Origin of the sequence: Aquipuribacter nitratireducens, assembly GCF_037860835.1 — a bacterium.
Taxonomy (GTDB): domain Bacteria; phylum Actinomycetota; class Actinomycetes; order Actinomycetales; family JBBAYJ01; genus Aquipuribacter; species Aquipuribacter nitratireducens.
Genome location: NZ_JBBEOG010000002.1, coordinates 113656 through 228998, shown reverse-complemented (window position 1 = coordinate 228998; position 115343 = coordinate 113656). Strand labels below are relative to the sequence as shown.

Sequence of the window (115343 nt, the reverse complement as noted above, 5' to 3'; positions counted from 1 at the left end):
GCTGAAGAGCATGGCGAACCAGCTGCGGAGGCCGAACTCCGGCGCCTCGTCGTCCCGGCCGAGGCGCAGGTCGCCGTAGCGGCTGAACGCGACGAAGCCGGAGAAGACGACGAACGCCGCGATGAGGAGCACGTAGTACCAGCCGAAGCCGGCGAGCACGACGCCCTGGACGCCGCTCATCGCCTCGGCCGTCGCGCCGGGGAAGACGAGCGCGAGCAGGGCGAAGACGGCGATCACGGCGGCCGCGGGCCAGAAGACCCTCGGCTCGATCGAACGGCCGCGCTCCACCGGCGGTGTGACGGGTGACGGTGTGGCGGGGCCGGTCGCCTCCGTGGCGGGGCGGTCGGCGGCTGGGGCAGACATGACAACTCCTCGGTCGCCCTGGGAGAGGGCGGAGTGGGCAGGGACCGCCACCCTGACTATCCCCCGATGGCTGAGTCGTCAATCTGATCGTGACCTCACCGTGACGTCGACGGCCGGTCCTGGGCTGTCCCCGGAGCCGGGTCTAGCGTGGTCGGACATGAGCCACGACGCGTCCGGCCCGAGGGTGCTCGGGCACGCCGAGACCCTCGTCCAGCTGCAGGACCTGCCCGGCTGGGAGGTGGTCGCCGGGGCGTTGCACGCCCGCTTCGACGCCCCCGACGTGCCGAGTGCGGTGGGCCTCGTGGTCGACGCCTTCGACGAGGCCGAGCTCATGGACCACCACCCCGACACGGACCTGCGGTGGCGACGGGTGCGCTTCGCCCTGTCGACGCACAGCGCGGGCGGCGTCACGCAGCTCGACGTCGAGCTCGCCCACCGCATCGAGTCCGTCGCCGCGGCCCGCGGTGCCACGCACCTACCCGCCGCGGCGCAGCAGGTCGAGCTGGGCGTGGACACGCGCGACCACACCGCCCTCGCCCCGTTCTGGCGGGCCGCACTCGGGTACCGCGACGCCGACGACGACGGGACGGTCCTCGAGGACCCGCACGGCCGCGGGCCGCAGGTCTGGTTCCAGAGCACGACGACCCCGGCGAGTCCCCCGGGCACGCGGGGCCGGCTCCACGTCGACGTGAGCGTCGCCACCCTGGAGGAGGCCGCGGCACGCCGGCAGGCCGTCGAGGCGGCCGGTGGTCGCCTGCTCGACGACACCCACGCCCCCGCGTGGTGGGTGTACGCGGACCCGGACGGCAACGAGCTGTGCGTGTGCACGGGATTCGGCCGGGAGCAGCCGTGAGCGCGGCCCCCCACGCCGAGGAGACCTCGCTCGCGGCGTTCAACGCACGGCTCAACTGGCTGCGCGCCGGGGTGCTCGGCGCCAACGACGGCATCGTCTCGACCGCCGGCCTCGTCGTCGGGGTCGCGGGCGCCACCGGCGACCGCACGGCCCTCGTCGTCGCGGGGCTCGCGGGGATCGTCGCCGGGGCGCTGTCGATGGCGGGCGGGGAGTACGTGTCGGTGAGCACCCAGCGCGACACCGAGCGCGCGATGCTCGCGAAGGAGGCGCGCGAGCTGGAGGAGACCCCGGAGGAGGAGCTCGAGGAGCTGACCGGCTTCTACCGGGCGAAGGGCCTGTCGGCGGCGACCGCCCGGACGGTGGCGGAGGAGCTGACGGCGCACGACGCGCTGGCGGCCCACGCGGAGGCCGAGCTCGGCATCGAGGGGGACAGCCTCGTCAACCCGTGGCACGCGGCGTGGGCGTCGATGATCGCCTTCACGCTCGGGGCGCTCCTGCCGTTCCTCGCCATCGTGCTGCCGTCGGCGGGCGCCCGCCTGCCGGTGACGGTCGCCGCCGTCGTCGTCGCGCTGTGCGTCACCGGGACGGTGTCGGCCCGCCTCGGCGGCGCCCCCGTCGCCCCGGCGGTCCTGCGGGTGGTCGGGGTGGGGGTGCTCGCGATGGCGCTCACCTTCGCCGTGGGCTCCCTCGTCGGCGGCGCCCTGTAGGGACCCTCAGAACCCGGTCGGGCCGTCCTCCGGGAAGTGGCAGGCGACCCGGTGGCCCGGGGCGACCTCCGCGAGCGGCGGCTCCTCGCTCGCGCACACGTCCTGCGCCTTCCAGCAGCGGGTGCGGAACCGGCAGCCGCTCGGCGGGTTGAGGGGGCTCGGTACGTCGCCGGTGAGCGTGATGCGTTCGCGGCGCCGCTCCTTCACAGGGTCCGCGACGGGCGCGGCGGACAGCAGCGCGCGGGTGTACGGGTGCTTGCCGCGGCCGTAGAGGGTGTCCCGCTCCGCGATCTCCACGACCTTGCCGAGGTACATCACGGCGACGCGGTCGGAGATGTGGCGGACGACCGACAGGTCGTGGGCGATGAAGAGGTACCCGAGGCCCATCCGCTGCTGGAGCTCCTCGAGCAGGTTGATGACGCCGGCCTGCACCGACACGTCGAGCGCCGACACCGGCTCGTCGAGGACGAGCATCTTCGGCTCGAGGGCGAGCGCGCGGGCGATGCCGATGCGCTGCCGCTGCCCGCCGGAGAACTCGTGGGGGAACCGGTTGCCGTGCTCGGGGCTGAGGCCCACGAGGCGCAGCAGCTCCGCGACGCGCTCCATGCCGCTCTTCCGGTCCCACACCCCGTGGATCTTCAGGGGCTCCCCGACGATGTCGTTGACGGGCAGCTTGGGGTTGAGCGAGGCGTAGGGGTCCTGGAAGACGATCTGGAGGTCGCGGCGCACGGGCCGCAGCTGGCGCGCCGACATCTCCGTCAGCTCCTGGCCCTCGAACCGGACGGAGCCGGACGTCGGCTTGTGGAGCTGGAGGATGGCGCGCCCGGTCGTCGACTTGCCGCAGCCGGACTCCCCGACGATGCCGAGCGTCTCCCCGCCGTCGACGGCGAACGACACGCCGCTCACCGCCTGGACGTGACCGACGGTGCGGCGCAGCAGGCCGCCGCCGCGCACGGGGAAGTTCATGACGAGGTCGGAGACCTCGAGGAGCTTCCGGTGGGTGCCGGGGGCACCTGCGGGGTCAGTCGCGGGGTCGACGGCACCCGCCGGGTACTGCGGGCTCGGCGTGGGCGTGGTGCTCATGCGGTCGGGCTCCCTGCGGTGGTGCTGCCGGCGCGGAAGATCTCGGTGGCGTCCTCGTAGGCGGCCACCTCCTCCCACCGGTGGCACGCCGCGTGGTGGTCGCGGCGGTCGGTCTCGTACAGCGGCGGCTCGCTCGTGCGGCACTGCTCGATCGCGAGCGGGCAGCGCGGCCGGAACGGGCACCCCTCGGGCAGCTGGATGAGCGAGGGCGGCGTGCCGTCGATGGGGCGCAGCCGCTCGCCGATCATGTCGGCCTGGGGGACGGAGCCGAGCAGCCCCGCCGTGTACGGCATGCGGGGCGCCGCGAAGACCTCCTCGACGCCGGCGGTCTCCACCGGCTTGCCGGCGTACATGACGAGGACCCGGTCGGCGATGCCGGCGATGACGCCGAGGTCGTGGGTGATGAAGACGATGGCGGCGTCGACGGCGTCCTTCACCTCGAGCAGCGTGTCGAGGATCTGGGCCTGGACGGTGACGTCGAGCGCGGTGGTCGGCTCGTCGGCGAAGATGACGTCCGGCCGGTTGATGACCGCCATCGCGATCATGGCGCGCTGCCGCATGCCGCCGGAGAACTCGTGCGGGTAGGCCCGCAGGCGGTCCTTCGCCTGCGGGATGCCGACGAGGTCGAGCATCTCCTGCGCCCGCTTGAGCGCCGCGGACTGCGACACGTGCTCGTGGGAGCGGACGGCCTCGGCGAGCTGGAAGCCGACGGTGAGGACGGGGTTCATCGCCGTCATGGGGTCCTGGAAGATCATCCCGATCTTCCGCCCGCGCAGGGAGCGCTGCTCCTGCGGGCTCATCCGCAGGACGTCCTTGCCGCGGTAGAGGATCTGGCCGGTCACGCGGGCGGTCTTCGGCAGCAGGCCCATGACGGCCATGCTCGAGACCGACTTGCCGGAGCCCGACTCCCCGACGATCCCGAGGACCTCCCGGGGGCGCAGGCTGTAGCTGACGCCGCGGACGGCCTTGACGAGGCCGTCGTCGGTGGGGAACGCGACCGTGAGGTCGTCGACCCGCAGGATCTCCTCCGTCGGGTCGACGGCGGGGGCGACGAGCCCGGACTCGACGATGCCGGACGCGCCGGTGGGCTGGTCGGCAGGCTGGTCGGCGGGATGGCTCATGCGCGCACCTTGTTCTGGCGCGGGTCGAACGCGTCGCGCAGGCCGTCGCCGATGAAGTTGATGGTGAGGGCGATCCCGATGATGAAGACGCCCGGGAACCAGAACAGCCACGGCCGGGTGGCGAAGGCCGTCTGGTACGTGCTGATGAGCTGGCCGAGGCTCGTGTCGGGCGGCTGCACGCCGAAGCCGAGGAAGCTGAGCGCGGTCTCGAGGAGGATCGCCGCGGCGATGGTGAGCGTCGCGCTCACGATGATCGTCGAGATCGTGTTGGGGAGGATGTGGCGGGTGATGATGCGGAACGGGCCGGCGCCCATCGCCCGGGCCGCCTCGACGAACTCGCGCTCCTTGAGCGACAGCACCTCCCCCCGGACGAGTCGGGACAGGCTCGTCCAGACGACGATGCCGAGGAACAGGCCGAGCACCGCGGCGGTGCCGTCCGTGCTGCTGCCGACGACGGCGGCGAGGACGAGGAGCGGGATCGCGATGATGACGTCGACGAGGCGCATGAGGACGGTCTCGACCGTCCCGCCGAAGTAGCCGGCGATCGAGCCGATGACCGTGCCGACGAGCGTCGCGACGAGACCGACGATGAGGGCGATCTGCAGCGACTGCTGCGCGCCGCGCATCGTGGTGGCGAAGTAGTCCCGTCCGATGCTGTCCTGGCCGAACGGGTGCTCACCGAGACCGACGCCGTCGCCGTCGACGAAGGCGGGGAGGACGTCGAGGGTCGGCCGGCCGCCGTCGACGACGGCACCGGTCTGCGTGTACGACTTGTCCCACCAGCCGGGGATCGGGCCTGCCCCGATGCTCGAGACCGCGAGCACGACGATCGCGACGAAGAAGAACAGCGCGACCATGGCCGCGCGGTGGCGCAGGAAGCGCCGCAGGACCAGCTCGCGCTGCGTGCGTGCCTTGACGGTGAAGCCCTCCTCGCCCGCCCGCAGCTCCCGCGCCTCGTCGTCGCCGCGTCGCTCGACGTTCTCGTCGAGGACGGCGTCGTCCTTCAGCTCGGTCGCGTTGGGGTTGCGGTCACGGGGGGTGCGGGGCGGGACGGTCACGGGGTCTCCTCGGGGCGGCGGCGGGTCGGCTGGCGGCGGGGTGCCGTCACGACAGCCGGATCCGTGGGTCGAGGTAGGCGTAGAGGATGTCGGCGACGAGGTTGAACACGACGACGAGCACGGCCGTGACGACGAAGAAGCCCATGACGGGGTTGGGGTCGACGTTGCGCAGCCCGTCGACGAACAGCCGGCCCATGCCGGACCAGCCGAAGACGGTCTCGGTGATCACCGCCCCGCCGATGACCGAGCCGAAGTCGACCGCCGCGAGGGTCGTGACGGGAATGAGGGCGTTGCGGAACGCGTGCCGGACGGTGACCGTCCGCTCCGTCAGCCCCTTCGCGCGGGCCGTGCGGACGTAGTCCATGTTGAGGACCTCGAGCATCGACGCGCGCGTGTAACGGGTGTACGTCGCGAAGGAGATGAGGATGAGCGCGGCGGTGGGGAGGATGAGCGACGTCGACCGGTCGAGCCACACCTCCCAGAAGGTGCCGTCGAAGTTCGGCGTGCCGGAGCCGATCGTCTTGATGACACGGCCGTTGACCCGGTCGTAGTACGCGGAGAACGCGGCGAGCACGTAGTCGGTGAAGACGGTGCCGCCGGTGAGCAGCGCCGTGAGCACGCCGGCCCGGATGGCCTGGGGCCGGTCGAGACCGCCGAGGAGCACCCCCGCGACGACGCCGACGGCGACGAGACCGAGGGTGCAGGCGAAGATCAGCAGCCACGAGGGGTCGCGGAGCGGCCCGGCGAGCAGCATGGCGCCGACGAGGCCGCCGCCGGCGGCCGCGAGCGAGGCGAAGAGGACGCGACGGTTGCGGATGCCGGACACGAGGAAGGTGATGCCGACCGCCCAGCCGAGGCTGATGAGGACGACGAGCACGGGCCCCAGGGCCGGCCGCGCGAACCACTCGACCGCGTCGAGGTAGACGAGCACGGCGGCGGTGGCGGCTGCCGCGACAGCCGCGACCGTGAGGCGGCGCCGGGGCCTGCCGCCGAACACCGCCTGCCAGAACAGGGCCGCGAAGGCGGCGAGGGCGATCGTGACGGTGAGCGGGATGCCGGGGTCGGCGAGCCAGTCGTTGAGTCGGATGGCCCCGAACTCCTTGAGGAGGACGGCGACCCAGAAGATCGGCAGGGAGAAGAAGAGGAAGGCGACGAACGTGACGGTGTAGTCGAAGCCCGTGTACTGCCGCAGCGCGGAGATGATGCCGATCGTGACGCCGAAGATGACCGCGAGGACCGTCGCGGCCGTCACGAGGCGGAGCGTCGACAGGACCGCGAGGGACAGCAGGTCGGTGACCGGCTGCTGGGTGATCGACTGGCCGAGGTCGCACGCGCCGACGAGGCAGCCGGCGGCCCCGGCGAGCCAGCCGAGGTAGCGCTGGAGCACGGGCTGGTCGAGCCCGAGGAGCTCGATGCGGCCGGCGATGGCCGCCTCGCGCTGCGACTCGTTGGGGATGGGGTAGAGCTCCTCGAGCGGGTCACCGGAGTTCGCCACGAGGACGTACACGACGAAGGTCGCCGCGAGCAGCGTGAAGAACGAGATGATGACGCGCCGCGCGATGAAGACACCCACCGCTGACCTCCTGAGTCCTGTGGCCGGGTGCCGTCCCCGTCCCGCCCCGCTCGTGGCGGGCGGTGCGGGTCGCGGACCCGACGTCTCGCGGCACGGGGCCACGTCGTCGTGCCCGGTCGAGGACCGGGGGTGCCCGCGCCGTCCGCCGCACGAAGCGTACGACCTGCGCGTGGCTGCTCGGTACGCCCGAGATGTCGGGCCGGGCAACGGGACGGGGCCCCGCCGTGCGGGCGGGGCCCCGTCTCGTGTCGGTGCTGGTGGTGCTGGTGCTCAGGTCAGGCGTCAGCCGTCACTGGGCGGTGTTGCGCCACTCCCACGCGTTCCACGTGAGGTCGGCCTGGGTCGGGTTGTAGACGACACCCTCGACACCGGAGGCGGTGGCGAGCAGACCCGGGAAGGTGAAGCCCGGGATCGTCGCGAGGTCCTCCCAGAGGATCGTCTCGATCTGGGTGACGAGCTCCAGCTGCGCGTCCGGGTCGGGCTCCTGCGTCAGCTGCTCGAGCAGGGCGTCGACCTCCTCGTTGCAGTAGTAGCCGTTGTTGTTGCCCTTGGGCTCACCCTCGGGGACGCACTCGAACGTCGAGACGGAGCCCGACTTCAGCGGGGAGCCCGCCCACGCGAACTGCGCGACGTCGAAGGCGCCCGTGGCGAGCTCGCCGTCGGCCTCGAAGAAGTTCTCGTTGCCGATGTCCTGGACGTCGAAGCCGGCGCCGCTGGGGCCGCAGGCGTCGACGATGAGGGCGGCCTCCTGCTGGCGGCGCGGGTTCGCGTTGTGCCCGAGGCGCAGCGTGGTGCCGGTGAGGCCGTTCTCCTCGAGGAGCGCGGCGGCCGCCTCGATGTCCTGCTCGGACTGGTCGGCGTAGGCCGCGTCGACGACCTCCTGGTACCCGTTCTCGAACGGGAAGACGAAGCGCGCGTTGAGCACCTCGGCCTCGGGGTTGAGCGGGGCGATGAGGTTGTCGATCATCGTCTGGCGCGGCAGGCACAGCGCGAACGCCTCGCGGAGGATCGGGTCCGCGAACTCGCCCTGGAAGTTGAAGTCCCAGTGCTCGTACGTGTACTGGTCCTGGCCCTCGACCTCGACCGCGTCACCGATCGCCTCGAGCTGCGCGAGCAGGTCGGGGCTGGGCTGGGGGGCCATGGCCTGGATCTCGCCGTTCTGCAGCGCCTGGGCCTGGGCGTCCTGGCCGATGAAGCGCGTGACGATGGTGTCCGAGGCCGGCGGGGTGCCCCACCACTCGGGGTTCGCCGTGTAGGTGATCGACTGCCCGGCGTCCCAGCTGTCGACGAGGTAGGGACCGGAGGACAGCGCGATGTCGCTGTTCCACTCGCCGGGCGCGAAGTTCCACCCGGTGTTCCAGAATTCGGCGGCCGGGGTGAGGGCCGCCGCGTCGCCCGCGTCGACGGCGGCGATGATGTCCTCGACGCCGCTCTCCTGCTCGAGGATGTGAGCCGGCTTGATGGCGCCGTAGGTGGCCGCGTAGTCGGCGTACGGCGTCTCGTACGTGACGGTGAAGGTCTTGTCGCCGTCGGCGCAGTCGGGCCGGGCGTGGTCCTCGTAGCCGGTGTTCCCGGCGGCGGAGAACTCGGGGAAGCCGCCGTTCTGGGCCGCCCAGTACAGGACGGCGTCGTCGCAGTCGATCGGCTCGCCGTCGGACCAGACGGCCTCCTCGGCGAACGTGTACTCGATGGTCAGCGGGTCCTCGCTCGTGACCTCGAACGAGCCGTACTCCTCGTCGGGCACGACGCTGCCGTCGGGCCCGAAGTACCAGAAGCCGCGCAGGACGGGGTTGAGGGCGACCGCGTTGGCGCTGGCGTTGGTGTCCGCGGTGTCGGAGTTGTACGAGAAGATCTCCTGCTCGTACGCCCAGGTGAAGGTGCCCTCACCGCCGGCTGCAGGGGCGCTGGCGTCGTCGCCTGGCTCGGTCTCGGCGGCGCCGCCGCCGACCGTGGCCTCGTCGTCCGACTCGCCCGAGGTCGCGCACGCACTGAGCACGAGGGCGGAGCCGGCGAGCAGCGCGACGTACTTCGCGCTCTTCCGGGTGCTGATCACAGGGGATCCTCCATAAGGGTTCTGCGTCGCCGCAGGGCTCATGGCCCCTCACGGCGGGTGACCGCCGAAACATGCCCCAGACCGGACGGACGGTGCAAGAACGTCCGTAGGGGCGTTACCGAGTCGCAACCGTTGTGGGTGTGTGCTCGTTACCCGCTGGTAGCGCGGAGTCGTCGTTCGCACACCATCCGTGACGTACCGGGAGATTCCGGGCAGTCAGCCGAGAGCGGCCTGGGCGAGCAGCGCCGTCCCCGCCACGGCGGACAGCCCGAGGACGCCACGGCGCAGCCGACCGGCGGCGAGCCGGCGGCGCAGCGGCGCGGCCGCGACGTACCCGACGAGCACGGCCGGGACGAGGACGGCGCCGGCGACGAGGTCGGCGCGGCTCACCTCGCCGACGGCGACGAGCGAGCCGATGCTCAGCAGCGCCCCGACCAGGAAGAACGTCGCGAGCGTCGCCCGGAGGGTGCCGCCCGCGGCGTTGCGGTAGGCGATCGCCATCGGCGGCCCGCCGATCCCGGCGGTCGTACCGCCGACGCCGCTGAGTGCGCCCGCGAGCGTGAGGGAGGTGCGGCGCGGGGAGCGTCCCGGTCGGGCACGCGCGGGCGCGCCCGGGGCCTCGACCCGCCGGTCGGCCCGGACCGAGGCCGCGACGGCGAGGAGGACCACGGCGGCGACGAGCACCTGGAGCCCGCGCACGGGCAGCCACGCCACCGCGAGGGCGCCGACCGCGCCACCGGGGACCCGCCCGACGAGGGCCCAGCCCAGTCCACGGAGGTCGAGGTGCGCGCGTTCCCGGACGGCCTGGAGCACCGTGAGGGGCAGGACGGCGACGAGGACGGCCACCGGGACCAGCTCCGGGGCGAGGAGCGCGAGGACGGGGACGGAGAGCAGCGCGAGGCCGAAGCCAAGGACGCCCTGGACGAGCGCGCCGAGGCCGACGGCGAGGAGGCAGGCGACGGCGACGACCGGGTCGTCGAGACCCGTCACACGTTGAACCGGAACTCGACGACGTCGCCGTCCGCCATCACGTAGTCCTTGCCCTCCATGCGGACCCTGCCCCGCGACTTCGCCTCCGTCATCGAGCCCGCGTCGACGAGGTCGTCGTAGGACACGACCTCCGCCTTGATGAAGCCGCGCTGGAAGTCGGTGTGGATGACGCCGGCCGCCTCCGGCGCCGTCGCGCCCTGCGGGATCGTCCAGGCCCGGGACTCCTTCGGGCCCGCGGTCAGGTAGGTCTGCAGCCCGAGCGTCGCGAAGCCGACGCGCGCGAGCTGGTGCAGCCCCGGTTCGCTCTGGCCGGACTCGGCGAGCAGCTCGGCCGCGTCGTCGGCGTCGAGGCCGGCGAGCTCGGACTCCAGCTGGGCGTCGAGGAAGATCGCCTCGGCCGGTGCGACGAGCTGCTGGAGACGCTCACGGGCGGCGAGCGCCGCCGGGTCGTCGCCGAGGCTCGCGGGGTCGACGTTGAAGACGTAGAGGAACGGCTTCGTGGTGAGCAGGCCCAGCTCACGGAGGTGCGCGGGCTCGAGCCGACCCGCCTTCACCGCGGTGGAGAGCGGCAGCCCGTCGCTCAGCGCCGCCTCGGCAGCTCGGGCGGCCTCGAGGACGGCGGGGTCGGCCTTCTTGCCCCTCACCTCCTTCTCCAGGCGCGGCAGCGCGTTCTCGACGGTCTGGAGGTCGGCGAGGACGAGCTCGGTGTTGATCGTCTCGATGTCGGCCGCGGGGTCGACTCGGCCGTCGACGTGCGTGACGTCGTCGTCGACGAACGCGCGGATCACCTGGCAGATCGCGTCCGCCTCGCGGATGTTCGCGAGGAACTTGTTCCCCAGGCCCTGTCCCTCGCTCGCCCCCTTCACGATGCCGGCGATGTCGACGAACGACACGGTCGCGGGGACGACCCGCTCGCTGTCGAACAGCCGGGCCAGCACCGCCAGGCGCGGGTCGGGCAGCGGCACCACGCCGACGTTGGGCTCGATGGTGGCGAACGGGTAGTTCGCCGCGAGCACGTCGTTGGCGGTGAGCGCGTTGAAGAGGGTGGACTTGCCGACGTTGGGAAGGCCGACGATGCCGATGGTCAGAGCCACGTGGGGGGAGTCTACGGGCCGGGCCGGGGTGTCCTCCGCGGTTGTGTCGGGGGCCTCGCGGACGATCGTGGGCATGGACGTCGTGGTGTCAACGGGGCCGCTCCTCCTCGCGGCTGTCGTCGGGCTGGTCCTCGGCGCCGTCGGTGCGGTCGTGGTGCTCCGGCCCCGCGCGGCCGCCGTCCGGGCCGGGGTCACGGCGGAGCGCGACCTGCTCCGCGGCCGGGTGGCCGACCTGCAGGCGGCGCTCGGGGACCGCGACGAGCACGCCCGCGCCCTCGGTCCCCTGTCCTCCGCGCTGGCGCGCGTCGAGCGGCAGGTCGCCACCCTCGAGCGCGACCGCGTCGACCAGTACGCGGGGCTGCGCGAGCAGGTGCGCGGCCTGCTGGAGGCGAGCGAGGCGCTCCGGGGCGAGACCGCGACCCTGTCCGGGGCCCTGCGCTCCCCCAACGCCCGCGGGTCGTGGGGCGAGGTCCACCTGCGGCGGGTCGTGGAGCACGCGGGCATGCTCGCCCGGGTCGACTTCTCCCAGCAGGTGAGCGGGACCACGGCCTCCGGGGCCCTGGTCCGCCCGGACCTCGTCGTCCACCTGCCCGGCGGCAAGCACGTCGTCGTCGACGCCAAGGCCCCGATGGCGGCGTTCCTCGAGCAGCGTCACACCGACCACGCACGGGCTCTCCGCACGCACGTCGACGCCCTCGCCGCGAAGGAGTACTGGACCGCCGTGGCCGGCTCCCCCGAGCTCGTCGTGTGCTTCGTGCCGGGTGAGGCCTTCCTCGCGGCGGCGTGCGAGGCCGACCCCGCTCTGCTGGAGGCGGCCATGGCGAAGCGGGTCGTGCTCGCGACCCCCACCACGCTGCTCGCGCTGCTGCGCACCGTGGCCCTCACGTGGCAGCAGGAGTCGCTCGCGGGAGCCGCGCGCGAGGTCCACGAGGTCGGTCGCGAGCTCTACACGCGACTCGGGACGCTGGGGAACCGGACCGCGAAGCTCGGGCGGGACCTCCAGCGGTCGGTCGACGACTACAACGCCCTCGTCGCGACGCTGGAGACCCGCGTGCTCGTGACCGCCCGCCGGATGCACGACCTCGACGTCGTCGCCGACGAGCTCGCCGCCCTCGACCCGGTCGACTCCGTCCCACGCGGGCTGACGGCACCGGAGCTGCTGGAGGGCCCGGACGGGGCGGACGCGCTCACCGGGACCGACGGTCGGCGGCGCGCGGGCTGAGCCTGTCGGGTCGGGCCTGTCGGGTCGGGCCCGTCGGGTCGGGCCTGTCGGGTTGTGTGCGGGGTCGGGTGGAGGGTCGGTCCATGAGATCGCCGATGACGTCGGAGACGCTGCGCGGTCCGGTCGTGGCGCTCGCCGCCTCGTGTCCGTCGCACCTCCCCCCCGGGAGCCTGGGACGGCCCCGAGGGCCTGGTGGAACGCCATCTCGCCGGTCTGCTCGCCGCGGCGGCGTGACGGCGTGCGCGGCTCAGGTCCGGAAGGCCTCCGCCGCTTCTCGGACGACGGCGTCGGCGGTCAGCTCGAGCTCGTCGTGGAGCTCCGGCGTGTCGGGAGCCGCGTGCAGCCGCGCGCGGGCCCGCTCCAGGGCGGCGCGTGCGGCTGTCGGCGCGGTGCCGGGCAGGGCGTCGAGGACGGCGGGGACGAGCCAGTCGACGTCGAGGGTGCCGGTGGGCGGGGCGAAGACCCGCTCACCGCTCACCCAGTCGGTCGGCGGCTCGCCCACCGTCAGGCCTTGGCCGCGGCCTGCGCGAGCTTCGCCTGCTTGATGTCGCGCCGCAGCTCCTTGGGCAGGGAGAACAGGAGGTCCTCCTCGGCGGTGACGACCTCCTCGCAGTCGCCGTACCCGCGCTCCGCGAGCCAGTCGAGGACCTCGCGGACGAGGATCTCGGGCACCGACGCACCGGAGGTCACGCCCACCGTCTCGACACCCTCGAGCCACGCCTCGTCGAGCTCGCGGGCGTTGTCGACCCGGTAGGAGGCCTGGGCGCCGTTCTCCAGCGCCACCTCGACGAGCCGGACGCTGTTGGAGGAGTTGGCCGAGCCCACGACGACGACGAGCTCGGCGTCCCGCGCGACCTTCTTGACCGCCACCTGCCGGTTCTGGGTGGCGTAGCAGATGTCGTCGCTCGGCGGGTCCTGCATCTCGGGGAAGCGCTCCCGCAGCCGGCGGACGGTCTCCATCGTCTCGTCGACGCTCAGGGTGGTCTGGGACAGCCACACGACGCGGGACGGGTCGCGGACGACGACGCCGTCGACGTCGTCGGGGCCGTCGACGAGCTGGATCCGCTCCGGCGCCTCGCCCGCGGTGCCCTCGACCTCCTCGTGCCCGGCGTGGCCGATGAGGAGGATGTCGAAGTCGTCGTCGGCGAAGCGGACGGCCTCGCGGTGCACCTTCGTGACGAGGGGGCACGTCGCATCGATCGTCTGCAGCATCCGGCGCGCGGCCTCCGCGTGGACCTGCGGGGACACCCCGTGGGCGCTGAAGACCACGCGCGCGCCCTCGGGCACCTCGTCGGTCTCGTCGACGAACACCGCCCCGCGCGCCGCGAGGGTCTCCACGACGTGCTTGTTGTGGACGATCTGCTTGCGGACGTAGACGGGCGGGCCGTACAGCTCGAGCGCCTTCTCGACGGCCACGACGGCCCGGTCGACGCCGGCGCAGTACCCGCGGGGGGCGGCCAGGAGGACACGCTTGCGGGGTTCGGTCACCCCCCCATCGTAGGTTTGCCGACGATGAGCCGCGTCCCCGACCCGTTGCCCGACCGCGCGGCGGACACCACCGCCGAGCGGCCGTGGCCGCTGCGGCTCCTCGCGCACAACATCGGGGTGTACGTCGACAGGATGCCGGCGCTGTGGGTCGAGGCCCAGGTCGTGTCCCTGGCCCGCCGGTCGGGCCTGGCCTTCCTCGACGTCCGCGACACCGACACCGACACCCGCATGTCGGCGGTCGTCCCCCTCCGCACCCTCGACGCCGCCGGGCCGGGCGTCCGGGAGGGGGCCCGGGTCGTGCTGCGGGTGCAGGTCCGCTTCCACACCGGCCGGGGGACGCTGTCGCTCTTCGTCGTCGTCGTGCGGCCGGTCGGCGAGGGCGAGCTCCTCGCCCGGCTCGAGCAGCTGCGTCGCACACTCGCCGGCGAGGGCCTCTTCGACCCCGCGCGGAAGCGGCCGCTGCCGTTCCTGCCCCGCGCCGTCGGCCTCGTGTGCGGGCGCGGCAGCGCCGCCGAGCGGGACGTAGTGGACAACGCGCGCCGCCGCTGGCCCGCCGTGCGGGTCGTCGTGCGGGAGGTCGCCGTGCAGGGTCCGCTCGCCGTCACCGAGGTCGGCGAGGCGCTCGCCGCGCTCGACGCCGACGCCGGCGTCGACGTCATCGTCGTGGCCCGCGGCGGCGGGTCGACCGAGGACCTGCTCCCCTTCAGCAACGAGGCGCTCGTGCGGGCGGTCGCCGCGTGCCGCACCCCCGTCGTGTCCGCCATCGGCCACGAGACGGACACACCCCTGCTCGACCTCGTCGCCGACGTACGCGCGTCGACACCGACGGACGCCGCCCGCCGGGTCGTGCCCGACGCCACCGAGGAGGCCCGGCTCCTCGCCGAGGCCCGCGGCCGCGGGCACCAGGCGGTGCGACGCCGGGTCGAGCGCGAGCGCGAGGCGCTCACGGACCTGCGCTCCCGCCCGGCCCTGCGGGACCTGCGCACGCTCTTCGCCGACCGGCGGCGCGCGGTCGTCGAGCTCCGCGAGCGGGGCCACGGCGCGGCGCGACGGACCGCCCGGCGGCACGCCGAGACCCTGACGGCGACCCTCGCCCACCTGCGTGCGGTGTCGCCCGGCGCGACGCTGGCCCGCGGTTACGCCGTCGTGCGCGGCGCCGACGGGCACGTCCTCACCGACGCCCGGCGGGCCGCAGCCGGCGACACCGTCCACGTCGCGCTCGCCGGCGGCGCCCTCGAGGCCCGCGTGACGACCGTCGACCCCACCCCGAGGAGCAACCCGTGACCACGTCCGACGACAGCCTCCCAGAGCCCGGCGACATGACGTACGAGGCGGCGCGCGACGAGCTCGTGGACGTCGTGCGACGCCTCGAGTCCGGCGGCGCCGACCTCGAGGAGTCGCTGCGGCTGTGGGAACGCGGCGAGGCGCTCGCCGCCCGGTGCCAGGAGGTGCTGGACGGCGCCCTGCGACGACTCGACGAGGGAGCCCGCGCGGACTGATCAGCGTCCGTTGAGGACCGGGCTGACGGCCTCGACGACGTCGACGAGGGCGGGCACGTCGTCGGCGGCGTGCACGAGCGTCGTCGTGCCCGCCGGTCCGTCGAACCGGTACGTCGTCCGGTCGTCGCCGCGCGTGTAGCGCCACCACGTGGTCCCGCCGACCTCGAGCGGCTCCGCCGCGTCGAGCACCGACGCGTCGTCCGCCCGCGCGAGCCACCGCTCTGTGACGTCGCGGGCCTGCTCGACGTCGACGCGGCGGTCGTCCGGCGACAGCAGCCCCACCCGCCACGTCGGCACGTCCTCGACCACCTGGCTGCGGGCGTAGTCCACCTGCCAGCCCTCGCCGAGGGTGACGACGGTGACGGCCTGCCCCGACGGGGTCGCGGCCGCCGCTCCCTCCGGCGCCGGACCGCCCAGCGGCAGGACGGGCTCGAGGCCCACCTCGGCTCGGGCGGCGTCCGCGGCCGCGAGCGCGACGGTCGTGTCGACCGCGGGCTGGCGCACCTCGCCCGGCATCGGCGCGAGGACGAGGACGCCGGCCACGAGCACGAGGATGACCGCGAGGCTGCGCACCATGTCGAGGGCGGTGCCGCGCGCACCGCGCCGCGGGGGCCGGGCCTGCTCGCTCACGCGCCCATCGTCACCCACGCGGGGCCGGCTCAGCCCGCCGGGGCCTCGGCGTCGCTGAAGATGCGGAGCAGCTCACCGACCGCGTGGGCGGACTCCGCCGGGTGCCGGAACGGCAGGTCGTCGTGGACGCGGTAGGAGTTGCGGCGCCCGACCCGGGTCTTCGACACGTACCCGCCCTGCTCGAGGTCGACGAGGATGGACTGCGCCGCGCGCTCGGTGATCCCCACCCCCGCGGCGATGTCCCGCAGCCTCGCCTCCGGGTCGCGGCTCACCTGCACGAGGACGTGGCCGTGGTTGGACAGGAATGTCCACGGGCGCGCCCGCGCGGGCGGGGTGCCCTCCACCGCAGCGGCCATGACCGCAGACGCTAGCGGCCCTGGTCGTGGGGTGGGGAGCCACGCGCCCGATAGCCTGCCTGCCGTGGCACGGGCGCTGGTGGTCGGAGAGGCACTCGTCGACGTCGTCGTGGGGCCGGAGGGCCAGCCCCTCGGGCGTCACCCGGGCGGCAGTCCCGCGAACGTCGCGCTCGGCCTGGCCCGGCTCGGGCACCGCGCCGAGCTGCTGACGTGGGTGGGCGAGGACGACGACGGCGCGCTCGTCGCCGACCACCTGCGCGCCTCGGGCGTCACCCTCGTGGCCGGCTCGCGCGGCGCCGCGCGCACCCCGACCGCGACCGCGCGCCTGGACGCGGGCGGCGTCGCGACGTACGAGTTCGACCTCGACCCGACGCTGCCGACCGTCGACCTCGACGCGCTCACCGGCCACGAGGGCTTCGACGTCGTCCACACCGGGTCCATCGCCGCCGTGCTCGGCCCGGGCGGGGCCGTCGCGGAGGGCCTGCTGTCGCGGACGCGGCACCGCTCGACGATCTCCTACGACCCGAACACGCGGCCCGCGCTCATGGGCGAGCCCGACCTCGCGCTGGCGAAGGTGCTCGCCTACGTCGGGGTCGCCGACGTGGTGAAGGTGAGCGACGAGGACCTCGCGTGGCTGCGACCGGGCGTCGACCCGCTCGACGTCGCGGGCGCCTGGCTGCTGCGCGGGCCCTCGCTCGTCGTGGTGACCCGCGGCGCGGGCGGCGCGGACGCGGTGAGCGCCGGCGGCAGCGTCCACGTCGACACGCCCCCGACCGCCGTGGTCGACACCGTCGGCGCGGGCGACGCGTTCATGTCCGGTCTGCTCGACGGACTGGCCGCGCAGCGCCTCCTCGGCGCCGACCGCCGGGAGGCCCTCGGGGCGGCCGACGCCGACACGCTGACCGCCGTCCTGTCCCACGCCGCCCGGGTCGCGGCGATCACGTGCTCCCGGCCCGGGGCGGACCCGCCGAGCCGGGACGAGCTGGAGAGGAGCGCACCGTGACACCCGACGAGGCGTGGCGGACCCTGACGGAGGGCAACCGCAGGTTCGCGGAGGACCGTGCCGAGCGCCCCAACGCCGACCTCGGGACGCGCCGCGCGGCGGTTGCCGGCCAGGCACCGTTCGCCGCGGTCCTCGGGTGCAGCGACTCCCGCGTGGCGGCCGAGCTCGTGTTCGACCGCGGTCTCGGCGACCTCTTCGTCGTCCGCACCGCCGGCCACGTCGTCGACACCGCGGTGCTGGGGTCGCTGGAGTTCGCCGTCGACGCGCTCGGGGTGGCCCTCGTCGTCGTCCTCGGCCACCACTCCTGCGGCGCCGTGGCGGCCGCGGTCGCCACCGACGCCGGCGGCCCGGCGCCCGGCGGCTTCGTCCGCGACGTCGTCGACCTCGTCACCCCGAGCGTGCACGAGGCGGCCGGGCGGGGCCGGAGCCAGGTCGACGAGGTCGTCCGCACCCACGCCGAGGTGACGGCCCACGCGCTCCTCGCCCGCTCCGACGTCCTGCGCGAGCGCACCGACGGCGGCGGGCTCGGGGTCGTCGCGGCCGCCTACGACCTCGCCGAGGGCGTCGTCGCACCCGTGTGGTCCCGCGGCGTCACGACCACCTGAGTCCGGGCACGAGCCGGGGCACGCGCGCCGCGTAGTCCCGCCACTCCTGCCCGAACCGCTCCTCGAGGACCCGGTCCTCCACGCCTGCCTTCACGTGGAGCAGACCGGCGAGGCCGCAGGCCGCGAGGAGCGTCGTCACCCGCTGCCGCGCGAGCACCGCCCCGCCGGACGCCACGAGGAGACCGAGGTAGACGGGGTGCCGCACCCGCGCGAAGGCGCCGCGGGTGCGCAGGGCGGCCCCGTCGCGCGGCACGGGTGAGGCGGTGAGGTCCCGCCCCAGACCCGCCGCCGAGACCCCGGCGGTCGCGAGCCCCGTCACCACCGCGACCGCGCCGACGACCCGCACGGGGGCGACGGCGCGGTCGGGGACGGGCAGGCGCGGACCACCCGACACGACGTGGGCGGCGGCGAGCCCGGCCTGCGCCGGCACCAGCCACGCGGGCACGGACGGGGCGGCTCCTCGGCTGGCGGGCACGGGACCATGATGGGGCCCATGACGAACCACGAGGGCAGCCCGCAGGCAACGACGGACGACGGCTACCGCGTCGAGCGGGACACGATGGGTGAGGTCCGCGTGCCGGCCGACGCCCTGTACCGGGCGCAGACCCAGCGCGCGGTCGAGAACTTCCCCATCAGCGGCGTCGGGCTCGAGCGCGCCCACGTCGTCGCCCTCGCGCGCGTGAAGAAGGCGGCGGCGCAGGTCAACGCCGAGCTCGGCGTCCTCGACGCCGACGTCGCGCAGGCGGTCGCCGCGGCAGCGGACGAGGTCGTCGCAGGCGCCCCGGAGGGCCGCTTCGACGCGCAGTTCCCCGTCGACGTCTTCCAGACCGGCTCCGGCACGTCCAGCAACATGAACATGAACGAGGTCCTCGCCACCCTCGCGACGCGGCGGCTCGGTCGCGACGTCCACCCCAACGACCACGTCAACGCCTCGCAGTCGAGCAACGACGTGTTCCCCACCTCCGTGCACGTCGCCGCGACCGCGGCCCTCGCCCAGGAGCTGGTCCCTGCGCTGGAGCACCTCGCCGGCGCCCTCGAGGCGAAGGCCGCGGAGTTCTCCGACGTCGTGACCTCCGGCCGCACGCACCTCATGGACGCGACCCCGGTGACGCTGGGACAGGAGTTCGGCGGCTGGGCGGCGCAGGTGCGCCGCGGCGTCGAGCGGGTCGACGCGGTGCTCCCGCGCGTCGCGGAGGTGCCGCTGGGCGGCACCGCCGTCGGGACGGGCATCAACACCCCCGACGGGTTCGCCGCGGCGGTCGTCGCCCGCCTCGCCGCGGAGACGGGCCTCCCCGTCACCGAGGCGCGGGACCACTTCGAGGCGCAGGGGGCGCGCGACGGTCTCGTCGAGGCCTCCGGGGCGCTGCGGACGGTGGCGGTCAGCCTCACGAAGGTGTGCAACGACCTGCGCTGGAAGGCGTCGGGCCCGACCACGGGCCTCGCGGAGATCCGCCTGCCCGACCTCCAGCCGGGAAGCTCCATCATGCCGGGCAAGGTGAACCCGGTGCTGCCGGAGGCCACGCTCATGGTGTGCTCGCAGGTCGTCGGCAACGACGCGGCCGTCGCCTTCGCCGGGGCGAGCGGCTCGTTCGAGCTCAACGTCCAGATCCCGGTCATGGCGCGCAACGTGCTGGAGTCCGCGCGCCTGCTCGCGAACGCGAGCCGGCTGCTCGCGGACCGGTGCGTCCGCGGCATCGAGGCCGACGCCGAGCGGTGCCGCGCGTTCGCGGAGTCCTCGCCCTCGATCGTCACCCCGCTGAACCGCGTGATCGGCTACGAGGCCGCGGCGAAGGTGGCGAAGCACGCGCTCGCGCGTCGCATCACGATCCGGGAGGCCGTCGTCGAGCTCGGGCACGTCGACGGAGAGCGGCTGACCGAGGAGCAGCTCGACCGCTACCTCGACGTCACCACCATGACGGGCCCGAACGGCTGAGCCGGCCGAGCCGGCCGAGCCGGCCGAGCGGGCCGGCTCAGTACCAGTTGTGCGCCTGGCTGTGCTCCCATGCCGCGCACGGGGTGCCGTACCGGTCGGCGATGTACCCGAGGCCCCAGCGGATCTGCGTCGCCGGGTTCGTCTCCCAGTCGGACCCGGCGGAGGCCATCTTCGAACCGGGGAGCGCCTGGGGGATGCCGTACGCGCTCGACGTCGGGTTGTCGGCGGTGTGGCTCCAGTTCGACTCCTTCTGCCACAGCGCGTCGAGGCACGACCACTGGCCGGCGCCGAAACCCGCCTCGGCGAGCAGCTGCTGGCCGAGGGCGCGGTTGGAGCCGGGGGTCGCCGCTGCGGCGGCCGCCGCGCGGGCGGCCTCCTCCTCGGCTGCCTTGCGCGCGGCCTCCTCCTCGGCGGCCTGACGCGCGGCCTCCTCCTCGGCTGCCTTGCGCGCCGCCTCCTCCTCGGCGGCGACTCGCGCGGCCTCCTCGGCGGCCTGACGCGCGGCCTCCTCCTCGGCGGCCTGACGCGCCGCCTCCGCCGCCTTGCGCTCGCGCTCGGCGTCGGCGACGTCCTGGCGCTCCTGCAGGAGCTGCTGGGCGGCCGCGTCCGCCTCGGCCCACGCCTGGGCCTGCGACGACGTGCTCGGGAGCCCCGCGGGCAGCGGGGCGCGCTGCGAGCGGGACGCCTGCTCCTGCTCGCGCTCGGCGAGGGCGGCCTCGGCGCCGGCGGCCCCGGGCTCCTCACCGAGGAGGGTGCCGAGGGCGACGCGGTCGTCGGCGCCCGCGAGGGTCGGCGAGGTCGCGACGGCGCTCGCACCGACGCCGAGGGCGACGACGGCGAGCGTGGCGCCGGTCGTCGCGAGGACGCGGCGCAGCGGGCGCAGGGACGCGCGGTGGCCAGTGGTGTGTCGGGTCATGAGCTCTCTGTCGTCGGGTCGCGTCCCCCCCGGGCGCGACGGCGGCGCTTCCGCCCCGGGTCGGGCACCGCGGCCGGGGAGCACGGTGAGACCGGCTCCACGTGCGGCCGGGCCCTCGAGGGCCGGGCGGGCGTGCTGTCTGCTGACGACCATGACGTCCCGGATAACGATCTGGCAAATTTCTGGGCGGCTTCCGACCACGTGAGCCTCGGCCGGGTACGCGCGCGACCCGAGCCGACCGGGCGCGACTCACCCGAAGAGGCGCACCTGCCGACGGCCCCGGGGCACCGCTGGGAGCCGAGGCGAGGCACGGCTACCCTGAGGCGTATCCGAAAGGGAGACGATGCCGAATTCGCCTGAGCGCGAGGACTTCCTCGTGGCCTCCGACGTGCGCCGGCGCTTCGGTACGACCGTGGCGCTCGACGGCGCGACGGTCGCCGTGGGACGCGGCGAGAGCCTCGCCCTGCTCGGCCCGAGCGGCTGCGGCAAGACGACCCTGCTGCGCGTCGTCGCGGGCCTCGAGCGTCCGGACTCCGGCACGGTCACCGTCGACGGCGACGTCCTGACCGGCCCCGGCCGGGACGTCCCCGCCGAGCGGCGCCGGGTCGGCATGGTGTTCCAGGACGCCGCGCTCTTCCCCCACCTCACCGTCGAGCGCAACGTCGCCTACGGCCTCGGCCGCGCGGAGCTCGGGGCGGGCCGGGTGCAGGAGACCCTCGAGCTCGTCGACCTCGCGCACCTCGCGCACCGGCGTCCCCACGAGCTGTCCGGCGGCCAGGCCCAGCGGGTCGCGCTCGCGCGCGCGCTGGCCCCCCGCCCCCGGGTGCTGCTGTTCGACGAGCCCTTCACCGGCCTCGACTCGGCGCTGCGGGTCCGGGTCCGCACGGAGATCCACGCCCTGCTCCGGGCGGTCGGCGTGACGTCGGTCTTCGTCACGCACGACCAGGAGGAGGCGTTCGTCCTCGGGGACCGCGTCGCGGTCATGCGCGAGGGCCGGGTCCGCCAGGTCGGCACCCCCGCCGAGGTGTACGCCTCGCCGGTCGACCCGTGGGTGGCCCGCTTCGTCGGCGAGGCGAACCTGCTCCCCGCCACGCTGCACGCGGACCTCGCCGCCACCCCGCTGGGCGACATCCCCGTGCGCGCTGAGGCGGCGGGCGCCACGGCGACCGGGACGGGCCGCCAGGTCCTCGTGCGTCCCGAGCACCTCGACCTGGAGCCGGACGGACCGGCCGTCGTCACCGACGTCGCCTTCTACGGCCACGACTGCAGCTACTCGGTCCGGCTCGGCGACCTCGACCTGCTGGTGCGGGCCGCCGCGGGCCCCCGCTTCGGGGTCGGCGACCGTGTCGGCGTCCGGTTCGCGGGCCCCCGCACCACGAGCTACCCGGACGTGCCCGCCGGGGTGGCCGCCACGCCGGTCCCCGCGTAGTGACCGACGGGCTCGTCCCGGTCGTCCGCCCCGAGGAGCCGGCCCCCCCGGCGGGCGCCCGTCGACGCGGCCGCCCCGGGCGGACACCCGTCGCGTGGCGGCACCGGGCCGGCACGGTCCTCGTCGCCCTCGTCGGGGTGTTCTTCGCCTTCCCCGCCCTCTACCTCGCGTGGGAGTCGACGCGGCTGGGCGGCGACCTCGTCGCCGTCGTGGCGACGCCGGCGGTCCTCGGACCGCTGGCCGCCTCGCTCCTGCTCGCGTCCACGTGCGCCGTCGCTGCCATGGTGCTCGGCACGGGCCTCGCGGTCCTCGTGACGCGGACCGACGTCCACGGGCGCGGTGCCCTACGCGTCGCGCTCGCCCTGCCGCTCGTCATCCCGAGCTTCGTGGGGGCGACGGCGTGGCTGGCCGCGACCGGTCCCGGCGGGCTCGTGCCGTTCCTCCCCCGCCCGGAGGGCTTCTGGGGCGCCGCGGTCGTCCTCACCCTCCTCACCTACCCCTACGTCTACCTCGTCGTGCTCGCGCGCCTGCGGCTGGTGTCCCGCAACCACGAGGAGGCCGCCCGCCTGCTCGGCGCCGGGCCGTTCCGAACGGTGCTCACCGTGCTCGTCCCGCAGCTGCGCGCCGCGACGGCCGCGGGTGGGCTGCTCGTGTTCCTCTACGTGCTGTCGGACTTCGGGGCGGTCGCCCTCCTCCGCTACGACACGATCACGCGTGCGCTCTACGCGAGCCGGCTCCTCGACCGCACGACCTCCGTGACGCTCGGGCTCTTCCTCGCCGTCCTCGCCGTCCTCGTCGCCCTCGCGGCCCGCTCCGCCGCCGCGGCGCCCCCGGGCCCGCGGCCCGCACGGCCCGCCGCGGTCGTGCGCCTCGGCCGGCTGCGTGCGCCCCTCAGCCTCGTCCCCGTCACCGTCGTCGGCCTCGCCCTCGTCGCCCCCGTCGTCGTGCTCGCCTGGTGGGCGCTGCGCGGCTCGGCGACCACCGGCGTCGGGTACTCCGGCCCCGGGGACTCCCTCGCCTTCCTCGTCGCGCCCGCCCTCGGCTCCGTCGGGGTGTCCGTCGCGGCGGCGGTCGCCGCGGTCCTCGTCGTCCTGCCGCTCGCCGTCGCCTCGGTGCGGCGCCCGAGCGCGACGACGCGAGCCGTCGTCGCCGTCGTCACGAGCGTCTTCGCGCTCCCGGGCCTCGTCGTCGCCCTCGCGCTCGTCTTCTTCGCCCTCCAGGCGCCCGGCCCCCTCTCGGGCCTGTACCAGACGTTCCCGCTGCTCGTCCTCGGCTACGTCCTCCACTTCGGCGCGCAGGCGCTGCGCGCGTCGCAGACCGCGGTGGCGGCGGTGCCGGGACGGCTCGGCGAGGCCGCGCGGACGCTGGGCGCCGGCCCGGCGCGGCGCTTCCTCACCGTCGACCTGCCGCTCGTGGTGCCCGGTCTCGTGGCGGGCGCGGGCCTCGTCCTGCTCAGCACCCTCAAGGAGCTGCCGGCCACGGCGCTGCTGGCCCCCACCGGCTTCGAGACCCTCGCGACACGGATCTTCTTCGCCGCCCAGGACGGCTTCTTCGCCGAGGTCGGCGTGACCTCGCTCGTGCTGCTCGCGATGTCGGCGGTCCTCACGTGGCTGCTCGTGCTCCGCCCCGAGCTCGGGCCGTCCCGGCGCGCGACGGACGACGCGTGAGCGCCGGCACGGACCGGGCCGACGAGGCGGACGTCGTCGTCCTCGGGGCGGGCCCGGCGGGGCTCGGCGCGGCCCTGCGCCTCGCGCAGTCCGGGACCGACGTGGTCGTCCTCGAGCGCGAGGACCACGTGGGCGGGCTGACCGCGAGCCACCGGGTCGCGGGCGTGAGCGTCGACGTCGGCAGCCACCGGCTGCACCCGGCCACCGACCCGGTGGTGATGTCGCTGCTGCGCGGGCTGCTCGGGGACGAGCTGCAGACCCGCCGGCGCAACGGCCGGGCGCGGCTCGCCGGTCGCTGGGTCGACTTCCCGCTGCGGCCGCGCGACCTCGCGACGACCCTGCCGCCGGGCTTCCTCGCCCGCGCCGGGCTCAGCAGCCTCGCGGCGACCGTGCGGCGCCGGGACACCTCGACGTTCGAGTCCTACGTGCGCACCGGTCTCGGTGACGTCATGGGCGGTGAGTTCTACTTCCCGTACGCCCGCAAGGTGTGGGGCCTGGACCCGGCGGACCTCAGCGGCGAGCAGGCGCGGCGACGCATCAGCGCGGACTCCCCCTGGCGGCTGCTCGCCCGCGTCGCGGCCGGCCGGCAGGCGAGCAGCCGGTTCTTCCACTACCCCGCCGGGGGCTTCGGCCGCATCAGCGAGGTCCTCGCCGACGCGGCCCGCGCCGCGGGCGCCCGCATCCGGACCGACGACCCCGCCACGGCCCTGGAGCGGGACGGAGCGGGCGGCTGGTTCGTCACGACCGGCACGGGCGTGCTCCGGGCCCGCCAGGTGTGGTCGACGGTGCCGCTGCCGCTGCTCGCCCGGCTCGCGGGCCTGCGCTCCCCCGACGGCAGCCCCCTGCCGTCGCTGCCGTCCCGGGCCATGCTCGTCGTCCACCTCGTCGTGCCGCTCCCGCGCGGCAGGCGGTCGTGGACCCCGTACGACGCCCACTACCTGCCGGGCGCGGCGACGCCCCTCACGCGGGTGTCGGAGCCGCGCAACTACCGCGACGGCGCCGACCCCGACGGCGTCACGGTCCTCACCGCCGAGGTGCCGTGCCAGGCGGGCGACGCGCTGTGGGGCAGCGGCGACGACGCGCTCGGACGCCTCGTCCTCGACGCCCTCGCGTCCCACGACCTGCCTGTGCCCGACGTGGCGGACGTCGTCGTGCGGCGCGTGCCGTCGGCCTACCCCGTGCACCCGGTGGGGGCCGAGGCGGCGCTCGAGCGGCTCCTCGCCGCCGTCGACGCCGTGCCGGGGCTGCTCACGTTCGGCCGGCAGGGGCTCCTCGCCCACGACAACACCCACCACACCCTCGCCATGGCCGAGGCGGCGGTGCGCTGCCGGCGCCCCGACGGGCTCGTCGACGAGGCTGCGTGGGCCCGGGCGCGCGAGGGCTTCGCCGAGCACGTGGTCCAGGACTGATGGAGTCCCGCCTCATCGGATAAGGTCACGCCGTCGTCACGTATTGGCGACGTCGTGCTCCCGACCCGGAAGGTCCTCCATGCGCCGCGCACTCGCCTCCCTCGCCGTCGTCGTCGCCCTCGCCGGCGGTCTCACCGCCTGCGCCGACGACGGCGCCGAGGTCCGCAACCTCGACGGCACCGGCTCCGAGGACGGCTCCGGCTCCGGCTCGGGCTCCGGCTCGGGCTCCGGCTCCGGCTCCGGCACCGAGGAGGGCTCGGGCAGCGAGCCCGAGGCCACCGACGGCTGAGCGGCCCTCAGGCGTTGAGCTCGCGGTGGACCGCGGGCACGACGCTGCGCAGGTAGCGCCCGAGCCGGACGAAGGAGGTCCCGGTCGTGCGGAAGCCGTAGCTGATCGGCACCTCCGCGTACCGGTAGCCCTTGCCGAGCAGGTCGAGGGTGAGCACCTGGGCGTAGTTGTAGTCGTGGACGATCTCGGCGTCCGCGGCCGCCGCCGGTGACAGCGCCCGGTACCCGGACTGGCCGTCGGTCACCGGGTGCCGGGTCAGCCACCGCACCCACCACGTCAGCACCCGGTTGCCGAACCGGCGGTGCGGCAGCATCCGGTCGATGCGACCGGCGAAGCGGGAGCCGACGACGTAGTCCGCGTCCCCGGCCAGCACGGGCCCGACGACGGCGGCGAGCTCCTCGGGCGGGTACTCCCCGTCGGCGTCGGCGAAGGCGACCGCCGCCGCACCGAGCCCGACGCCGTGCGCGAGCCCCGTGCGGACGGCCGCCCCCAGCCCGCGGTTCCGGCCGTGCTCGACGACCTCGGCTCCCGCGGCGCGTGCGCGGACGGCGGTGCCGTCCCGCGAGCCGTCGTCGACGACGACGACCCGGACGGGGCGCCCGAGCACCGTGCGCGGCGCGCGGGCGACGACGTCGGCGACGCTCGCCGCCTCGTCGTGCGCCGGGAGGACCAGCACGACGGGGGCGTCGGCGGCGGGCGCGGGACCGGCCGCTGGGCGCGGCGGGAGCCGCCGCGGCAGGCGGAGGCGACCGAGCAGGGACGGGGACGGGGCGAGCACGGCGACTCCTCCTGCGACGAGGGCGTAGACGGTGGTGAGGGCGCGGGTGACGACGGCCGCGGCGAGGCCGGTGGCGGGGTCGTGGCCGAGGAGCACGTACCCGGCGACCGCCCCGCCCTCGTACGTGCCGAGGCCGCCGGGCGCGACGGCGGCGACCTGGGCGAGCACGGCGGCCGCGGTGACGACGAGCGCACCGGCGACGTCGAGGTCGAGCCCGACGGCCCTGGCCGCGACGAGGACGACGACCGCCTCGAGCGGCCACGCGAGCAGGGTCGCGGCCACGGCAGCGGCCCCGGGCGGGCGCACCGCGTGCCCGCGGGCGCGCAGCCGCACGAGCCACCACGCCCCGCCGCCCGTCACGGCGGCGGCGACGAGGCCCGCCACGGCGACGGCGGCGCCGCCGGCGTCCCGGGCGTCGAGACCGAGCGCGACGGCCGCTCCCGCGCCCACGGCGAGCAGGGCCACCGTGTCGGCACCACGCAGCGACACCGTGGACGCGGTCGCGGCGGCCGGACCGAGTCCGGGCACGCGCCGGACGGCGGAGACGACGCGCAGGGGCTCGCCGAGCCGCAGCGGCAGCAGCCGGTTGCCGAGCAGCGCGACGTGGACGCCCGCCCACGCCTGGCCCGGCGGCAGGGCGGGCAGCACCCGCGTCCACGCCCACCCACGGAGCGCGAACGCCGCGCCGAAGCAGGCGAGCGCGACGAGCGCACCGCCGGGCGAGGCCGCGAGCCGGCGGCCGGCGTCGGCGAGGGCCGCCGCGTCGACCGTGCGGACGACGAGCGCGACCGCGAGCACCGTGAGGAGCGCCGCGGCCGCCCATGCGGTCGAGGAGCCGCGGAGCCGGTGCACGACCGAAAGCATCCCATCATTTACGGGACGAGTGGCTGATGTAATGTCCCGGCTCGTGCGCATCGTCGTGACCGGGTCGTCCGGCTTCATCGGCTCCCGGCTCGTCGCCCGGGTGCTGTCCCGCGGCGACGACGTCGTCGCCGTCGACCGCCGCCCCGCCCCGCCCGCGCCGCTCGCGGCGGCCGCCCGCGACGGGGCGGGGGCGCTCGCCACCGTCCGCGCCGACCTCGCCGACCCCACCGACCCCTGGACCGCGACGGTCCTCCGCCTCGAGGCGGCCGCCGCCGACGCGGTGGTGCACTGCGCGGCCCTGTCCGGGGTCCGCGCGGCGCCCGGCACGAGCCACGCCGACCTCGAGGCCGCCCGGGCCCGTGACATCCTCGCGAGCGCCGAGACCGTCCTCGCCGCGACCCCCCTCGCGACACCGCTCGTCGTCCTGTCCTCCTCCGCGGTGTACGGCGGCTGCCTCGACGCGACCGGCACCGCCCGACCGAGCCGCGAGACCGACCCGGTCCGCCCGGTCGGGCGCTACGCCGCGTGGAAGGTCGCGGTGGAGGAGGCGTGCCGCGCCCGCACGGCGGCCGGCGGCACCGTCACGGTGGCCCGACCCTTCACCGTCCTCGGCGAGGGCCAGCGCCCCGACATGGCGGTGGCCGCGTGGCTCGACGCCGCGCGCACGGGCCGGGCGCTGCGCGTGCTGGGGGACCTCGGCCGGCGACGCGACGTCACCGACGTCGACGTCGTCGTCGACGGTGTCCTCGCCGTCCTCGACCGGGGCGCGACCGGCGTCGTCAACCTCGGCTCCGGGCGTCCGCGCACCCTCGCCGAGATCGTCGACGCCGTCCGACGCGCCGTCGTCGACGCCGGCTGCGCCGGGGGCCCGCTCCGCCTCCACGTCGCGCCCGCCGCCGCGGAGGAGGTGCCCGCCTCGTGGGCGGCCACCGACCGGCTGCGCGCGCTCGGGGTCGACCCCGCCACCGACCTCGACGCGGTCGTGCGCCGCCAGCTCGCCCACACCCTCGCCGTCGAGGCGACCACCCTCGCCGCCTGAGTCCGCTCGACCACGTCCCCGCACAGCCCGAGGAGCCGCTGCATGTCCGCCACCACCCGTCGCGCCGTCGCCGTCGCCTGCCTCGTCGCGGGCCTCACCGCCGGGCTCGCCGCCTGCGGCTCGGACCGGGAGACGCTCACCGTGTACTCGGGACGGACGGAGAACCTCATCGGCCCGCTGCTCGAGCAGTTCGCCGAGGAGAACGACGTGGACGTCGACGTGCGCTACGGCGACTCCGCCGACCTCGCCCTCCTGCTGGAGCAGGAGGGCGACAGCAGCCCGGCCGACGTCGTGATCTCCCAGAGCCCGGGTGCCGTCGGCTACCTCGACGGCCTCGGCGCCCTCGCCCCGATCGACGAGTCCGTCCTCGGGCTCGTCGACCCGGCCTTCCGCGCCGACGACGGCAGCTGGGTCGGCATGTCCGGGCGCGTCCGCACCCTCGTGTACGACACCGACGCCGTCGACCCCGCCGACCTGCCCGACAGCGTCCTCGACCTCACCGACCCCCAGTACGCGGGCCGCGTCGCGGTCGCCCCGAGCAACGGCTCCTTCCAGGACTTCGTCACGGCGCTGCGCGAGACCCAGGGCGACGACGTCGCGGAGGAGTGGCTGCGCGGGATGGCGGAGAACGACTCCCCCACGTACGCGAACAACACCGCGATCGTGCAGGCGGTCGGCCGGGGCGAGGTCCCGATGGGCCTCGTCAACCACTACTACAACTACCGCGCGCTCGCGGAGGACCCCGGCATCGGCACGGAGAACTACTTCTTCGCCGACGGCGACATCGGCAACCTCGTCATCACCACCGGCGTCGGGAAGCTCGCGACCGCCGACTCCCCCGAGCTCGCCGACTCGTTCATCCGGTTCGTGCTGGGCGAGGAGGCGCAGACGTTCTTCTCCGACGAGACCTTCGAGTACCCGCTCGCCGCCGGCGTCGAGCCCAGCGCCGACCTGCCGCCGCTCGAGGGGCTCGGCGTCGCGACGTTCGACGTCGACGGTCTCGGCGGCGGCCTCGCCCGCACCCGCGAGCTCATCGCCTCCAGCGGCCTCGACGGCTGAGCGGCGGCTGAGGGCCTGGTCGGCGGGGGTCGCGCGTGCGTACGGGAGCCGCGCTCGTCGCGCTCGGCGTCCTCGTCGCCGTCGTCGCGGGCCTCGGGGTGACGGCGCGCGCGACGTACGGCGCCCAGCTCACCGCCGACGAGCCCCAGTACCTCCTGACGGCGGTGTCCCTGGCGCGCGACGGCGACCTCGACATCGCCGACGAGCTGCGCGAGGAGGTGTGGCGCGACTTCCACGCCGCCGACCTCCCCGAGCAGACGCGCGAGCGGCCCGACGGGTCGCGGCTGAGCCCGCACGACCCGCTCCTGCCGGTCCTGCTCGTGCCGGCCGTCCGCGTCGCCGACGCCACCGGCCTGCCCGCGTGGGTCCTCGCGAGGACCACCCTCGCGCTCCTCGCGGGGCTGGCGGCGTCGCTCACCGCGTGGGTGGCGGTCCGCCGGCTCGCGGTGCCGGTGGTCCCCGCGCTCGTCGTCACCGCGTCGTTCGCGCTGTCCCCGCCGCTCGTCGTGTACGCCACCCAGCTGTACCCCGAGCTGCCGGCCGCGCTCGCCGTCGTCACCGCGCTGGGGTGCCTGCTCGGCCGGCCCCGGCGCGGTGCGGCCGTCGCGCTCGGCCTCGTCGTGGTCGCGCTGCCGTGGCTGGCGGTGAAGTACGCGCTCGTGGCCGCCGTCCTCGCGGGCGCCGCGCTGTGGTGGCTGCGACGGGACCGGCCCGCGCTGGCCCTGTGGGCCGTGGGGGTCGGCCTCGCCGGGCTCCACTGGCTGTGGTTCCACCTCGCGGTGTACGGCGGGCTCACGGCCTACGCGGCGGGCGACTACTTCGAGGGGGGGTCGGTGTCGGCGACCGGCCCGGACCCCGCCTACCTCGCGCGGACCCAGCGTCTCGTCGGGCTGCTCCTCGACCGGGACTTCGGGCTGCTCCCGTGGGCACCGGTGTTCCTCCTCGTGCCGCTCGTCGTCGCCTGGGCGCTGCGGCGTCGTGGGCCCGGGCACCCGCTCCTGCTCGCGGTCCTCGCGGCGGGCTGGGTGGTCGCGACGTGGGTGGCGCAGACGATGCACGGGTGGTGGTGGCCGGGCCGCCAGCTGGTCGTCGTGCTGCCGGCGCTCGTGCTGCTCGCCGCGGCGTGGGTCGCGGCCGGGCGGGGTCGGGTGCGCCCCGGCGTGACGGCGGCCCTCGGGGTCCTCGGGCTCGGCGCGTTCCTCACGCTCGCCGTGGCGACCTCGACGGGCGTCCACACCCTCGTCGTCGACTTCTCCCGCACGCCGTGGCCGGTGTACCGCGCGCTGCGGCCCCTCCTGCCCGACCTCACGACCCCCGGCCCCGCGACCGTCGCCCTGGTGGCCGCGTGGACGCTCGGGCTGCTCGCGCTCGCCGTCGTCGGGTGGCGCAGCGGACGACGGTCGCCCCGTCAGCCCCGCTGAGGCGACGGGGCGCCGTCGTCGCACCAGGCCCGCAGCACGTCCCCGACCCCGTCAGGGTAGAGCGGCACCGGCCCGTCCAGGACCTCGTCCTCGAGCAGCCAGTGGGCGGTGGCGCTCGTGCCGGGGATGGTGCCGAGGTCGTCGCGACCGGTGACGGCGGGTTCGTCGAGCGTCGTGGCGAGGACGGCGCACACCTCGTGACCCGGCACCCCACCGAGCTCGAACAGGTTCTCCAGCCACGCCAGCGGCACGGGCGCGACGACGGCGTCCGCACCGAGCTCCTCGTCGAGCTCGCGGGTCAGCGCCTGCGCGGCGGTCTCCCCGAAGTCGACACCGCCGCCGACGAGGCGGTGGAACGTCTCCCCCGACACCGGGTGCCGGCTGCGCTGGACGAGGAGCCGGCCGTCGGGGCGCCTCGCCGCCGCGAGGGCGAGGACGCGGACGCGCTGCTTGGGGGACGTCGGCACGACCCCATCCTGCCCGCGCCCGGCCCACCGGAGGTCCCTCAGAGGCGGTCGCCGGCCCGGGGCCGGGGGTGCGCGACGAACCCGGCCCCGGTCCGGAGGGGCACGACGGCCGGCCCGCTGCCGGCCGGCAGGACCTCGACCCGAGCCCCGTAGACCCGGTGGAGGACCACGGGGTCGAGCACCGCGGCCGGGGGGCCGTCCGCCGCGACCCGGCCCGCCTCGAGCAGCACGAGGCGGTCGGCGTACTGCGCGGCAAGGGTGAGGTCGTGCATGGCGGCGAGCACCGTGAGCCCCGCCTCGCGCCGCAGGTCGTCGACGAGGTCGAGGACGGTCTGCTGGTGGCCGATGTCGAGGGCGCTCGTCGGCTCGTCGAGCAGCAGCACCCGAGGCTCCTGCGCGAGCGCGCGGGCGAGGACCACGCGCTGGAGCTCGCCGCCGGACAGCTGCGTCGCGGGGCGGTCGGCGACGTGCTCGAGGCACAGCCGCTCGAGGCAGCGCTCCACGACGGCGTCGTCGTGGGGTCCGGTCACGCCGAAGCGCGGGACGTGCGGGGTGCGGCCGAGACCCACGAGCTCCCGGACGCTCGTGCCCTCCGGCACGACCGGACGCTGCGGCATGAGCGCGACGAGGCGGGCGAGTGCCCGCTCCCCCGTGCGGGCCGGGTCCGCGCCGGCGACCCGCACGTGCCCGGCGAACGCCAGGAGGCCGCCGACGGCGTGGAGGAACGTCGTCTTGCCGGCGCCGTTGGGGCCGACGAGCCCGAGCCACTGCCCCGGCGGGACGTCGAGGTCGAGGCCGTGGACGACCCGGACGCCGCCGCGGTCGACGTCGAGGTCGCGACACCACAGGCCCTCGCCGGCCTCGTCCCCGGCCCCGTCCCCGGCCCCGGGCGCGCTCCGCCCGGTCACCGCAGTCGCGCCCGTCGCAGCACGAGGACGAAGAAGGGAGCGCCGACGAGCGCCGTCACGACCCCGATCGGCAGCTCGGCGGGGCTCATCGCCGTGCGGGCCAGCACGTCGGCGGCGACGAGGAAGGCGGCGCCGACGAGCATCGACACCGGCAGCAGCGTGCGGTGGGAGGCGCCGAGGACGAGCCGCACCGCGTGGGGCACGACGATGCCGACGAAGCCGATGAGGCCGCTGACGGACACGACCGCCGCCGTGCCGAGCGTGGCGGCGACGACGAGGACGAGGCGCGTCCGGCCCGTGTCGACGCCGAGGCTGCGCGCCTCGGTGTCGCCGACCGCCATGACGTCGAGCACGCGCCGGTGCAGGAGCACGACGACGGCCGCGACGACGACGTACGGCAGGACGGTGACGACCTCCGACCACCCCTGCGTCGAGAGCCGGCCGAGCAGCCACGAGTACACCGAGCGGAGCGTGTCGTCGTAGCGCTGCTGGACGAAGGTCTGGACGGCGTTGAGGAACGCGGCGACCGCCACGCCGGCGAGCACCACGACCACGGGCGAGCGGACGCCGCCCCCCACGCTGCTGCCGAGGGCGTACGTGGCCCCGACCCCGAGCAGCCCGCCGATGAAGGCGACGACGGGCAGGCCGAGCCCGCCGATCGCCCCGCCGGCGACGATGGCGAGCGTCGCGCCGAGACCGGCCCCGCTGGAGACCCCGAGCAGGTACGGGTCGGCGAGCGGGTTGCGGAACACGCCCTGGTACGCCGCTCCCGCGAGGGCGAGCATGGCGCCGACCACGGCACCGAGCACGACCCGCGGCAGCCTGATCTGCCAGAGGATCGCCTGCTGCTGGGCGCTGAGGCCGCTGTCACCCCTCGACCCCGTCGCCGCACCCCAGAGCTCGAGGAGCACCGCCCTCGGCGTCAGCCCGGCGGGCCCGACGAGGACGCCGAGGGTGAGGGCAGCGACCAGCAGCACGGCGGCCGCGGCGACCCACAGCGCACGCCGGCCGGGCCGCGCGCCCGCCGGCCCCGCGCCGCGCCCGAGGGCGGCGGCGAGGGGCCTGCGGGCTGCGGCGGGGGTGCTCACCCGGCGGCCGCCCCTGCGGTCACCTCGGTGAGCGACTCCGCCACGGACTCGGCGAAGTCGGCGGTACGCGGGCCCCACCGGCTCGCGACGTCGGAGTCGACGACGACGACGTCGTCGTTCTCGACGGCCGTGATGCCCGCCCAGCCCGGCCGGGACGCGATCTCCTCCGGGGTCGCGGAGAAGTCGCCGGAGGTGACGAAGACGACGTCGGGGTCGGCCTCCACGACGAACTCCTGCGACAGCTGCGGGTACGCCTCGCCCGTGGCGTCGGCGATGTTCTCCAGCCCGAAGAGCCCGTAGACCTCGCCGATGAACGTGTCGCCGCTCGCGGTGAAGAACGACGGGTCGAGCTCGTGGTAGTACGTCAGCCCCTCGCCGGCGCCGCCCGCCTCGGCCACCGCGGCGTCGATGCGCTCGCTCATGTCGGCGACGACGGCCTCCGCGCCCTCGCTGTTGCCGGTGGCGGCGCCGATCCGGCGAAGCTGGTCGTAGGTCTCCTCGAGGTCGACCGCGGCGGGCAGCAGCAACGTCGGTACACCTGCGGCGGCCAGGCCGCTCTCGAGGTCACCGGGGTCACCGGAGGTGAGGACGAGGTCCGGCTCGTAGGCGAGGATCGCCTCGAGGTTGGGCTCGAAGCCCGACAGGTCGGTGACGGGTGCCTCCTCCGGGTAGTAGGAGAAGGCGTCGACGGCGACGACCTGCTCGCCGGCGCCGACGGCGAAGAGCATCTCGGTCGCGGTCGGGCTGATCGACACCACGCTGTCGGGACGCTCGGCGATCTCGATGTCGGTGGTGTCGGGCAGCTGCCCGGAGGCGACGGTGACGGGGAAGGCGTCCGCCGCCGTCGTGCTCGCCGCCGCGGTCGCCGCGGTGGGCGGGGCGGGCGAGGCCGCCTCGCCCGCGGCCGGGTCGGAGGTGCCCCCGCCGCACGCGGCGAGGAGGGCGAGCGAGGTGGTGAGGGCCGCGGCGGCGACGAGCCGGCGCGGGGTGCGGTGCGTCACGGGACTCCCCTGGGTGAGGGGACGAGCTGGGTGCGGGTCGTCTCCCTGCCGGGGCGCGACACGAACCGTCCTTCGTCCGAGGACCAGTACGTGACCGCGTGACCAGGCGACCTGGCTCGGGGCCCGCGAGGACCCTCCACAGTTGCGGGACAGCGCCGGTTTCCCACCGGACTTCGCTGGACGCGCGGTGCCCCGCGTCGCGGGGCGGTCGCAACCTAGCCCACGGCGGACCGGTGGCGCGAACCCCCGCCATCGCCTCGCACCGGGAGTCTCACACCGCGGGCCCCTCGTCACGGACGCGCTCGACCGCCGTCATCGCCTCGCGCAGCTCGGCGAGCCAGTCCGCGGAGTGCCGCCCGACGAGCCGGACGCACCACGCGAGGGCGTGCGCCCGGGACCGCGCGACACCCGCCTCGACGAGCGTCTCGAGGACGAGCCGCTCGGGCTGGCGCAGGCGGGTCATGACGGGGACCGCGAGGGTGGTGAACAGCTCCTCGTGGTCGCCGGCGACGACGCCCCAGGACACGGTGCGGCCGTAGCGGCGCTGGGCCTCGTCGGCGATCGTCATCCGCTCGCCGCGCGTCTCGGAGCGGAACCGCTGGACACGGCCGTCCCGCTCGTCGGGGTCCGGCTCGGCGCCGTCCCCGTCGGACCCCGCGTCCGTGGGCGCCGGACCCCCGGGCAGCGGCAGGAGGACGAGCACCTCCTCGCGGTCGACGGTGACCCGTGCGTCCCCGGGGTGCCACGCCTCCGGGAGCCGGCCCCGCAGCCAGCTGGTGATCTTCGTGGTGGTGTCGGTGTGCTTCATGCAACGATGATTACTCCGTTACATCCGTTGCACCAGGGGTTCCGCCGACGGCGGACGCCGCGAGCTCGACGAAGCGCCGTGCGGCCGCGGACTGCGTCCGCCCCCGCCGCCACACGAGCTCCACGTCGCGCAGGGGCAGTGCCGGCTCCGGCGCGAGCACGCGGACGCCGTCGTCGTCGAGGTCGACGGCGAGCTCCGGCATGACCGAGGCGCCGATCCCGGCGCGGACCATGGCCTGCACGGCGCCGTTGTCGTTCGTGCGGAACACGTACGCGGGGTCCACGCCCGCCGCCTGCAACGCGGCGTCGATGCGCCGCTGGTAGCTGTCCATGACGCTCTGCCCGATCATGGGCCGTCCCCGCAGCTCGTCGAGCGGGAAGCTCCGCGCCCCGGGGTCCGCCCACGCGAGCGGGACGACGACCCGCAGCGGGTCCTGGCGCACGAGCACGTGCTCGACGCGGGAGTCGTCGACCGGGCCGACGACGAAGGCGAGGTCGAGCTCGTCGGCGGCGACCCGGTCGACGAGGTCGACGACCTCCTCCTCGAACAACCGGACGTCGAGGCCCGGCACGTCCGCACGGAGCCGGCCGAGCAGCTCCGGCAGCAGCTGCACGGACACGGACTGGAACGTGCCGATGACCAGGCGCCCGCTCGTGCCCTGCCGCAGCTGCTCGACCTCCTCGGCGGCGGCGGCGAGCCGGTCGAGCACCGCGGTGGCGTGCCGCAGCAGGAGGCGCCCGGCCGGTGTGAGGGTCGGCGGTCGCGGTCCACCCGGTCGGTCGAAGACCGCCATGCCGACGGCCCGCTCCAACCCGGCGACCTGCTGGCTGATCGCGGACTGGCTGTAGCCGAGCAGGTGCCCCGCACCCCGGAACGACCCCTCCTCGGCCACCGCCACGAGCGCCCGCAGGTGCCGGACCTGGACATCGTCGAACGAACGCGAGGAGGTCGTCACGAACGATAAGCATACGCGATCAGGATCATGAAAAAGCATCGTTGGACGTAATGGCGTTGCCCTCCGTACCTTTGTGGCACAGGCCGCCCCGGGCACCCCGGAACACCAGCCTGACCTGCACAGAGACACCCGTCCGCCACCGCTGCCGGACCCGACGCCCGAGAGGAGCCAGACCATGGACCGCAGCTTCACCCCCGCCGCCGTCACCGACCTCGCGGAGGCCGTCGAGCGCGACGGTCTCGACGCCCACGCCGCCACGCTGTTCGCGCTGGCCGACCGCGCCGCGGTCGTCGGCGTCCGGCCCGTGGTCGTCGGCGTCATGCTCGACGCGACGGAGCCCGTCGTGGCGCGCCTGCGCGCGTTCACCCTCGTCGCCGCCGCGGTCGCCCACCGCGCCGTCCGCGGCATGACGGGCCTCGCCGGCGCCGCCCGCAGCACCGAGCCGGCGCTGGTCTGACCCCTCGCGTCCGACCCCCGCGCGGCCGTGCGCCGGTCGGGCGCCTAGCGCGCCGCCGGCGCGAGGCCGTCGACGCGACCCGTGCGGTCCTCGTCGATCTCGACGAGGACCGCACGGTTCTCCGCACGGTTCTCCGTGCGGTTCTCCGCGCGGTCCGCCCCCGCCTGCCTCGTCCCGCTCTTCGCCGAGTACATCGCGGTGTCGGCCGCGACGAGGATCTCGCGGGCCGCCAGTCGCGCCGGGGCCCCGGGCCGCACCAGCGCGACCCCGACGCTCACGCCGACCGACACCTGCGGGGCGAGCCCGGCCCCGCCGCCGACCAGCCCGCCGCTGTCGAGGGGCACCGGCCGTGCGACCGCCGCCACCAGGCGCGCCGCGAGCTCGAGCGGGTCCTCGTGCGGCGGCTCGAGGAGCACGGCGAACTCGTCCCCGCCGAGCCGCGCGACGGTGTCGGAGGCACGGAGGACCGCCCGCAGGCGGGTCGCGGTCTCCCGGAGCACCGCGTCGCCGGCGAGGTGGCCGTGGCCGTCGTTGACCGCCTTGAACCCGTCGAGGTCGCAGAAGACGAGGACGAGCCCGCGCCCGTCGCGGGCGTGCTGGGCGAGCAGCTGGTCGAGACGTCCCAGCAGCATGGCGCGGTTGGCGAGACCGGTGAGGGCGTCGTGCATCACCTCGTGCGCGAGCGCCGCCTCCCGGGCCCGCAGCCGCACGAGCAGGCTGCGGTTCTCGCGCAGCACGAGGTACTGCCGCACCATGACGAGCGCGAACAGCACCCCGGCGAGCAGGGACGCCGACGCGGACGTCGGGCGGCCGGCCGCAGCGGCGACGCCGAGGGGCGCGAGCGCGAGGCCGGCCGCGACGTAGGGCAGGTGGAACAGCCCGTCCGCCAGCCGCCGCCCGCCGCCCGCGCCGTCCTGCCCGCCTGCCGCGGGGACGGCCGCCGCCGCGGCCGCGACGAGCAGGAAGCCCGTCACCCAGCCGGCGCTCACGGCGCTGCCGGTGGCGTAGCCGCCGGCGGCCTCGAGGTAGACGTAGGCGGAGTCCGCGACGGCGAGGCTCAGCAGGCCCAGCGCGAGCGGCAGCAGCCACGGCCGGCGACCGAGGCCCGAGCGGGCGAGGACCAGCAGGACCGCCGTCGCCGACACCACGTCGCCGAGGGGGTAGGCGGTGGCCAGCGCGAGGCCCGGTGACCAGCCGGTGGCGGCGACGACGTCACCGAGCCCGGACTGCCACGACACCATGAGCAGCGCCCCCGCGGTCACCGACCCGTCGAGCAGGTCGCGCGCGGAGGCACTCACCTGCCCGTCGCGCGCGAGCCAGCGCAGCAGGCCGACGGCCGCGAGCACGGGGAAGCCGAGGAACCCGACGTCGGCGACCGAGGGGAACGGCGGCTCGACGCGCAGCACGAGCTCGTAGCCGCACCACACGAGCTGTCCCGCCCCCCACGAGGCGCAGGCCGCCAGCAGCCAGCGCCACAGCCGGGCGTCGGCGTGCGAGCCGACCCGGCGGGCCGTCCGGGCGCACGCGACGACGGCGAGCAGCGGCGCGACCAGCTGGACGAGGTCGTCGACGACGAGCGTGGCGAAGCGCTCCTCCGGCAGGGCGTGCACGAGTGCGCCGAAGGCGAGACCCGCGGCCAGCGCCACGACGGTCGTGGCCGCGGCCACGCCGGCCGCGCTCGACCGGTCCCTCCTCCGGCGTCGCCGGTCCCCGGTCACGCCCACGACAGGTCCATCGGCGCGAGACCCGTCCGGGTGGAGGTCGACCTCCGGGCGTCACCCGACCAGCACTGCGAGGACGACGAGCCCCGCCGACCCCACCACCCCCCAGAACACCTCGCGCCCGCGGCGCGCGGCGGGCCGCAGCGCCGCGACCGCCCCGACCCCCGCGAGGACGACGGCGACGCCGAGAAGCCCGTCGGCGAGCGTCGGACCGGTCGGCCGGGGGGACGCGAGGAGCAGGACGAGCGCCCCGCCGGCCAGCGCGAGGGCCGCCACCACCACCGAGGCGCGGGGGCCGAGCCGCTGCGGCAGCCCGCGGACGCCGACCCTCGCGTCGCCGGCGGCGTCGGGCACGGTGTTGGCGAAGTGCGCCGCGACCCCCAGCAGCGCGGTGGTGACGAGCAGGTGCGGCGGCGGCCACGTGCCGTCGACCGCCTGCGTGGCGACGGCGGGCAGCAGCCCGAACGACACCGCGTACGGCAGGGGGCTCAGGGGGGTCGCCTTCACGCCGACGTCGTACGCCCACGCGGAGGCGACCGCGACGAGGTGGACCGCGGCGGCCGTGGGCCCGAGCAGCAGCGACAGCCCGACGCACGCCGCGAGCGCGGTGAGGGCGGCCAGCCCGACGAGGCGGCGGCCGACGAGCCCGGCGACCACCGGCTTGGTGGCCCGGCCCGCGCGGCGGTCCCGACCGGCGTCGACCCAGTCGTTGCACCAGCCGACCGACAGCTGACCGGCGAGGACCGCGGCGGCGACGAGCAGGGCGGTGCCCGTGGGGGCGCCGGCGCCGAGCAGCGCCCACGCGAACGCGAACCCGGTGACGGCCACGGACGGGCCCGGGTGCGACGCCCGGAGGAGCCCCGCGAGGGGCCGCCGACCGCGGCGCCGCGTCGGTGCCGGCAGGTCCGTCCACGCCACGGAGCCCACCCTGGCCGCCGCGCCTGCCCCGCGCCACCACGGGCGGGGGCCGTCGGGGCGGCCTACCGTGCCGTCATGCCTGGCGCCGGAACCGCGGTCCTGTCCGCGCGGGGCGTGGTGCCTCCGCACGTCTACGACCAGGACGACATCACGGCGGAGCTCGCCGACGTCGTCCTCGGCGGCGCCGGGGCCGACCCGCGCGCCCGCGCGCTGCTCGCCCAGGTGCACGCCTCCGCGGGAGTACGGACCCGGCACCTCGTCCGTCCGCTGGGCGAGTACCGGGACCTCGGCGGGTTCAGCGCCAGCAACGACGTCTTCGTGACGGAGGCGCTCGCGCTCGCCGAGCGCGCCGCCCGGGAGGCGCTCGAGGCGGCGGGGTGCACGCCCGAGGACGTCGACGTCGTGATGTCGACGACCGTCACCGGGCTCGCCGTCCCGTCCCTCGAGGCCCGGCTCGTCCACCGGCTCGGGCTGCGCCCCGACGTCAAGCGGCTACCGGTGTTCGGCCTCGGCTGCGTCGCCGGGGCGGCCGGGGTGGCGCGGCTCCACGACCACCTCTCCGGCGGCGCCGACCGGGTCGCGCTGCTGCTCTCGGTCGAGCTGTGCTCCCTCACCCTCCAGGCCGACGACGCGTCCCGCGCGAACCTCGTGGCGAGCGGCCTCTTCGGTGACGGCGCCGCCGCGGTCGTGCTGCGCGGCGGCGCCGACGCGGACCGTCTGCCGGGCGGCGTGCCGCGCGTGATCGCCACCCGCAGCCGGCTGTACCCCGGCACGGAGCGGACGATGGGCTGGGACATCGGCACGAGCGGGTTCCGGATCGTCCTCGACGCGGGTGTGCCGGACCTCGTGCGCGAGCACCTCGGCGACGACGTCAAGACCTTCCTCGCCGACCACCACCTCGACCTCGCCGACGTCACGACGTGGGTCGCCCACCCCGGCGGCCCGAAGGTGCTCCGCGCCATGGAGGAGACCCTCGCCCTGGACGACGACGCGCTGGCGCTCACGTGGCGCTCGCTCGCCGCCGTCGGCAACCTGTCGAGCGCGTCCGTCCTCCACGTGCTGGAGGCGACCCTGCGGGAGCGCACGCCGCCCCCCGGCAGCCACGGGCTGCTGCTCGCCATGGGCCCCGGCTTCTGCGCCGAGCTCGTGCTGCTGCAGTGGTGAGCGCGTCGTGAGCGAGGTCTGGTACCTCGGGCTGGTCGGGCTCGTCGTCGTCGCCCGGTTCGTCGAGCTGTCCGTCGCCCGACGGCACCTGCAGTGGGCGCGGGAGCGCGGGGGTGTGGAACGCGGCGCGGGCCACTACCCCGTGATGGTCGCGCTCCACACGGCCCTGCTCGTGGCCGCGCCGCTGGAGGTGCTCCTGCTCGACCGGCCCTTCCTGCCCGGGCTCGGCGCCGCGGCGCTCGTCGCCCTCGTCGCCGCCCACGCCCTGCGGTGGTGGTGCATCCGCTCCCTGGGGCCGCAGTGGAACACGCGCGTCGTCGTCGTCCCGGGCCTGCCGCTCGTGACGCGCGGACCGTACCGGCGCCTGCGGCACCCGAACTACGTCGCGGTCGTCCTCGAGGGCCTCGCGCTGCCCCTCGTCCACACCGCGTGGTGCACCGCGATCGGCTTCACGGTGCTCGACCTCGTCCTGCTCCGTCACCGCGTCCGGGTGGAGGAGGCGGCCCTCGCCGAGCTCGCCGGCCCACCGGGCAGCCGGTCGGGCACCGCGTGAGCGCGCCGCCGGACACCGACGTCGTCGTCGTCGGCGGCGGCCCCGTGGGCCTCGCCTGCGCGGTGGGAGCGGCCCGGGCCGGGCTGTCCGTCGTCGTCGTCGAGCCGCGGCGGCTGCCGGCGGACAAGGCGTGCGGCGAGGGACTCATGCCGGCGACGGTCGACGCGCTGGCGCGACTGGACGTCGACCTGCGACCCGGCGTCGACGGCGTCCCCCTGCGGGGCATCCGCTACCTCAGCCCCGGCGCGGTCGCGACGGCGGACTTCTCGCGCGGACCCGGGCTCGGGGTGCGCCGTACCGTGCTGGCCCGGGCGCTCGTGGCGCGCGCGGAGGCCGTGGGCGTCCGGGTGCTGCGCACCCGGGCGGGACCGGTGGAGCAGGACGGGGCGTCGGTGCGCGTCGCCGGCGTCCGGGCCCGCTGGTGCCTGGCTGCGGACGGCCTGCACTCCCCCACCCGCCGGGCGCTCGGGCTCGACGCCGCGACGCCGCTGCGGCCGTCACGCCCGGCCCGCTACGGGCTGCGCCGCCACGTCCGCTGCGCGCCGTGGTCCCCGTGGGTCGACGTGCTGTGGGCGCGGGACGTCGAGGCGTACGTCACCCCGGTCGCCCCCGACCTCGTCGGCGTCGCGGTGCTGTCGACGGCGCGGCGCTCCTTCGACGAGCACGTCGCGTGCCTGCCGGGCCTCGCCGCCCGCCTGGCGGGCCGGGCGACCGCGTCCCGGGTGCAGGGCGCCGGACCGCTGCGGCAGCGGGCGCGGGCGCGACGCGCCGGCCGGGTGCTGCTCGTCGGGGACGCCGCCGGCTACGTGGACGCCCTCACCGGGGAGGGCCTGCGGATCGGGCTCGCCGCGGCCGAGGCGGCGGTGGCGTGCGTGGCCGGCGACGACGCGGCGGGCTACGAGCGGGCGGTCGCGCGGCTGGAGCGGCGACCGCGGCTCCTCACCGAGACCCTGCTCGCGGCCACGTCGGTGCCGGGGCTCCGGCGCGCGCTCGTGCCTGCGGCATCGAGGCTGCCGCGCGTGTTCGGCGGCGCGGTGGACGCGCTCGCCGGCTGAGGGACCGCGGTCCGGCGGGTTGTGTCCGGGGGTGGGCGCAGCCTGCTCGCATGCTGCTCACCGTCCTCGTCCTCCCCGCCGTGCTCGGGGTCATCTGGCTGCTGTTCCTGCTGGGCGACCCGGTTCAGACCGCCGGTGACCCCACCCGCGTGGGGTCGGCGAACACCGTCTGGAGGGCGACGACCGCGCCGCCGCGGCTCGCCGCCGCGAACCCGAGCTCGGAGGCGCGCACCTCGACGCCGCCGCCGTCCGGGGCCACCACCCGCTCCGTGAGCGTCTCGACCACGTAGGGCAGCAGCAGGGGGGCGAGCAGGCCGAAGTAGCCGCCGAGCACGAGCACCCGGGGGTTCACGATGTTGACGAGCACGCTGGCGCCCAGCCCGAGCGCGATGCCGACCCGTTCGAGGGTCTCGCACGTCCGCTCGTCGTCGGCGGCCGCCCGGTCACGGACCAGACCCAGCCGCGAGTCGATGTCACCGGCGGGGTCGAGCAGCGGGTCGTCCGGCCCGTGGGCGCAGCCCTGCAGGAGCACCCCCAGGCCGACCTGGGTCTCCCAGCACCCGACCCGGCCGCAGCCGCAGCGCTCCAGGCGCGGGTTGAGGGGCGCGTGCCCGATCTCGCCGGTGAAGCCGGTCGCACCGCGCACCAGGGTGCCCCCGACGACCATCCCGCAGCCCACGCCGACCTCACCGGCGAGGTACACCAGGTCGTCGGCGTCCCGGCCGACGCCGAGGGCGTGCTCCGCGATGGCGCCGAGGTTCGCGTCGTTGTCGACGGTCACGGCCGGCTCGGCGCCCCCGAGCACGGGGTGGCCGGCCAGGGCCACCGCGAGCCGGTCCGCCAGCGGCGTGTCGGTCCAGCCGAGGTTCGGCGCCACCGCCACCCGACCGGCACGGGAGTCGACGAGCGCGGGCACCGCGACCGTGGTCCCGACCACGGTGCAGCCCCGGCCTGCGAGGGCGTCGAAGGCCTCCCGCAGGCACCGCACGAGCAGCCCGAGAGCCCGCTCCTCGCCGAGGGCCCGCATGTCGGCGGGCGTGCGCGCGGACAGGACGACGCTGTGGGTGAGGTCGAGGGCGGTGACGTCGACGAAGTCGGCGTTCACCTCGACCCCCACGCCCACCACCGTGCCGCCGGCGAGCTCGACGCTGAGCCCGGGGCGCCCGACGCTGCCGATGCGCTGCACCTCGCCCTCGCTCACGAGGCCACGGTCGATGAGCTCCGCCACGAGGCTCGACACCGTCGCCTTGTTGAGGCCGGTGTCGGAGGCGATGCGGGCGCGCGAGCGCGGTCCGGCGTCCCGGAGGTGCTGCAGCACGAGGCTGAGGTTCGACCGTCGCACGGTCAGCTGGTCCGCCGGGGCGGCGGTCCCCCGGGTCGACATCGTCGTCACCCCCTGCTGGGCTGGTTTGGTGGGGCCACCCGCCGCAACTGTAGGGGGCATCGCGCCCCCGAGGCGGCGACCCGCGCCGAACGGCTCACCCCGCGCCACCTCGGGCCGGCGGACGGCCGTACAGCTCGCTCACGAGCCGGACGAGCTCGGGCACGTGCGGTGGCGGGTCGTCGCGCCACCACACCAGGCGCACCGGCACCGGCGGCGCGTCGGTGACGCGGCGGAAGGCGACACCGGGCCGCAGGTGCTGGCGCGCGGTCGCCTCCGCCGTGAGCCCCACCGCCTGACCAGCGGCGATGAGCGTGAGCCACTCGTCGACCGTGGAGACCCGCCGCGTCGACGCGGGCGCCGCGCCCTCCGGCCACAGGTCCGGGGTGGTCGTGCCGGTGCGGTCGTCGACGCCGACCGTCCGGCCGGCGAAGTCCGCGAGGCGGAGGGTCCTGCGCCGCGCCAGCGGGTCGTCGGAGGCGACCGCCGCCATCCGCGCCTCGACCCCGACGAGCGCCGTGTCGAAGCGGCTGTCGTCCAGCGGGCGGCGCGTCACCGCCACGTCCGCGGCTCCCTCGAGCAGCCCGGCCGTCGGGGAGGTGCACTGCACGAGCACGAGCGCCGAGACGGGGTGGAGCTCGCTCCAGCGCCGCTGCAGCGGTGTCGTGTGGCGGCCGAGCGCCGCCCACGCGTAGCCCATGCGGACCTCGCCGCCGACCTCGCGGACCGCGCCGTGGAGCGCGTCGACCTCCGCCAGCACGCGCCGGGCGTGCGCGACGACCCGCGCCCCGGTGACGGTGACCCCGGCGCCGCGGCTCGTGCGCTGGAGCAGCCGCGCGCCCAGCGCGGCCTCGAGCGCGGCGACCGCACGCGAGACGGACGCCTGCGTCACACCGAGCGCGAGCGCGCCGTCGGTGAACGTCCCCTCGTCGACGACGGCGACCAGCGAACGCAGCTGACGCAGGTCGACACCGGCCATACGCAGATCGTATGCCTCCTTCACGCCGTGCATTTCGTGGATGACCTACGGCCTCCGCAGACTCGGCCCCGTGCCCCGCACCCGTCCTCGCCGCAACGGTCTCGCGCTCGTGCTCGCCGGCGCCGCGAGCAGCCAGACGGGTGCCGCTCTCGGCGCGGGCGCCTTCGCGTCCATCGGCCCTGCCGGGGTCGTGGCCGTCCGGCAGGTCGTCGCCGCCGCCGTCCTCCTCCCGGTCGCCCGCCCGCCGTTGCGCCGCATGACGTGGTCTCAGTGGTGGCCGGTGCTCCTGCTCGCGCTCGTGTTCGCCGGCATGAACCTCTCGCTGTACTCGGCGGTCGAGCGCATCGGCCTCGGCCTCGCGGTCACGCTGGAGTTCCTCGGTCCCCTCGGGGTCGCGCTCGCGGGGTCGCGCACCGTCCGCGACCTCCTCGTCGCCCTCGCGGCGGCGGTCGGCGTCTACGTCCTCGTGCTGCCGGGCCCGGCGAGCGACTGGGTCGGTGTCGGGCTCGGGCTCGCTGCCGCGTGCTGCTGGGCCGGGTACATCGTCCTGGGCCGCACCGTCGGCTCGCGGCTGCCCGGGCTGCAGGCGCCGGCCGTCGCCAGCGGCGTCAGCGCGCTCGCCTACCTCCCGCTCGTCGCCGTGCTGCTCGCCGACGGCCGCCTCGCCGGCGAGCCGCTGGTCCTCGCGGTGGCGGCGGGGGTGCTGTCGTCGGTCGTGCCGTACGCCGTCGACCTCACGGCGCTGCGGTGGGTGCCGGCCCGGCAGTTCGGGGTGATCATGAGCTGCCACCCCGTCCTCGCCGCGCTCGCGGGGCTCGTGGTCCTCGGACAGGTGCTCGCGGTCCACGAGTGGGTGGGCATCGCGGTGGTCGTCGTCGCCAACGCCGTCGCCCTGCGGCGGGCCCACGACGGGACGGAGACCCGTGCCGCCCGCGCCGAGAAGGCGACGGCGGGGGCGACGGCGGACCCACCGGTGGCCAGGTAGACACCCTGGTGTGGGCGCGGCCCGCGTCCGCGCCCCGTCCGCGTGTCTCAGGCCAGCGGCACGACGAGCACCGGGTCGGTCGTGGGCGCCTCGGACCCCCCGCTCGGCTCGAGGCTCACCGCGACCGCGTCGACGTCGGCGATACCGGCGCTGAAGGCGACGGCCTCACCGCTGCGCACGTCGAACGTCCCGGCCGAGGCCACCTCCTCACCGGCGATGGTCCACGCCTGCCACGTCGAGCCGTCCGGCGCGGCCGGCAGGTTCGCGGGCAGCAGCAGCGCGGCGTCGGCCTCGCGGCTCGCGAGCACGACGACCTCGTCGCCCTGCACACCACCAGACAGCTGCGGCCGCGCGGCGAGGGACTCGACGTCGTCGGCGGCGAGCACCCGCTGGACGGCGGCCTGCTGCGCGCGCACGTCGTCGAGGCGCTGCGCGGTCGTGACGCCCCAGACCCCGAGAGCGAGGGCGAGGACGGCGACGACGGACGCGGCGAGGGCCAGCACCGGCCGGGTGAGCGCGGTCCCCGTACGGCTGCGCGGTGACGGCACCGCCGGCGTCTCCGGTGGCAGCTGGGGCGTGGTGCGGGCGCGGGCGAGCACGGCCTCCCGCATCCGCGCCGGCGGGGCCTCCGCGGTCGCGGCCGCGAGCGCCGAGAGGGCCTCGCGGAAGCCGTCGAGGTCGTCGCGGCACACCGGGCACTCGGCGAGGTGCGCCTCGACGTCCTCCCGCTCCGTCGGGTCGAGGGCGTCGGCCGCGTAGGCGGCCACGAGGGCGTGTGCGTCGGGCCTCACCGGGCCACCTCCTCCTGCGTCAGGTGCATGCGGAGCCGGGTCATGCCGTCCCGGATTCGGGTCTTCACGGTCCCCAGCGGGACGCCGAGCAGGGCCGCCACCTCCCGGTGGGTGTGGCCGCCGTAGAAGGCGAGCCGCACCGACTCCCGCTGGACGTCGCTGAGGGTCGACATCGCGCGCTGGACACGTCGCACCTCGAAGGCGCTGACGGCGGCCTCGACGACCTCGTCGACCGCCGGGGGCTCGGGCAGCGCCGTCGCCTCCTCCCGCGCCCGGCGCCGCTCGCTGGACCGGACCCGGTCCACGGCGCGCGAGTGGGCGATGGTGACGACCCACGACCGCACGCCCGCCCGGGCGGGGTCGTAGCGCGACGCCGTGCGCCAGATCTCGAGCAGGACCTCCTGCGCGACCTCCTCGGCCTCCGCGGGGTCGCGCAGCACCCGGCGGCACGTGCCGAACACCGTCGCCGACACCGCGTCGTAGAGCGCCTCGAACGCGGCCTCGTCACCGCGGGACGTCAGCGAGACGAGCCGGCGCAGCTCCTCGTCGGGGGCGCCGGGCCGTGAGGTGCCGGCGTGGACCGGCTCGGGTCCGTCCGCCTGCGGTGCTGCTGGCACGTGTCCTCCTGGTCCCGCGCTCCGTCGACCGCCACCCGGTCGTGTCGGCAGGGGTTCGACGCCGTCACCGGTGGCGGATTGGGCCGCCGCGCGGGAAGGGCCGCGCCCGGTGCCACGCCGATGCTAGGTCGTGGGGGCCGTGACGGGTGTGAGGGGCGGCTGCCCCGCGAGCACGGCCCGCACGTTCCGCACGGCGAGCCGCGTCATGCCGACACGGGTCGCCTCGCTCGCGGAGCCCACGTGGGGCAGCACGACGAGGCCGGGCGTCCGCATGACGGGGTCGCGGGGGTCGCGGCGCGGCTCGCCGTCGAACACGTCGAGGCCCGCGGAGTGCAGCCGCCCCTCGCCGAGCGCGGCGAGCAGGTCGGCCTCGACGACGAGCGGACCGCGGCCGACGTTGACGAGCGTCGCGGTGCGGCGCATGAGCCGCAGGGCCGCCGCGTCGACGATGCCGCGTGTGCCGCCGGGTCCGTCCCGCAGCGGAAGCGCGACGACGACGACGTCGCTGCCGCCGAGCAGCTCCTCCCACCCGACGGCGCTCGACACCTCGTCGTCGGGCGCCGAGGGACGGGCGAGGTGCTGCACGCGCATGCCGAAGCCGCGGCCCCGGCGGGCGACGGCACGACCGATCTCCCCGTAGCCGAGGAGACCGAGCGTGGCGCCGTGCACGTCGAGCCCGAGCCACCCGTCGAGGGCGAAGCCCGCCCACCGACCGGCCCGCATGTCGTCGGAGGCCTCGACGAGCCGCCGCCGCGCCATGAGGACGAGGGCGAAGGCGGTGTCGGCGACCGTCTCCGCGAGCACGCCCGGGGTGTTCGTCACGACGACCCCCGCCCGCTCGGCCGCGGCGAGGTCGACGTTGTCGTGCCCGACCGCCACGAGCGACACCACGCGCACCCCGGCCGCGCCGGCGGCCGCGAAGAACCTCGCGTCGAGAGGGTCGTCGCCCAGGGCGATGACCCCGACGGCCCCGACGGCGTCCACCCGTCCCCCGAGGGCGTGGCCGTCGGCGGGGCGGCCCGGCTCCCACACGAGCGACCAGCCGTCGCCGGCGAGCCCGTCGACCGCGTCACGGCCGGGCACGTCGGGGCGGGTGACGAGGACCGCGGCAGGGGCGCGGGAGTCGCGGGCGTCGGTCACGCCGTCACCCTGTCGCGGCGCGGGCGCGCGCGCGATCCCACGGCACGGTGCGTGCCAAACCGTCACGCGCTGTGAAAGACGTCACCGGCCCCGGGCCATCCGGGCGGCGACCCCGTACCGAATGAGGGGCATGACCACGACCACCGGGGCGCCCGTCGCCCGCCGCCGCGCCGTCGGCGGCGGACGCTCCGTGGTGGCGCTCGGTGCGCTGGCAGGGCTCGTGTCGGCGGGCCTGCTGCTCGGGACGGCGACGGCGCTCGCCGGCCTGCTGGCGGCCGCCGACCCGTTCGTCGCGGTGGGCGACGCGGTGGTCCGGCTCTCTCCTCCCACCGTGACGTCGTGGGCGATCGCGACGTTCGGCACGTACGACAAGCTCGTCCTCTTCGTCGGCATCGGCGGCGTCCTCGCCGTCGTGGCCGCGGCGAGCGGCGCCCTCGCCACCCGCCGGCTCGCCGCCGGTCTCGTCGCCCCCCTCGTGCTCGTCGTCGCGGCGCTCACCGCGGTCGTCGCCGCGCCGGGCGCCGCGCCCCTCGACGTGCTGCCGCTGCTCGCGGGCACGGCGCTCGCCGCACCCGGCTTCGTGGTCCTCGTGCGTCGGGCCGGCGCCACGGGGAGCGCGCACGACGAGTCGCGGCGCGGGGACTCGAGCAGGCGGGGTGTGCTGGTGGCTGCGGCCGGGGTCGGCGCGGCGGCCGCCGCCGTCGCCGTCACCGGTCGTCTCGTCGCCGGCCGCCTCCGGGACGCCGCGGCCTCGCGCGCCGCCCTCGTGCTCCCCCCGCCGCTCGACCCGGCGCCGCCCGCGCCCGTCGGCGCCCAGGCCTCGCCCGCGACCCCCTTCCGGACGCCGCCCGCGGACTTCTACCGCATCGACACCGCCCTCACCGTCCCGCAGGTGCGGGCCGAGGACTGGCGCCTTCGGGTCCACGGACGGGTCGAGCGACCCCTCGACCTCGACTGGGACGCCCTCACGTCGTTCGAGGTCGTCGAGCGCGAGATCACCCTCGTGTGCGTGTCCAACCCGGTCGGTGGGGAGCTGCTCGGCAACCAGGTGTGGCGGGGCGTCCGCCTCGCGGACGTCCTCGCGGCCGCCGGGGTGCGCGGCGGCGCGGACATGCTGCTGTCGACGTCCACCGACGGCTGGACCGCCTCCACGCCGCTCGAGGCGCTCGTCGACAGCGACGACGCCCTCCTCGCCTTCGCGATGGGCGGCGAGCCGCTGCCCCCGGAGCACGGCTACCCGGTCCGCATGGTCGTGCCCGGCCTCTACGGCTACGTGAGCGCGACCAAGTGGGTCACCGACCTCGAGGTCACGACCTTCGCCGACGACACCGCCTTCTGGACGCCGCGCGGGTACGCCGAGCGCGCGCCGGTCAAGGTCGGCAGCCGCATCGACGTGCCCGGCCCGTTCGAGCGCCTCGACGCCGGGACGGTCGTCGTCGCGGGCGTCGCGTGGGCGCCCGGCCGCGGCATCGGGCAGGTCGAGGTGTCCGTCGACGACGGCGACTGGCAGGTCGCCGAGCTCGCCCCCGTGCCCAGCAGCCTCACGTGGCAGCAGTGGCGCCTGGAGTGGGCCGCGGAGCCGGGACAGCACCGCCTCCAGGTCCGTGCCACCACCACCGACGGCGAGGTCCAGACCGAGGACCGCGCCCCCGTAGACCCCGACGGAGCCACCGGATGGCACTCCGTCGTCGTGACGGTCGCCTGACCGCCACACGCACCACCCGACACGAAGGAGCACCCACATGAAGCGCCACCTCCGACTCGCCCCCGTCGCCGTGACGGCGGCCCTCGTGCTCGCCGCCTGCGGCGGTGCCGCGGAGGACGCCACGACCGACGCGACGGGCGCCGCCGGCGACGCCGTCGACACCGCCACGCAGGAGGCCGACGACATGGCCTCCGACATGGCGACCGACATGGCCGAGGACATGGGCTCCGAGGAGCCGGTGGACGACGCGTCCGACGCCGCCGCCATGGGCGGTCCCGTGGGACCGGGCTGCGAGCAGTTCGCCACGGAGATCGCCCCCGAGGGCGAGGGCTCCGTCGAGGGGATGAGCGACGACCCCGTCGCGGTCGCCGCGAGCAACAACCCCATCCTCACGACCCTCACCGCGGCGGTCTCCGGCGAGCTCAACCCCGACGTCGACCTCGTCGACACGCTCAACGGCGACGAGTTCACGGTCTTCGCCCCCGTCGACGACGCCTTCGCGGCCGACGTCGACGAGGCGACCCTCGCGACGCTGCAGGAGGACGCCGACCTGCTGTCGACCATCCTCACGTACCACGTCGTCCCCGGGCAGATCGCGCCCGAGGAGCTCGCCGGCACGACCCAGACCACCGTCCAGGGCGGCACGGTCGAGGTCACCGGCGAGCCCGACATGCTCATGGTGAACGGCGCGAACGTCATCTGCGGCGGCGTCACCACCGCCAACGCGACCGTCTACCTCATCGACGGCGTCCTCATGCCGACCAGCTGACCTGGTCGAGGCGCCGCGGCGCCCCAGCGAGACCCCGGGCCGGGGCGGTGGAGGGATGCCACCGCCCCGGCCCGGCCCCGTCCCGGCAGTCGCGTCATGGCGGTCACGCTCCGCCACGAGGAGGAACTTCGTGCGTCCGGACCCCCTGGCACGGTTGACTGGGCCCCCAGACGAAGCGGAGGTGGTGACGTGGTGCGTGCAGCCCGCACCGGGCCCGTCGACCTGCCCGGCCTCGTCAAGGTCGCGGGGGACCTCGCCGCCGGCCGGCGGGAGGACGCCGACGAGACGCTCCAGGTCGTCGTGAGCGGCCTGCGGGAGTACCTCGGGCTCGACGTCGCGTTCCTCGGCGAGTTCCGCGGCGGGCGGCGGCGGTTCCGGGTGGTGAGCGAGGCACCGGGGCACCACACCATCAGCCCCGGCGAGGGCGACCCGATCGAGGAGACGTTCTGCGCGCGCGTCGTCGCGGGCCGCGCCCCGGAGCACATCCCGGACGCCGAGCGCGAGCCCGGCGTCAACGACCTCCCGATCGGCCGGACCCTGGGGATCGGCACGTACCTCAGCGTCCCGGTCCGGCTCAGCGACGGCAGCGTCTACGGCACCCTGTGCGGCTTCACCCACGAGCCGGACCCGCTGCTGCAGGAGCGCGAGCTCGGGGTGCTGCGGCTGCTCGCGCGGCTGCTCGCCACGCACCTGGAGCGCGAGCGCCGCCCGGACGCCGAGCTCGACGAGGACCGCGCCCGCGTCGCGCAGGCCATCGCCGGGCACGCCGCGCACGTCGTCGTGCAACCCGTCCTGTCGCTTCGGGACCGGTCCGTCGTCGGCTACGAAGCCTTGTCCCGGTTCCCCGACGGCGCCCCGCCGGACGGCTGGTTCGCCCTCGCCACGACCGTCGGGCTCGGGGTGGAGCTCGAGGCCGAGTCGGTGCGCACCGCGCTCGGCGTCATGCCGGCCCTGCGCCCCGGGACGTACCTCGCGGTCAACGCGTCCGCCGCGGCGCTGTGCTCCAGCGAGGTGTCCGACGTCCTCGCCGCGCTCGACGACGCGACGCTGCAGCGGGTCGTCGTCGAGCTCACGGAGCAGACGGGCATCGCCGACTACGACGAGCTGCGGGCCCGGCTGGCCGCGCTCCGTGCCAGGGGGGTGCGGGTCGCGGTCGACGACGCGGGCTCGGGCCACGCCGGGCTGCACCGCATCCTCGAGGTCTCCCCCGACCTCATCAAGCTCGACCGGACCCTCGTCCAGGGCGTCGCGGGCGACGAGGTCCGCCAGTCGCTCGTGTCCGCGCTCACGTGGTTCTCCCGCCGCAGCGGGGCGCAGGTCGTCGCCGAGGGCATCGAGACCGAGGCCGACGCGCGCGTCCTCGCCCGTCTCGGCGTGCCGTTCGGGCAGGGGCTCCTCCTCGGCGCGCCGGGCCCCGTGCCGTCCTGAACGGGCGCCTCAGCCGGTCGAGCCGGAGCGAGGGTCGACCGGTCGACCGAAGTACCACCCCTGCGCCCGGTCGCAGCCCATCGCCAGCAGCTGCCGGGCCTGCTCCTGCCGCTCCACGCCCTCGGCGACCACGAGCATGTCGTGGGCGTGGGCGATCGCGATGACGGCCTGGACGACGGCGTCCTCGCGCGTGGTGCGGCCCAGGCCCTGCACGAAGGACCGGTCGATCTTGAGGGTGTCCGCGGGGTAGCCGGCGAGGTGCGCGAGCGAGGAGTAGCCCGTGCCGAAGTCGTCGACCGCGATGCCGCAGCCGAAGGCGCGCAGCTGCTCGAGCGCCTGCACGACGGTCGTCTCCGACGCCGCGAGCGTGCTCTCGGTGATCTCCAGGTGCAGCCGGGACGGGTCGACGCCTCGCTCCTCGACGGCCGCCACGACCCGCCCGGGGACGTCGATCCGATCGAAGGTGCGTGCGGACAGGTTGACCGTCACCGCGGGCACGACGTCGGCCGCCAGCAGCGCGACGCCGCGGGCGAGCGCCCACCGGTCGATCTCCGACACGAGGCCCCGGTCCTCGGCGACGGAGATGAAGTCGGACGGCATCGTGACGGCCCCGTGGCTGTCGACGAGCCGCACGAGACCCTCGCTCGCCACCTGGTCGCCGGTCGCGAGGTCGACGATGGGCTGCAGGTGCAGGCGCAGCTCCCCGTCGCGCAGCGCCGCCCGCAGCCGCCGCTCGGCCTCCGCGGCGGACTCCGCGTGGGCGCGCAGGCGCTCGTCGAACACCACGACCCGGTCGCGGCCGGCGTCCTTCGCGCGGTGCATCGCGAGGTCGGCCTCACGGAGGAGGTCGCGCTCGGCGCCGTCCCATCCGACGGAGGCCACCCCGAGGCTGACCGACGTCGCCACCATGTCACCGCGCCCGGTCGTGAGCGGGTGCCGGACGGCGCGGAGCATGCCGGCCGCCACCGACCGCAGGTCGCCGGGGTGGCGCAGGTCCTCGACGAGCAGGGCGAACTCGTCGCCCGCGAGCCGGTGCAGCGTGCCGCGCCCCGTGACCACGCGACCGAGCCGCTCCGCGACGAGGCGGAGCACCTCGTCACCGCCGTCGCGCCCCAGGCGGTAGTTGACGGTGCTGAGCCGGTCGACGCCGCACACGACGAGCCCGACCCCGCGGCGCTCGCTCCGCCCGCGCTGCAGGGCGTCGGCGGTGCGCCGCTCGAGGACACCACGGCCGGGCAGGCCCGTCAGGGGGTCGGTGCCGCCCTCGCCGGCGGGTCGGCGCGGGCGCACGAGCAGCCCGCCGAGGTCCATGGCGGCCCGCGGCGCGCCGACGGGCACGCCGGGTCCGGGTCGGGAGCCCTGCGTCACCCTGCGGGACTCGGCAGGTCCGCGTCCCACCTTGACGACCCGGGCGGGAGCGACCCCCGGACGGCGCGCACCGGGCAGTCCCCCGGGCGCGGGACACTGACCTCATGACGTTCCGCTCCCTCGGCCTGCGCGCCGAGCTCCTCGACGCGCTCGCGGGCCTCGGCTACGAGGAGCCGACGCCCATCCAGGCCGAGGCGGTGCCCGCCCTCCTCACGGGCGCGGACCTGCTCGGGCAGGCCGCCACCGGCACCGGCAAGACCGCCGCCTTCGCGCTGCCGCTGCTGCAGCAGGTGGCCGACGCGGGCCCGGGCGACCGGCAGGGCGGCGCCCCCGCCGGTCTCGTGCTGGTGCCCACCCGGGAGCTGTGCGTCCAGGTGTCCCAGGCCCTGCAGCGCTACGGCCGCACGCTCGGCGTCCGGACGCTCCCGGTGTACGGCGGGCAGCCGGTGGTGCGGCAGATCAAGGAGCTGCAGCGCGGCGTCGACGTGGTCGTCGCGACGCCCGGGCGCGCGGTCGACCTCCTCGAGCGCCGGTCGCTCGACCTCTCGCACGTGCGGGCGGTCGTGCTCGACGAGGCCGACGAGATGCTCGACATGGGCTTCGCGGAGGAGCTCGAGCAGGTCCTCGACGCCACCCCGGGCGAGCGCCAGACCGTCCTGTTCTCCGCGACCATGCCGAGGCGACTCGAGGCGATCGCCCGCCGGTACCTGCGGGAGCCGACGCGCATCCGGATCGAGCGCGAGGTGCCGGCGGAGGGCGAGGCGCCGCGGGTGCGGGAGGTCGCCTACCTCGTCGACCGCGCTCACAAGCCTGCCGCGCTCGGCCGGCTGCTCGACATCGAGCAGCCCGTCGCCACCATCGTGTTCTGCCGCACCCGCGACGAGGTCGAGCAGGTGACGGAGACCCTCGGCGCGCGCGGCTACCGGGCGGAGGCGCTCCACGGCGGGATGAGCCAGGAGCAGCGCGACCGGGTGATGGGCCGGGTCCGGTCGCAGGCCGCGGAGCTGCTCGTCGCCACCGACGTCGCGGCGCGGGGTCTCGACATCGACCACCTCACGCACGTGGTCAACTACGACGTGCCGTCGGCGCCGGAGTCCTACGTCCACCGGACCGGCCGGGTCGGGCGCGGAGGGCGCGAGGGGGTCGCCCTCACCCTCGCGACGCCGCGGGAGCGCCGGCAGCTGCAGGCGGTCGAGCGGGTCACCGGGCATGAGGTCCCGTTGCAGCCGCTGCCGAGCGTCGCCGACCTGCGCGCCCGGCGCCTCGACGACACCGCCGCCGCGCTGCGGGACGCCGTCGGGCGCGACGACCTCGAGGAGTTCGCGGGCGTGCGCGAGCAGGTGCTCGCCGACCTCCCCGCCGGCAGCGGCGCCGACGACCTGCTCCTCGCGGCGCTCGCGCTCGCCGCGGACGCGCGGCGCGGCGCGCAGGACGAGGAGGAGATCCCCCAGCTGAGCATCCGGCCGTGGCGGGAGGACTCCTCCCGGGGCGGGCGCGACGGCGGGCGCGACGGCGGTCCGCGGGTGCGCGACGAGCGGGAGGGGCCCGCACCGGGGAGGACGCGGCTGTTCGTCAGCGCCGGGCGCTCCGGCGGCATGCGGCCGCAGGACCTCGTCGGGGCCATCGCCGGGGAGTCACGGCTGTCCGGCCGCGACATCGGGCCGATCGTCATCACGGAGCGGTTCTCGCTCGTCGACGTGCCCGACGACGCCGCCACCGAGGTCATCCACGCCCTGCAGGCGAGCAAGGTGAAGGGCCGCAAGGTGCAGGTGCGACGGGACCGGACGCAGGAGGCGGACGGTCGCCGCCCCGTGCGCCGGACGACCCGCCCGGGGGGTCCGGGCGGGTCGCGGGGCGGGCGTCAGCCGGCGGGGCGCGGCCGCGGGCACGGCGTGTAGTTCGGCGCCGTGTAGCGCGGGGCGAGCATGCCCTCGGTCGCCACGCAGGGCCCGTGGTCGATCCTCGCGACGGCCCAGCCGTCCCAGAAGCTCGTCCGCTTGTACGCCCCGTCCCATGTCAGGGACATGTGGACGTGGTCCGTGTGGGGCACGGCGCCCGTGTAGGGCTGCCAGCGCTTGGTCCACGTGTTCCACCACCTCGTGTCCCAGATGACGTACTGCACGCCGAGGCGCTGGGCGTTGCCACCGGCGACGCCGCTGGCGTCCTTCGCCGTGAGCCAGCCGAGGAACGCGTCGGCCTTCGCGCGGTCCGCCGGCCGGGAGGCGTCGAGCATCCAGTCGTAGGCGCGACCCTCCTTGTGCTCGCTGCGCCCGCCGCTCGCGCAGGGGCGGAGGATGCCCCCGGAGTTGGCGCCGTACGTGCGGCGCAGGAGGTCCCGCAGCGCCTTGGCACCGCGCGACTCGAACGGCATGCACGTCACCTGCCCCTGGTAGCCGGGGGCGCGGTCGGGGGTGCGGCTGCCGTAGGGCACGCTCGGCTTCGGGACCGGTGTGGCGGCCGTCGCGGCGGCGGAGCCGCCGAGCACGAGCAGGCCGGCGAGGGTCACGGCGAGGAGGGCGCGGGAGCGCCGCAGGCGGGTCGTGACGGTCGTGCGGGTCGTCGGATGGGTGTCGTTTCGCATGGGTTTCGGCCGTCTTCTGTCGATTTCCGGTACCCCTGCGTGCTCGGCACGGCGTCGTCGGACCTCAAGTGGCCCCGCCGCCGCCCGCCAGCACCACCGAGGGTGACGATCACCGAGGAGGCGGCGTCCTCGCAGGTCACGGCACGGTGACGACGACCGAGGGGCCGGCGTGACGCTGGTCACACCGGCCCCTCAGGGGTGCCGCTCAGTACTCGAAGCAGGTGAGGAACTCGAAGCTGTCGCGGGCGAACTCGATGTCCGCGGGTGCGCCGTCGCGCTCGACGATGTACAGCTTCACGTGGCCCTGGGCGGCCTCGAGGATCGGGCCCCACTCGATGTCGCCCTCGCCGACGTCGCCGGGGATGCCGCGGGCGTCGCCGTTGAGGTCGCCGTCCTTGATGTGGAGCAGCTCGATGCGGTCGCCGTAGTCCTCGAGCAGCTGGACGACGTCCACCCCGGCGTCGGCCGCCCAGAACACGTCGACCTGGAACGTGACGTACCGCGGGTCGGTGTTCTCGACGAGGATCTGCCACGCCGACTTCGTCTCGCCCGTCTCGGGGTCGACGTACGTCGTCGTGAACTCGCTCTGGTGGTTGTGGCCGAAGATCTTGCCGGTGCCGTTCTTCACGGACGCCTCGCCGAGGCGGTTGAGAGTCTCGGCCGTGGCGAGCACGTCCTCGTAGCTGCCGATGCCCGGGGACGCGAAGCCCCCGGAGCCGACGTACTTCTGGCCGAGCGCCTTGTAGTACTCCAGCTGCTGGTCCCAGGTCGCCTCGTTGGTGCTGCCGTGGGAGGACGGCGCCTTCATGCCGTAGCCCTTGAGCAGGTCGCGCAGCTCCTCGCCGGAGTAGCCGCCGTACGGGTTGGGGCCGAAGGCGAAGGGCTCGATGTTCTGGTAGCCGACCTCGGCGAGCTCGGCGAGGACGGGCTCGACGCCCGCGTTCCGGGTCCACCCGAAGTAGCTGAACATCTGGATGGAGATCTTGCTGGCCGGGACGCTCCGCCCGGCGCAGTCGGCTGCGGCGTTCGCCTTGCCGCTGTTCGGGGCGGCACCGGCGGGGGCGGTGGCGGCGAGCACGCCGGTGGCGGCGAGCGCGAGGGCGGCGACGCCGGCGAGGGCGCGGCGGGGGGTGCGGGTCATGGGGTCGTCCTCCTCGACGGGGTGGGCCGGGGCGCGGACGCGCTCCGGGTGGTACGAGGCGCGGTCCGGGTGGGGGTGTCCCGGACCGGCGCCCCGGCGGGGGCGAGGCTCGACGCCCCCGCCGGGAGCCGGGGCGCGGCCGTCGACTCCCGCCGGGAGGGGCCGCGCACGTGGGGGTCAGCCGCCGGAGGAGAACGCGGCGTCGAACGCCGCCTCGGGCGGGTCGAAGGCGAGCCGGCGCACGAACGCGAGCGCCTCCTCGGCGCCGGCGAGCCGGTCCATGCCGGCGTCCTCCCACTCGACGCTGATGGGGCCGGAGTACCCGATCTGGTTGAGCATCCGGAAGCAGTCCTCCCACGGCACGTCGCCGTGGCCGGTGGAGATGAAGTCCCAGCCGCGTCGCCCGTCGGCCCACGCGAGGTGGCTGCCGAGCCGGCCGTTGCGCCCGTTGCCGGTCCGCATCCGGGTGTCCTTGCAGTCGACGTGGTAGATGCGGTCGCGGAAGTCCCAGAGGAAGCCGACGGGGTCGAGCTCCTGCCACACCATGTGGCTGGGGTCCCAGTTGAGCCCGAACGCCTCACGGTGCCCGATCGCCTCGAGCGTCCGCACGGTCGTCCAGTAGTCGTAGGCGATCTCGCTGGGGTGGACCTCGTGGGCGAACCGGACCCCCACCTCGTCGAAGACGTCGAGGATCGGGTTCCACCGGTCGGCGAAGTCCTGGTACCCGGCGTCGATGACGTCCTGACCGACCGGCGGGAACATCGCGACGTACTTCCAGATCGCGGAGCCGGTGAAGCCGATGACGGTGTCGACGCCGAGCTCCGCCGCGAGCCGCGCGGTGTTCTGCATCTCCTCCGCGGCCCGCCGGCGGACGCCCTCGGCGTCGCCGTCGCCCCACACCCGGGACCCGACGATCGCCTGGTGGCGGTGGTCGATGGGGTCGTCGCAGACGGCCTGGCCCTTGAGGTGGTTGGAGATGGCGAACAGCTGGAGGCCGTGGCGCTCGAGCAGGTCGAGGCGGCCCTGGACGTACTCCGCGTCGTCCCAGCGCCACGGGTCGAGGTGGTCGCCCCAGCACGCGAGCTCGAGGCCGTCGTAGCCCCAGCCGGCGGCCAGCTTCGCCACCTCCTCCAGCGGCAGGTCGGCCCACTGGCCGGTGAAGAGCGTGATGGGTCGGGTCATGCGGGGACCTCCGTCCACTGGCTTCCGGCAGTGCTGCTGCGCTCGACGGCGTCGAGGACCCGCTGGACCTGCAGACCGTCGGCGAACGACGGCTCGGGCTGCCGGTCCTCGCCGAGGGCCCGCAGCAGGTCGACGACCTGGTGCACGAAGCCGTGCTCGTAGCCGAGACCGTGCCCCGCGGGCCACCACGACCCGACGTAGGGGTGCTGCGGCTCGGTGACGTAGATGCGACGGAAGCCGGCGATGCGCGGGTCGTCGGTGGCGTCGTAGTAGTGGAGGACGTTCATGTCCTCGAAGTCGAAGGCGAGCGACCCGGCGGAGCCGTTGACCTCGAGTCGGATCGCGTTCTTGCGGCCGTAGGCGAAGCGGGTCGCCTCGAAGCTCGCCACGGCCCCGCCCGACAGGCGCGCGGTGAAGAGGGCGGCGTCGTCGACGGTGACCTTCCCCCGACCCTCGCCTGCGCTGCCGCGCAGCGCCCCGGCCTCGCCCGGGAGCGGGCGCTCGTCGACGAACGTCTCGAGGAGCCCGCTCACACCGGTGATGCGCTCACCGGTGACGAACTGCGCGAGGTCGACCACGTGCGCGCCGATGTCGCCGAGGGCCCCCGAGCCCGCCTTGTCCTTCTCCAGTCGCCACGACATCGGGGCGTCCTCGTCGGCGATCCAGTCCTGCAGGTACTGGGCGCGGACCTGGCGGACGGTGCCGACGCGCCCCTCGGCGACGAGCTCCCGCATGAGCGCGATCGCGGGGACGCGTCGGTACGTGAAGCCGACCATCGCCCGGACGCCGCGCGCCGCGGCCCGCTCGGCCGTCGCCGCCATGAGCTCGGCCTCGGCGACGCTGTTCGCGAGGGGCTTCTCGCACAGGACGTGCTTGCCGGCCTCGAGGGCGGCCACGGCGATGTCGCAGTGCGTGTCGCCGGGGGTGCAGACGTCGACGAGATCGACGTCGTCGCGGAGCAGGACCTTGCGCCAGTCTGTCTCCGACTCCTCCCAGCCCAGCTTCCGTGCCGCCGCCGCGGCGGCCTCGGGCCGACGGCCGGCGACGACGAGCATGCGCGGGTGCAGCGGCAGGTCGAAGAACCGGGGCGCGTTGGCCCATGCCTGGGAGTGGGCGGCCCCCATGAACGAGTGGCCCACCATCGCGACCCCGAGCTGCGGGATCCGTTCGTCAGAGCCCATCTCGGCCCCCTCCTTCTCGGACGGCGGCGGCGCGGCTCCTGCCGCGCCGCCGTCGCCCGTGCGTGTGTCGTCGGTCGGTCAGGACTCGAACGCGGTCGGCAGGTACTGCTCGACGTTGTCCGCGGTGACGACCGGGGCGTAGAGCTGCACCTCGCGCGGCACCGTGCTCGAGACCAGGTCGCCGAGGTCCTTGTTCTGCTCGATGAGGCGGGCGAGCGCGATGCCGTCCGCGGCCTGCGTCGACGGGTAGATGACGGTCGCCTCGACGACCGAGCCACCCTCCTGGATCTCGCGCATGACGTTCGCGGAGCCCGCGCCGCCGACCATGAAGAACTCGTCGCGGCCGGCCTGGTCGATGGCGGCGAGGACACCGACGCCCTGGTCGTCGTCGTGGTTCCAGATGGCGTCGATCTCGGGAGCGGCCTGGAGGAGGCTCGCGGCCGCCTCCTGGCCACCCTGGACCGTGAAGTCCGCGGCGACGCGGTTGTCGACGTCGAGACCGCAGTCGGACAGCGCGTCCTCGAAGCCCTGGCTCCGGTCCTGCGTAAGGGGGAGGGAGTCGATGCCGGCGATCTCGGCGACGACGGCGTCCGGGTTGTCGCCGAGCCGCTCGCAGATGTACGTGCCGGCGCTCACGCCCATGCCGTAGTTGTCACCGAGCACGGTGGTGCGGGCCGCGAAGGGGCTGGAGAACTCGCGGTCGACGTTGACGACCGTGATCCCGGCCTCCATCGCCTGCGTCGCGACCTCGGTGAGGGCGGCGCCGTCGAACGGCAGGAGCACGATCGCGTCGACGCCGTCGTTGATGAACGTCTCGATCTGGCTGATCTGGACGTTGACGTCGTTGGTGCCCTCGGCGACGACGAGCTCGACGTCGTCGTACTCGGCGGCCTTCTCCTGTGCGGCGCGCGTGATCGCGGCCATCCAGCCGTGGTCGGCGGCGGGCGCCGAGAAGCCGATGGTGACGGTCTCGCCCGAGGCGTCGTTCGCGTTGTCGCCACCGGCGGCGGCGTCACCCGAACCGGCGTCCGCGGAGACACCGCCGGCGGCGTCCTCCTCCGGGGCAGCCGGGGTGTTCGACGTGCAGCCGCTGACGAGCAGCGCGCCGACGGACACGGAGCCGACGGCCAGGGCGACGCGACGGCGGGTGAGGGTGCGGGACATCTGTGTCTCCTTATAGATGGGTCGTGCAGGACGTGCGGGGGGACTGTGGAGGGGTCGAGGTGCCAGGGCGCGCGGCTAGGAGCCCCGGGCCGCGACGGGCCGGCGGGTGGCGAAGCGCTGCTGCAGCAGGACGGCGGCGACGATGATCGCGCCCTTGGCGATGGACTGGGACGAGATCGAGAGGTTGTTCTGGATGAAGATGTTCGTCAGCGAGGCGAAGATCAGGACGCCGAGGACGGTGCCGACGATCGTGCCGCGACCACCCGCCAGGAGCGTGCCGCCGACGACGACGGCCGCGATCGCGTCGAGCTCGTAGAGCTGGCCGTTCGTCGACGACCCGGCGGTCGTGCGGGCGAGCATCATGACGCCGGCGATCCCGGCGCACAGCCCGGACAGGGCGTACAGGTACATGGTGTGGCGCTGCACCTTGATGCCCGCGAGGCGCGCCGCCTCCGGGTTGCCGCCCACGGCGATCGTGCGGCGCCCGAAGGTCGTGCGGTTGAGGAGGAACCACGCCGCGACCGCGACGAGGGCGAAGATCCACACCAGGACGGGGATCCCGATGAGGTCGGCGCGGAAGAAGTCGAGGAACGGGTCGACGGTGACGATCTGCGTCCTGCGCTGCGCGATGATCTCGGCCACGCCGCGGGCCGCGACGAGCATCGCGAGGGTCGCGATGAACGCGACGACCTTGCCGTAGGCGACCAGGACGCCGTTGACGAGGCCCGCCACCGTGCCGACCGCGAGCGCGGTGAACACCATGACGATCCAGTGGGTGTCCGCCGCGAGCGTCTGCGTCGCGAGCGTCGTCGCCCACACCGAGGCCAGTCCGAGGACAGAGCCGACGGACAGGTCGATACCGCCGCCGGTGATGACGAACGTCACGCCGATGGACACGACGCCGATGACCGCGGCCAGCCGCAGGATCGTGAGGAGGTTGTCGATGCTGGCGAACTGCACGCCAGCGGTCGCGACACCCACGGCGACGATGAGGCCGAGCACGATGACGAGCCCGAGGTTGCGGCCGGCGCCGCCCCCGAGGAACGTCGCGGCCCGGCGGGACGGTGCCTTCCGGGTGTGCTCGACCGTGTCCTCCTCGGGGGGGACGCCGCCGGCCGTGGCCAGCGACGGTGGCTGCTTCTCGCTCACGCGGCTGTTCCTTCCATGACGAGGGCGAGCACTCCGTGCTCGTCGATCTGGTCCGCGGGACCTTCGTGGAGCACGCGTCCGTCGGAGACGACGAGCACCCGGTGGGAGAGCCCGAGCACCTCCTCGATCTCGCTGGAGACGACCACCACGGCGTTCCCGGCCTCGGCGAGGCGGTGGACGAGGGCGTAGATCTCGGCGCGCGCGCCGACGTCGACGCCGCGGGTGGGCTCGTCGAGCAGCAGCACGCGGCAGCCGTGGACGAGCCAGCGGGCGAGCATCGCCTTCTGCTGGTTGCCGCCCGACAGGGTCCGCATCGTGCGGTCGGGGTCGGCGGGGCGCAGGTCGAGGGCGCTGATCTGCTCCACCGCGACCTTCCGTTCGGCGCGCTCGTCGAGCACGGGACCGCGGGCCTGGCGGGCGAAGGTCGACAGGGTGATGTTGCGGTAGACGGGCTCGTCGAGAAGCAAGCCCTGACTCTTGCGCTCTTCTGGAGCAAGGCCGATGCCAGCCGTAACCGCTGCATCGACGGAGCCGCGACGCAGCGGCTTACCGGTGACCTCGACCCTCCCCTCGGTCGCACGGCGGGCGCCGTAGACGGTCTCGAGGATCTCGGAACGGCCGGACCCGACGAGCCCGGCCAGGCCGACGACCTCACCGGCGCGGACGGTAAACGACACGTCGGCGAACTCGCCCCGCAGGCCGAGGTTCTCCACCGTCAGCATGACGGGCGCGTCGTCGGCGACGGGGTTGCGGGTGGGGAACACCTGCTCGACCGTGCGACCGGTCATGAGGCGGATGAGCTCCGGCGTCGGGGTGTCCGCGACCGGGAGGTTGGAGGCGACCGAGCGGCCGTCCTTCAGCACGGTGATGCGGTCGCCGATCTCGCGGATCTCGTCGAGCCGGTGGGAGATGTAGAGGACGGCCACACCGGACGCCGTGAGCTCGCGGACGACCCGGAAGAGGTTCGCGACCTCCTCGGAGTCGAGCACGGCCGAGGGCTCGTCCATGATGATGAGCCGCGCGTCGCGGGACAGCGCCCGCGCCATGCTGACGACCTGCTTGCCCGCCGCCGGGAGCGTCCCCACCTCGCGGTTGGGGCTGATCTCGCTGTGGCCGAGCCTTCGCAGGATCTCCGCCGTGCGGGTGTGTGCCTCGCGGCGGCGGGTGAGGCCACCCGTCGACAGCTCGTGCCCGAGGTAGACGTTCTCCGCGACCGTGAGGCCGTCGACGACGTCGAGCTCCTGGTACATCGTCGCGATGCCGGCCTCGAGAGCCGCGACCGGGGAGCTGAGGCGCAGCGGCTCGCCCTGCCAGCGGATCTCGCCCGCGGTGGGGGCGTGGGCACCCGCGAGGACCTTGATGAGCGTGGACTTGCCGGCGCCGTTCTGGCCCAGCAGGCAGTGGACCTCGCCCGCGCGGACGTCGAGGTCGACGCCGTCGAGCGCCTTCGCGCCGGGGAAGTGCTTGACGATGCCGTGCATCGTGAGCAGCACCGGCAGCGGCTGTGCCGCGGAGTCACCATCGACCATGCGGAGGAACGTAGGGGCGTCTTTTGCCAGACGTCAAGCAAAAGTCGGCAACGAAACGGCAACTACGCGCTGACGTGCGCTTCTGGCTGTGCTTCACTCGGCTCATGAGCATCAGCAGCCGGCCCACGGACCTGGGGGCGACGCTGCAGCTGCTGCGCGACGGCCGCCCCCGCACCCGCGCCGAGCTGGCCACCGTGACCGGCCAGGCCCGCTCGACCATCGCGCAGCGGATCGACCAGCTGCTCTCGGCTGGGCTGCTCGCCCCCGGGGGCGGCGCCGTGTCGACCGGCGGGCGCCCTCCGGCGACGTTCGCCTTCAACCCGGCGGCCCGGCTCGTGGCCGCGGTCGACCTCGGGGCCACGCACTCGCGCATCGCGCTCACCGACCTCGGCGCGACCGTGCTCGTCGAGCAGTCGGAGGACATCGACATCACCGACGGCCCCGAGGTCGTCCTCGGCCGCGTCGCCGACGTCGTGACCGCCCTCGTGTCCCAGACCGGTCGCGTCCAGAGCGACCTCGTCGGCGTCGGCGTCGGTCTGCCCGGGCCGGTCGACCACGAGTCCGGCCGGCCCATCAGCCCGCCGATCATGCCGGGATGGGACCAGGCCGACGTCCGCGGCTTCCTCCAGCAGCGGCTGGGGAAGGTGCCGGTCCTCGTCGACAACGACGTCAACATCATGGCGCTCGGCGAGCACGCCGCCGGGCTCCGCGACGTCGACCACCTCCTCTTCGTCAAGGTAGCGACGGGCATCGGCGCCGGACTCGTGAGCGACGGGGCGATCCGCCGGGGCGCGCAGGGTGCGGCCGGCGACCTCGGCCACGTCGCCGTGCCGGGCGGGGACGACGTGCTGTGCACGTGCGGCAACACCGGGTGCCTCGAGGCGCTCGCGAGCGGGCAGACCGTCGCGCGGCGGCTCGCCGCGTCCGGCCTCGACGTCCACTCCAGCGTCGACGTCGTCGCCCTCGTCCGGTCGGGCAACGCCGAGGCGTCGGCCGCGGTCCGCGAGGCCGGACGCTCCCTGGGCGCCGTCCTCGCCACCTGCGTCAACCTGCTCAATCCCTCCGTCGTCGTCATCGGCGGCAGCCTCGCGGGCGCCGGTGACCACCTGCTCGCCGGCATCCGGGAGGTCGTCTACCGCCGCTCCCTGCCGCTGGCCACGCAGCACCTGCGGATCGTCACGTCACGGACCGGTGGTCGGGCCGCCGTCATCGGAGCGGCGACGATGGTCATCGACCAGGTGCTGTCCGACGACTCGCTCGAGCAGCTGTTCTGACGGCCGCTCGCAGAGTCAGGCGGCCTCGACGATCGCCTGCTTGAACGCCGTCCACCCCAGCAGCGCGCACTTCACGCGGGCCGGGTAGCGCGCGACGCCCGCGAACGCGGGGGCGTCACCGAGTGCGTCGGCGAGGTCGTCCGGCAGCGTGTCGAGCGGGTCGAGGGTCGTCGTGCCGCGCGTCGTCACGATCTCGTGGAACACGCCGTAGGCGTCCATGAACTCCTGGACGGTCCGCCCGGTCAGCGCGTCCGCCATCACCGACGTCGCGGCCTGGCTGATCGAGCAGCCGTGGGCGTCGTACGAGACGTCCTCGACCACCCGAGCGGCACCGGAGCCGTCGCCGAGCCGCAGCCGCAGCGTCACCTCGTCCCCGCACACCGGGTTGACCTGGTGCACCTGGGCGTCGAACGGCTCGCGGAGGCCGGAGCGCCGCGGCCGCTTGCTGTGCTCGAGGATCGTGTCGCGGTAGAGCTCTTCGAGGCTCGTGCTCATGCGGGGGCTCCCTGGCTGGTGCTGACGGCGAGGGGAGCGACCGCCGGCGCGACCCCGAAGAAGCGCTGCACCTCGCGCAGGCCCGCGAGGAGCGCGTCGACGTCGGCCTCGGTCGAGTACACGTGCGTGCTCGCGCGGACGGTCGCCTGCACACCGAGCCGGCGGTGCAGCGGCCACGCGCAGTGGTGACCGACCCGGACGGCGACGCCGCGGGAGTCGAGCACCTGCCCGACGTCGTGGGCGTGGACCCCGTCGACGACGAACGCGACGGTGCCGCCGCGCTCGGTGCCCTCCACGAGCGGCGGCCCGACGACCCGCACTCCCCCGAGATCCTCGAGCCCGGCGAGCAGCCGGGCCGCGAGCGCGCGCTCGTGGGCCGCGACGGCGTCCATCCCGATCGCCTCGAGGTAGTCGACGGCGGCAGCGAGCCCGACGGCCTGGCTCACCATCGGCACCCCCGCCTCGAACTTCTGCGGCGGCGCGGCGTAGGTCGAGCGCTCCATCCGGACGACCTCGATCATCGACCCGCCGGTGAGGAACGGCGGCATCGCATCGAGCAGGTCGCCGCGGCCCCACAGGCAGCCGATGCCCGTGGGCCCGAGCATCTTGTGCCCGGACCACGCGGCGAGGTCGACGCCGAGGGCGGGCAGGTCGACGGGCAGGTGCGGGACGGACTGGCACGCGTCGAGGACGACGAGCGCACCGACGGCCTTGGCCCGGCGGACGAGCTCGGCGACGGGCGTGATGGTGCCGAGGACGTTGCTCGCGTGGGTTAAGGCGACGACCTTCGTCCGCTGGGAGAGCTCGAGGGAGCCGAGGTCGAGGTGGCCGTCGTCGGTGACGCCGTACCAGCGCAGCGTCGCGCCGGTGCGGCGGCACAGCTCCTGCCACGGCACGAGGTTGGCGTGGTGCTCCATCTCCGTGACGACGACCTCGTCGCCGGGGCCGAGCGCGAGGTGCTCCGCGCCGGGGGTGTGGCCGGCGTTGCCGAGGGAGTACGCGACGAGGTTGAGGCCCTCGGTCGCGTTCTTCGTGAGGACGACGTCCTGCGCGCGGGCGCCGACGAACCCGGCGATGCGGGCCCGGGCGTCCTCGTAGGCGTCCGTCGCCTCCTCCGCCAGCGCGTGGGCGCCGCGGTGGACGGCGGCGTGGCTGGTCTCGGCGAAGCGGCGCTCGGCGTCGAGCACGCTCGTCGGGCGCTGGCTCGTGGCGCCGGAGTCGAGGTAGACGAGCGGCCTGCCGTCGCGGACGGTACGGGACAGGACGGGGAAGTCGCCCCGCACGTCGGCTCCGGGTCGTCGCGCGCTCATGCCGACCAGCGTACGCCGATTAGGTTCAGGTGCCGTTGCGTAAATGGGTGAGCGGCGCTCGCCGCGGCTTGGGAGGATGCCGCCCGTGTCCGCCACCCTCGTCGCCCGCGGTCTCGCGGCGGGCCACGCCGACCGCGTCCTCTTCGCCGACCTCGACCTCGTCGTCGCCCCGGGCGACGTCGTCGGGCTCGTCGGCGCGAACGGGGCGGGCAAGTCGACGCTGCTGCGGGTGCTCGCGGGGCTGCACGCGGCCGAGGCCGGCGGGGTCGCGCTCAACCCGCCGACCGCCGTCGTCGGCTACCTCGCGCAGGAGCCGGAGCGGCTGCCCGGCGAGACGGTCGCCGACTACCTCGCGCGCCGGACCGGCGTGACCGACGCGCAGGCGGCGCTCGACGCCGCGACGGAACGCCTCGCCGCCGGTGCGCCGGGCTCGGACGACGAGTACGCGCTCGCCCTCGAGCGGTGGCTCGGGCTCGGCGGCGCCGACCTCGACGAGCGCACCGGGGAGGTGCTCGGCGACCTCGGACTCGGTGTCGCGACGGACGCGGCGATGACGTCGTTGTCCGGCGGGCAGGCGGCGCGGGCGGGGCTGGCGGCGCTCCTGCTGTCCCGCTTCGACGTCGTGCTCCTCGACGAGCCGACGAACGACCTCGACCTCGACGGCCTGGAGCGGCTCGAGCGGTTCGTGCAGGGGCAGCGAACCGGGGTCGTGGTCGTGTCGCACGACCGGGAGTTCCTCGCCCGGACGGTCACCCGGGTCGTCGAGCTCGACCTGGCCCAGCGGCAGGTCAACGTCTACGGCGGCGGCTACGAGGCGTACCTCCACGAGGGGGAGGTCGCCCGCCGCCGGGCCCGTGAGGCGTACGAGGAGTACGCCGACACAGTGTCGTCGCTCGAGGCGCGCTCGCGCATGCAGCGCGGGTGGGCCGACAAGGGCGTCCGCGCCGCGCGGAGCAAGGCGGTGCGACGCGGCGAGCCCGACAGGAACATCCGCGCCCACATGCAGGCGACGTCGGAGAAGCAGGCGGCGAAGGCACGCCAAACCGAGCGGATGATCGAGCGGCTGGAGGAGGTCGAGGAGCCCCGCAAGGAGTGGGAGCTCCGCTACTCCATCGCCGCCGCACCCCGCGGCTCGTCCGTCGTCGCGACGGCTCGCGGCGCCCTCGTGCGGCGGGGCACGTTCACCCTCGGTCCCGTCGACCTGCAGCTCGACGTCGGGGACCGGGTGGCCGTGACCGGGCCCAACGGCTCGGGCAAGACCACGCTGCTCGCGCTGCTGCTCGGGCGGCTGACCCCGGACGAGGGGACGGTGTCGCTCGGCACGTCGGTCGAGATCGGTGAGGTCGACCAGGTCCGCGGCGTGCTCACCGGGTCGGCGTCGCTGCTCGAGGCGGTGCGCACGCACCTGCCGGACATGGCGCCGGCCGACGTGCGGACGCTGCTCGCGAAGTTCGGGCTCAAGGCCGACCACGTGAACCGAGCCGTCGGGAACCTCTCCCCCGGCGAGCGCACCCGCGCCGCCCTCGCGCTCCTGCAGGCGCGCGGGGTGAACCTGCTCGTGCTCGACGAGCCGACGAACCACCTCGACCTGCCGGCCATCGAGCAGCTCGAGCAGGCCCTGGCGGCGTACGAGGGGACGCTCCTGCTCGTGACGCACGACCGGCGGATGCTCGACGCGGTCGAGGTGTCCCGGCGGTGGGCGGTGTCGGACGGTCGGGTCACCGGCTCCTAGCCCAGGGCGGCCTCGTGGAGCGTGCGCGCGAGGCCGGTGGGGGTGAGTTCCTCGTCGAGGCCGAGCGGCGACGGGGTCGGCACGAGAACCGCCACGGAGATCGCGTCGTCGGGCCACACGGCCAGCAGGCTGTGGTAGACGCCCAGGTCGCCGTCGTGCCCCACGAGCGGGGCCTCGCCGTCCCGGGCGAGCACCGTCCCGAGGCCGTACCAGTCGTCGTCGCCCTCCGGTGTCGTCATGTCCTCGACGAGCGACCGCTCGAGCACCGCACCGCCGTACAGCAGGTGCCCCCACCGGGCGAGGGTGGGGGCGTCGGCGGCCATGCCGCCAGCGGCACCGGCGGCCGACGCGACCGCCCGGGACGGCAGGAAGGGGCCGTCCTCGTCGACCTCGGGGAAGCGGGCCTCGTCGGCGGCGATCGCGAGCGGCGGCGTCGGCTCCTCGGCGGCCTGGACCCACACCCGCTCGAGGCCGAACGGATCGAGCACGTCCTGGCGCAGGGCGACCGCGAGCGGCTCCCCGGTCACCTCCTCGACGAGCGCTCCCAGGACCCAGTAGTTGAGGTTGTTGTAGCTCGGGTCCTCGCCGCGCACGCCCTGGATGCTCCCCGCGAGGACGAGGTCGAAGACGTCGTCCTGGGTCCACTCGCGGTCGAGGTCACCGGTCATGCCGAGCACCTCGTCGACCGGGTCGAGGGGGAAGCCGCTCTCCATCCCCAGGACCTCTCGGACCGTCGCGCCGTCGCTGGTGAACGGCAGGTCGACGTAGTCGGCGATGTCCGCGTCGAGGTCCACCTGCTCCTGGGCGGAGAGCAGCACGACCTCCGCCGCCACGAAGGTCTTCGTGATGCTCGCGATGGCGAACGCGGACTCCGGCTGGAGCGGCGTGCCCGTCCCGTCGACGCCCGACGCCCCCGCCCACATCCCGTCGGGCGTGACGACCGCCGCCGTGAGACCCGGCGCCTCCTGGGCCTGCCGGTAGGCGTCCAGGGCCTCCTGGAGGGCGTCGACCGTCTCCGCCGGGAGAGCGCTGTCCGCCGGCGTGGTCCAGAGCAGCGCCTCACCCGTCGCGGCGGGCTCCGGTCCCGCCGCGCCCCCCACGTCCCCACCACCCGCGCTCACGTCGCCCGTGCAGGCGGACAGAGCCGCCGCGAGCACGAGAGCTGCGGCCGCTGCCGGACGCGACCCGCGAGGCACAGCGCCCGTCGGTGGAGGCCTCATGGCTGGACGTGCGGCGCGATGGCCAGCTCGACCATCCGGACGACACTCTCCGGACCGAACGCCTGCGCGAGGCGCAGGGGGTCTCGATCGTCGAACTCCGTCGCGACGGCGACCACGAGGTCGAGCTCGGGCACGACGACGACCGCCTGACCGCCCCGGCCGTACGCCACGGACGTCTCGTGCCCGTCGACCTCGCCGGTCCACCACATGTAGCCGTAGCCGGCGACGCCCGCGGCCGGGACCTCGACGTGCTGACGGGTGGCCTCCTCCACCCAGCTCTCCGGCAGCACCTGCTCCCCGTCCCGCCGGCCACGATCCAGGTACAGCTGGCCGAGCCGGGCGAGGTCCCGTGGGCGCAGCTTGGAGCAGCAGGACCCCTCGTGAAGCCCCTGCGGGTCCACCCCCCACGCGAAGTCGGCCTCGACGTAGTCGGCGTACACCTCGTCGAGCGAGTCGGGGTCGGCCGGGTCGACCGTCGGCTCGAATACCGGCTCGGTCGGGATGCCGAGGGGGTCGAACAGCTCCTCGCGGGCGTACTCGAGGACGGGGACGCCCGTCGCCTCCACGAGCACCGCCGACAGCAGGTGGGCCCCGGCGTTGGAGTACGCGAAGGTCCCGACGTCCCCACCCGTCTCCGCCCGGGTCGCGAGGATCGAGCCCACCCAGTCCTCCGTCCACCAGTAGTCGTCCGCCGCGGAGCCCTCCTCCCCGAAGCCCGCCGTGTGGGTGAGCACCTGGTGGAGGGTGAGCGCGGCGACCTCCTCCGTCATCTCGTCGCGCCGGTCGGGAAGGAGCTCGCCGAGGGTCGCGTCGACGCCGTCGATCAAGCCGTCGCCGATGGCGATGCCGATGAGCGTCGACATCACCGACTTGGTGACCGACCGGGTGTCCCACCACTCGTCGGCGTCGGTGAGGTGGTACCGCTCTGCGAGCGGCGCACCGTCGTGGTGGACGACGACGGCTCTCACCTTCCCCGGGGCGTCCGCCTCGGCCAGGTACTCCTCGACGTCCGCCTCGACGAGCGCCGCGAGCTGCGCCCGGTCCGACGCCTGCTGCTCGGCGCCCGCGGGCGACACGGAGCACCCGGCGAGCAGCACGGCCGCACCCGCGGCGCACACGAGGCGGCGACGTCCCCGGGCGACGACCGACGTCGTCGTCCCGCGAGACCGGAGCCGGGGTCGTGCCCGCGACATGGTGTCCTCCTTGCCGCCCGGCGCCGTAGGCCGGTGGGAGAAGGGTCCTCCTCCGCGGGCCGGAGCGGAATGGGCCGTCGTACGTACTGCCTCGGCCCTCGTGAGCGCGGTGGGCGATCAGCGTTCTCGCTGCTGCGGCAGCACCGACAGATCCCGTGCGCGCATCACGGCCAGCAGCCGGTCCCCGACACCGAGCTTGGCGTACACGTGCTCGACGTGCTTGTGGACCGTCCGGGGCGAGATGCCGAGGTGGTGCGCCATGGCGTGCTGGGTCCAGCCCTCGCTCAGCAGCTGGAGCACGCAGAGCTCCCGTGGCGTGAGCCCGACCGCCCGGGCCGCGTCGTCTGCGCCGCTGCCGTCCTCGCCGTCGACCCGACCGTGCGAGTCGGCCCACCGCCTCCGGGTCTCGATCTGACGGCGGACCCCGACGAGCAGCGGCTGTATCCGGGCCACCAGCTCGACGTCGGCGTCGGAGAAGTCGACGTCGTCGCGGCCGAGCACGACGGCGTCGTGCTCGTGCACGGACAGGGAGACGGGGACCGACAGCTGACGCAGCACCCCCAGGGGCTCGACGACGGCGGCGAACGCCTCCTGGCACCGCCGGTCCGCGATGGCGTTCGGCACCCTCGCCGCCGTCAGCGGGACGGTCGACCCGCTCGTCGCGTACCACCGCAGCAACGGGTGGGCGCCCGGCCCGTGCGCCTGCAACCACGCCTCGCCGGCGTCACGGAACGACTCCGCGCCCTCGCTGAGGTACCCCAGCCGCCTGCGGTGCCCGGACACGTAGTTCCACGCGACCATCGACGCGCCCACGGACTCCCGCAGGTGCTCGGCCACCTCTTGCACCGGGAACCGGTCGAGTGGCTGGGCGAGCAGCTCCGCGAGCAGGTCGACGCAGCGCAGCACGAGTCGCTCGGTACCCGCGTCGGACACCATGCTCGAGTGAAGGAGCCCAGGTCGGGCGCTGTCAAGGATCAGACCTGGTCGTTCTGTCGGGGCGAGTCTCGGGGCATGACCGGTCGCTCCGACCTTGAAATCCTGACACGCCACGTCGGAATTTCCAGGTGCCGCGCTCCCGACGAGGGTCCAAGAAGTGGCCCCTCCCCGAGCCGAGCGGCTCGACGGGACGCAGCGGCCTGAGCAAGCTCAGGTCGGTCCGACCCCTGGCACGCTCGGGCGACGTTCGACCTAGCGGATGTCGGCGCTCTCGCCGTAGAGGTGGAAGTGCGCGACCGCCTCGCGCCGCGCGATCTTCCACTGCCCGTGTTCCCGCACGTACTGGTCGCGGTAGGTGCCGCCGCCACGCACCCAGCGCCCGTCGACCATCTCGACGGTGACGTCGACGTCGCTCTCCCCCGTCGCGCGGTCCTCGCCGGGCTCGATGTCGATGACGACGTTGGCGGCCCAGTGGTGCATCTGGCCGAAGGCGTCCCACTGCCGCTGGGCGCCGTCGAGGATCGCGGTGTGGCCGCGGAACACCTGCTCGGGACCGACCTGCCACACGGCGTCCTCGGCCCACACGGCCATGAAGCGGTCCGCGTCGCGCTTGTCGACTCCGTGGCAGTACTCGCGCACGAGCCGGTTGATCTGCGACTCGCTCAGCAGCAGGTCGATGGCGGCTCGGGCGTCGGCGTCCACCTCGCTGAACCTACCCCCGGTGACCGGTTCGTAGCAGGTCGAGAAGGCGCTCGAGCAGCTCGGTGACGTCCTCCGGGGACTCCACCCGCAGCCGTGCCCGGGTCTCCCCCGACCCGACCTTCACCGCGACGTCGCCGGACTCCTGGTCGAGCACGGCGAACGCGTCCTCGTCCGTCACGTCGTCGCCGACGTACACGGCGGCCGACGCGCCCACCCGGTCCCGCAGCGCCCGCAGCGCCTGGCCCTTGTCGGCCGTCACGACGGACAGCTCGACGACCTCGTGACCCGGCCGCACGCGGACGCCGTCGCGGGCGCCCGGCCCGTCGAGCACGGCCCGCTGCGCGCTCGCGGTCGCCTCGTCGTCCGCGCGTCGGGTGTGGAGGACGACGGACGTCGGCTTGTGCTCGACCGACGTCCCGTCGGCACCGGCGACGATCGCCTCGACCTCGGCGGTGATGGTCTCCAGCAACGCCGCCGCGTCGTCGGGCAGGACGACCCCGTCACCGGTCTCGGCCCCGTGCCCACCGACGAGCAGCACCCCGGCCGGCGCCTGCGAGACGTGCGTGAGGCTCGCGAGCGAGCGGCCCGACACCATCGCGACCTCGACCCCGTCGAGCGCCGCGAGCTCGGCGACGACGGACGCGGTGCCGGGCAGGGCGCGAGCGGCCTCGGGGTCGTCGACCAGCGGCGCGCACACGCCGTCGAAGTCGAGGGCGAGCAGCAGCGGCGTGCGCCCGACGAGCCCCTGCAGCGCGGCCTCGACGTCCGGGGCGACGCTCACGCCTGCCCCGCCGGCTCCTCGTCGTGCGCGTGCGCGCCGTCCTGCAGCGCACCGAGGAAGTCCCGGGCCCAGCGCTCGACGTCGTGCTCCCGGACCCGGCGGCGCAGGGCCCGCATCCGCCGGCGGCGCTCCGCCTTCGGCATCCCGAGCGCCTCGACGATGGCGCCCTTGGTGCCGTCGATGTCGTGGGGGTTCACGAGGACCGCCTGGTGGAGCTCGTCGGCGGCGCCGGCGAACTCGCTGAGCACGAGGACGCCGTCGTCGTCGTGCCGGGCCGCCACGTACTCCTTCGCCACGAGGTTCATGCCGTCGCGCAGCGCCGTCACGAGCATCGCGTCGGCGGCGAGGTACAGCGCCGCCATCTCGTCGCGGGGGAAGGACTGGTGGAGGTAGTGCACCGGCTGCCAGCCGACCGTCCCGTGGTCGCCGTTGAGGCGCCCGACGATGAGCTCGACCTCGTCGCGCAGGTCCGCGTAGGCCTTCACGCGCTCCCGCGACGGGCTCGCGACCTGCACGAGGACGACCCGCTTGTCGCCGAGGGCGCCATCCTCCAGCAGCTCCTTGAACGTCGAGAGACGGTGGCGGATGCCCTTCGTGTAGTCGAGCCGGTCGACGCCGAGCAGGATGGCGTCGGGGTCGCCGAGCTCCGTGCGCACCTGCGCCGCGCGCTCGATGACGGCCGGGTCGCTCGCGAGCGCCTCGAAGCCGCGCGCGTCGATGGAGATCGGGAACGGGGCGGCGTGGACCGTCCGCCGGCCCTCGCCGTGACCGACGTGGACGTGCGAGCCGCGGGTCGTCGCACCGGCCGCGCGGCGGCAGGCCCGGAGGAAGTTCGTCGCGTCGGAGCGGCGCTGGAAGCCGACGAGGTCGGCGCCGAGCACCCCCTCGACCACGCGCTTGCGCCACGGGAGCTGGCTGAAGATCTCGTAGCCCGGGAACGGGATGTGGTTGAAGAAGCCGATCCGCAGGTCCGGGCGCTGCTCGCGCAGCATCATGGGCACCAGCAGGAGCTGGTAGTCCTGCACCCACACGGTCGCGCCCTCCGCGGCCTGCGCAGCGGCGGCCTCGGCGAAGCGGCGGTTGACCTTGGCGTAGGCGTCCCACCAGTGCCGGTGGTACTCCGGTGCGGCGATGACGTCGTGGAACAGCGGCCACAGCGTGCCGTTCGCCATGCCCTCGTAGTAGTCCTCGATCTCCTGCGCGCTCAGCTCGACGGGCACCAGGTGCATGCCGTCGGAGTCGAAGGCGTCACCGGCCTCGTCCGGTGCCCCGGCCCAGCCGACCCACGCCCCGTGCTGGCTGCGCATGACGGGTGCGAGCGCGGTGACGAGTCCCCCGGGCGACGTCTCGTACAGCGGCTCGCCGTCGTCGGTGGTCCCGACCTTGTCGACGGGCAGACGGTTGGCGACCACGACGAAGTCGTACAGCTGTGACGGCACGTCACTCTCCTACCCCAGGCCGCGCGGCGGCACACCTCGGGGCGGCTGCCTCAGCAGCTCCCCCACACGCCGAGCCGCGCGGTCCGCGCGCGGTCCTCCGCATCGAGCACCGCCTCGATGTGCTCGTCGTTCGGCGGGAACACGACGGCGTACGCGAGCCCGTTCGCGACGAGCAGCTCGTTGACGAAGCGCCCGTCCTCGGTCCACGCGTACGCGAGCGTCCGGTCGAAGTCGTCGAGCAGCTCCTCGTCCGGCGCGAGCAGCAGCCGCGACCCCGGCGGCATCAGCTCCTCGGCGTAGGCGGAGGCCTCGGGACCGAGGCACTCCTCCTCGGCGTTCGGCCCGTCGACCTCCGGGGTGTCGACGAGGAGCAGCCGGACACGCGTCTCGCCGCCGTCCGGCAGCACCGGTCCGGGATCCCCGTCGACGACGACGGTGTCGCCGTCGACGACGCGGACCACCTCGACCGGCTGCGCATCGTCGGGCGGCGCGACCCCGGCGAGATCGGTCGTCGCGACCGCCTCGGCGGAGGCGAACGCGTCCGCCGGGTCGTACGCGCAGCCGGCGACGAGCACCGGCGCGCCCGCCGCGAGCAGCGCCGCGGCGAGCGGGCCGCACCTCACCGCGCGGACCTCACGGGGCGCACCTCACCGGGTCGGGCCGCCGTAGGCGAGCGCCTCCAGGCGCGCGATCCGCTGCTCCATCGGCGGGTGGGTGGCGAACAGCGCCTTGACCCCGCCGCCCCGGAACGGGTTGGCGATGAACAGGTGCGAGGCGTTGACGAGCTGGCGCTCCGGCGGGAGCGGGGCCCGGGAGGCCGCCGCCTCGATCTTCGCCAGCGCCGAGGCGAGAGCCAGCGGGTCCCCGGTCAGGGCGGCGCCGTCCTCGTCGGCGTCGTACTCGCGCGTGCGGGAGATCGCGAGCTGTATGAGGCTCGCCGCGATCGGCGCGAGGATCGCCGAGGCGAGCACCCCGATGATCGCCAGGGGGTTGCCGTTGTTGTCGCGGCTGCCCCCGAACAGGAAGCTGAGCTGGAGGAACTGCGCGATCGACGTGATGATCCCCGCCACCGCCGCGGCGACCGACGAGGTGAGGATGTCGCGGTTGTACACGTGCATGAGCTCGTGCCCGAGCACGCCCCGCAGCTCCCGCTCATCGAGCAGCTGGAGGATGCCGACGGTGCAGCACACCGCCGCGTTCTCCGGGTTACGACCGGTGGCGAACGCGTTCGGCGCCATGGTCGGCGAGACGTACAGGCGCGGCATCGGCTGCTGCGCGACGGCGGACAGCTCGCGGACGATCCGGTACATCTGCGGCTGCTCGGCCTCGGAGACGGGTTGGGCGCGCATCGCGCGGATCGCGAGCTTGTCGCTGTTCCAGTAGCTGTACGCGGTCATCGCGACGCCGATGAGCGCGAACAGGAACATGATCGACGCGTTGCCGACCCACGCCGCCACCGCGGCCCCGACCAGGAGCAGCAGCCCCCAGATGGCGCCGAACAGCAGGGCGGTCTTGAACCCGTTGTGGTGGTTGTGGCGCTGCAGCACCGTTCCTCGCTCTCGTGCTCCACGGACCCGTGGGGTCCACTCTTCCCCAGGAACGACGGAGGCCGCGCGACGCGTTCCCTCGCAACGCAAGGTTTGCGACTTGACTCGGCCCAGAGAAAGCTCCACGGCTTGTCGGACGCCGGGGCGGCGGCAGTGAGGTTCGGCTCCTACCATTGAGTCAGACCGACGAGAGGTATTTCCCCCCACATGTCCTCAGCCGCCACCCCGCTCGACCATGTCGTCATCCGCTTCGCGGGGGACTCCGGCGACGGCATGCAGCTGACCGGCGACCGCTTCACCGCCGAGACGGCCGCGCTCGGCAACGACCTCGCGACCCTGCCGAACTTCCCGGCCGAGATCCGCGCCCCCGCCGGCACGCTGCCCGGTGTCTCGAGCTTCCAGGTGCAGTTCGCCGACCACGACGTCCTCACCCCCGGCGACGCCCCCGACGTGCTCGTCGCGATGAACCCCGCCGCGCTCAAGGCGAACCTGCCGGACGTGCCGCACGGGGCCACGCTCGTCGTCGACTCCGACGCCTTCACCACACGGGCGCTGCAGAAGGTCGGCTTCGCGTCCGACCCGCTCGAGGACGGCTCCCTCGCGGCCTACCAGGTGCACGCGGTCCCGCTCACGTCGATGACCGTCGAGGCGCTCACCGAGCTCGGCCTCGGCCGCAAGGACGCCGAGCGCTCGACGAACATGTTCGCCCTCGGGCTGCTGTCGTGGCTGTACTCGCGCCCGACGGACGGCACGCGCCGCTTCCTCGAGACGAAGTTCGGGCACCGCCCGCAGATCCTCGAGGCGAACCTCCGCGCCCTCGAGGCCGGCTGGTCGTTCGGGGAGACGACGGAGACGTTCGCCGTCCGCTACGAGGTGGCGCCCGCGCCGGCCGCGTCCGGCACGTACCGCAACGTCACCGGCAACGTCGCGCTCGCCTACGGCCTGGTGTCGGCCGCGCACACGAGCGGCCTGCCGCTCGTGCTCGGCTCGTACCCCATCACGCCGGCCTCCGACATCCTCCACACCCTGTCCGGTCTCAAGCGCTTCGGCGTGACGACGCTCCAGGCGGAGGACGAGATCGCCGGCATCGGCGCGGCGCTCGGCGCGGCCTACGGCGGGGCGCTCGGCGTCACGACGACGTCCGGGCCGGGCCTGTCCCTCAAGGCGGAGATGCTCGGCCTCGCGGTCGCGCTCGAGCTGCCGCTCGTGCTCGTCGACGTCCAGCGCGGCGGACCGAGCACCGGCCTGCCGACGAAGACCGAGCAGGCGGACCTCCTGCAGGCGCTGTTCGGCCGCCACGGCGAGGCACCCCTCCCGGTCGTCGCCGCCGCGACGCCGGCCGACTGCTTCGAGGCGGCCCGCGAGGCGGCGCGGATCGCGCTCACGTACATGACGCCCGTCATCCTGCTGTCCGACGGCTACCTCGCGAACGGTTCCGAGCCGTGGCGGCTGCCCTCGGTGGCGGACCTGCCGCGGCTGCGGCCGCGCTTCGCGAGCGCGGACGACGTGCCGGAGGAGGAGCAGTTCCGGCCCTACTCCCGCAACCCCGGCACCCTCGCCCGGCCGTGGGCGGTCCCCGGCACGCCCGGGCTCGCCCACCGCATCGGCGGCCTGGAGAAGGCCGACGGCACCGGCGAGATCAGCTACGACCCCGACAACCACGACCGGATGGTGCGGCTGCGCCAGGCGAAGGTCGACGGGGTCGCCGTCCCCGACCTGGAGGTCGACGACCCGTGGGCCGACGGGTCGCACGGCAGCGAGGGCGCCGACCTCCTCGTCCTCGGCTGGGGCTCGACGTTCGGGCCGATCAGCGCCGCCGTGCGCGCGGCACGGGCGAACGGCCTGCGGGTCGCACAGGCGCACCTGCGCCACCTCAACCCGTTCCCCGCCGACACCGGCGACGTCCTGCGCGCGTACCCGCGCGTCCTCGTGCCGGAGATGAACCTCGGCCAGCTCGCGCTGCTGCTGCGGGCCCGCTACCTCGTCGACGTCCACAGCCACACCAGCGTCCGCGGCCTGCCGTTCACCTCCGGTGAGCTCGAGCAGGCCATCGGCGACGCCGTACGCCACGCGCCGCCGCAACCGACGGCCCGCCGCTTCACCAACGGCAGCGCGGCCGCCCGCGGCACCAACGGCAGCGTCCGCGTCAGCGAAGGGAGCCACGCATGAGCATCGACCTCGGCCTGCCGCAGGTCGGCCCCGGCCAGGGCCTGCGGGGCGTGCCCACCCTGTCGGAGGGCGAGAGCCTCACCCGGAAGGACTTCGTCGCGAACAACGAGGTCCGCTGGTGCCCCGGCTGCGGCGACTACGCCGTGCTCGCGGCCGTCCAGGGTTTCCTGCCCGACCTGCAGGTGAAGCGGGAGAACCTCGTCTTCGTCTCCGGGATCGGGTGCTCCTCGCGCTTCCCGTACTACCTCGACACGTACGGCGTGCACTCCATCCACGGCCGCGCCCCGACGTTCGCGACCGGCCTCGCGGTGTCGCGCCCGGACCTCAACGTGTGGGTCGTGACCGGCGACGGCGACGCCCTGTCGATCGGGGCCGGGCACCTGCTCCACACCCTGCGCCGCAACCTCAACGTCACGATCCTGCTGTTCAACAACCGCATCTACGGGCTGACGAAGGGCCAGTACTCCCCGACCTCGGAGACCGGCAAGGTGACGAAGTCGACCCCGGCGGGCTCCGTCGACGGGCCGTTCAACCCGGTCTCGCTCGCGCTCGGCGCGGAGGCGACGTTCGTCGCGCGCACGCTCGACTCGGACCGCGCGCACCTCACCGAGGTGCTGCGGGCCGCGGCGGAGCACCGCGGCAGCGCGTTCGTCGAGATCTACCAGAACTGCCCGATCTTCAACGACGGCGCTTTCGACGTCCTCAAGGACAAGGACGAGGCCGCCGCGCGGCTCGTGCGCCTCCGCGCCGGCGAGGAGGTCACCTTCGGCGGGTCGGACGGTCGCGCGCAGGTCGTCGTGCCGCGCCGCGACGGCGGCGGGGTCGAGGTGGTCTCGCGGGACGTCGCGCACGCCAGCGGCCGGACGCCCGTCGTCCACGACCCGGCCGCGGACGACCCCTCGGCCGCCTTCGCGCTGTCGCGCCTGGACGACACGGCGATGGGCCACGTCCCGCTCGGCGTGTTCCGCTCCGTGCAGCGCCCCGCGTACGACGACCTCGTCCGCGCCCAGGTCGACGCGGCCGTCTCGGCGGCGGGTGGCCCGGCGACGGACGCCGACCTGGACGCGCTGCTCGCGGGTCAGGACACCTGGACGGTCTGACCGCGCCGCGACGTCTGCGTTTCTGTCGACCTACGCGCCGTACGTCTGCGTTTCTGTGGACCTACGCGCCGTACGTCTGCAGTTCTGCCGACGTGGGCGCGGTCGGTCAGCCGTTGACGAACTCCCCGCCGCACAGCTCGACGGCCTCGGGGTTGAGGACGCCGGAGGCCGGGTAGGCGACGTAGATCTCGCCGACGCTGCCTGGGGTGCCGAGGTGCACCTTGACGTGGAGCGGGTGCTTGCGGTTGTCGGCGAAGCCGTCGGCGTTCGGCAGCTGGACGTGCTTCTCGCCGCCGTCGGGGGCGAGGAGCACGCAGTCGCCGTTCCCGAGGACCCGGAAGTGGACGTGGTCCGCCGAGGCGGGGGCGGCGCCGAGGCCGAGGACGGCTGCTGCGGCGACGCCGCCGGCCAGCGCGGTGGTCGTGAGGACACGCATGGGGGTCTCCCTCTCGTCCGGTCGGCACCGCGGGTCGGCGCCGACCGCGCCCCATGCTGCCCCGGTCCCGACATGTGTCAACAGATCGGTGCACACCGGTCAGATCGGGCAGGCCGCTCCGCTGGGCCCGTGTCCTCGGTGACCGAAACGCAGACATCCGTGCCGGACGTCGACAAGAACGCAGACATCCGTGCCGGACGTCGACAGAAACGCAGACTCAGGGGGCCGCCGCGTGGGCGTCCAGACCGCGGGGCAGGTCGCGCATCCGCAGCAGCGGGCTCAGCAGCACGGGCAGGACCGCGACGAGCTCGAGGGCCACGCCGAGCCACAGGGCGGTGAGGATCCCGGCCTGCGCCCCGACGACGCCGCCGACGAAGGCCCCGATCGGCGTCACGCCCCACACGATGAAGCGGACCGAGGCGTTCATCCTGCCGAGCAGCGGGGCAGGGCACAGCCGCTGCCGGAACGACACCTGCGCGACGTTGTAGACGACCACCCCGAAGCCGTACACCGCCATGGACACCGCGAGCAGCGCGAACGCGACGACCGTGTCCCGGCCCGCCGCCAGCGGCACGAGCGCCGCCGCCCCCGACGCGGGCACGATCACCAGCGCGATCGTGCGCCCCTCGCCGAGCAGCCGCATGACGGCGCCGGAGGCGACGGCACCGACCAGGCCGCCGATCGCCCCCACGCTGAGGACCAGTCCGAGCTGCGCCTCCGAGAGCCCGAGGTCGCGGACGACGTAGAGCACGAGCAGCGCCCCGCCGATGTTGCTCGCGAAGTTCGACAGCGCCGTCGTCGCCACGATGCGGCGCAGGAGCGGCTGGCGCAGGACGAACCCGAGCCCCTCGCCGATCTCGACGTGCAGGGGGCGGCGACCCTCCCGAGGCGGCGGCTCCTCGCGGTGCCGGATCCGCAGGGTGAAGACGACGGACCCGAGGAACGACACCGCGTCGGCGAGGAGGACGAGCGGGGCGCCGACGAGGCCGACGAGGCCGCCGCCGAGCCCCGGGCCGGCGACCTGGGCGGCGGAGTGGGACACCTGGAGCCTGGCGTTGCCCTCGCTGATCCGCGACGACGGCACGAGCGAGGGCAGGTAGCTCTGGTACGCGACGTCGAAGAACACCGTCGCGACGCCCATGACGACCGCGACCGCCAGCACGAGCGGGAAGCTGAGGACACCGAGCAGCCACGCCGCCGGCAACGACAGCAGCGCGACCCCGCGGACGACGTCGCCCCAGACGAGCACGTGACGCTTGCGCATCCGGTCGACCCACGCGCCCGCCGGCAGGCCCACGAGGAGGAACGCGAGGTTCTCCGACGTGGCAAGCAGGCCCATCTCCCACTCGCCCGCCCCGAGCACGGACACCGCGAGCAGCGGCAGCGCGATCGTGCCGACCTGCGTGCCGACCTGGCCGATGGTGTCGCCGATCCACAGCTGCCGGAAGTCCCGACCCACGGGGTGCCCGACGAGGCTCTGCCGGTACCAGCGGCGCAGGCGCCCGCCGGCAGCCTCACCGGGCGGACGGACGTCGTGCGGAGCGGTCACGGCGCTCAGGGTCGCGCGACTGATTGGGAAGAGTCAATCGGTCACTGCCCTGCGGGTACCCTGGCGCCGTGGCGAGCACCCCGGCGCACGACGAGCCGCGGGACGAGCCGCGGGACGAGCCGCACGACGCCGCCACGCGCCGCCCCCCGACGGACGCCGAGGCGCGGGCACTCGCCTCCGGCCTCCGGCTGCGGATCCTCCGCATGTGCCTCGACGTGCCGCAGACCAACGCCCGGCTCGCCGAGCGGCTCGGGATGGCACCGGCGACGGTCCTGCACCACGTCCGCACGCTCGTCGACACCGGCTTCCTCGAGGCCCTCCCGGCCGAGCGCGGCCCGCGCGGCTCCCGCCCCCGGCCCTACCGCGCCACGGGGAAGTCGTGGTGGATCGACGGCAGCGGCGGCGACAACGCGCTCGTCCAGTCCTTCGTCGACGGCGTCACCCGCTCCCCCGCGCGCGACTTCCCGATGGCCCGGCTCGGCCTCCGCCTCACCCCGGACCAGCAGGCCGAGCTCGCCGAGCGTCTCCACGCCCTCGCGGAGGAGTACCGGGTGCACGCCCGCGACCCGCGGGGCGAGCCGTGGTCGTTCTTCTACGCCCTGCACCCGGACCCGGACCGCGACTGAGACCACGGACCGGCACCCGGTCGCGGGATGGGACCATGGCGGTCGTGCCCGACACCACCGCCCGGCCCGTCGCCCTCCTCCTGGAGAACATCCACCCGTACGCGGTCGAGCTGCTGTCGACGGCCGGGTTCGAGGTGCGCACGCACCCGGGCGCGATGGACGAGGCGGAGCTGGCGGCCGCCCTGCCCGGGGTCTCGGTGCTCGGCATCCGCTCGACGACACACGTCACGCGGGAGGTGCTCGCCGGTACCGACGACCTCCTCGCCATCGGCGCGTTCTGCATCGGCACCAACCAGATCGACCTCGCCGCGGCCACCGACCGGGGTGTCGCGGTGTTCAACGCGCCGTTCTCCAACACCCGCAGCGTCGTCGAGATCGCCGTCGCCGAGATCATCTCCCTGGCCCGGCGGCTCACCGAGCGCGACGACCAGATGCACGCCGGCGTGTGGGACAAGAGCGCCGACGGCGCCCACGAGGTCCGCGGCCGCACGCTCGGCATCGTCGGCTACGGCAACATCGGCAGCCAGCTGTCGGTCGTCGCCGAGGCCCTCGGCATGCGCGTGATGTTCTACGACACCACGGAGAAGCTCGCGCTCGGCAACGCGCGGGCGTGCGCGAGCCTCGACGAGCTCCTCGCGGAGGCCGACACCGTGACGCTCCACGTCGACGGCCGCTCGGGGAACGCCGGCATGTTCGGTGCCGCCCAGTTCGCCGCGATGCGCCCGCGCAGCATCTTCCTCAACCTGTCGCGGGGCTTCGTCGTCGACTACGCCGCGCTGCGCCGGCACATCGAGTCCGGCCACATCGCCGGTGCCGCCGTCGACGTGTTCCCCGACGAGCCCAAGCGCAAGGGCGACCCGTTCCACTCCGAGCTCCGCGGCCTCCGCAACGTCATCCTCACCCCCCACATCGCGGGCTCGACCGCCGAGGCGCAGCAGGACATCGGCCGCTTCACCGCCGCGAAGCTCCGCGACTACGCCGGCGCCGGCACGACGACCCTGTCGGTCAACCTCCCGCAGGTGACGATGGACCCGCGCCCCGGCACCTGCCGCATCGCGCACCTGCACCACAACGTCCCCGGAGCCATGGCCCGGGTCAACCAGCTGCTCGCCGAGCGCGGCGTCAACATCGAGGGTCAGCTCCTCAGCACCCGTGGCGCCGTCGGCTACGCCCTCACCGACATCGGGACGGCCGGCGGCGTCGCGCCGGCCGGGGTGCTCGCGGCCCTCGCGGAGGTCCCGGAGACCATCTCCACCCGGCTGCTGGCGTCGTGACGCGGTGACGGGCCGCGCGGGGGTCGCGCTCGCGCTCGGCGCCTACGGGATGTGGGGGCTGTTCCCCCTGTACTTCCGGCTGCTGCAGTCCGCGGGCGCGGTCGAGATCGTCCTCCACCGCATCGTGTGGTCCCTGCTGACGTGTCTGGTCCTCATCGCGGCGGCGCGCGCGTGGGCGGCGCTGCGGGCGGTGACCCGGCGGCAGGTGCTCCTGCTCGCCGCCGCGGCGGCGGTGCTGAGCATCAACTGGGGCGTGTTCATCTGGGCCGTCAACACCGAGCAGGTCGTCGAGACGTCCCTCGGGTACTTCATCAACCCGCTCGTGTCGGTGCTGCTCGGCGTGCTGCTGCTCCACGAGCGGCTGCGGCGCGCGCAGTGGGTCGCGGTCGGGATCGCCGCCTCGGCCGTCGTCGTCCTCACCGTCGACTACGGCCGTCCGCCGTGGATCGCCCTCGCGCTGGCCGCGAGCTTCGGCAGCTACGGGCTGCTGAAGAACCGGGTCGGCCAGGGCAGCGGGCAGGGCGTCGGTGCGCTGCCCGGTCTCACCGTGGAGACGGCCGTGCTGTTCCTGCCGGCCCTCGCCGGGGTGCTGTGGCTCCAGGCGCAGGGCAGCGGGACACTCGTCTCCGAGGGTCCGTGGCACACGACGTTCCTCGTGCTGTCCGGCGCGCTGACGGCCGCCCCGCTGCTGCTGTTCGCCGCGGCGGCCCGGCGCGTGCCGCTGTCGACGATCGGGCTCCTGCAGTACGTCACACCCGTCATGCAGCTGCTCATCGGGACGCTCGTCTTCGGCGAGCCGATGCCGCCGCTGCGCCTCGCCGGCTTCGCCCTCGTGTGGTGCGCCCTCGTCGTCCTCACCGCGGACGGCCTGCGCACCGGGGCCAGGGCGAGGGCGCAGGCGCGCGCCGAGGCGCGGCTCGCGGAGGCGACGACCGCGACCTGAGCGGTCGCGCATCCCACCACAGCCGGGTGAACCGCGGCGTCATGCCGAGTTCGTCCGCCGTTCACCCGTCCGCCACCGTGCGGCAAGACGCCGGGGCCAGGGTCGCGCTCGTCCACTGACCCCGTTCAGCGTCCTCGGAGGACCCTGTGACCATCGCCCCGGAGTCCCGTCGGCTCCTCACCGTGCTCCCCATGACCGGCCGCACCCACGGTTCCCGCAGCGCGAGCGTCTGCCACTGGAAGTGCGCCGACGCGTGCGCCCGACCGGACGAGAACACCTCGGGCACCGAGCGCTTCGTCGACGTCGCACGCCAGGCGCTGCAGCGCCGCGCCTCCCGCCGCTCCGTCCTGGCCGGCACCGTCGCCGGGGCCGCGCTCGCCGGGCTGTCCGGCATCGCCCCCGCTGCGGCGGCTCCCCGGCCGCGAGTCGCCGTCGGCTCGACCGGCGCCTTCGGGTTCACCGCGATCGACCCCGTCGGCAACACCGTCGACGACGTCACCGTCCCCGCCGGCTGGCGCTGGCACCCGATCATCGCGTGGGGCGACCCGGTCGAGGCCGGGGCACCCGCCTGGGACCCGCAGAACCAGAGCGCCGAGGCCCAGAAGAAGCAGTTCGGCTACAACAACGACTACCTCGACGTCGTCCCGTTCCGCGGCAACGGCAACCGCGGCCTGCTCGTGGCCAACCACGAGTACACGAACGACGAGCTGATGTTCCCCGACTACGGGACCACCGACGAGGCCGCGCGGCTGCGCAACCTCGAGACCGCGATGTACGCCCACGGCATGTCCGTCGTCGAGGTGAAGCGCCGCGGCAAGGGCGCCCCGTGGGAGGCGCTGCGCCGCTCCCGGTACAACCGGCGCATCACCCTCGACACCCAGTTCGTCCTCGACGGGCCGGCCGCCGGCTCCCCGCTGCTGCGGACGAGCGAGGACCCGACCGGCACGCGCGTGTTCGGCACCCTCAACAACTGCGCGGGCTCGACGACCCCGTGGGGCACGGTGCTGTCGGGCGAGGAGAACGTCGACCAGTACTTCACCGGTCCGACCGACCCGACGGCCCGCGAGGCCCGCTACGGCCTGAACACCGCCGGCCGCGGCTGGGGCGCCGTCCAGAGTCGCTTCGACCTTCGCAACACGGCCACCCGCAACGAGCCGAACCGCTTCAACTGGGTGGTCGAGCTCGACCCCGAGAACCCGGACGAGGCGCCCGTCAAGCACACCGCGATGGGTCGCTTCAAGCACGAGGGCGCCCACGTGCAGATCGCCCCGAGCGGGCACGCGGTCGCCTACTCCGGCGACGACAACCGCTTCGACTACCTCTACAAGTTCGTCTCCCGCGACACCTTCCGGGAGGGCCCGTCGCAGGCAGCGCGTCGCCACAACAAGACGCTGCTGAGCGACGGCGACCTCTACGTCGCGAGGTTCGTCGGCGACGGCCTCGCGGACGGCGAGTACGACGGCACCGGGACGTGGCTGCCGCTCGTCGTCGACGGCCGCTCGATGGTGCCGGGCATGAGCGTGGAGGAGGTCCTCGTCTACACGCGCGTCGCCGCCGACACCGTCGGCGCGACCGGTCTCGACCGGCCGGAGGACGTCGAGCCGAGCCCGGTGTCGGGGTTCGTCTACATCGCGTGCACGAACAACACGCGCCGCACCGGCGCGCAGACCGACGAGGCGAACCCGCGCGCGAACAACAAGGACGGCCACGTCATCGAGCTCCGTGAGGACGCCGGCGACCCGACGGGCAGGACGTTCACGTGGACCATCCTCCTGCTGTGCGGCGACCCCGAGGACGAGTCGGTCCTCACGTACTTCGGCGGCTGGGACGGTCCGGTGAGCCCCATCAGCTGCCCGGACAACCTCGCGTTCGACGACGCCGGCAACCTGTGGGTCTCGACCGACGGCCAGCCCGGCACCATCGGCTACAACGACGGGCTGTACCTCGTGCCCGTCGAGGGGCCCGAACGCGGCCGGGTCCAGCAGTTCCTCGCGGTGCCGACGGGCGCGGAGACCTGCGGCCCGCAGGTCAAGGCGCAGGACGGCTACGTCCTCGTGGCCGTCCAGCACCCGGGGGACTTCGGGGACGCGTCCTACGCGAACCCGCGCTCGACGTTCCCCTACGACGGCGTCTTCGCCGGGGCCCGCCCGGCGTGCATCCAGGTGCTGCCCGCCTGAGGACGGCGCGCCGCCTCACCCGTCGAGGAGCCCGAGCAGCCGCCCCGGGCCCTCGACGGGTGTCCCCGCAGCCAGCCGTGCCCGCAGCCCCCGGTCGGCCGTCACGACGGTCGCGCCGGGGTGCTCGGCGCTGACGGCCACGACGGCGTCGTCGCCGCTGCCGGACGCGCGGACGACCGTCACGCCGGCCGCAGCGGCCTCGTCGGGGACCTCGACGTCGCGCGCGGCCCCCTCGACGACCGCGACGACCGGTCCGAGTGCCGGCTCGGCGGCGACGAGCCTCTCGAGCAGGCGGCGGGTGGCGCCGGAGCGGTCGCGCCACCACCCGTCGGGGCGGCTGCCCACCATGTTGGCGACGTCGACGACGAGCACCCGGCCAGGGTGCCGCGCCTCAGGTCGCGACGCGCGGCGGGGGGACCGGCACCGCCACGACCGCAGCCGGGCCGGCCGCGAGGTGCGCGACGAGGGCCGCCTCGGGCAGCGGCCGGGCGAACAGCCAGCCCTGTCCCCAGCGGACGCCCATGGCCCGGAGCCGCTGCGCCTGCAGCGGGGTCTCCACGCCCTCCGCGACGACGTCCATGCCGAGGCTCCGGGCGAGGTCGACGACCGCGGCGACCAGTCCCGGTCGGGACCGGTCACCGTCGAGCTCGGCGACGAACGACCGGTCGACCTTGAGGGTGTCGAGGGGGAAGCGCTGCAGGTACGACAGGGACGACCAGCCGGTACCGAAGTCGTCGAGGGCGACCCGGGAGCCGAGGGCCCGCAGCGCGGTGAGGACGGCGTCGGCGCGGGCGGTGTCCTCGACGAGCACCGACTCCGTCACCTCGAGGTGGACGCGGTCCGCGGGAAGGCCGTGACGGGCGAGGAGCCCCGTGACCGTGTCGACGAAGCACGGCTCGAGCTGGCGGGCGGAGACGTTGACGGCGACACCGAAGTCGTCGTCGACGACGCCCGCTGCGCGCCAGCGCGCGAGGTCGGCCATGGCACGGTCGAGGACGAAGCGGCCGATGGCGACGACGAGCCCGTTGTCCTCCGCGATCGGCACGAACTCGGCCGGGGACACGGCCCCGAGGACGGGGCTGGTCCAGCGGACGAGCGCCTCGGCGTGCCGCGTGCGCCCGTCGCCCAGGTCGACGACCGGCTGGTAGACGACGTCGAGCTCGCCGCGCTCCATCGCGCCGGCGAGCTCCCGGTCGACGGACACGCGCCGCTCGACCGCGACCCGGAGGTCGGCGTCGAACATCCGGACGCTGCCACGGGCGTCCTGCTTCGCGCGGTACAGCGCGACGTCGGCGTCGCGCAGCAGGGTGCCCGCGTCGGCGCCGGGCCCGCTCGCGCTCGCGACGCCGACGGTCGCGGACAGGCGCAGCACGTCGCCTCCCGGGAGCACGACCGGCTCGCGCCAGACGTCTGCGAGCCGAGCGAGGACGGCGGTGAGGTGGGGGTCGGCAGTGCGCGGGCGGGCGCCGTAGGGGCTGCGCGCGACGAGCGCGAACTCGTCGCCGCCCATCCGCGCCACCGTCACGGTCCGTCGGAAGCGCTCGGCCAACCGCCCGGAGACGGCCACGACGACGGCGTCGCCGGCGTGGTGGCCGTACGTGTCGTTGACGTGCTTGAACCGGTCGAGGTCGACGAGCAGCACGTGCACGGAGCCACCGTCACGGTCGCGGGCCGTCAGCGCCTCCTCGAGGCGTCGGGCGAACAGCCCGCGGTTCGCCAGCCCGGACAGGCCGTCGTGCCACGCGGTGTGCTGGAGCCGGGCGAGCGCGGCCCGCACCCGTGCCGCCGCCGTGCCGACGAGGAGCCCGACGGCGGCCAGCGCCCCCACCGTCGTGAGCCACACCCGCAGCTTCGTGCCGGGGTCGACCGGCAGGCCCGCGAGCGCCACGGTGAGGCAGAGGACGGTCCACGCGCTGTGCCGCAGCGCGCCCCGGGGCGAGAAGAAGAACGCGGCGAAGGGTGTCGCCCACAGGTAGAAGAGGCGGATGTCGTTGTCCGCTCCCCCCGCCATGCCGACCGCGACGAAGGCGACGGTGATGACGACCTGGATGACGACGAGGACGCAGTGGATGGCGCGCTCCGACGCGCGGTCCGCCGCCCCGGCGGCGAGGGCCGCGCCCAGTGCGGCGGCGCACGCCGCCATGGCGAGCACGACCGGGTCGCCCGCGTCGCCGGGGTGCGGGAGGAGGCTCCACAGCACGGCCAGGGTCGCCCCGGCCACGTACAGCCACCCGAGGGCGCGCCCCATCTCGCGCTGGCTCACCCCGGAGGGCGCGCTCGCGTGGGGCGGCATGGGCAGGTCCTCTCCGACGGCTCCCAGGAAGTCGGCACGGACCGGCTGTCACCTGAGGGCGACGGGCCCGGTCTCCACGTCGAGGCGCCACCCGCGTCCGCTCCGGACGAGCTCGACCGCCTCTCGTCCCCACCGCTCGGCGGCCGCGCGGGCCAGCGCGTCCGGTGTGCCCGGGACCCGGCCGTCGCGGCGCAGGAGGTGACCGACGAGCTCCCCCCGGGCGTGCTTCGCGTGGTGGGAGACGACCGCCCCGCTGGACAGCACGCGGACGGTGACGTGGCGGTCCTCCGCCCCACGGGCGGGCCGCCACGCGACCGCGTACTCCGCGGAACGGCAGTCGACGACGAGACCGTCGGCGGCGGGCGCGAGCTCGCGCTGCAGGTGCGGGCGCCAGAAGGCCGCGAGCGGGCCCGCGCCCGGCAGGTCGGTGCCCATCGACAGCCGGTAGGCGGGCACCCGGTCGCCCGGGGCGAGCGCACCCCACAACCCCGACAGGACGACGACGTGCCGGCGGGCGCGCCGCCGGGCCGTGGGACTCATCGGGTCCCGGAGTCCGGCGAGGTCGGCGGCGGCGAAGAGGACCCCGGTGTAGACCCGGGTGACGTCGGCGGCCGGCTCGGTGCGCACGCGCGTGTTGCGCTCGACCTCCGCGGCGAGGGAGGCGCCGACCCCGAGGACGTCGCGGGCGTCGGCCCGGGCGCTGACCGCGGCGAGCGCGTCGAGGACGTGGTCGCGGGCGCCGGTGAGCCCCGGCCGGCTGAGGGAGGCGAGGTCGACCGGTCGCGAGCGCCGGGGTGCGGGCGACTTGCCCTGCGAGGGCGGGAGGAGCAGGAGCACGGTCCCGGAGACTATGTCGCGCGCGGGCGGGCGGCGCCGCTCCGCCGGTTTCACGACGGCTTCGAGCGATGTCTAGCCTCCGTTCACCCCGTCGGCCTAGGTTCGACAGGTCAACGGACGACCGGGAAGGACCCCTTCGTGACCCACCAGCCCCCACGCGTCGCGTCGCCGCGGCGCAGACTGCGACCAGCGGCTGCCGCCGCGGCGCCGCTCGCCCTCGTCGCCGGCCTGCTCGCGGCAGCCCCTCCCGCTGCCGCCGCCACCGACCTGTACTTCTCGGAGTACATCGAGGGGTCGAGCAACAACAAGGCCCTGGAGATCTACAACAACACCGGCGCCCCCGTGGACCTCAGCGGCTACAGCGTCCAGATGTTCTTCAACGGCAGCACGACCGCCGGGCTGACCATCGCCCTCACCGGCACCGTCGCCGCGGGCGACGTGCACGTGCTCGCGCAGTCCAACGCCTCGGCGACGATCCTCGCGCAGGCCGACCAGACGAACGGCGCCGGCTGGTTCAACGGCGACGACGCCGTCGCCCTCCGCTCCGGCACCACCCTCGTCGACGTCATCGGCCAGATCGGCACGGACCCCGGCAGCGAGTGGGGCAGCGGCCTCACGAGCACCGCCGACAACACGCTGCGGCGGAAGTCGTCGGTCGACGCGGGCGACGCGGACGGCAGCGACGCGTTCGACCCCGCCGAGGAGTGGGACGGGTTCCCGACCGACACCTTCGACGGGCTCGGCTCCCACGGCGACGGGGGCGGCGGCGGGGAGGACCCCGAGCCGCTCGAGAGCCTCGTGTCCGAGGTCCAGGGCTCCGGCGCCACCTCCCCGCTGGCGGGGCAGGAGGTCGAGGTCGAGGCCGTCGTGACGTCCTTCATCACGAGCCGCGACGTGCTCGACGGGTTCTTCGTCCAGGAGGAGGACGCCGACGCCGACGCCGACCCGGCGACGTCGGAGGGCGTCTACGTGTTCTGCCGCGCGGAGTGCCCGGCCGACCTCGCCGCGGGCGACCTCGTCCGTGTCGTCGGGACCGTGGGCGAGTTCTTCGGCAACACGCAGGTCGACGCCACCGCCGGCGAGGTCGAGGTGCTCGACTCGGACCTGCCGCTGCCGAGCGCGACCACGGTCTCGCTCCCCGCGGGCGGCTCGACCGAGGACCCGGCGACCTTCGAGCCCGTCGAGGGCATGATCACGACGGTTGCGACCACGCTGGTGGTGAGCGAGTACTTCGAGCTCGCCCGGTTCGGCGAGATCGTCCTCACCGCCGAGGAGCGGCCCTACCAGTTCACGCAGACGAACACCCCGTCGGTCGAGGGCTACGAGGCGTTCCTCGCCGACCTCGCGACGCGCCGGATCGTCCTCGACGACGACAGCAACGACCAGAACGACGCCACGAGCGGCCCGCTCGACAACGAGCCGTACTACTACCCGACGCCCGGTTTCAGCGCGGAGAACTACGTCCGCGGCGGTGACACCGTCACCGGGCTCACCGGCGTCATGGAGTACGCCTTCGGGGCGTGGAAGCTGCGTCCGATCCCGGGTGTCGAGTACACGTTCGAGCGGGCGAACCCGCGGCCGGCGTCGCCGGACGACGTGGGCGGCCGCCTCACGGTCGCGAGCTTCAACGTCCTCAACTACTTCGCGACCATCGACACGACGTCGTCGAACAACAGCGGGCCCTGCGGACCCGCCGGCACCGCCGACTGCCGCGGGGCGGACTCCGAGGAGGAGCGCGAGCGCCAGCTCGCGAAGATCGTCGCCGCGCTGGTGGAGATCGACGCGGACGTCTTCGGCCTCATCGAGATCGAGAACGACGAGGGTCGCGCCACCGAGCAGATCGTCGAGGCGCTCAACGCCGCGACCGCACCCGGCACCTTCGACTACGTCGACACCGGGTTCATCGGCACGGACGCGATCAAGCAGGCGTTCGTCTACAACACGACGACGGTGGCGCCCGTCGGCGACTTCGACCTCCTCACCCAGGAGGACGACGAGCGCTTCCGTGACGACCGCAACCGCCCCGCCCTCATCCAGACCTTCGAGGAGGTCGCGACGGGTGAGGTCGTGACGGTGGCCGTCAACCACCTCAAGAGCAAGGGCTCCGGCTGCGGCGACGGCGACGACTCCCCGCAGGACGGCTCGGGCAACTGCGACCTCACGCGCACCCTCGCGGCGCAGGCGCTGGTCGACCACCTCGCCGGTGACCCCACCGGCAGCGGCGACCCGGACTTCCTCGTCATCGGCGACCTCAACTCCTACTCGCTCGAGCGGCCCATCGAGACGCTCCGCGACGCCGGCTACGTCGACCTGCTCGAGCAGTACGAGGGCCTGGAGTCCTACGGGTACGTGTTCGACGGCCAGCTCGGCCACCTCGACCACGCGCTGGCCACCGAGTCGCTCGCGGCGCAGGTGGCGGGCGCCGGCGGCTGGAAGATCAACGCCGACGAGGTGCCGCTGCTCGACTACAACGACACCGTCCGCGACACCGGCGAGGCGGCCTTCGAGCGGGAGTCCACCGCGCTGCCCTTGTTCGAGCCGAACGCGTACCGCTCGAGCGACCACGACCCCGTCGTGGTGGGGCTCAGCCTCGACACCGCGCCCGTCGCGGACGCCGGGGGCCCGTACACGGTGAAGCCGGGTGCGCGGGTCACGCTCGACGCCTCGGCCTCGTTCGACCTCGAGGGCGAGGACATCACGTTCGAGTGGGACCTCGACGGTGACGGGCAGTTCGACGACGGCACCGGCCCGACGGCCGAGTTCCGCGGCAACCGGCCGCCCGGCGACTACCCGGTCGCGGTGCGCGTGAGCGACGCCGACGAGTCGAGCGTCGACGAGACGGTCGTCTCGGTCGTCCCGCCGGGGCTGCAGCGCCCCTGATCGCGCCCCGCGCGACGAACCGACGGAGCCCCGTCCTGCCGACCGGCAGGGCGGGGCTCCGTCGTCACACCCGGCCCTGTGAGGACGTCGGTGAGGTCGAAGCGGACCGGGGTCTCCAGCTGGTCGTACGTGCAGCTGCGCGGCTCCCGGTCCGGGCGCCACCGCACGAGCTGCGTCGTGTGCCGGAACCGGGTCCCCTCCATGTAGTCGTAGCGGACCTCGACCACCTGCTCGGGCCGCAACGGGACGAACGACAGGTCCTTGCCGGCGTTCCAGCGGCTCTGCTCGTTCTTGCGGGGCGTGCGCTCCCCCGCCTCGTGCGCCGCCCAGTTCCACGGGTGCTCGTCGAGGTCCGTCACGAGCTCCTGCATCTCCTGCAGGAGCTCGCGCCGCCGCGCCATCGTGAAGCTGCCGCAGACGCCGACGCTCTGCAGCGTCCCGTCGTCGTCGTACAGCCCGAGCAGGAGCGAGCCGAGCGCGTCGGGACCGGACTTGTGGACCCGGTAGCCCGCGACGACGCAGTCGGCGGTCCGCACGTGCTTCACCTTCGTCATGACGCGCTTGTCCGGCTGGTAGCGCAGGTCCGGCTTCTTCGCGACGAGCCCGTCGAGGCCCGCCCCCTCGAAGACCTCGAACCAGCGGGCGGCCTCGGCCTCGTCGCTCGTGGCGGGCGTGACGTGGACGGACGGGTGGTCGGCGGGCAGCACCTGCTCGAGCCGCTCGCGGCGCTCGGCGAAGGGTCGCTGGGTGAGGTCCTCGTCGCCGAGCGCGAGCAGGTCGAACGCGACGAACGCCGCGGGCGTCTGCTCCGCGAGCAGCCGGACGCGGCTGTCGGCGGGGTGGATGCGCTGCTGGAGCGCCTCGAAGTCGAGCCGGTTGCGGGCGGTGTCGGCGACGACGACCTCCCCGTCGACGACCGCACGCTCCGGGAACGCGTCGAGGACCGCGGCCACGACGTCCGGGAAGTAGCGGGTGAGAGGCCGCTCGTTGCGGCTGCCGATGACGACCTCGTCGCCGTCGCGGAACACGATCGCCCGGAAGCCGTCCCACTTCGGCTCGTAGAGGTGACCGGGCGGGATGCCGTCGCCGGGCTTCGCGAGCATCGGCTTGACGGGCGGCATGACAGGCAGGTCCACGGCGGCAGTCTGCCGCCCCACCCCCGACAGAAGCACCCGACTGACGGGCGGCGGGCCTACGGTGGCCGCATGGCGAAGGCCCCGGCCGCGACGGTGCAGGCAGGCGACCGGGAGGTCCGCGTGACGAGCCCGGACCGCGTCGTGTACGAGGCCACCGACCGCACCCCGGCCGTCACGAAGCTCGAGGTGTGCGAGTACTTCGCCACGGTCGGTGAGGCGATGCTGCGGGCCGTCGGGGAGCGGCCGACGGCCATGGAGCGCTGGCCGGACGGCTGGCGCGAGGGCATGCGTCTGGCGACCGGCCCGCAGGACCGGGAGGGCGACGGCTTCTACCAGAAGCGGTTGCCGAGGGGTGCGCCCGACTTCGTCGAGACGGTCCGGATCACCTTCCCCAGCGGACGCCCCGCCGACGAGCTGTGCCCCACCGAGCCCGCCGCCCTCGTGTGGGCGGCGCAGATGGGCGCCCTCACGTTCCACCCGTGGCCGGTGCGACGCCCCGACGTCGACCACCCGGACGAGCTCCGGCTCGACCTCGACCCGCAGCCCGGCACCGGCTTCGCCGACGCGCGCCGCGTGGCGCTGCTGACCCGCGACCTGCTCGCCGAGCTCGGGCTCACCGGCTTCTGCAAGACGAGCGGCAACCGCGGCGTCCACGTCTACGTCCGCATCCAGCCGCGGTACTCCTTCGAGGACGTGCGCCACGCCGCCATCGGCCTGGGCCGCCTGCTCGAGCGCCGCGACGACCAGGTGACGACGGCGTGGTGGAAGGAGGAGCGCGGCGAGCGCGTGTTCCTCGACTACAACCAGAACAACCGCGACCGCACCATCGCCAGCGCGTGGAGCCTGCGGGCCCGGCCCGGTGCACCGGTCAGCACACCGCTCACGTGGGACGAGCTCGCCGACCTCGACGACCCGGCGCGCCTCACCCTCGCCACGGTGCCGGCGCTGCTCGCCGGGCGCGGCGACCCGTGGGCCGGCATGGACGACGAGGCCTTCGCGCTCGAGCCGCTGCTCGAGCTGTGGGAGACGCTGCCCGGCGGCGAGCTCAACTTCCCGCCGGACTACCCGAAGATGCCGGGCGAGCCGCCGCGGGTGCAGCCGAGCAAGAAGGTCGCCGCCCACTGGGACGAGGACGGCAACCGGATCGAGACGTAGTCGCCGCCGGCTGTCGATCCCGGCCGGTCCCGAGCGACAGCATGGTGTCCGACCCACCCATCCCGGAGGAGGCCACCATGGCCAAGTACCTGGTCCTGATCTACGAGGACGAGACGAAGTACGTCGACGCGACGCCCGAGGAGTGGCAGGCGTCCATGGCGGAGCACGAGGCGTTCTCGGCGGCCGTCGGCGAGCACGGCGGCACCATCGTCGGCGGCGAGGCCCTGCACCCCACGTCGACGGCGACGACGATCCGCGGCGGCGAGCTGAGCGACGGCCCGTTCCTCGAGTCGAAGGAGGCGCTCGGCGGCTACTACGTCATCGACGCCCGCGACCTCGACCACGCCATCGAGATCGCCCGTCTCTGCCCTGCCGGTGCCGGCGGGGTCGAGGTGCGTCCGGTCATGGAGTTCGACTGACCGGCCCACCGGCGACCGCGGCGGCGGCCGACGACGCGCTGGACCGGGCCCACCGCGGGTCGTGGTCCGTCGTCGTCGCGGCCGTCGCCCGGACCGTCCGCGACCTCGATCTCGCCGAGGACGCCGCCGCCGAGGCGTTCGCGCAGGCCGCCGAGCGGTGGCGCCACGACGGGGTCCCCACCAACCCGGTCGGGTGGCTCGTCACCGCGGCGCGGCGGCGTGCCCTCGACCAGCTGCGCCGCCGCGCCGGTCTCGCGCGCCGTCTCCCCCTGCTCGTGGTCCCCGAGGCGACCGACGACGTGCTCACGGAGGTCGGCGACGACGTCGACCGGGAGGCCGGCAGGGAGGTGCCCGCGGTGTTCGGCAGCGACCTGCTCCGGCTCCTCTTCACGTGCTGCCACCCGTCCCTCGCCCGGGACGCCCAGGTCGCGCTGACGGCCCGCCTCGTCTGCGGGCTCACGACCGCCGAGACCGCGCGCCTCCTGCTCGTGCAGGAGGCCACGGTGGCCGCACGCGTCACCCGGGCGAAGAAGAAGATCGCCGCGGCCGGCGTCCCCTTCCGCGTCCCGACCGGCGCCGAGCTGCCCGACCGCCTCGACACCGTCCTCTCGGTCGTCCACCTGCTGCTGACCGCCGCGCACACGGCGCCGGTCGGCGAGGACGTGGTCCGGGAGGACCTCCTGCTGCGGGCGCGCGAGCTGACGGGCGCCCTGGCCGGGCTCATGCCCGACGAGCCCGAGGTCCTCGCCGTCCACGCCCTGGTGCTGCTGACCTGGGCCCGGCGGCGCGCTCGCCAGGGCCCGGACGGGCGGCTGCTGCTCCTCGCCGAGCAGGACCGGTCGCTGTGGGACGGCGACGTCGTCGCCGAGGCCGACCGGCTCGTGCGGCGGGCGCTGCGGGCGCGCCCGCCCGGCCGGTTCGCCCTGCAGGCGGCGATCGCCGCCTGCCACGCGACGGCCCCGGACTACGCGGGCACCGACTGGGAGGAGCTCCTCGGCCTCTACGACCGGCTCCTGCACGTCTGGCCGACCCCGGTCGTCGCGCTCAACCGCGCGGTCGCCCTGGCCGAGGTCGACGGGGCGCGGGCGGCGCTCACCGCCGTCGACGAGTCGGGCGTCCCGGACACCTACCCGTACGGGCACGCCGTCCGGGCGCACCTGCTCCGCGAGCTGGGCCGTACCGCGGAGGCGAGGCGGGAGTACGACCGGGCCGCCGCGCTCACCGGCAACGCGCACGAGCGGATGTTCCTCCTCGCGCGTCGCGACGCGCTGCCCGGGTGAGCCGGGCGCCGGCTCAGCCGCCCTCCTGCTCGATGTCCTCGCACAGCGCGGAGCCCTGGACGGCGGGCAGGCTCTCGCACCGGTCGAAGACGAAGATGTCGGGCTGGTTGCCGTCGAGCGCGTCCGGGTAGGACGCGGCCGCGTCGCGGAACTCCTCGTACGTCTCGCACGCGTCGAACGCGTCCGAGATCCGGTCGCCGCCCTCGGCGAGCGCCGCCTCGCACGGCGCCAGCGCGTCCCCCGCCGCGCCGGTCGCCTCGCCCGCCCCGGTCGCGTCGGTCGTCTCGGGCGCCCCGGTCGGGTCGATCGGCTCGGCCGTCTCCCCCGCCGAGGTGTCCTCGGGCGGCGGCCCCGCCGTCACGGCGCCCTGCGGCCCCTCGTCGGGCAGCCGGTCGCTCACGCAGCCGGGGAGCAGCACCAGCGACAGGGCGGCGAGCAGGACGACAGCACGGACGGGGCGGGGCGATCCGGACATACCCCCACGCTCGCACGTCGCCCGCGCGACGTCTCGTCAGGACGGGGACGCCCAGTCCCGGTCCCGCGGCCCGGGAGCGGGACGCGGTCCCACCGGCCGGTACGGGTCCGCGGCCACGGGGAAGGGCCCGGCCGGGGGCGCCGCCACCGTCCTCGCCGGTGCCGTCGCGACCGCCACCACGGTGAGGACCGCGACGAGGACCACGGCCCCGAGGGCGCCGAGCGCGACGAGGCCCGCGGCGCGCGCGACGACAGAATCCGCCGGGGACGACGGCGTCCCGCCCGCGGCCCCGTCGACGTACGGGTCGTCCGCTGCGAACGCCCACTCCGGGTCGAGCGGGTCGTAGGCGACCTCGACCGTGTCGCCGACCTCCGGCACCTCGTCGCTCCACTCCCAGTCCACGTACGTGACGACGACCTCACCGTCGTCGGTCGTGAAGCGGACGTCGACCGTCGGCCACGTCGGGTCGAACTCGTCGTCGACGTCGAGGACCTCCGCCTGCGCGGAACCGGAGAGATCCTCGGCCATCACCTCGCCGAGGAACCGGTCGACCCCACCCCCCGTCGTGCCGGCGAGGACCCCGGCGACCATCGCGACGAGGAGGAGGACGCCGGCCAGGACGGACCCGGTCACGGCACGTGCGGTGCGGCTCACGCCGGAGTGTAGGCACGGCCCGGTCGCCGCCGTCCTGCGTACGGCACAGTGTCACCGTGGCAGCGCTGCGGAACTGGGCCGGGAACGTCACATTCGCGGCACGGGAGGTCCACCGGCCCGCGGACGAGGAGTCGCTGCGCCGTCTCGTCGCCGCGTCGTCCCGGCTGCGGGTGCTCGGCAGCGGCCACTCCTTCTCCCCGGTCGCCGACACCGACGGCGACCTCGTGGTCCTCGACCAGATGCCCGCCGACGTCGACCTCGACACCGCCACCGGGGTCGTGCGGGTGGCGGCGGGGCTGCGCTACGGCGACGTCGTGGAGCGCCTACACGCGGCCGGCCGCGCCCTGCCGTCGATGGGCTCGCTGCCGCACATCTGCGTGGCAGGCGCGGCGGCGACCGGCACCCACGGCTCCGGCGACGGGAACCAGGTGCTGGGCGCGTCGGTCGTCGGACTGCGACTCGTCACGGCGGACGGCGACGTCCTCGACGTCGGTGCGGACGACCCGCGGCTGCCGGGTGCCGTCGTGTCGCTGGGGACGCTCGGCGTCGTCACGCACCTCGACCTCGCGACCGTCCCGACCTACGACCTCACGCAGACCGTGCTCGAGGGACTGCCGCTCGACGCGCTCGACGACCACCTCGACGACGTGATGGCCGCCGGGTACAGCGTGAGCGTCTTCACCACGTGGGGCCCCGAGCGTCGCGCGGCAGTCTGGTGCAAGCGGCTCGTCGACGCGGAGCCGCTGCCCGAGGGGTGGCTCGGCACCACCCCCGCGGACGGCGCCCGCCACCCGGTCCCGGGCGAGGCCGCGGACCACGCCACGCAGCAGCTCGGCGAGCCCGGGCCGTGGTTCGCGCGGCTGCCCCACTTCCGGCTCGAGTTCACCCCCAGCGTCGGTGAGGAGCTGCAGTCGGAGTGGCTCGTCCCGCGCGGGCAGGCCGTGGCCGCGCTGCGCGCGGTGGCCGGGCTCGCCGACCTCGTCCACCCCGTCCTCGCCGTCAGCGAGCTGCGGAGCATCGCCGCCGACGGGCTGTGGCTGAGCCCCGCCGAGGGTCGCGACAGCCTCGGCGTGCACTTCACGTGGGTGCCCGACACCGAGCGGGTGCTGCCGGTCGTCGAGGCGCTGGAGGAGGCGCTCGCGCCGTTCGCGGCCCGGCCGCACTGGGGGAAGGTGTTCCGCGCCGAGCCGGCGGCCGTCCAGGCGCTCTACCCGCGCCTCGACGACTTCCGGGAGCTGCGCCGCTCGCTGGACCCGACCGCCACCTTCGGCAACGCGTTCACCGCCCGCTACGTGGACTGAGTCGCCCGCTCGCCGGCGTGCTGGTGCGCGAGCCACGCGACCGCCCGCACGCCGCGGCCGAGCGCGACGAGAGCGACGCCGAGACAGGCGAGCACGAGGCTGAGGACGAGGAGGGGCGTGACGAGACCGGTCGTCCCACCGGCGTCGCGTGCGGTCGCGTCGAGCAGCCACAGCAGCGTCACGGGCCCCACGGCCAGCAGGAGCCACCCGGCCACGACCGTCGCCGTGCCCCACGCGTGCACGGCGCTCGCTGCCGGCGCCACCGGTGGCCGGGGGCCCTCCCGGCGGTTGCGCTGCGCGTTCGCGTACCAGCCGGACCCTGCGAGATCACCCACGCGACCACCCGCCCCTCCGGGCGGACCGTAGCGCGGGGCCGGGGCCGGTGTCAGCGGTCGCTGTCCGCCCTCACCCGTCCGTCGTCGGCGCGGGTCAGCGCAGGCGCGCGAGCACCCGCTTCTCGACCAGCGCGAGCACGACGTCGCTCAGCTTGCCGATGACGGCGAGCAGCACGATCGCCAGCAGGATCCCGTCGACGCGGCCGGTGTTCTGGCTGTCGACGAGGAGGAAGCCGAGCCCCTGCGAGGACGCGATGAGCTCGGCCGCGACGAGGAAGAGCCACGCCTGCGCGAGACCCAGCCGGGCGCCGGCGAGCAGCGACGGCGCCGCGCTCGGCAGCAGGACGGTCGTCACCCGCTGCCGCCACGACAGCCCGTAGGCGCGCGCGACCTCGAGCAGGCCGAGGTCGACCTGGCGGATCCCGGCGACGAGCGTCGCGAGGACGGGGAAGAACGCCCCGATCGCGACCAGCGTCACCTTCGGCAGCTCACCGAACCCCGCCCACAGGATGAGGAGCGGGACCCAGGCGAGCGACGGCACGGCCCGCACGGCCACGAGGACCGGGGACAGCAGCGCGTCGACGACGCGGCTGAGCCCCACGGCGATGCCGGTGACCACGGCGAGCGCGGCGCCGATGCCGAAGCCGAGCAGGACGCGCTGGACGCTGATGCCGATCGTCGGCCAGAGGTCGCCGTTCTCGATGAGCCGCCGGGCCTCGCCGAGCACGTCGACCGGCGGCGGGAGCACCGACGGCGACACGCGCCCGCTGGTCGTGACGAGCTGCCACGTGAGGAGGAGGAGCACGGGCAGGACGAGCCCCAGCCAGCCCCGCCACGACGGGCGGAACCGGCGCGGACGGCGGGCCACCGACGACCCGGACGCGCCCGGGGCGATGCCCGTGGTGGGCTCGACCGGCGCCGTCGGCTGCTGCGACGTCACGGCGGTCCGCCTCTCGTGGTGGGTGTCGACGCTCATCCCTGTGCCCCCACGACCTCGGTGATGGTCTCGCCGCCGAACAGGCCCTCGAGGGAGGTCTGCGCGGCCTCCTCGCTGTCGACCTGCTCCTCGGCGACGACGATGGGCGTGATCCGCTCGAGCACGGCCCGCAGGTCCTCGCCGGGGACCGGGTCGACGGTGAGGTCGGTGCGCTCGTTGAGCACCGTGTCGGCGACCTCGACGGACACCCCGGACTCGCTCGCGAGGAGCTCGGCGGCCTCCTCCGGGTTGTCGGCGATCCACTGCCGGGCCCGCTCGTACTGCTCGAGGACGAGCGCGACGACGTCACCGTGCTCCTCGAGGTAGTCCTCGCGGACGTTGAGGACGCTGAAGGTGTTGCGCTCCGGCGCCCGGACGACGAGCTGCGCGCCCTCGTTGAGCTCGGCGTCGGCCATCATCGGGTCGAGCCCCGCCCACGCGTCGACGTCGCCGCGGATGAGCGCGGTCCGTCCGTCGGCGTGCTGGAGGTTGACGACCTCGACGTCGTCGGCGGACAGGCCGGCGTCGGCGAGGGTCTGGAGGAGGAAGAAGTACGGGTCGGTGCCGAGCGTCGCCGCGACCGTCTTCCCGGCGAGGTCCTCGGCCGAGGTGATGTCGCTCTCGGGGCCGACGACGATGGCCGACCACTCGGGCAGGCCGAGGACGTCGACGGTCTTGAGCGGGAGGCCGTTCGCGCGGGCGACGAAGGCGGCGGACCCGGCGGTGGAGCCGAAGTCGACGATGCTGCCCCGCAGGGACTCGTTCGCCTTGTTCGAGCCGGCCGAGTGGGTCCACGTCACCTCGACACCGTCACCGGCGGCCTCCTCGACCCAGCCCTGATCCTTGAGGACGAGGCTCGCGGGGTTGTAGTACGCGTAGTCGAGGTTGATGGTGTCGGTGCTGAGCCCGGCGGTCTCGGTGCCCGCGGCGGCGGACGCGTCGTCGGTGCTCGTGCCCGAGCCGCAGGCGGCCACGCCGAGGGCGAGGGCGGCGGTGGCGGCGAGCGCGCCGAGGGTGCGGCGGGACAGGACGGTGCGGGTCACGGGGGTTCTCCAGGTGCGGTCGGGACGGTCGGGGGTGGGGTGGGGGCGGGGGGCGCTCATGCGTCGTCCCCCACGCCGACGAGCGACAGCAGCCGGGTCCGCAGCCGGGCGGCGGCGGCGAGCTGCTCGGGGTCCGTGGTGTCGCGGGGCCGGTCGAGGTCGACGCCCACCCCGGTCGCGCGTCCGGAGCCGGCGGCGCCGAGGACGGTGACGGAGTCGGCGAGCCGGACGGCCTCGTCGACGTCGTGGGTCACGAGGACGACGGTCGTGCCGTCGGCGTGGACGAGCTCGTCGACGAGGGCCTGCATCCGCAGGCGGGTGAGCGCGTCGAGCGCGGCGAAGGGCTCGTCGAGCAGGAGCACGCCGGGCCGGGCGATGAGCGCGCGGGCGAGCGCCGTCCGCTGCGCCATGCCACCGCTGACGGCTGCGGGACGGTAGTCGCCGTAGCCGTCGAGCCCGACGCGGTGGAGCAGCTCGTCGACCTCGACCGCGTTCCCCGCCGAGGGGTCGTGCCGGCGGCGGCGGGTGGCGCCGAGGGCGACGTTGGCGCGCAGGTCGAGCCAGGGCAGGAGCCGCGGCTGCTGGAAGACGACGGCGACCCGGTCGTCGCCCTCGACGACCGGGTCGTCGCCGAGCCGGACGGTGCCGGTCGTGGGGCTGGTGAGGCCGCCGAGGACGCGCAGCAGCGTCGACTTGCCGCAGCCGGACGGGCCGAGCACGGCGTGGACGGCGCCGCGCGGCACGTGGAGGTCGAGGTCGGCGAGGACGGGGCCCTTGCCGAAGTCGACACCGACGCCGTCGACGCGGACGGGGAGGGGGACGCCGTGCGGGTGGGGGGTGGGGGCGGGGCGGGCGCCCCGGGTGAGGGACGCGAGGGGGCTGGACATGACTCTCCGGGACGGGCTCGACCCGCGCCCGCGCGGCAGGGCGGGTGCGGTGGGGTCGGACGGGGACGGGCAGCGAGGTGCTGCCGGGGTGGCGGCGGTGCCGCCCGGGGTGGCGCCGGCGCGGTGCGCTCAGCGCAGCGGCATTCGCCCGTCGGCCCGACGACAGGCGGCGACGGCACGGCGGCACAGGTCGACGTGCGGTCGTCCCACGAGGACCAGGGTGTCCGACATCAGTTCCCTCCATCGGTCCTGGCGGTAGCACCCGCTCCCGTCACCGGGGGGTTGCTGCGACGTCGACGAGCCAGGTCTCTCGGTCGCTCTGGATGGCTGGTGAGAGAGTAGCCCGAGGCGTCCCGAGTCGCGAAACCGGTGGTCCGCCGGTTGAGACGGCGGCGCCCGTCGCTCAGCGCCGGCCGAGGGCGGCGGGACGGATGGTCACGGGGAACGGGCGCTCGAGCCGGACCTCGTCGTCGCCGGTGACGCGGGCGGTCTCGACGTAGCGGCCGTCGACGAGATCGAGGACGAGCAGGGACGGCTCCTCGGGGTCGAGCACCCAGTACGACGCGACGCCGGAGTCCTCGTACAGCCCCCGCTTGAGGAGCAGGTCCTTGCTCCGCGTGCTCGGCAACAGCACCTCGACCGCCAGGAGCAGCGGGCGCTGCACGTTCGCCGGGCCCACGTCCTCGCTGCGCACGACCAGCAGGTCCGGCTGCAGCGACCGCACACGACTGGGTCGGTAGTCCAGGGGAGCGACGAACACCTCGGTGCCCGGCACCTCCGCCTGCCGCAGGAGGACGAAGAGGTCGCCCACGAGGCGTTGGTGCCCCGGGACCGGTGCCGGGGTCACGAGCAGCACCCCGTCGGCGAGCTCGTACTGGAGCCCGTCGTCGGGCAGCCGGTCGAGGTCGTCGACCGTCCAGTGGCCCTCACGCGGCATCACCGTCACAGCGGCCATGGTCCTCCCCCTCACCCGGCATGTCACCAGCCTGGCGGAGCGCGGCCGACGTCATCGGCGCTCGTCCACAGGCCCTGCGGGCCGGTGCGGACGTCAACCGGTGCGGTCGGCGAGCGCCTCGGCGACGGCGGCGAGGGCGTCCCTCGCCGGTGACACGGGCAGCGGGGCGAGGGCGTCGACGGCGTCGGCGGCCCAGCGGCGGGCCTCCGCACGCGCCTCGCCCGTGACGGGGTGCTCCCGGAGACGGGCGACCGTGTCGGCGAGCACCGCGTCGTCGGTCAGGTCCCCGTCGAGCGTGTCGAGCAGGTCCCCCGACCCCGCGGGCGCCTCACCGGCGGACACCGCCCGCCGCAGCAGCAGCACGGGCAGCGTCGGCACGTGCTCCCGCAGGTCCGTTCCCGGCGTCTTGCCGGAGTCGGCGCGGTCGGCGGCGAGGTCGAGGACGTCGTCGGCGAGCTGGAACGCGACGCCGACCTTGTCCCCGTAGCGGACGAGCACGTCCTGCGTGGCCTCGTCGAGACCGGAGAACATCCCACCGAAGCGCGCGGACGTCGCGATGAGCGAGCCCGTCTTGTCCGAGAGCACCTGCAGGTAGTGCGCGACCGGGTCCTCGCCGTCGCGCGGTCCGACGGTCTCGCGCATCTCCCCGAGCACGAGCCGCTCGAACGTGCGCGCCTGGATGCTCACCGCCGCCGGACCCAGCCGCGCCCCGATGACGGACGCCCGGGCGAACAGCAGGTCGCCGGTGAGGATCGCGACGGTGTTCCCCCACACCTCCTGCGCGGCCGGTACCCCCCGGCGAACGGTCGCGGAGTCGATGACGTCGTCGTGGTACAGCGTCGCGAGGTGCGTGAGCTCGACGACGACCGCGGCGTCGACCACGAGCGGGCCCGGTGTGCCGAGCTCCGCGGCGAGCAGGCACAGCAGCGGCCGGGTCCGCTTGCCGCCGGCGCGCACGAGGTGCCCCGCGGCGTCGTCCGCGAGCGGGTCGGCGCTGCGGACGGCGTCGTGCACGGCCGCCTCGACGTCGGCGAGGCCGAGCACGACCGCCTCGCGCAGCGCCGGGTCGGCGACGCCGTACGCCAGGAGGCGGTCGGCGTGCTCCTCGGTGCCGACGCCGGGGCTCACAGCGCGAAGAAGCCGGACTGCTCCGCCAGGCCCAGCAGCGGGGTGGGCAGCACGCCGAGCAGGACGGTGACGGCCGCGGCGACCGCGAGCACACCGGTGAGCGCGGCGCTGGGCGTCGCGACCCGGGCGGTGTCGTCACCGGCGTCGGCGAAGTACATCGACACGATGATCCGCACGTAGAAGACCACCGCGACGGCGCTCGTGAGCACGCCGACGACGGCGAGCACCTCGGCCCCGCCCGCGATGGCCGCGCCGAACACCGCGACCTTCCCGACGAACCCGCTCGTGAGGGGGATGCCGGCGAGGGCGAGGAGGAACAGCGAGAACATCGCCGCGAAGACCGGGGAGCGTCGCCCGACACCCGCCCACGAGCGGATCGTCGTGCTCTCCCCGCCCGCGTCGCGCACGAGGGTGAGGGCCGCGAACGCCCCGATCGTCGTGACGCCGTAGGCCGCGAGGTAGAACAGCGACCCGCTGACGCCGGCGGTGTCGAGCGCGAGGACGCCGGTGAGGATGAAGCCGGCGTGCGCGACCGAGGAGTACGCGAGGACCCGCTTGATGTCCTGCTGGATGACCGCGACGACCGTCCCGAGGACCATCGTCGTGATGGCGACGGCCCACAGCACCGGCAGCCAGTCCCAGCGGTTGTCGGGGAACGCGACGTACAGCACGCGCAGGAGCGCCCCGAAGGCCGCCACCTTCGTCGCCGCCGCCATGAACGCCACGACCGCGGTCGGGGCGCCCTGGTAGACGTCGGGGGTCCACGAGTGGAACGGGGCGGAGCCGACCTTGAACAGCAGGCCGATGACGAGCAGGCCGAAGCCGAGGACGAGCAGCTCCTCCTGGCCGGTCACGGTCTGCACGGCCGTGCGGATGTCGGCGAGCGCGATCGACCCGGCGAAGCCGTAGAGCAGCGCGGCGCCGAAGAGGAAGAACGCCGAGCTGAAGGCCCCGAGCAGGAAGTACTTGACGGCCGCCTCCTGGCTCAGCAGCCGGCGCCGACGCGCGAAGCCGCACAGCAGGTACAGCGGCAGGCTGAGGACCTCGAGCGCGACGAACATCGTGAGGAGGTCGTTCGCGGCGGGGAACACGAGCATGCCGAGGACGACGAAGAGCAGGAGCGGGAAGACCTCCGTCTGCTCGAGACCGGCGCGCCGTGCGGCGGCCTCGCCCGGCGACCCGGGCACCGCGGAGGCCTGGGCGGCGAAGCCGGGCTCGTCGTCGACGCGGTCGTCGAAGAGCAGGACGCCGAGGATCGCGAGGACGAGCACGGTCGCCATGAGGAAGCGGGTGACGCCGTCGATGGCGATGGACCCGCTCGCGGTGACGACGGCCTCGTCGCTCCACGTGAGGACGAGCGCGACGAGCGCGGCGACGAGACCGCCGACGGACACGACCACCTGCGCCGCGCGACGGCGGCCGCGCGGCAGGGCGGCCTCCAGGGTCACCGACACGATCGCGACGGCGGCGACGACCCACATGGGGGCGGTCGCGACCCAGTCGATCTCGGGCGGGGCGATGCCGCCCCCGCCGACGGTGCCGCCGAGCGGCAGCGCCACGGACGCGAGCGCGCTCACTGGTCGGCCCCCTCGGCCTCGAAGAGCGGGGCGGGGTCGGTCATGCCGGTCTGCTCCATCGTGCGGTCGACGGCGGGCGTGAGGATGTCGAGGACGGGCTTGGGGTAGAAGCCGAGCGCGATGATGACCGCGAGCAGCGGCGCCACGACGAACGCCTCCCGCCCGCGCATGTCACGCCGCGGGTCGCTCTCCAGCGCCGCGAGCGCAGGGACGGTCGTGCCCGTCATCATCCGCTGGTACGTCCACAGGATGTAGAGGGCGGCGAGGATGATGCCGCCCGTCGCGATGACGGCCGCCCACTGGTAGCGCTCGAACGTGCCGACGAGGACGAGGAACTCGGAGACGAAGCTCGACAGACCCGGCAGGGCGAGGCTCGACAGACCCGCCACGAGGAACGCGCCCGCGAGCAGCGGCATGACCCGCTGGCCGCCACCGAAGTCGGCGATGAGGCTCGAGCCCCGCCGCGTCGCGAGCATGCCCGCGACGAGGAACAGCGCGGCCGTGGAGAAGCCGTGGTTGACCTGGTAGAGCGCGGCCCCGGACTGCCCGGCCGTGGTGAAGGCGAAGATGCCGAGGACGATGAAGCCGAAGTGGCTGATCGACGTCCACGCGATGAGCCGCAGGACGTCGCGCTGGGCGAGGGCGACGAACGCCCCGTAGAGGATCGACACGAGCGCGAGCACGACGACGACCGGCGCCGCCCACACCGACGCCTCGGGGAACAGCGGCAGCAGGATCGTCAGCATCCCGAAGGTGCCGACCTTGTCGAGCACGCCCACGAGCAGCACGGCGGCGCCCGGCGGCGCCTGGGCGGCGGCGTCCGGCAGCCACGTGTGGACGGGCCACAGCGGCGCCTTCACCGCGAACGCGACGAACAGCCCGAGGAACAGCCAGCGTCCGGTCTCGGTCGACACCTCGAGGTTCGTGAGGTTCGCGAGGAGGAAGCCGTCGGCCCCGCCCGGGCCCACCACGTACGTGCCGATGACGGCGGCGAGCATGACGAGACCACCGGCGAGGGAGTACACGAGGAACGTCGTCGCGGCCTCGCGGCGGCGCGGGCCGCCGTAGCGCCCGATGAGGAAGTACATCGGGACGAGCATGACCTCGAAGAACACGTAGAAGAGGAAGAGGTCGCGCGCGGCGAAGACGCCGATGACGAGCGCCTCGAGCACGAGGACGAGCGCGAGGAAGCCGCGGTCGACCTGCCCGGCGGCGGCCGGCCCGAGCTCGCGCCACGACGCGAGGAGGCAGACCGGCACGAGCACGGCCGTGAGGGCGACCATCGACAGGGCGATGCCGTCGACGGCGAGGGCGTACGTGACCCCGAGCTGCGGGATCCACGACACCTCCTCCGCGAACTGGTACTCCCCCGCCGCGGGCACGTCGAAGGTGAGCGACATCGCGACGACGAGACCGAGGACCGCGAGGGAGAACGCGAGGGCGACGGCCTTCGCGGCGTCGGTCCGGCCCTTCGGCAGGAGGGCGACGACGGCCGCCCCGACGAGCGGGAGGACGAGGGCTGCGGTCAGCCAGGGGAACACGGCCGTCCTCTCAGTTCTGCACGATCACGAGGGCGGCGACGACGAGGCCGACGCCGACGAACATGGACAGGGCGTAGGAGCGGACGAAACCGGTCTGCAGCCGCGACAGCCCCGTCCCGATGCCGCTGACGGAGCGGGCGAGGGCCCGCACCGCGCCGCTCACCACGTCGTCGTCGAGCTGCCCCATGCCGCGGACGAACGCCTGGCCGGGCTCGACGAACGCGATGTCGTTGACGTCGTCCTGGAACAGGTCGTTGCGGGCGGCGCGCGTGGCGAAGGAGCCGCGCGGGGCCGTGACGGGGACCGGCTGGCGCAGGTACATCGCCCACGCCGTCGCCACCCCGACGACGATGACGAGCAGCGTCGCGGCGGTGACGATGGTGAGGTCGATCACGGGCTCGACCTCCGGGGGCGCGGTGAACACCGGCTCCAGCCAGTCCTCGAGCCAGTGCGTGTAGTACAGGAGCGGGCCGAGGCCGGCCGACCCGACCGCGAGCACGACCATGGGCGCGACCATGAGCGCCGGGGACTCGTGCGGGTGCGGCGCGGGCGCGTCGGTGCCGTCGTGCCAGCGGCGCCTGCCGTGGAACGTCATGAAGAACAGCCGCGACATGTAGAACGCCGTGATGCCGGCGCCGATGACGGTGACCGTCCCCAGCACCCACGGGCGCCAGCCCTCGCCCTCGAACGCCGCGTGGATGATCTCGTCCTTGGAGAAGAAGCCCGAGAACGGCGGGACGCCGATGATGGCGAGCCAGCCGAGCCCGAACGTGATCCAGGTCGCCATCATGACCGTCCGCAGACCGCCGAAGCGGCGCATGTCGGTCTCGTCGTTCATGCCGTGCATGACGGAGCCGGCACCGAGGAACATGCCGGCCTTGAAGAAGCCGTGCGTCAGCAGGTGGAAGATCGCGAACACGTAGCCGATGGGGCCGAGCCCGGCGGCGAGCATCATGTAGCCGATCTGCGACATCGTGGAGGCGGCGAGCGCCTTCTTGATGTCGTCCTTCGCGCTACCGACGATCGCCCCGAAGAGCAGCGTGATGGCGCCGACCACGGCGACCGCGAGGGTCGCGGCGGGCGCGCCCTCGTAGATCGGGCCCGAGCGCACGACGAGGTAGACACCGGCGGTCACCATGGTCGCGGCGTGGATGAGCGCCGACACGGGCGTCGGGCCGGCCATCGCGTCGCCGAGCCACGACTGGAGAGGGAACTGCGCCGACTTGCCGCACGCCGCCAGCAGCAGGAGCAGGCCGATGGCGGTGAGCCAGCCCTCGCTCGCGCCGGACGCCCCGCCGAGCACGTCGGTGAACGACACGGACCCGAACGCCACGAACATCGCCATGATCGCCAGGGAGAGGCCGAAGTCGCCGACGCGGTTCGCGACGAACGCCTTCTTCGCCGCCACGGCGTACTCGAGACGGTGGTTCCAGAACCCGATGAGCAGGTACGACGCGAGACCCACGCCCTCCCACCCGACGTACAGCAGGAGGTAGCTGTCGGCGAGGACGAGCAGGAGCATCGCCGCGACGAAGAGGTTGAGGTAGGCGAAGAAGCGCCGCCGGCCGGGGTCGTGCTCCATGTACGACACCGAGTACAGGTGGATGAGCGTCCCGACGAACGTGATGAGCAGGACGAACGACAGGCTCAGCGGGTCGACGAGCAGGCCGGCCTCGACCTGGAACGTGCCGGCCGGCACCCACGAGAAGCCCGCGACGGAGCGCGCCCGCTCCTCCGCGTCGTGACCGAGCACCGACCAGAAGACGGCGGCGCCGACGACGAACGCGGCGGTCGAGGCGGCGACGCCGAGCCAGTGACCCCAGCGGTCTGCGGAGCGACCGGCGAGCAGCAGGACGCCCGCGCTGACGAGCGGGATGACGACGAGCAGCCACGCGAGCGGCTCGGCGCCGGTCGCGGGCACGGCGGTGAGCCCCTGCGTCGGGACAGGCGACAGCAGCACAGCCGTCCTCTCAGTACTTCAGCAGGTTCGCGTCGTCGACCGACGCGGACCGGCGGGTGCGGAAGATGGCCATGATGATCGCGAGGCCGATGACGACCTCGGCGGCGGCGACGAGCATGACGAACAGCGCGACCGTCTGCCCCTCGAGGTCACCGTGCATGCGGGCGAACGCGACGAAGGCGAGGTTCGCGGAGTTGAGCATGAGCTCGACGCCCATGAACACGACGATCGCGTTGCGGCGCACGAGCACCGTCGCCCCGCCGACGGCGAAGAGGACCACCGACAGGTAGACCCAGTACATGAGGTCCACGGCTCAGGCCTTCCGGGTGCTGGCGGAGTCGGACGTTCCGTCGGAGGCGTCGCCGGTGGCGGTGTCCTCGCCCAGCGGGCCGTCGCCGTGACGCGGGTGGTCGCGGTCGATCGGGTGCCCGCCGACGGCGGACCCGCGGGTGCGGCTGCCGCGCCCGTCCGGGTCGACGTCGGCGACGATCTCCGGGACGTCGTCGACGAGGGTCGTCGTCGACAGCGTCTGACCGCGGGCCTGGAGGACCCGCGACACCGACAGCTCCGACGGGCTGCCGTCGGGCAGCAGGGCAGGGGTGTCGACGGCGTTGTGCCGGGCGAAGGTGCCGGGCGGCGGCAGCGGGGTCATCCGCTGGCCGCGGCGCAGCCGTGCCTCGGAGATCGAGCGCTGGGTCGGCCGCTCGCCGGTGCGCTCGCGGTGGGCGAGGACCATCGCGCCGATCGCGGCGACGACGAGCAGGGCCGCGGTCAGCTCGAACGACCACACGTACCGGCTGAAGATCCGCTCGGCGATGCCGGTGATGTTGCCGGCCTCGTTGACCGCCTGGAGCCCGACGGGCTCCGGCCACGCCGTGCGCCCGAGGGCCACGAGCACGAAGATCGTGAAGCCGCCGCCGGCGAGGAGGGCGGCGAGCCGCTGGCCGCGGATCGTCTCGACGAGGGAGTCGGAGGAGTCGACGCCCACGAGCATGAGGACGAAGAGGAACAGCATCATGACGGCGCCCGTGTAGACGAACACCTGGACCATGCCGAGGAACGGCGCCTGCAGCCCGACGTAGACCCCGCCGAGGCTCACCATGACGACGGCCATGGACAGCGCCGCGTGGACGGCCTTCCGCGCGAAGATCAGCCCGAGCGACGCGAGGACCATGAGCGGGCCGAGGGTCCAGAACAGGGCGGCGTCGCCGGCGCTGGAGCCGACCTCGGCGCCCGTCTCCGCCACCGCGAGCGCGACGTGGGCGCTCATGCGCGGGCCCCCTGCTCCTCGACCCAGCGACGCTGCGCCTCGGTGGGGCCCGTGACCTCGTTGCGGTAGTAGTCCTTCTCCGTCGTGCCCTCGACCATCGGGTGGGGCGCGGGGAGCATGCCCTCGCGCAGCGGGGCGAGGAGCTGGTCCTTCGTGAAGATCGTCGCCTCGCGGGTGTGGTCGGCGAGCTCGTACTCGTTCGTCATCGTGAGCGCCCGCGTGGGGCACGCCTCGATGCAGAGCCCGCAGAAGATGCACCGCAGGTAGTTGATCTGGTAGACGCGTCCGTAGCGCTCGCCGGGGCTGTAGCGCTCCTCGTCGGTGTTCTGCGCGCCCTCGACGTAGATGGCGTCGGCGGGGCACGCCCACGCGCACAGCTCGCAGCCGATGCACTTCTCGAGCCCGTCGGCCCAGCGGTTGAGCTGGTGGCGGCCGTGGTAGCGGGGCGCGGTCGGCGCCGGGCCCTTCTTCCTCGGGCCCTCCGGGTACTCCTCCGACAGCACCTTCCGGAACATGGTGGAGAAGGTGACGCCGAAGCCGGCGACGGGGGCGAGGAGCTCCCCGAGCCACGTGCTCGGCGGACGGCCGGAGCGGTCGGCGCCGTCGCCGTCGCCGACGGAGCCGGTGGGCCGGTCGACGTCGCGGCCGTCACCGGCCTTCTTCTCGGGCAGGTCAGCCACGCGGTGCCTCCTGGTCGGTGGTGCCGGCGTCGGGCTCGCCCGCGCCGACGGCGGCGGGCTCGCGGGCGGCGCTGCGGCCGGCGTCGGTCGGGCGGGCCTCGCCGAGGCCGCCGCGGGAGCGGACGATGGTCTGGCCGGGCAGCGGCGGGACGGGGAAGCCGTCCGCGAACGGGTCGACCTCCTTCTCCTCCTTCTCGGGCTCCGCGACGACCTTGCCGCCGATGAACGACACCCCGACGACGAGGAGGGCGCCGAGCACGGCCACCCCGATGAGGACCTGCTGCTGGGTGAGGACCTCGTAGACGATGAGGCCGCGGGCGATGCCGAGGACGATCACCCACGCGAAGCTCGCCTCGATGAGGACCTTCCAGCCGAGGTTCATGAACTGGTCGTAGCGCAGGCGCGGGAGCGCGCCACGGAGCCAGAAGAAGCCGAAGACGATGATCCACATCTTGATCGTGAACCACAGCACCGGCCAGAAGCCCGTGTTGAACCACGAGGTGCCGGCCTCGACGCCGAACCAGCCGTCCCCGAGGAAGGGCAGCCCGACCGGGCCCAGCTGCAGCGGCGCGAAGGGCCACGGCGCCATCCAGCCGCCGAGGAACAGGGTGACGGCGAGGGCCGAGACGGTGAACATCGCGACGTACTCCGCGAGGAAGAACAGCGCGAACTTCAGCGAGGAGTACTCGGTGTGGAAGCCGCCGACGAGCTCGCCCTCGCCCTCGGGCAGGTCGAAGGGCGCGCGGTTGGTCTCGCCGACGATCGCGACGAGGAAGAAGAGGAAGCTCGGCAGCAGCGGGATGAACAGCCAGAGGTCCTGCTGCTGCTCGACGATCCGCGACGTCGACATCGAGCCGGTGTAGATGAACACACCGACGAGCGCGAGACCCATGATGAGCTCGTAGGAGATGACCTGCGCCGTCGAGCGCAGGCCGCCGAGCAGGGGGTAGGTGGAGCCCGACGCCCAGCCGGCGAGAACGAGCCCGTACACGCCGACGCTCGCGGCGGCGAGCACGAACAGCACCGACACCGGCACGTCGGTCACCTGCAGCGGCGTGGTGACGCCGAAGACCGTGACCTCGGGGCCGAGCGGGATGACGGCGAACGCGAGGAACGCCGGTGCCGCGGAGATGGCCGGGGCGAGGACGTAGACGACCTTGTCGGCGCCGGCGGGGACGATGTCCTCCTTGAGCGCGAGCTTGACGCCGTCGGCGAGGGACTGCAGCAGGCCGAACGGGCCGTGGCGGTTGGGACCGGGACGCTGCTGCATCCGGCCGAGGATCCGCCGCTCGGCCCAGATCGCGACGAGGACGTTGACGACGAGGAACGCGAAGACGAGGACCGCCTTGATGAGCGCGATCCACCACGTGTCGTTGCTGAAGTCCGATGCAGGACCCTCGAGACCGCCGAGGGCCGGCAGGGCGAGGAACTGGCTCACGCCTGGGCTCCCGTCGTCGCGATCTGGTCCGGTCCGGCGGCAATTCCTACCAGGTCCCCGGCGCCCGATCCCACCTGCCGGCGCACCTCGCTGCCGCGGGAGCGCGTCGGCAGCCACACGACACCGTCCACCATCGTCCGGTCGACGACGACGGGCAGCGTGACGGTGCCCGCGGGACCGGACACGGCGACGGTGCCGCCGGCGCGCAGCCCGTGGGCCTCGGCGGTGGCCGCGGAGACGCGGGCGTGGGCACGGTGAGCGGTCCCGGCGAGGTACGCCTCGCCGTCCTGGAGCCGGCCGGCGTCGAGCAGGAGGTGCCAGGTGGCGAGGACCGCCCGCCCGACCGTCGGCACGGCCGCGGCGCCGGGGGCGACGTCGGGGACGGTCGTCCTGCTGCCGTCCCACGCGCCGACCTGCGACAGCTCGTCGCGCAGCTGCAGGGCCTTCGCGGCCCCGAGCGTGACGCCCATGGCCTCGGCGAGCTCGTCGAGCACGCCGTGGTCGGCGACCGCCCCGCTCGGCAGCACCGCCTCGAAGGGGCGCAGCCGTCCCTCCCAGTCGAGGAACGACCCGGCCTTCTCCGCGACGGGCGCGACGGGCAGGACGACGTCGGCGAGCTCGGTGACGGCGCTGCGCCGCACCTCGAGGCTCACGACGAACGACGCCCTCTCGAGCGCCGCGCGGGCGGCCGCGGGGTCGGGCAGGTCGTCCGGGTCGACGCCGCCGACGAGCAGCCCGGCGCCCTTGGCGGCGGCCGCGAGGATGCCGGCGGTGTCGCGGCCCTTCTTCGACGGGAGCCGGTCGACGCCCCACGCGGCGGCGACGTCGACGAGGGCGGCCTTGTCGAGCGGCCGTCCACCGGGCAGGACGTTCGGCAGCGCACCGGCCTCGACCGCACCGCGCTCGCCGGCGCGCCGCGGCACCCACGCGAGGCGGGCGCCGGTGGCCTCGGCAGCGGCTGCGGCGGCGCTCAGCCCGCCGGGGACCTGCGCGAGGCGCTCGCCGACGAGCAGGACGGCGCCGTCGAGCCGGAGCGCGGTCGCGACCGGGTCCGCGGCGGTGCTCGACGCGGCGGACCGGAGCAAGCCGGCCTCCGCCCCGGGCACGCACTCGACGAGCACCCCGGACAGCTTCTCCAGGCCGCGCGTCGCGAAGGGCGCGAGCGACGTCACGGTGAGCCCGCCGGCGCGCACCGCCTTTCGGAGGCGGAGGAAGACGATCGGGGACTCCTCCTCGGGCTCGAACCCGACGAGGACGACCGCACGGGCGCGCTCGAGGTCGGCGTACGTCACACCGATACCGGTGCCGGCGACGCGCGAGGCGAGGAACGCCTCCTCCTCGGCGCTGTGCGGGCGCGCCCGCATGTCGACGTCGTTCGTGCCGAGGACGACGCGGGCGAACTTCGCGTAGGCGTACGCGTCCTCCACCGTCGCGCGGCCGCCGACGAGGGTGCCGACCCCGGCCGCGTCACGCGCTGCGGCGAGCCCGCGCGCGGCGACGTCCAGGGCGTCGGGCCACGACGTCTCGACGAGCTCGCCGGTCGCCTCGTCGCGCACCATCGGCGCCTCGAGCCGGTCACCGAGCGTCGGGTACGTGAAGGCCCAGCGGCCCTTGTCGCAGTTCCACTCCTCGTTGACCGCAGGGTCCTCCCCCGCGAGCCGGCGCAGGACGACGCCGCGCCGGTGGTCCGCGCGCACGGCGCAACCGGACGAGCAGTGCTCGCACACGGTCGGGCTCGACACGAGGTCGAAGGGCCGCGCGCGGAACCGGTACGCCGCGCCGGTGAGCGCGCCGACCGGGCAGATCTGGATCGTGTTGCCGGAGAAGTACGAGGCGAACGGCGCGCCGGCCTCGTCGAGCTCCGCGGCGCCCTCGGTGAGGCGCTCGCCGGCGAAGCCCAGCACCTGCTGGTCGAACGTCCCGATCTGCTGCGCCGCACCGCGCTTCTGCAGGTCGATGAAGGTGTCGCCCGCGATCTCCTTGCTGAAGCGCGTGCAGCGCTGGCAGAGGATGCACCGCTCCCGGTCGAGGAGGACCTGCGTCGAGACCTTGATCGGCTTGGCGAAGGTCCGCTTGACGTCGACGAAGCGCGACGTGCCGCGTCCGTTGCTCATCGCCTGGTTCTGCAGCGGGCACTCCCCGCCCTTGTCGCAGATCGGGCAGTCGAGCGGGTGGTTGACGAGCAGGAGCTCCATGACGCCGTGCTGCGCCTTGTCGGCCACGGCGGAGGTGTTCTGGGTGCTGACGACCATGCCGGGCGACACGGTCATCGTGCAGCTGGCCTGCGGCTTCGGCATGGGCCGGACGTTGCCCTCGCGGTCGGGCACGGCGACCTCGACGAGGCACTGCCGGCACGCGCCCGCGGGCTCCAGCAGCGGGTGGTCGCAGAAGCGCGGGATCGCGATGCCGAGCTCCTCCGCGACGCGGATGAGGAGGGCCCCCTTCGGTGCCTGGACCTCGATCCCGTCGATCGTGAGGGTCACCAGGTCCTCGGCGGGCACCTCCGTGCGCGCCAGGCCGGTGTCGCGGCTGGTGTCGTGGCCGGTGGAGAGGCTCATGCCATCCCTGCTGGTTCTGCGTGGCTGACGGTGGGCATGCGGTCGGCGTCGGCGAAGACGCTCGAGCGCTCGTACGGGAACAGCTCCCACGCCGGGGTGTGCGTGCCGGAGAGGAACTCGTCGCGGAAGTACTTCACGGCGCTCGTGATGGGACTCGTGGCGCCGTCGCCGAGCGCGCAGAAGGAGCGCCCGAGGATGTTGTCGCACGTGTCGAGCAGCGTGTCGACGTCCTCCTCGGTGCCCTTGCCCGCCTCGATGCGGCGCAGCACCTGGACGAGCCAGTACGTGCCCTCGCGGCAGGGGGTGCACTTGCCGCACGACTCGTGGGCGTAGAACTCCGTCCACCGCAGGACCGCCCGCACGACCGACGTGGTCTGGTCGAACATCTGCAGGGCGCGGGTGCCGAGCATGGAGCCGGCCTGCATCGTCGACTCGAAGTCGAGCGGCACGTCGAGGTGCTCGGCCGTGAACAGCGGTGTCGAGGACCCGCCGGGCGTCCAGAACTTCAGCTCCCCGGGCGTGCCGTCCGGCAGGTCGCGCATGCCGCCCGCGAGCTCGAGGAGCTGCCGCATCGTGATGCCGAGCGGGGCCTCGTACTGGCCGGGGTGCTTCACGTGGCCGGAGACGCTGAAGAGGCCGTACCCCGTCGACTTCTCCGTGCCCAGCCCGGCGAACCAGTCGGCGCCCTTGCTCACGATCGAGGGGACGCTCGCGATGGACTCGACGTTGTTGACCACCGTCGGGCGGGCGTACAGGCCCGCGACGGCGGGGAACGGCGGCTTGAGCCGGGGCTGGCCGCGGCGACCCTCGAGGGAGTCGAGCAGGGCCGTCTCCTCCCCGCAGATGTAGGCGCCCGCGCCGGCGTGGACGACGACGTCGAGGTCGAACCCGGAGCCGAGGACGTCGGTGCCGACGTAGCCGGCCTCCCGGGCCTCCTCGACGGCCTGGAGCAGCCGGCGGTAGACGTGGAGCTCC

At 74.8% G+C, this 115343-nt stretch carries 106 protein-coding genes, 1 pseudogene and 1 riboswitch (2 of these 108 only partly in view); of the genes and pseudogenes, 38 read left to right on the top strand and 69 right to left on the bottom strand.

Annotated features, from left to right (window positions below; all coding sequences use genetic code 11):
- On the bottom strand, nt 1-363 hold the 5' portion of the coding sequence (locus tag WAB14_RS04475) for a BCCT family transporter (protein ID WP_340267801.1). 1407 nt of this gene lie to the left of the window's left edge; the window shows 363 of its 1770 coding nt (coding positions 1-363); it begins with the start codon at nt 361-363; its stop codon lies beyond the left edge, outside the window.
- Nucleotides 364-520: 157 nt separating this feature from the next.
- Here WAB14_RS04475 and WAB14_RS04470 point away from each other — a divergent pair, with 157 nt between their 5' ends.
- Nucleotides 521-1216, top strand: coding sequence for a VOC family protein (locus WAB14_RS04470; protein ID WP_340267799.1), 696 nt, complete (start codon nt 521-523; stop codon nt 1214-1216).
- Entirely contained in the window at nt 1213-1923 is a 711-nt protein-coding gene (locus WAB14_RS04465) for a VIT1/CCC1 transporter family protein (protein ID WP_340267797.1), read from the top strand. Before WAB14_RS04470 ends, WAB14_RS04465 begins: the two co-directional genes overlap by 4 nt.
- Nucleotides 1924-1929: 6 nt before the next feature.
- On the opposite strand, the gene WAB14_RS04460 is transcribed toward WAB14_RS04465, so the two are convergent.
- The 7 genes from WAB14_RS04460 to ychF form a co-directional block, all read right to left on the bottom strand.
- Complete coding sequence (locus WAB14_RS04460) at nt 1930-3006, bottom strand: ABC transporter ATP-binding protein (protein WP_377002448.1); 1077 nt, start codon at nt 3004-3006, stop codon at nt 1930-1932.
- Nucleotides 3003-4127: an ABC transporter ATP-binding protein gene (locus WAB14_RS04455; RefSeq protein WP_340267795.1), complete on the bottom strand. Its 1125-nt coding sequence runs from the start codon at nt 4125-4127 to the stop codon at nt 3003-3005. The genes WAB14_RS04460 and WAB14_RS04455 overlap by 4 nt, the downstream gene beginning before the upstream one ends.
- Nucleotides 4124-5185, bottom strand: a complete 1062-nt coding sequence (locus WAB14_RS04450) for an ABC transporter permease (protein ID WP_340267793.1) — start codon at nt 5183-5185, stop codon at nt 4124-4126. Before WAB14_RS04450 ends, WAB14_RS04455 begins: the two co-directional genes overlap by 4 nt.
- Before the next feature lie 46 nt (nt 5186-5231).
- Nucleotides 5232-6758 carry an ABC transporter permease gene (locus WAB14_RS04445; protein WP_340267791.1) on the bottom strand — a complete coding sequence of 509 codons (1527 nt, stop codon included), beginning with the start codon at nt 6756-6758 and terminating at the stop codon, nt 5232-5234.
- A 289-nt stretch (nt 6759-7047) separates the two neighbouring features.
- Nucleotides 7048-8811, bottom strand: coding sequence for an ABC transporter family substrate-binding protein (locus WAB14_RS04440; RefSeq protein WP_340267789.1), 1764 nt, complete (start codon nt 8809-8811; stop codon nt 7048-7050).
- A gap of 216 nt (nt 8812-9027) precedes the next feature.
- Nucleotides 9028-9801: a sulfite exporter TauE/SafE family protein gene (locus WAB14_RS04435; protein ID WP_340267787.1), complete on the bottom strand. Its 774-nt coding sequence runs from the start codon at nt 9799-9801 to the stop codon at nt 9028-9030.
- On the bottom strand, nt 9798-10895 hold the full coding sequence (gene ychF, locus WAB14_RS04430; RefSeq protein ID WP_340267785.1) for a redox-regulated ATPase YchF: 1098 nt from the start codon (nt 10893-10895) through the stop codon (nt 9798-9800). Before ychF ends, WAB14_RS04435 begins: the two co-directional genes overlap by 4 nt.
- Nucleotides 10896-10968: 73 nt before the next feature.
- Here ychF and WAB14_RS04425 point away from each other — a divergent pair, with 73 nt between their 5' ends.
- Nucleotides 10969-12117, top strand: coding sequence for a DNA recombination protein RmuC (locus WAB14_RS04425; protein ID WP_340267783.1), 1149 nt, complete (start codon nt 10969-10971; stop codon nt 12115-12117).
- A 247-nt stretch (nt 12118-12364) separates the two neighbouring features.
- Here WAB14_RS04425 and WAB14_RS04420 read toward each other — a convergent pair whose 3' ends face one another.
- Nucleotides 12365-12619, bottom strand: coding sequence for a hypothetical protein (locus WAB14_RS04420; RefSeq protein WP_340267781.1), 255 nt, complete (start codon nt 12617-12619; stop codon nt 12365-12367).
- Between the two features lie 2 nt (nt 12620-12621).
- Nucleotides 12622-13605, bottom strand: a complete 984-nt coding sequence (locus tag WAB14_RS04415) for a 4-hydroxy-3-methylbut-2-enyl diphosphate reductase (RefSeq protein ID WP_340267779.1) — start codon at nt 13603-13605, stop codon at nt 12622-12624.
- A gap of 24 nt (nt 13606-13629) precedes the next feature.
- On the opposite strand from WAB14_RS04415, the gene xseA reads away from it, so the two are divergent.
- On the top strand, nt 13630-14889 hold the full coding sequence (gene xseA, locus WAB14_RS04410; RefSeq protein WP_340267777.1) for an exodeoxyribonuclease VII large subunit: 1260 nt from the start codon (nt 13630-13632) through the stop codon (nt 14887-14889).
- Nucleotides 14890-14924: 35 nt separating this feature from the next.
- Complete coding sequence (locus WAB14_RS04405) at nt 14925-15104, top strand: exodeoxyribonuclease VII small subunit (RefSeq protein ID WP_340268459.1); 180 nt, start codon at nt 14925-14927, stop codon at nt 15102-15104.
- Here the strand turns inward: WAB14_RS04405 and WAB14_RS04400 are convergent, their stop codons facing one another.
- Both WAB14_RS04400 and WAB14_RS04395 read right to left on the bottom strand, forming a co-directional pair.
- On the bottom strand, nt 15105-15734 hold the full coding sequence (locus WAB14_RS04400) for a DUF4245 family protein (RefSeq protein WP_340267775.1): 630 nt from the start codon (nt 15732-15734) through the stop codon (nt 15105-15107).
- A gap of 29 nt (nt 15735-15763) precedes the next feature.
- Nucleotides 15764-16090 (bottom strand): helix-turn-helix transcriptional regulator, encoded by a 327-nt coding sequence (locus tag WAB14_RS04395; protein WP_340267773.1) that lies wholly within the window; start codon nt 16088-16090, stop codon nt 15764-15766.
- Between the two features lie 64 nt (nt 16091-16154).
- Between WAB14_RS04395 and WAB14_RS04390 the strand changes: the two genes are divergently transcribed.
- Entirely contained in the window at nt 16155-17093 is a 939-nt protein-coding gene (locus WAB14_RS04390; RefSeq protein WP_340267771.1) for a carbohydrate kinase family protein, read from the top strand.
- Nucleotides 17090-17698, top strand: coding sequence for a carbonic anhydrase (locus WAB14_RS04385; protein ID WP_340267769.1), 609 nt, complete (start codon nt 17090-17092; stop codon nt 17696-17698). Before WAB14_RS04390 ends, WAB14_RS04385 begins: the two co-directional genes overlap by 4 nt.
- Here WAB14_RS04385 and WAB14_RS04380 read toward each other — a convergent pair.
- Nucleotides 17685-18173: a methyltransferase family protein gene (locus WAB14_RS04380; protein WP_340267767.1), complete on the bottom strand. Its 489-nt coding sequence runs from the start codon at nt 18171-18173 to the stop codon at nt 17685-17687. The genes WAB14_RS04385 and WAB14_RS04380 overlap by 14 nt on opposite strands.
- 18 nt (nt 18174-18191) lie before the next feature.
- On the opposite strand from WAB14_RS04380, the gene WAB14_RS04375 reads away from it, so the two are divergent.
- Nucleotides 18192-19631 carry a class II fumarate hydratase gene (locus WAB14_RS04375; RefSeq protein ID WP_340267765.1) on the top strand — a complete coding sequence of 480 codons (1440 nt, stop codon included), beginning with the start codon at nt 18192-18194 and terminating at the stop codon, nt 19629-19631.
- A 37-nt stretch (nt 19632-19668) separates the two neighbouring features.
- Here WAB14_RS04375 and WAB14_RS04370 read toward each other — a convergent pair whose 3' ends face one another.
- Nucleotides 19669-20547 (bottom strand): aggregation-promoting factor C-terminal-like domain-containing protein, encoded by an 879-nt coding sequence (locus WAB14_RS04370; protein ID WP_340267763.1) that lies wholly within the window; start codon nt 20545-20547, stop codon nt 19669-19671.
- A gap of 343 nt (nt 20548-20890) precedes the next feature.
- On the opposite strand from WAB14_RS04370, the gene WAB14_RS04365 reads away from it, so the two are divergent.
- The 4 genes from WAB14_RS04365 (at nt 20891) to WAB14_RS04350 (ending at nt 25341) form a co-directional block, all read left to right on the top strand.
- Entirely contained in the window at nt 20891-21976 is a 1086-nt protein-coding gene (locus WAB14_RS04365; protein ID WP_340267761.1) for an ABC transporter ATP-binding protein, read from the top strand.
- Nucleotides 21976-23643 (top strand): ABC transporter permease, encoded by a 1668-nt coding sequence (locus WAB14_RS04360; RefSeq protein ID WP_340267759.1) that lies wholly within the window; start codon nt 21976-21978, stop codon nt 23641-23643. Before WAB14_RS04365 ends, WAB14_RS04360 begins: the two co-directional genes overlap by 1 nt.
- Nucleotides 23640-25052 carry a protoporphyrinogen/coproporphyrinogen oxidase gene (locus tag WAB14_RS04355; RefSeq protein WP_340267757.1) on the top strand — a complete coding sequence of 471 codons (1413 nt, stop codon included), beginning with the start codon at nt 23640-23642 and terminating at the stop codon, nt 25050-25052. The genes WAB14_RS04360 and WAB14_RS04355 overlap by 4 nt, the downstream gene beginning before the upstream one ends.
- A gap of 79 nt (nt 25053-25131) precedes the next feature.
- The gene (locus tag WAB14_RS04350; protein WP_340267755.1) at nt 25132-25341 is read left to right on the top strand and encodes a hypothetical protein; all 210 of its coding nucleotides are present in this window, start codon (nt 25132-25134) and stop codon (nt 25339-25341) included.
- Between the two features lie 7 nt (nt 25342-25348).
- On the opposite strand, the gene WAB14_RS04345 is transcribed toward WAB14_RS04350, so the two are convergent.
- The gene (locus WAB14_RS04345; RefSeq protein WP_340267753.1) at nt 25349-26971 is read right to left on the bottom strand and encodes a glycosyltransferase family 2 protein; all 1623 of its coding nucleotides are present in this window, start codon (nt 26969-26971) and stop codon (nt 25349-25351) included.
- 43 nt (nt 26972-27014) lie between these two features.
- Here WAB14_RS04345 and WAB14_RS04340 point away from each other — a divergent pair, with 43 nt between their 5' ends.
- Genes WAB14_RS04340 through WAB14_RS04330 form a run of 3 tightly spaced genes read left to right on the top strand, consistent with a single transcriptional unit; the run spans nt 27015 to nt 30502 of the window.
- Nucleotides 27015-28022 (top strand): NAD-dependent epimerase/dehydratase family protein, encoded by a 1008-nt coding sequence (locus WAB14_RS04340; RefSeq protein ID WP_340267751.1) that lies wholly within the window; start codon nt 27015-27017, stop codon nt 28020-28022.
- A 42-nt stretch (nt 28023-28064) separates the two neighbouring features.
- Nucleotides 28065-29081, top strand: a complete 1017-nt coding sequence (locus tag WAB14_RS04335; RefSeq protein ID WP_340267749.1) for an iron ABC transporter substrate-binding protein — start codon at nt 28065-28067, stop codon at nt 29079-29081.
- Nucleotides 29082-29116: 35 nt separating this feature from the next.
- A complete protein-coding gene (locus WAB14_RS04330; RefSeq protein WP_340267747.1) occupies nt 29117-30502 on the top strand; it encodes a hypothetical protein in 1386 nt (461 codons plus the stop codon).
- Here the strand turns inward: WAB14_RS04330 and WAB14_RS04325 are convergent.
- The 6 genes from WAB14_RS04325 to WAB14_RS04300 all read right to left on the bottom strand — a co-directional run bounded on the left by WAB14_RS04325 (nt 30490) and on the right by WAB14_RS04300 (nt 35729).
- A complete protein-coding gene (locus WAB14_RS04325) occupies nt 30490-30969 on the bottom strand; it encodes an NUDIX domain-containing protein (RefSeq protein ID WP_340267745.1) in 480 nt (159 codons plus the stop codon). The genes WAB14_RS04330 and WAB14_RS04325 overlap by 13 nt on opposite strands.
- Nucleotides 30970-31007: 38 nt before the next feature.
- The gene (locus WAB14_RS04320) at nt 31008-31877 is read right to left on the bottom strand and encodes an ABC transporter ATP-binding protein (RefSeq protein ID WP_340267743.1); all 870 of its coding nucleotides are present in this window, start codon (nt 31875-31877) and stop codon (nt 31008-31010) included.
- Nucleotides 31874-32965, bottom strand: coding sequence for a FecCD family ABC transporter permease (locus WAB14_RS04315; protein ID WP_340267741.1), 1092 nt, complete (start codon nt 32963-32965; stop codon nt 31874-31876). Before WAB14_RS04315 ends, WAB14_RS04320 begins: the two co-directional genes overlap by 4 nt.
- On the bottom strand, nt 32962-33966 hold the full coding sequence (locus tag WAB14_RS04310; protein WP_340267739.1) for an ABC transporter substrate-binding protein: 1005 nt from the start codon (nt 33964-33966) through the stop codon (nt 32962-32964). The genes WAB14_RS04315 and WAB14_RS04310 overlap by 4 nt, the downstream gene beginning before the upstream one ends.
- A gap of 271 nt (nt 33967-34237) precedes the next feature.
- Entirely contained in the window at nt 34238-34774 is a 537-nt protein-coding gene (locus tag WAB14_RS04305) for a hypothetical protein (protein ID WP_340267737.1), read from the bottom strand.
- 10 nt (nt 34775-34784) lie between these two features.
- Nucleotides 34785-35729: a LysR family transcriptional regulator gene (locus WAB14_RS04300; protein WP_340267735.1), complete on the bottom strand. Its 945-nt coding sequence runs from the start codon at nt 35727-35729 to the stop codon at nt 34785-34787.
- Nucleotides 35730-35904: 175 nt separating this feature from the next.
- Here WAB14_RS04300 and WAB14_RS04295 point away from each other — a divergent pair, with 175 nt between their 5' ends.
- Nucleotides 35905-36186, top strand: a complete 282-nt coding sequence (locus WAB14_RS04295; protein ID WP_340267733.1) for a hypothetical protein — start codon at nt 35905-35907, stop codon at nt 36184-36186.
- Nucleotides 36187-36230: 44 nt separating this feature from the next.
- Here the strand turns inward: WAB14_RS04295 and WAB14_RS04290 are convergent, their stop codons facing one another.
- Both WAB14_RS04290 and WAB14_RS04285 read right to left on the bottom strand, forming a co-directional pair.
- On the bottom strand, nt 36231-37853 hold the full coding sequence (locus WAB14_RS04290) for a diguanylate cyclase domain-containing protein (RefSeq protein ID WP_340267731.1): 1623 nt from the start codon (nt 37851-37853) through the stop codon (nt 36231-36233).
- A 108-nt stretch (nt 37854-37961) separates the two neighbouring features.
- Complete coding sequence (locus WAB14_RS04285) at nt 37962-38825, bottom strand: UbiA family prenyltransferase (protein WP_340267729.1); 864 nt, start codon at nt 38823-38825, stop codon at nt 37962-37964.
- Between the two features lie 75 nt (nt 38826-38900).
- On the opposite strand from WAB14_RS04285, the gene WAB14_RS04280 reads away from it, so the two are divergent.
- Genes WAB14_RS04280 through WAB14_RS04270 form a run of 3 tightly spaced genes read left to right on the top strand, consistent with a single transcriptional unit; the run spans nt 38901 to nt 41597 of the window.
- Nucleotides 38901-39989, top strand: coding sequence for a type III polyketide synthase (locus tag WAB14_RS04280; protein ID WP_340267727.1), 1089 nt, complete (start codon nt 38901-38903; stop codon nt 39987-39989).
- A gap of 7 nt (nt 39990-39996) precedes the next feature.
- Nucleotides 39997-40542, top strand: coding sequence for an isoprenylcysteine carboxyl methyltransferase family protein (locus tag WAB14_RS04275; protein WP_340267725.1), 546 nt, complete (start codon nt 39997-39999; stop codon nt 40540-40542).
- Complete coding sequence (locus WAB14_RS04270) at nt 40539-41597, top strand: NAD(P)/FAD-dependent oxidoreductase (protein WP_340267724.1); 1059 nt, start codon at nt 40539-40541, stop codon at nt 41595-41597. Before WAB14_RS04275 ends, WAB14_RS04270 begins: the two co-directional genes overlap by 4 nt.
- A gap of 124 nt (nt 41598-41721) precedes the next feature.
- Here the strand turns inward: WAB14_RS04270 and WAB14_RS04265 are convergent, their stop codons facing one another.
- Nucleotides 41722-42981 carry an ROK family transcriptional regulator gene (locus WAB14_RS04265; protein ID WP_340267723.1) on the bottom strand — a complete coding sequence of 420 codons (1260 nt, stop codon included), beginning with the start codon at nt 42979-42981 and terminating at the stop codon, nt 41722-41724.
- A 94-nt stretch (nt 42982-43075) separates the two neighbouring features.
- Nucleotides 43076-43957, bottom strand: coding sequence for a LysR family transcriptional regulator (locus tag WAB14_RS04260; RefSeq protein ID WP_340267721.1), 882 nt, complete (start codon nt 43955-43957; stop codon nt 43076-43078).
- A gap of 70 nt (nt 43958-44027) precedes the next feature.
- Here WAB14_RS04260 and WAB14_RS04255 point away from each other — a divergent pair, with 70 nt between their 5' ends.
- Nucleotides 44028-44942 (top strand): EamA family transporter, encoded by a 915-nt coding sequence (locus WAB14_RS04255; RefSeq protein WP_340267720.1) that lies wholly within the window; start codon nt 44028-44030, stop codon nt 44940-44942.
- A gap of 47 nt (nt 44943-44989) precedes the next feature.
- On the opposite strand, the gene WAB14_RS04250 is transcribed toward WAB14_RS04255, so the two are convergent.
- From WAB14_RS04250 to WAB14_RS04240, 3 genes are all read right to left on the bottom strand, one after another.
- Nucleotides 44990-45733, bottom strand: coding sequence for an anti-sigma factor (locus WAB14_RS04250; RefSeq protein ID WP_340267719.1), 744 nt, complete (start codon nt 45731-45733; stop codon nt 44990-44992).
- Complete coding sequence (locus WAB14_RS04245) at nt 45730-46350, bottom strand: sigma-70 family RNA polymerase sigma factor (protein WP_340267717.1); 621 nt, start codon at nt 46348-46350, stop codon at nt 45730-45732. The genes WAB14_RS04250 and WAB14_RS04245 overlap by 4 nt, the downstream gene beginning before the upstream one ends.
- A gap of 123 nt (nt 46351-46473) precedes the next feature.
- Nucleotides 46474-47490, bottom strand: a complete 1017-nt coding sequence (locus WAB14_RS04240; protein WP_340267715.1) for an NAD(P)-dependent oxidoreductase — start codon at nt 47488-47490, stop codon at nt 46474-46476.
- Nucleotides 47491-47620: 130 nt separating this feature from the next.
- Here WAB14_RS04240 and WAB14_RS04235 point away from each other — a divergent pair, with 130 nt between their 5' ends.
- The 3 genes from WAB14_RS04235 to WAB14_RS04225 all read left to right on the top strand — a co-directional run bounded on the left by WAB14_RS04235 (nt 47621) and on the right by WAB14_RS04225 (nt 51392).
- The gene (locus WAB14_RS04235; RefSeq protein WP_340267714.1) at nt 47621-49195 is read left to right on the top strand and encodes a molybdopterin-dependent oxidoreductase; all 1575 of its coding nucleotides are present in this window, start codon (nt 47621-47623) and stop codon (nt 49193-49195) included.
- Between the two features lie 37 nt (nt 49196-49232).
- Nucleotides 49233-49964: a fasciclin domain-containing protein gene (locus WAB14_RS04230; RefSeq protein WP_340267713.1), complete on the top strand. Its 732-nt coding sequence runs from the start codon at nt 49233-49235 to the stop codon at nt 49962-49964.
- A gap of 189 nt (nt 49965-50153) precedes the next feature.
- Entirely contained in the window at nt 50154-51392 is a 1239-nt protein-coding gene (locus tag WAB14_RS04225) for a sensor domain-containing phosphodiesterase (protein ID WP_340267712.1), read from the top strand.
- A 9-nt stretch (nt 51393-51401) separates the two neighbouring features.
- On the opposite strand, the gene WAB14_RS04220 is transcribed toward WAB14_RS04225, so the two are convergent.
- Complete coding sequence (locus tag WAB14_RS04220; protein WP_340267711.1) at nt 51402-52730, bottom strand: putative bifunctional diguanylate cyclase/phosphodiesterase; 1329 nt, start codon at nt 52728-52730, stop codon at nt 51402-51404.
- A gap of 134 nt (nt 52731-52864) precedes the next feature.
- On the opposite strand from WAB14_RS04220, the gene WAB14_RS04215 reads away from it, so the two are divergent.
- Nucleotides 52865-54658: a DEAD/DEAH box helicase gene (locus WAB14_RS04215; protein WP_340267710.1), complete on the top strand. Its 1794-nt coding sequence runs from the start codon at nt 52865-52867 to the stop codon at nt 54656-54658.
- Here the strand turns inward: WAB14_RS04215 and WAB14_RS04210 are convergent.
- The 7 genes from WAB14_RS04210 to WAB14_RS04180 all read right to left on the bottom strand — a co-directional run bounded on the left by WAB14_RS04210 (nt 54622) and on the right by WAB14_RS04180 (nt 62687).
- Entirely contained in the window at nt 54622-55341 is a 720-nt protein-coding gene (locus WAB14_RS04210) for a VldE C-terminal domain-containing protein (RefSeq protein ID WP_340267709.1), read from the bottom strand. The two genes, WAB14_RS04215 and WAB14_RS04210, sit on opposite strands and share 37 nt — an antisense overlap.
- Before the next feature lie 205 nt (nt 55342-55546).
- Complete coding sequence (locus WAB14_RS04205; protein WP_340267708.1) at nt 55547-56482, bottom strand: sugar phosphate isomerase/epimerase family protein; 936 nt, start codon at nt 56480-56482, stop codon at nt 55547-55549.
- A gap of 177 nt (nt 56483-56659) precedes the next feature.
- The gene (locus WAB14_RS04200; protein WP_340267707.1) at nt 56660-57664 is read right to left on the bottom strand and encodes a sugar phosphate isomerase/epimerase family protein; all 1005 of its coding nucleotides are present in this window, start codon (nt 57662-57664) and stop codon (nt 56660-56662) included.
- Nucleotides 57661-58845, bottom strand: a complete 1185-nt coding sequence (locus tag WAB14_RS04195; RefSeq protein ID WP_340267706.1) for a Gfo/Idh/MocA family protein — start codon at nt 58843-58845, stop codon at nt 57661-57663. The genes WAB14_RS04200 and WAB14_RS04195 overlap by 4 nt, the downstream gene beginning before the upstream one ends.
- Nucleotides 58846-58923: 78 nt before the next feature.
- Nucleotides 58924-60009 (bottom strand): substrate-binding domain-containing protein, encoded by a 1086-nt coding sequence (locus WAB14_RS04190; RefSeq protein ID WP_340267705.1) that lies wholly within the window; start codon nt 60007-60009, stop codon nt 58924-58926.
- Nucleotides 60010-60084: 75 nt separating this feature from the next.
- The gene (locus WAB14_RS04185; protein WP_377002451.1) at nt 60085-61158 is read right to left on the bottom strand and encodes an ABC transporter permease; all 1074 of its coding nucleotides are present in this window, start codon (nt 61156-61158) and stop codon (nt 60085-60087) included.
- Complete coding sequence (locus WAB14_RS04180) at nt 61155-62687, bottom strand: sugar ABC transporter ATP-binding protein (RefSeq protein WP_340267704.1); 1533 nt, start codon at nt 62685-62687, stop codon at nt 61155-61157. The genes WAB14_RS04185 and WAB14_RS04180 overlap by 4 nt, the downstream gene beginning before the upstream one ends.
- Nucleotides 62688-62791: 104 nt before the next feature.
- Here WAB14_RS04180 and WAB14_RS04175 point away from each other — a divergent pair, with 104 nt between their 5' ends.
- Nucleotides 62792-63961, top strand: coding sequence for an ROK family transcriptional regulator (locus WAB14_RS04175; RefSeq protein WP_340267703.1), 1170 nt, complete (start codon nt 62792-62794; stop codon nt 63959-63961).
- A gap of 15 nt (nt 63962-63976) precedes the next feature.
- Here the strand turns inward: WAB14_RS04175 and sufU are convergent, their stop codons facing one another.
- Nucleotides 63977-64456: a Fe-S cluster assembly sulfur transfer protein SufU gene (gene sufU / locus WAB14_RS04170; RefSeq protein WP_340267702.1), complete on the bottom strand. Its 480-nt coding sequence runs from the start codon at nt 64454-64456 to the stop codon at nt 63977-63979.
- Nucleotides 64453-65766 carry a SufS family cysteine desulfurase gene (locus WAB14_RS04165; protein ID WP_340267701.1) on the bottom strand — a complete coding sequence of 438 codons (1314 nt, stop codon included), beginning with the start codon at nt 65764-65766 and terminating at the stop codon, nt 64453-64455. Before WAB14_RS04165 ends, sufU begins: the two co-directional genes overlap by 4 nt.
- Nucleotides 65767-65851: 85 nt before the next feature.
- Between WAB14_RS04165 and WAB14_RS04160 the strand changes: the two genes are divergently transcribed.
- Nucleotides 65852-67498, top strand: a complete 1647-nt coding sequence (locus WAB14_RS04160; RefSeq protein ID WP_340267700.1) for an ABC-F family ATP-binding cassette domain-containing protein — start codon at nt 65852-65854, stop codon at nt 67496-67498.
- On the opposite strand, the gene WAB14_RS04155 is transcribed toward WAB14_RS04160, so the two are convergent.
- From WAB14_RS04155 to htpX, 8 genes are all read right to left on the bottom strand, one after another.
- Nucleotides 67495-68619 carry a serine hydrolase domain-containing protein gene (locus tag WAB14_RS04155; RefSeq protein WP_340267698.1) on the bottom strand — a complete coding sequence of 375 codons (1125 nt, stop codon included), beginning with the start codon at nt 68617-68619 and terminating at the stop codon, nt 67495-67497. The genes WAB14_RS04160 and WAB14_RS04155 overlap by 4 nt on opposite strands.
- Before the next feature lie 95 nt (nt 68620-68714).
- On the bottom strand, nt 68715-69911 hold the full coding sequence (locus tag WAB14_RS04150) for a serine hydrolase domain-containing protein (protein ID WP_340267696.1): 1197 nt from the start codon (nt 69909-69911) through the stop codon (nt 68715-68717).
- 117 nt (nt 69912-70028) lie between these two features.
- Nucleotides 70029-70847 (bottom strand): helix-turn-helix transcriptional regulator, encoded by an 819-nt coding sequence (locus WAB14_RS04145; RefSeq protein WP_340267694.1) that lies wholly within the window; start codon nt 70845-70847, stop codon nt 70029-70031.
- A gap of 252 nt (nt 70848-71099) precedes the next feature.
- Nucleotides 71100-71549: a nuclear transport factor 2 family protein gene (locus WAB14_RS04140; protein WP_340267692.1), complete on the bottom strand. Its 450-nt coding sequence runs from the start codon at nt 71547-71549 to the stop codon at nt 71100-71102.
- 10 nt (nt 71550-71559) lie between these two features.
- The gene (gene otsB / locus WAB14_RS04135) at nt 71560-72330 is read right to left on the bottom strand and encodes a trehalose-phosphatase (RefSeq protein WP_340267690.1); all 771 of its coding nucleotides are present in this window, start codon (nt 72328-72330) and stop codon (nt 71560-71562) included.
- The gene (otsA, locus tag WAB14_RS04130) at nt 72327-73769 is read right to left on the bottom strand and encodes an alpha,alpha-trehalose-phosphate synthase (UDP-forming) (protein ID WP_340267688.1); all 1443 of its coding nucleotides are present in this window, start codon (nt 73767-73769) and stop codon (nt 72327-72329) included. Before otsA ends, otsB begins: the two co-directional genes overlap by 4 nt.
- A gap of 50 nt (nt 73770-73819) precedes the next feature.
- Entirely contained in the window at nt 73820-74392 is a 573-nt protein-coding gene (locus tag WAB14_RS04125) for a thermonuclease family protein (RefSeq protein ID WP_340267686.1), read from the bottom strand.
- A gap of 24 nt (nt 74393-74416) precedes the next feature.
- Nucleotides 74417-75316 (bottom strand): zinc metalloprotease HtpX, encoded by a 900-nt coding sequence (gene htpX / locus WAB14_RS04120; protein ID WP_340267684.1) that lies wholly within the window; start codon nt 75314-75316, stop codon nt 74417-74419.
- A gap of 207 nt (nt 75317-75523) precedes the next feature.
- On the opposite strand from htpX, the gene WAB14_RS04115 reads away from it, so the two are divergent.
- Both WAB14_RS04115 and WAB14_RS04110 read left to right on the top strand, forming a co-directional pair.
- Nucleotides 75524-77485 carry a 2-oxoacid:acceptor oxidoreductase subunit alpha gene (locus WAB14_RS04115; protein WP_340267683.1) on the top strand — a complete coding sequence of 654 codons (1962 nt, stop codon included), beginning with the start codon at nt 75524-75526 and terminating at the stop codon, nt 77483-77485.
- The gene (locus WAB14_RS04110) at nt 77482-78585 is read left to right on the top strand and encodes a 2-oxoacid:ferredoxin oxidoreductase subunit beta (RefSeq protein WP_340267682.1); all 1104 of its coding nucleotides are present in this window, start codon (nt 77482-77484) and stop codon (nt 78583-78585) included. The genes WAB14_RS04115 and WAB14_RS04110 overlap by 4 nt, the downstream gene beginning before the upstream one ends.
- A 106-nt stretch (nt 78586-78691) precedes the next feature.
- Here WAB14_RS04110 and WAB14_RS04105 read toward each other — a convergent pair whose 3' ends face one another.
- Both WAB14_RS04105 and WAB14_RS04100 read right to left on the bottom strand, forming a co-directional pair.
- On the bottom strand, nt 78692-79021 hold the full coding sequence (locus WAB14_RS04105) for a hypothetical protein (protein ID WP_340267681.1): 330 nt from the start codon (nt 79019-79021) through the stop codon (nt 78692-78694).
- 217 nt (nt 79022-79238) lie between these two features.
- Entirely contained in the window at nt 79239-80570 is a 1332-nt protein-coding gene (locus WAB14_RS04100) for an MFS transporter (protein ID WP_340267679.1), read from the bottom strand.
- 68 nt (nt 80571-80638) lie between these two features.
- On the opposite strand from WAB14_RS04100, the gene WAB14_RS04095 reads away from it, so the two are divergent.
- From WAB14_RS04095 to WAB14_RS04080, 4 genes are all read left to right on the top strand, one after another.
- A complete protein-coding gene (locus tag WAB14_RS04095; RefSeq protein ID WP_340267677.1) occupies nt 80639-81196 on the top strand; it encodes an ArsR/SmtB family transcription factor in 558 nt (185 codons plus the stop codon).
- Between the two features lie 44 nt (nt 81197-81240).
- Nucleotides 81241-82470, top strand: a complete 1230-nt coding sequence (serA, locus tag WAB14_RS04090; RefSeq protein ID WP_340267675.1) for a phosphoglycerate dehydrogenase — start codon at nt 81241-81243, stop codon at nt 82468-82470.
- Nucleotides 82471-82474: 4 nt separating this feature from the next.
- Nucleotides 82475-83413 (top strand): EamA family transporter RarD, encoded by a 939-nt coding sequence (rarD, locus tag WAB14_RS04085; protein ID WP_340267674.1) that lies wholly within the window; start codon nt 82475-82477, stop codon nt 83411-83413.
- A gap of 146 nt (nt 83414-83559) precedes the next feature.
- Nucleotides 83560-85590 (top strand): PhoX family protein, encoded by a 2031-nt coding sequence (locus WAB14_RS04080; protein WP_340267673.1) that lies wholly within the window; start codon nt 83560-83562, stop codon nt 85588-85590.
- A 15-nt stretch (nt 85591-85605) separates the two neighbouring features.
- Here WAB14_RS04080 and WAB14_RS04075 read toward each other — a convergent pair whose 3' ends face one another.
- The 3 genes from WAB14_RS04075 to WAB14_RS04065 are packed head-to-tail and all read right to left on the bottom strand — an operon-like array spanning nt 85606 to nt 88720.
- Complete coding sequence (locus WAB14_RS04075) at nt 85606-85962, bottom strand: PIN domain-containing protein (RefSeq protein ID WP_340267672.1); 357 nt, start codon at nt 85960-85962, stop codon at nt 85606-85608.
- Between the two features lie 19 nt (nt 85963-85981).
- Nucleotides 85982-87883: a putative bifunctional diguanylate cyclase/phosphodiesterase gene (locus WAB14_RS04070; protein ID WP_340267671.1), complete on the bottom strand. Its 1902-nt coding sequence runs from the start codon at nt 87881-87883 to the stop codon at nt 85982-85984.
- Between the two features lie 48 nt (nt 87884-87931).
- Entirely contained in the window at nt 87932-88720 is a 789-nt protein-coding gene (locus tag WAB14_RS04065) for a YaaA family protein (protein WP_340267669.1), read from the bottom strand.
- 138 nt (nt 88721-88858) lie between these two features.
- Between WAB14_RS04065 and WAB14_RS04060 the strand changes: the two genes are divergently transcribed.
- Nucleotides 88859-91600, top strand: coding sequence for an ExeM/NucH family extracellular endonuclease (locus tag WAB14_RS04060; protein WP_340267667.1), 2742 nt, complete (start codon nt 88859-88861; stop codon nt 91598-91600).
- Here the strand turns inward: WAB14_RS04060 and WAB14_RS04055 are convergent.
- Nucleotides 91507-92736 (bottom strand): ATP-dependent DNA ligase, encoded by a 1230-nt coding sequence (locus WAB14_RS04055; protein WP_340267665.1) that lies wholly within the window; start codon nt 92734-92736, stop codon nt 91507-91509. The genes WAB14_RS04060 and WAB14_RS04055 overlap by 94 nt on opposite strands.
- A gap of 69 nt (nt 92737-92805) precedes the next feature.
- Between WAB14_RS04055 and ligD the strand changes: the two genes are divergently transcribed.
- The 4 genes and pseudogenes from ligD (at nt 92806) to WAB14_RS04035 (ending at nt 95590) form a co-directional block, all read left to right on the top strand.
- A complete protein-coding gene (gene ligD, locus WAB14_RS04050) occupies nt 92806-93891 on the top strand; it encodes a non-homologous end-joining DNA ligase (protein WP_340267664.1) in 1086 nt (361 codons plus the stop codon).
- Nucleotides 93892-93968: 77 nt separating this feature from the next.
- Complete coding sequence (locus tag WAB14_RS04045; protein WP_340267663.1) at nt 93969-94310, top strand: YciI family protein; 342 nt, start codon at nt 93969-93971, stop codon at nt 94308-94310.
- Nucleotides 94256-94546, top strand: a pseudogene (locus WAB14_RS04040) (sigma factor); the annotation flags it as partial. The gene WAB14_RS04045 and the pseudogene WAB14_RS04040, both read left to right, overlap by 55 nt.
- Nucleotides 94547-94609: 63 nt before the next feature.
- On the top strand, nt 94610-95590 hold the full coding sequence (locus WAB14_RS04035) for an RNA polymerase sigma factor (protein ID WP_340268455.1): 981 nt from the start codon (nt 94610-94612) through the stop codon (nt 95588-95590).
- Nucleotides 95591-95603: 13 nt separating this feature from the next.
- On the opposite strand, the gene WAB14_RS04030 is transcribed toward WAB14_RS04035, so the two are convergent.
- Together WAB14_RS04030 and WAB14_RS04025 are read right to left on the bottom strand one after the other, a co-directional pair.
- Complete coding sequence (locus tag WAB14_RS04030; protein ID WP_340267662.1) at nt 95604-96065, bottom strand: hypothetical protein; 462 nt, start codon at nt 96063-96065, stop codon at nt 95604-95606.
- 36 nt (nt 96066-96101) lie between these two features.
- The gene (locus tag WAB14_RS04025; protein ID WP_340267660.1) at nt 96102-96719 is read right to left on the bottom strand and encodes a DUF3592 domain-containing protein; all 618 of its coding nucleotides are present in this window, start codon (nt 96717-96719) and stop codon (nt 96102-96104) included.
- A 56-nt stretch (nt 96720-96775) separates the two neighbouring features.
- On the opposite strand from WAB14_RS04025, the gene WAB14_RS04020 reads away from it, so the two are divergent.
- Complete coding sequence (locus tag WAB14_RS04020) at nt 96776-98020, top strand: FAD-binding protein (RefSeq protein ID WP_340267659.1); 1245 nt, start codon at nt 96776-96778, stop codon at nt 98018-98020.
- Here WAB14_RS04020 and WAB14_RS04015 read toward each other — a convergent pair.
- From WAB14_RS04015 to nuoF, 15 genes are all read right to left on the bottom strand, one after another.
- On the bottom strand, nt 98008-98355 hold the full coding sequence (locus WAB14_RS04015; RefSeq protein WP_340267658.1) for a hypothetical protein: 348 nt from the start codon (nt 98353-98355) through the stop codon (nt 98008-98010). The two genes, WAB14_RS04020 and WAB14_RS04015, sit on opposite strands and share 13 nt — an antisense overlap.
- A gap of 94 nt (nt 98356-98449) precedes the next feature.
- The gene (locus tag WAB14_RS04010) at nt 98450-99331 is read right to left on the bottom strand and encodes an ABC transporter permease (RefSeq protein WP_340267657.1); all 882 of its coding nucleotides are present in this window, start codon (nt 99329-99331) and stop codon (nt 98450-98452) included.
- Complete coding sequence (locus WAB14_RS04005) at nt 99328-100374, bottom strand: aliphatic sulfonate ABC transporter substrate-binding protein (protein WP_340267656.1); 1047 nt, start codon at nt 100372-100374, stop codon at nt 99328-99330. Before WAB14_RS04005 ends, WAB14_RS04010 begins: the two co-directional genes overlap by 4 nt.
- Before the next feature lie 56 nt (nt 100375-100430).
- Complete coding sequence (locus WAB14_RS04000; protein ID WP_340267655.1) at nt 100431-101261, bottom strand: ABC transporter ATP-binding protein; 831 nt, start codon at nt 101259-101261, stop codon at nt 100431-100433.
- A 237-nt stretch (nt 101262-101498) separates the two neighbouring features.
- A riboswitch (SAM riboswitch) is annotated at nt 101499-101591 on the bottom strand.
- A gap of 73 nt (nt 101592-101664) precedes the next feature.
- Nucleotides 101665-102216 (bottom strand): Uma2 family endonuclease, encoded by a 552-nt coding sequence (locus WAB14_RS03995; RefSeq protein WP_340267654.1) that lies wholly within the window; start codon nt 102214-102216, stop codon nt 101665-101667.
- A 93-nt stretch (nt 102217-102309) separates the two neighbouring features.
- A complete protein-coding gene (locus WAB14_RS03990; RefSeq protein WP_377002452.1) occupies nt 102310-103344 on the bottom strand; it encodes a polyprenyl synthetase family protein in 1035 nt (344 codons plus the stop codon).
- Nucleotides 103341-104921, bottom strand: a complete 1581-nt coding sequence (gene nuoN / locus WAB14_RS03985; RefSeq protein ID WP_340267652.1) for an NADH-quinone oxidoreductase subunit NuoN — start codon at nt 104919-104921, stop codon at nt 103341-103343. The genes WAB14_RS03990 and nuoN overlap by 4 nt, the downstream gene beginning before the upstream one ends.
- The gene (locus WAB14_RS03980) at nt 104918-106462 is read right to left on the bottom strand and encodes an NADH-quinone oxidoreductase subunit M (protein WP_340267650.1); all 1545 of its coding nucleotides are present in this window, start codon (nt 106460-106462) and stop codon (nt 104918-104920) included. The genes nuoN and WAB14_RS03980 overlap by 4 nt, the downstream gene beginning before the upstream one ends.
- 10 nt (nt 106463-106472) lie before the next feature.
- Nucleotides 106473-108416 (bottom strand): NADH-quinone oxidoreductase subunit L, encoded by a 1944-nt coding sequence (nuoL, locus tag WAB14_RS03975; protein ID WP_340268451.1) that lies wholly within the window; start codon nt 108414-108416, stop codon nt 106473-106475.
- A 16-nt stretch (nt 108417-108432) separates the two neighbouring features.
- On the bottom strand, nt 108433-108723 hold the full coding sequence (gene nuoK, locus WAB14_RS03970; RefSeq protein ID WP_377002511.1) for an NADH-quinone oxidoreductase subunit NuoK: 291 nt from the start codon (nt 108721-108723) through the stop codon (nt 108433-108435).
- A gap of 12 nt (nt 108724-108735) precedes the next feature.
- The gene (locus WAB14_RS03965; protein ID WP_340267647.1) at nt 108736-109692 is read right to left on the bottom strand and encodes an NADH-quinone oxidoreductase subunit J; all 957 of its coding nucleotides are present in this window, start codon (nt 109690-109692) and stop codon (nt 108736-108738) included.
- A complete protein-coding gene (gene nuoI / locus WAB14_RS03960) occupies nt 109689-110363 on the bottom strand; it encodes an NADH-quinone oxidoreductase subunit NuoI (protein WP_377002513.1) in 675 nt (224 codons plus the stop codon). Before nuoI ends, WAB14_RS03965 begins: the two co-directional genes overlap by 4 nt.
- A 1-nt stretch (nt 110364) precedes the next feature.
- Nucleotides 110365-111810 (bottom strand): NADH-quinone oxidoreductase subunit NuoH, encoded by a 1446-nt coding sequence (nuoH, locus tag WAB14_RS03955; RefSeq protein ID WP_340267642.1) that lies wholly within the window; start codon nt 111808-111810, stop codon nt 110365-110367.
- On the bottom strand, nt 111807-114368 hold the full coding sequence (locus WAB14_RS03950; RefSeq protein WP_340267640.1) for an NADH-quinone oxidoreductase subunit G: 2562 nt from the start codon (nt 114366-114368) through the stop codon (nt 111807-111809). The genes nuoH and WAB14_RS03950 overlap by 4 nt, the downstream gene beginning before the upstream one ends.
- Nucleotides 114365-115343 carry the 3' portion of an NADH-quinone oxidoreductase subunit NuoF gene (gene nuoF / locus WAB14_RS03945; RefSeq protein ID WP_340267638.1) on the bottom strand. It continues 383 nt past the right edge of the window, so only the last 979 of its 1362 coding nucleotides appear in the window; the start codon falls outside the window, past its right edge; it ends in the stop codon at nt 114365-114367. The genes WAB14_RS03950 and nuoF overlap by 4 nt, the downstream gene beginning before the upstream one ends.

What these genes read in the sequence shown, in the direction of transcription:
- WAB14_RS04470 (WP_340267799.1), top strand. Translation starts at nt 521, where the DNA reads ATGAGCCACGACGCGTCCGGCCCGAGGGTGCTCGGGCACGCCGAGACC.
- WAB14_RS04460 (WP_377002448.1), bottom strand. Translation starts at nt 3,006, where the DNA reads ATGAGCACCACGCCCACGCCGAGCCCGCAGTACCCGGCGGGTGCCGTC.
- WAB14_RS04455 (WP_340267795.1), bottom strand. Translation starts at nt 4,127, where the DNA reads ATGAGCCATCCCGCCGACCAGCCTGCCGACCAGCCCACCGGCGCGTCC.
- WAB14_RS04425 (WP_340267783.1), top strand. Translation starts at nt 10,969, where the DNA reads ATGGACGTCGTGGTGTCAACGGGGCCGCTCCTCCTCGCGGCTGTCGTC.
- xseA (WP_340267777.1), top strand. Translation starts at nt 13,630, where the DNA reads ATGAGCCGCGTCCCCGACCCGTTGCCCGACCGCGCGGCGGACACCACC.
- WAB14_RS04405 (WP_340268459.1), top strand. Translation starts at nt 14,925, where the DNA reads ATGACGTACGAGGCGGCGCGCGACGAGCTCGTGGACGTCGTGCGACGC.
- WAB14_RS04395 (WP_340267773.1), bottom strand. Translation starts at nt 16,090, where the DNA reads ATGGCCGCTGCGGTGGAGGGCACCCCGCCCGCGCGGGCGCGCCCGTGG.
- WAB14_RS04375 (WP_340267765.1), top strand. Translation starts at nt 18,192, where the DNA reads ATGACGAACCACGAGGGCAGCCCGCAGGCAACGACGGACGACGGCTAC.
- WAB14_RS04370 (WP_340267763.1), bottom strand. Translation starts at nt 20,547, where the DNA reads ATGACCCGACACACCACTGGCCACCGCGCGTCCCTGCGCCCGCTGCGC.
- WAB14_RS04365 (WP_340267761.1), top strand. Translation starts at nt 20,891, where the DNA reads ATGCCGAATTCGCCTGAGCGCGAGGACTTCCTCGTGGCCTCCGACGTG.
- WAB14_RS04350 (WP_340267755.1), top strand. Translation starts at nt 25,132, where the DNA reads ATGCGCCGCGCACTCGCCTCCCTCGCCGTCGTCGTCGCCCTCGCCGGC.
- WAB14_RS04340 (WP_340267751.1), top strand. Translation starts at nt 27,015, where the DNA reads ATGTCCCGGCTCGTGCGCATCGTCGTGACCGGGTCGTCCGGCTTCATC.
- WAB14_RS04335 (WP_340267749.1), top strand. Translation starts at nt 28,065, where the DNA reads ATGTCCGCCACCACCCGTCGCGCCGTCGCCGTCGCCTGCCTCGTCGCG.
- WAB14_RS04305 (WP_340267737.1), bottom strand. Translation starts at nt 34,774, where the DNA reads ATGAAGCACACCGACACCACCACGAAGATCACCAGCTGGCTGCGGGGC.
- WAB14_RS04295 (WP_340267733.1), top strand. Translation starts at nt 35,905, where the DNA reads ATGGACCGCAGCTTCACCCCCGCCGCCGTCACCGACCTCGCGGAGGCC.
- WAB14_RS04280 (WP_340267727.1), top strand. Translation starts at nt 38,901, where the DNA reads ATGCCTGGCGCCGGAACCGCGGTCCTGTCCGCGCGGGGCGTGGTGCCT.
- WAB14_RS04265 (WP_340267723.1), bottom strand. Translation starts at nt 42,981, where the DNA reads ATGTCGACCCGGGGGACCGCCGCCCCGGCGGACCAGCTGACCGTGCGA.
- WAB14_RS04260 (WP_340267721.1), bottom strand. Translation starts at nt 43,957, where the DNA reads ATGGCCGGTGTCGACCTGCGTCAGCTGCGTTCGCTGGTCGCCGTCGTC.
- WAB14_RS04235 (WP_340267714.1), top strand. Translation starts at nt 47,621, where the DNA reads ATGACCACGACCACCGGGGCGCCCGTCGCCCGCCGCCGCGCCGTCGGC.
- WAB14_RS04230 (WP_340267713.1), top strand. Translation starts at nt 49,233, where the DNA reads ATGAAGCGCCACCTCCGACTCGCCCCCGTCGCCGTGACGGCGGCCCTC.
- WAB14_RS04215 (WP_340267710.1), top strand. Translation starts at nt 52,865, where the DNA reads ATGACGTTCCGCTCCCTCGGCCTGCGCGCCGAGCTCCTCGACGCGCTC.
- WAB14_RS04210 (WP_340267709.1), bottom strand. Translation starts at nt 55,341, where the DNA reads ATGCGAAACGACACCCATCCGACGACCCGCACGACCGTCACGACCCGC.
- WAB14_RS04205 (WP_340267708.1), bottom strand. Translation starts at nt 56,482, where the DNA reads ATGACCCGCACCCCCCGCCGCGCCCTCGCCGGCGTCGCCGCCCTCGCG.
- WAB14_RS04200 (WP_340267707.1), bottom strand. Translation starts at nt 57,664, where the DNA reads ATGACCCGACCCATCACGCTCTTCACCGGCCAGTGGGCCGACCTGCCG.
- WAB14_RS04195 (WP_340267706.1), bottom strand. Translation starts at nt 58,845, where the DNA reads ATGGGCTCTGACGAACGGATCCCGCAGCTCGGGGTCGCGATGGTGGGC.
- WAB14_RS04190 (WP_340267705.1), bottom strand. Translation starts at nt 60,009, where the DNA reads ATGTCCCGCACCCTCACCCGCCGTCGCGTCGCCCTGGCCGTCGGCTCC.
- WAB14_RS04180 (WP_340267704.1), bottom strand. Translation starts at nt 62,687, where the DNA reads ATGGTCGATGGTGACTCCGCGGCACAGCCGCTGCCGGTGCTGCTCACG.
- WAB14_RS04175 (WP_340267703.1), top strand. Translation starts at nt 62,792, where the DNA reads ATGAGCATCAGCAGCCGGCCCACGGACCTGGGGGCGACGCTGCAGCTG.
- sufU (WP_340267702.1), bottom strand. Translation starts at nt 64,456, where the DNA reads ATGAGCACGAGCCTCGAAGAGCTCTACCGCGACACGATCCTCGAGCAC.
- WAB14_RS04165 (WP_340267701.1), bottom strand. Translation starts at nt 65,766, where the DNA reads ATGAGCGCGCGACGACCCGGAGCCGACGTGCGGGGCGACTTCCCCGTC.
- WAB14_RS04150 (WP_340267696.1), bottom strand. Translation starts at nt 69,911, where the DNA reads ATGTCGCGGGCACGACCCCGGCTCCGGTCTCGCGGGACGACGACGTCG.
- WAB14_RS04145 (WP_340267694.1), bottom strand. Translation starts at nt 70,847, where the DNA reads ATGGTGTCCGACGCGGGTACCGAGCGACTCGTGCTGCGCTGCGTCGAC.
- WAB14_RS04115 (WP_340267683.1), top strand. Translation starts at nt 75,524, where the DNA reads ATGTCCTCAGCCGCCACCCCGCTCGACCATGTCGTCATCCGCTTCGCG.
- WAB14_RS04110 (WP_340267682.1), top strand. Translation starts at nt 77,482, where the DNA reads ATGAGCATCGACCTCGGCCTGCCGCAGGTCGGCCCCGGCCAGGGCCTG.
- WAB14_RS04105 (WP_340267681.1), bottom strand. Translation starts at nt 79,021, where the DNA reads ATGCGTGTCCTCACGACCACCGCGCTGGCCGGCGGCGTCGCCGCAGCA.
- WAB14_RS04070 (WP_340267671.1), bottom strand. Translation starts at nt 87,883, where the DNA reads ATGCCGCCCCACGCGAGCGCGCCCTCCGGGGTGAGCCAGCGCGAGATG.
- ligD (WP_340267664.1), top strand. Translation starts at nt 92,806, where the DNA reads ATGGCGAAGGCCCCGGCCGCGACGGTGCAGGCAGGCGACCGGGAGGTC.
- WAB14_RS04045 (WP_340267663.1), top strand. Translation starts at nt 93,969, where the DNA reads ATGGCCAAGTACCTGGTCCTGATCTACGAGGACGAGACGAAGTACGTC.
- WAB14_RS04030 (WP_340267662.1), bottom strand. Translation starts at nt 96,065, where the DNA reads ATGTCCGGATCGCCCCGCCCCGTCCGTGCTGTCGTCCTGCTCGCCGCC.
- WAB14_RS04010 (WP_340267657.1), bottom strand. Translation starts at nt 99,331, where the DNA reads ATGAGCGTCGACACCCACCACGAGAGGCGGACCGCCGTGACGTCGCAG.
- WAB14_RS04000 (WP_340267655.1), bottom strand. Translation starts at nt 101,261, where the DNA reads ATGTCCAGCCCCCTCGCGTCCCTCACCCGGGGCGCCCGCCCCGCCCCC.
- WAB14_RS03995 (WP_340267654.1), bottom strand. Translation starts at nt 102,216, where the DNA reads ATGGCCGCTGTGACGGTGATGCCGCGTGAGGGCCACTGGACGGTCGAC.
- nuoK (WP_377002511.1), bottom strand. Translation starts at nt 108,723, where the DNA reads ATGTACTGGGTCTACCTGTCGGTGGTCCTCTTCGCCGTCGGCGGGGCG.
- WAB14_RS03965 (WP_340267647.1), bottom strand. Translation starts at nt 109,692, where the DNA reads ATGAGCGCCCACGTCGCGCTCGCGGTGGCGGAGACGGGCGCCGAGGTC.
- WAB14_RS03950 (WP_340267640.1), bottom strand. Translation starts at nt 114,368, where the DNA reads ATGAGCCTCTCCACCGGCCACGACACCAGCCGCGACACCGGCCTGGCG.